The following is a 114,062-nucleotide window of genomic DNA, read 5'->3' as shown; positions in this document are numbered from 1 at the left end:
ACATTCGGCGGCAGGCCGGCGGCCATGGGGGTGAGAACCGAGGTGTGCGAGACGGTCATCTTCCATCCGGTCTGTCGAGCCGCATCGGCATCCGAAGCGACGTGCATCCAACACTGCTGGGTGAGCGCAACTCCACCCGGCTGGCTCCGAAAGCACAGTACGCGACGGAGAGTCGGTGCATGCGCAGACGGCACGCGACGCGCCCCCGCGCGGCTCGGCGCACGGCCCTGGCGCAGACTGAGCGGGCGGGGCCGATGCGCTCACAGGACAAGCGTACTGTTAAGGTCGTAGCGCGAGGAACCGGCACACTCGACGCCGGAGCACCTGCAAAGACTCGGTCGCCGGCACAGCCCCGCCGACGGCCAACCCTCACAGACGAGTGGAGCTGACGTGACGACAAGTATCGATACTTTCGGCGCCAAGGGCACCCTCGAGGTCGGAAGCAACTCCTACGAGATCTTCCGCCTCTCCGCCGTGCCCGGCACCAAGAAACTCCCCTACGCACTCAAGGTCCTCGCGGAGAACCTGCTCCGCACCGAGGACGGCGCGAACATCACCGCCGACCACATTCGCGCCATCGCGGATTGGGACGCCTCGGCCGAGCCGAGCATCGAGATCCAGTTCACCCCGGCCCGCGTGATCATGCAGGACTTCACCGGCGTGCCCTGCATCGTCGACCTCGCCACCATGCGCGAGGCCGTGCAGACCCTCGGCGGCGACCCGGACAAGGTCAACCCGCTGGCACCCGCCGAGATGGTCATCGACCACTCGGTGATCATCGATGTGTTCGGCCGCGCCGACGCGCTCGAGCGCAACGTCGACATCGAATACTCACGCAACCGCGAGCGCTACCAGTTCCTGCGCTGGGGCCAGGGCGCGTTCGACGACTTCAAGGTCGTCCCCCCGGGCACCGGCATCGTGCACCAGGTCAACATCGAGCACCTGGCCCGCACGGTCATGGTCCGCAACGGCCAGGCCTACCCGGACACCTGCGTCGGCACCGACTCGCACACCACGATGGTCAACGGCCTCGGCGTATTGGGTTGGGGCGTCGGCGGAATCGAGGCCGAGGCGGCCATGCTCGGCCAGCCCGTCTCCATGCTGATCCCGCGCGTCGTCGGCTTCAAGCTGACCGGTGAGATCAAGCCCGGCGTCACCGCCACCGACGTGGTGCTCACCGTCACCGACATGCTGCGCAAGCACGGCGTGGTCGGCAAGTTCGTCGAGTTCTACGGCAAGGGCGTCGCCGAGGTGCCGCTGGCGAACCGCGCGACCCTGGGCAACATGAGCCCCGAATTCGGTTCCACCGCAGCGATCTTCCCGATCGACGAGGTGACCATCGACTACCTGCGCCTGACCGGCCGCAGCGACGAGCAGCTCGCGCTGGTCGAGGCGTACGCCAAAGAGCAGGGCATGTGGCACGACGCCGAGCACGAGCCGGTGTACTCGGAGTACATGGAGCTCGACCTGGGCGACGTGGTCCCGTCGATCGCAGGCCCGAAGCGTCCGCAGGACCGAATCCTGTTGTCGGACTCCAAGACCGCGTTCCGCAAGGACATCCACAACTACACCAACGACGCGGAGAGCGGCCCCGCTGCCGCCACCCCGCACACGCACCTGGACGAGGCCATCGAGGAGTCCTTCCCGGCCAGCGATCCGGCCGTGCTGTCCTTCGCCGACGACGACGCGGTGCTGATCCCGTCCGCCGCGAACGGCGCCGTCGGCCGCCCGAGCAAGCCGGTCAAGGTGTCTTCGGAGGAGTACGGCGACTTCGTGCTCGACCACGGCGCGGTGGTGGTCGCCTCGATCACCTCCTGCACCAACACGTCCAACCCGTCGGTCATGCTCGGCGCCGCGCTGCTCGCGCGCAACGCCGTCGAGAAGGGCCTGACCTCCAAGCCGTGGGTCAAGACCTCCATGGCGCCGGGTTCGCAGGTCGTCAACGACTACTACAACAAGGCCGGCCTGTGGCCCTACCTGGAGAAGCTCGGCTTCTTCCTGGTCGGTTACGGCTGCGCCACCTGCATCGGCAACACCGGCCCGCTGCCGGAGGCCGTGTCCAAGGCGATCAACGACAACGACCTCTCGGTCACCGCGGTGCTGTCCGGCAACCGCAACTTCGAGGGCCGCATCTCCCCCGACGTGAAGATGAACTACCTGGCCTCGCCGCCGCTGGTCATCGCCTACGCGCTCGCCGGAACGATGGACTTCGACTTCGAGCACGACGCGCTCGGCCAGGACGCCGACGGCAACGACGTGTTCCTGAAGGACATCTGGCCGTCCTCGAAGGAGATCGAGGCGACCATCGGCAGCGCGATCAGCCAGGACATGTTCGTCAAGTCCTACGCCGACGTGTTCAAGGGTGACGAGCGCTGGCGCGGGCTGGAGACCCCCGAGGGCAAGATCTTCGACTGGGACGCCGACTCCACCTACGTGCGCAAGCCTCCGTACTTCGACGGCATGCCGCAGAACCCGGAGCCGGTCACCGACATCACCGGCGCTCGGGTGCTGGCCCTGCTCGGCGATTCGGTCACCACCGACCACATCTCCCCTGCGGGCAACATCAAGGCGGGCACGCCGGCCGCGCAGTACCTCGACAGCCACGGCGTCGAGCGCAAGGACTACAACTCCTACGGCTCGCGTCGCGGTAACCACGAGGTGATGATCCGCGGCACCTTCGCCAACATCCGGCTGCGCAACCAGCTGCTGGACGACGTCTCGGGCGGTTACACCCGCGACTTCACCCAGGACGGCGGCCCGCAGGCCTTCATCTACGACGCCTCGCAGAACTACCAGGCCGCGGGCATCCCGCTGGTCGTGCTGGGCGGCAAGGAGTACGGCTCGGGGTCCTCGCGCGACTGGGCGGCCAAGGGCACCTCGCTGCTCGGCGTCAAGGCCGTCATCACCGAGTCGTTCGAGCGCATCCACCGCTCGAATCTCATTGGTATGGGTGTCATCCCGCTGCAGTTCCCGGCCGGCGAGTCGGCCGCGTCGCTGAAGCTGGACGGCACCGAGACCTTCGACATCGAGGGCATCACCAAGCTGAACGAGGGCACGACGCCGAAGACCCTGAAGGTCACCGCCACCAAGGAGAACGGTGACAAGGTCACCTTCGACGCCGTGGTCCGCATCGACACCCCCGGTGAGGCCGATTACTACCGCAACGGCGGCATCCTGCAGTACGTGCTGCGCAACATGATTCGCGGCTGATCACGCACACGCCGTTAGTCGAGGGTCCGCGCACCGCGTTTTCGCGGTGCGCGGACTTCTCACACCTCGTGGAGGAGCACGCCCGCTATGCCCAAAGTCAGTGATGATCACCTCGCCGCCCGGCGCAGCCAGATTCTCGACGGGGCGCGGCGCTGCTTTGCCGAATACGGGTACGAGGGCGCAACGGTCCGGCGGCTGGAGGAGGAGATCGGCCTGTCTCGCGGCGCGATCTTCCACCACTTCCGGGACAAGGACGCGTTGTTCTTCGCGCTGGCGCAAGAAGACGCCGAACGGATGGCCGACGTCGCGGCCAACCAGGGCATCGTCGGGGTGATGCGGGACATGCTCGCCCATCCCGAGCAATTCAATTGGCTGGGCACGCGTTTGGAGATCGCGCGGCGGCTGCGCACCGATCCTGAGTTCCGTGCGGGGTGGACTCAGCGGTCGGCGGAGCTGACCGCGGCGACGCTGGCCCGGCTGGAGCGGCGCAAGGCCGCCGGGGCATTGCGCGACGACGTGCCCACCGATGTCCTGCTCGGGTACCTGGATCTGGTACTCGACGGGTTGATCGCCCGGATCGCATCCGGTCATACGAACGAAAACCTCACCGCGGTACTGGATCTAGTCGAAGCCTCGGTCCGACGCCGCGACTGAGCGCGAACCCCCTGAGCCGCAACACTTCTGATTTCCCGCACCGAGAATTGCATGCGATTCTCGGTGCGGGAAATCAAGAGTGGTGCGGGAAATCAGCAGGGGCGGGTGTACGGCACTGTGGGGAGCAGGCTGCGCCACTGCTGTTCGTCGAGCATGGCGGACGAGGACGAGCACAGCTTGTCGGCGACTGCGGCGGGGTCGGTGTACCAGAGGGTGGAGAGTTGGTCGCCGACGCCGAGCAGGCGGGATTCGTCGGTGGGGTCGAAGCGTAAGAACCAGGTCCAGCCGATTTTGGCCTCGATCGGGTCACCGAGTGCGCGCAGGCGGGACGGGTCGGTGATGTCCCAGAGGCGAGCCGTTTCGTCCGCGCCGCCGGAGGCCAGTCGATGACCGGACTCGTCCATTGCCAGCGTTCGGATGGTGGCGGTGTGGGCGCGAATCGCGTCCAGTTCACGGGCTTTCGCTGGATCGGTGATGTCCCAGGCGCGGACCATGCCGCGGTCGTCGCCGCTGAACAAGGTTTTGCCATCGGGGGCGAAGAGCAGGGCGCGGGCTTTCGCGCCGTGCAGGTCGAGTTCGGCCGGCTTTGCCGGGTCGGTGGTGTCCCACAAGTAGATTCGCGCATCGTCGGCGGCCGCGACCACCGGACGGCCGGGGGCGAAGACGGCCGAGTCCAGTTGGCGGTCGCGTCCGGTCGTCAAGGGTCCGCCGATCGGGCGCGGGGCGGCTCGGTCGGCGACGTCCCACACTTGCAACGACCGGTGGCCCACGCCGGTGAGTAATCGATCGCCCTTTGGAGCGAAGGCAATCGGCTCGGTGGCGGGCACCGCGCCCAGTGGCGTGGGCCGGGCCCGATCGGCCAGACTCCACAACCGGACCTCGTCGACGCCGGTGGTGGCCAGCAGGGTGCCGTCCGGCCGCAGTGCCACCTGCGTCCCGTGCGGATCCGGCGGGCCCGCCCGCACCTCGCTGAGCATCGAACTGAGCAGCGGTGCGGCCGTATCCCACACCGCCACTTCACCATCGCGGAATCCGCCGACCAGCGTCTTGCCCGCGTGATCGAAGCCGAGCGAGGTGAGCGAGCTGGCGAACACGATGGGCAGGCGCGCGCCGGCCTGGCTCCAGGTCCGGAGCTTTCCGTCGGCGCCCGCGCTGATCGCGGTGGTGTTCGTGACCACCATCAGCAACTGCATCGAATCGCTGTTCACCAGGTCAAGGACGACGGGTGACACACGGTCCAGGCGGCTGGTATTCCATTCCCTTGCGGTGCCGCCCGAGTCGGTGACCACCAGCGCGCGGCCGTCCAGCCAGTATTGCAAGCTCGAAATCGGTACGGGGCGAGTCTGTTTCCGGTCGACGAGCTGCGGCCGATCGCGGTCGCGGGTGTCCCAGAACAGCAGTTGGCCGTCGGCGGTGCCCGCGGCGAGCCGGCCGAGGGCGCCGAACGCGAGGGCCTGCACCGCTCCCCCGCTGTCGAGCGGAACGCCGACCGGGTGCGGCTGTTCGGTGTCGTCGACGGCCCACAGGCGCACGGTGCGGTCGTCGCCCGCGGTGGCGAGGACCGGCGCGTCGGGGGCGAGGGCCATCGACTTGATCGCGGTCGGGTGTGCGCCCGGGACTGTGCCGAGTCCTCGGATAGCTTGTGGTGCGGTGATATCGAGGAAAGTCAGGGTTCCGTCGTCGCCGCCGGCAGCCATCGTCCGACCACCCGGCAGGAAGGCGACGGTGGTGAGCCGGGCGCCGTTGTCGAAGGTCCCGGCCAGGCTCGCCTTGCCCGGCTCGCGGATATCCCAGAGGCGTAGCGTGCCAACGGAATCGAGGCTGGCCAGCAGGGTGCCGTCCTGGTTGAATGCGACCGATTCGACGGCGCCTCGTTGCCCGCTCAAGGATGGGCCGGCCTGGGTGAGCGCGCTGGGATTCGCTATATCCCACAGCTTTACGAGCCCGTCGTCACCGCCAGTGGACACCAGACGACGGCTCGAGCTGAAGGCCAGGTGGCGGATGGGGCCGTCGTGGGCCGGCGCCGTGACGAGTTCGATCGGTTGCACCTGCGCGGCCAGTAGACGTGCCCTGGCCGCGGAATCCGCCGGGTTCAGCCGGTAAGCGGCGAGGGCGAGCTGGGTGGACAGCACCGGGTCCGCGTTCTCGACGCGTTCCGACTGATCGACGAGTTGGCTGAGCATCGTGTCCTTGCGCTCCTGCGTGACAGTCGCGCGCTGACCGACCACCACGACCGAAAGCACCAGTGCAATCCCGGTGAGCACGCCGACGGCGGACAGGAAAAACCGCCATCGGATGGCGCGGGTGCGGTGCCGGGCCTGCGACACCGAGACGAACTCGCGCGCGAGCCGGTTCGACGACTCCGTGCGCCGCATCCACCCGGTCGCGTTCTCCAGCCGAGTCTTGGTGTACAGCAGTGATATCGGCCGCTCCATCCGTGCCCATTCGCGGGCATCCGCCTCGATGCGCTGCCGGTCGGCGGCGAATTCCCGTTCCTCGGAGAGCCATTCGGCCAGCCGGGGCCAGCCGCTGAGCAGCAGTTCGTGAACCAGTTCGATATCGTCGTTGTGCTGCACCAGGATTCGGCCGGCGGTCAGCTTGGCGATCGCGGCGCGAGCGGTTTCGGGATCCGCCGATTCCTCGATCAGCAGTTCGACGGGCATCCGGTTGCGTACCACGGTGGTCGGTTCGGTGATGGTCAACGCGACGAGGACCTGCCGGGCGATGGACTGCTCGCGGTCGGTGAGCTGGGACCAGACCGACTCGCAGCCGATCGCACAGGCCCCGCTCAGGCCGCCCGCTTCGCGGTAGCCGTCCACGGTCAGTGTGCGCCCGTGGCGGTTCGCCCAGGTCATGGACAGGGCCAGCGATAACAGCGGCAGCCGGAACGCGCTGTCGGCCTGGATGGCGCCCAGATCCTGCAGCACCACCTCGACCAGACTGTCCTCGACCCGCAATCCGATGGTCTCGGCGGGCCGGACGATCACCTCGCGCAGCTCCGGCAGGGTCATCGGGGCGAGCAGCATCGCGTGCTGGCGCAGTGGTCCCACCGCCCACGAGTACCGCAGGAAGGCGTGCAGCAGCTCGTGCAGGAACGCGACGTCGAACGCGGCGACGACGGTGGTCGGCGGCTCGGCGGCGGGATCGGCGAGGGCGGTCAGCTTGCGCAGGAACTGTTGCCGCAGTGTGTCATCCGCGCACAGCGTGAACAGCTCCTCGCCGTGATCGATGAGCAGCAGCCTGCGGTTCGGCGGCCGGTCCGTCAACGCGGCGGTCAAGGCCGCCACCGGGTCGTGGCCGGGAGTCATGGTGATCGGGGTGCGTGGTCCCGGTGCGGCCTGTAATCCGGCGGCGAGCAGGGACGACTTGCCGATGCCGGAGGGACCGAGCAGCAGCGCCGCGGCCGGTAGATCGCTCGACTCGACCGCCGAGATCAGTTCGAGCAGGCGCTGTTTCGCGTCGGCGCGGCCGAAGAACAGATCGCTGTCCGCGAGCCGGTACGACCGGAGTCCGCGATATGGCGCGCGATCGGCGTCCATACCCGGCGGCTCGACCTTGGCGGCCTCCCAGTCCTGGTGCCACCGTTCCAGATCGAGCAGCGTGGGATCGATCCGCGGGTTCTCCGGGGTTCGCCTGCGCGCGTCCGCGATCAGGACCTCCAGCACCGGACGGACCGAGTCGAACACCGCCGGCGTGCGCCGGCCGCGCCGCCAATCGCTGATCCGCTGGAAGGTGATCTTGCCCGCGCCCTGCGGAAGGCGGGCGTTGGCGGCTCTCACCACCGACTTCAACGGGGGTCCACCGGCCGCGGCGAAGAGTTGGCCGAGCCGGTCGGCGAACAGGCGGCGGCCCTCGGCCCGGCTCGGGGCGGCGACGTTTCGTTGGTCGACCACGGAGGGTTATCCGCGAGTGGGCAGCGGGTTGGGACAGACCAGCGGATCGAACAATCGCATGTTCACCACCATGGGGTCGGGTGTCCAGGAATTGCGTGCTGAGCTGGAAAAACGCTGGTTACAGCGGTGGCCTGAGCATACCAGTCGGTATGTTCGATGCGCTGCGGGCGTCGTGCTGGTGGTGCGCTACGACTGCACCAACAGGACGGCGAACTGCACCGCCGGGACGAACCCCAGAGCCGCCGCCAGCGTCATGCCGACGCCGACCGTCAGCCGCCGGTGGCGTGACCACCAGCCGACATGGTCCACGTTCCGCGATCCGGTTTCCGCACCATCGGCATTCTGCGCGTAGTATCCGAAACCAATTGACGCGGAACTGATATCGAGCAACCCCTCAGGTCTGACATCCAGGTTCGACTTCACGTCAAACTCCTATGGTCGTCGTATTCTTTTGCAAGCGAATGGTTCCGGTCGGCGCCAATCAAGCCGCCACCAGCTCCGCAGTCGCCCCAGCCCGCTCGTCGCGCCGTCATCCGCGCTGGAATTGGCGAACGACGGGCGGTCGGCCCACCCATGACAAAGACTGGACGTTCACCAGGTTCGGCCACGAACAAATGACCCGTCCGACAGCAACTCACACCCTCACCAGCCCTAGATCACCCGCGACCAAAACTTCCGACGCGCCGCTAATCATCTGCGGTGCAATGCAACTCGCGAATACCAAGGCAACAGCCCTACCCGGGGCGCAGACGCGACGCCCACCAAATTCGACCGCGAACGAATGGTCCGTCCGACACCGACTCACACCCTCACCAACCCTCGACCACTTGCAGCCGACCCATCCGCAGCGCCGTTGATAACCTGCGGTGGCGCAATGCAATTCGTGAACCACGAGGCAATCGCCCTACGCACGGCGCAGGCTCGACGCCCGCCATGTTCGACCACGAACGAATGGTCCGTCCGACAATGGCCCACACCTGTCCTCGCCCCCTCGCATCCAGTCCTTCCGCCGGGCGGCTATCGACCGAAAGCGCAATGGAATTGGTGAACGACGGGCGGTAGGCCCCGAAAATGGCGCAGACTCGACGTCCGCCAAGTTCAGTCACGAGCGAATAGCCCGTCCGACGGCTCACACCCTCACCAATCCTCGATCACTCGGAACCGACCCATCCGCTGCGCCGCTATCAACCTGCGGCGCAGCAGAACTCGTGAACGCGGTGCCGTATGCCCGAGGCCCTGACTGCGGGGCGGGCTCCGAGTACTGCCAGGGGGCAGGCTCGGCATACTGCCTCGGTGCTGGCTCCGCATACGGAGCGGGTTCGCTGTACTGCCACGGTTCGGCGTAGGGCTGCGGCGCCGACTGGGCGTAAGGCTGCGGCGCTGGTTGCGCATAAGGCTGCGGCACAGGCTCGAGATACGGCTGCGGCGCGGGCTCGGAGTACTGCCACGGCTGAGGATACGGAGCAGGCTCCGAGTACGGCCGGGGCTGAACCTGCGGGGCAGGCTCGCTGTACTGCCACGGTTCCACCCGCGGAGCAGGCTCGGAGTAGGGCCGCGGCTGGATCTGCGGGGCAGGCTCGCTGTACTGCCACGGCTGGACATAAGGTCCGGGCTCAATCCTCGGCGCGGGCTCGCTGTACTGCCACGGTTCCACCCGCGGAGCAGGCTCGGAGTAGGGCCGGGGCTGGATCTGCGGAGCAGGCTCGCTGTACGGCCGCGGGGCGGGCCCGGTGTACGGCCTGGGCTCCACCCGAGGCTCGACATAGGGCCTCGGCTGAACCTGCGGAGCGGGCTCACTGTACGGGCCGGGTTGCGGACGCGGGCCGCTCTCGCCATAGGGGGAAGGGGCTGTGCGCGGGCCTGTTTCGCCGTTGGGCAAAGGCGCGCTGCGCGGACCGGTCTCGCCGTTGGGCGAGGGTGCGGGACGCGGGCCGCTTTCACCACGCGGGCCGGTCTCACCGTACGGCGCGGGTGTCGTTTCGCCGTTAGGCGAAGGAGCAGTGCGCGGACCGCTCTGGTCGAACGGCGAAGGGGTTGGGCGCGGCGAGGATTCACCGAACGGCGGCTGCGACGGAACCGGGCCCGTCTCACCATAGGGCGACGGCACCGTACGAGGAGCAGGCTCCCCGAAGGGTGACGGCGCGGTCCGCGGTGCCTCACCGAAAGGTGAAGGGGCGGTTCGCGGTGCCTCACCGAACGGAGACGGACCCACCTGTCCGTAAGGTGCGGGGGCCGGCGCATCGAACGGCACCGGAGCCACCCCGCCGTAGGGCGCGGGCGCACCGTACGGGGACGGCGTGCTCCGCGGCACCTCGGGTGCGGATCCGGTCAGCAGCGACCCGATCAACTCCTCGAAGAGCACCACACCCTCCATCTCCTCCAGCGCCGGAATCGCCAGGAACAGCATCGACAGCATCCCGAGCGTCAGCAGCACCACGAACGCGGCGGGCACACCGAACTCGAGCAGCGGAACACCGATCACCGTCACCAGCGCCATCCCGGCGCCGACCGTCGCGGCGGCAGCCGAGCCCGCCATCAGCGTCCCGATGAGCGCCGAGCCGACCGCACCGGCGATCATGCCGCCGACCACCAGCAGCGCGGCACCGCCGCCCGCCACCAGACCGGCCAGCGCACCGAGCACGAACACACCGAACCCGAGCACCTCCGGCAGCGTGAACAGCGCGCCGCCGAACAGCACCGCCGCACCGAGAGCCAGTACTCCGAGCACCTCCGGCGCCGCCAGCAACGCGCCACCGAACAGCACCGCCGCACCCAAACCAAGCACCGCGAACACTTCCGGCGCGGCCAGCAACACGCCACCGAGCAAGACAGCGGCACCCACACCGAGCACGCCCAACACCTCCGGCGCCGCCAGCAACGCACCACCGAGGAGCACCGCCGCACCCAGACCGAGGGCGCCGAGCACCGGCACCGCGAGGGTGATCTCGAACGGCAAGGCCAGCACCTCGAGACCGACAAGCACCGCACCGATCCCGAGTACCGCGGGAATCGCGATGGGCGCGAGCAGAATTGCGCCGATCGCCAGCGCGCCGACGATCTCCGGCGCGGCCAGCACCGCGAGCGCCCCGGCAGCGCCGGCCGCCAAGGTACCGAGAAGCAGCCCACCCCCGATGATCATCGGCAGATCCAGAAACGGCAACATCGCGCCATGCCTGCCCATCAACCCACCGTCGTCCAGCATGCCCCGGGCAGCAGTCAGGTTGACCGCCGAGCCAGCCGCAACAGCCGGATCGCCGACAAGCATCCGCACCCCAGAAGCAATGCCCGACAACAGATCCCCACCCAACACCTGACCGAGCACGGAGCCGAGGCCAGCAGAAGTATCGATGAACTGCCGGAAGCCAATAGCCAACCCTGACAACAAATCATCACCGGTCACTGCTTGGCCGAGCCACGGGCTCAGCAACGATCCGACGCCGATCGCAGCCGGGCCACCAATAAGCGTCCGCAGATCAGTGGCCAAGTCCGTCAACGAATCCCCGCCGCGGATCGCCTGGTCGAGCGACGGAGTCAGCAACGAACCGATGCCGATCGCAAGCGGATCACCGGCCGGCTGCCACAAGCCAGTCGGATCACCGATTGACTGCCGCAAGCCAATAGCCAAGTCCGACAACTGATCCCCGCCATCCGTCGCCTGTTCGGGCATCGGATTCAGGAGAACGCGTAGCGCCTCGGCCGGATCGGGGCCGGCTGCCGGGAAGCCGAATGGGGGGCGGGCCTGGTCGGCGACGTTCTCCAGCGGTGTGCCGAGGAGGTCGCGGCGGGCGCCGGCCTGTTCGATCGCCTCGTCTACGAACACGAGCAGGTTGCGGATGGGCTGGCCGAGCGGCCCGGTCGGCACGGCCGAATTGGCAAGTTGACTCAGGTCGACGGTGTCGGCGAGTTGCCCGGCGACGGAAGCTAGTTCGGCGACCGGCAGTGGTGCCGTGACGCTCGGGCTCGCAGAGGGCGCGTCGGAAATCAAACCAGTGGGCAGTGCCGAGAGCAAAGGTTCCGGCGAGGTCGGGTCGTGGATCGTCTCGCCCGGGCCCCGGTCCGGCGGGGCGGCCGGCACCGGGTCGAGCGCGGTGAGCGCCTGGCCGAGAACATCCTGCACAACCGGGACCCAGGTCGCCGCGAGGTCGTCGAGTTCGGGTATCCCGGTCGGCGGTGGTACCGAGTCGCCGAACTCGGTCATCACTCGGCGGATTTCCGGCATCGCGAGGGAAACCACCGAGTTCGCACCGGAAACGATGTCGCTCGGGTTCGCGGGAACCGGGGCCGGCGGCGACTCGGCGGCCGCTTGGCCGGTCGAGAGCAGGACCGTGGCCAGCGAGGCGACCGCGGCGGCCGCGTAGCGACCCTTGCGGTGTCGCACGGCGGGTGCGGTTACCCGGCGACGTTTGTGTGTTGCAAACATACGAGGACCTTTCGATCGAGGTGATGCAGCGAGTACGCGGCCGGATCGGACCAGGCGGGCAATACTCGCGCGGAGCTCTTCGAATGGGGACGAATCCGCCTGTCGGACGCACCGCTCGCGCAGATGGTCCGCGACCACAAACCGCCGATTCCGGCGGCGGTCGCGCGGCCTACGCGGATTGCGCCGCCTGCGTCGCGACGGCACAGATACGCGTGTTGTCCGACGCTCACGCCTGAGGGGAACGGCGAGCGCGACCCGGGCGGGCAGGCCGCGGAACACCCGCCGGACGGCGGCCCGGGCACCGGTCGCACGGCGGAAGGTGCGCGCGGTACGACCGAGGCGCGTGCGATAGCTAATTTTCCGCATCTCGCATAACTGGTCATGCTTCCAGGTTTGAGAAGCGGCACACGCCCGTCAATGGACAAATCGGCCCCACTGGACATATGACCAGCTCTGCCCGAAGATCGCACCTTTCCGCCGCGGAATGGGTTTACGAAATACTGACGGCCGACACCCTTGACACGCGATACCCGGAAACGTTCAAGCACCCCAAGTGGAGGTACAGCGATCTTTCAGCTATCTCTTCTGATTGCTCGGCAGACCCTGAGAACCACTCGGTTCCCGTTTGGGGTGGCGCGTATGAACTCGACTTCAGAAGTTGTCGTTGATGTACTCGGCCGCGTCGGTCGTCCACAAGTGATCGGTCCCTGGCATGTTGTGCCCGGAGTACAACACATGCTGGCCATCCGGCCAGGGCGTCAGATACCCGACGACCCCGCGAACGGCCGTGGCATATCGATCGAGATTCGCGATCGGATCGTGCATCAACCAGTCGAGCAGCTCCGCGAAGATCAGCGGACCGAGGTTGCCGATCCGGGCGCCCTCCAGGAACGAGAACGGCGAGATGCCGACGTCGATGAAGCGCAGCGGCGAGTCGGCGGGCGCGGCGGTGATGATGTCGCCCGGATTCGCGTATTCGCGAATGGCGACCGCGGCCGGCCAGGCGCCGCGCTGACCGTGCAGCCCATAGGTCGACGGCGGACAGAGGTTGTCCACCGACTGCCCCGCCCGGCGCAACGGGTTGGCGATATTCACCGCGAACGCGATCTCCAGCGGAGACCCGTCGGTGTTCTTGTACTTGCCCGAGCGCACCCCCTCCAGAATATGGCTCGCGCAGATTCCGCCGAGCGAATAGCTCAGCAGCCCACAGACATTCGGCGAATCCTGGATCGCCTTGACCCCTGCGGCGGTGCCCAGCCGCACCGAGGTGTCCAGCGAGGGCCCCCACACATCCGGCGACGGCCCGACCGAGGCGGGCCAATTCGGTTCGAAGAACGAGAAGCGTTCGGTATCGAGCAGTTTCGTGACGTCGTAGAGCATTCCGGCGGGCGCCCCGTTCGAGTTCCGCGGCTCGCCGGTGCCGCGGAGGGTGATGATGTCGATCATCGTTGGTCTCCTAGCCCACCACGCCGAGGTTTTCGGCGCAGAACCCCACGGTAGGCCCGCCGCGCGCCCATTGCGTGCGTAACGAACTACTCGATCCGGTCACCGAACCGTAAACTCCGAACGGACCCGCCGCGACCCCGTTCGGAGTCGCGGCGGACCGGGCTCGCTACCGCCAGGAGGGAGAGCGAGGGCTCAGGCGCCCGGCCGTTTGCCGTGATTGGCTGTGTTCTTCCGGCGGGCGCGTTTCTTGTTCGCGCGCTTGGACATTGCTGTGCCTGCTTTCGTTGGGCAGTAAGGGTTACGCGGGCTGTCGGCTCCAGGCCGCCAGCCGTGCACGGGCGCGTGAATTACGCACCAAGGCAGCTGGTTTCGCCTCCTCGATGCCGTCGTAGTAGCCGCCGTTGACCACCGGCGTCGACGCGGCGCTCAGCAACGCCAGCAGATCCGCGGCCCCCTCGACGGGCGCGGTCGCGTGACTGCGCAGCTGCGGCATGTCGAGTTCGAAGCCGGCGGGACTCACGCTGATCGCGGTCAACCCGGTCGGGCCGGTTTCGGCGAGCGTTCGGGTGAACATGGTGAGCGCCAGTTTGGACTGGGCGTAGACCGACATCGGCGTGTAGATGCCGCGGTTGCGGTCCAGGTCGGAGTAGTCGATGTTGCCGCCGACGTTGACCACCCGGCCCCGCGCTCGCGCGAGCGCCGTGACCAGGGCGAAGGTTAACCGCTGCGGCGCGAGGTAGTTGAACTGCAAGGTCAGCTCGTTGCCGTCCGCGGTGTGCGAACGCCGCGGCAAACCGGGCATCGCCGCCGCGTTGATCAGCGCGTCGAGCGCCGGCACGGTCGCGGCCAAGAGCCCGGCGAGTTCGTCCACCTCGGCCAGCTCGGTGAAGGCGGCGTGCACCGAACGAACCTGCCGCGCCTGCGCACCGTCGGCGATCAACCGTTCCAGCGCGTAGTCGGCGAGTTCCTTGTCCTGAGCGTGCACGATGACCGTGGCACCGTCAGTCGCCAACCGCTTCGCCGTCGCATAACCGAGTCGTTCATCGACGCCGGTCACCAGCACGGTCCGGCCGTCGAACGGGAATTCGGACATAGCTCTCCTATCGAGGGAGCGTGCGCCCGTCGGTCACCGAAGACGCACGCGGAGAATGGATCCGCGCTCGAGGCCGCGGATGCTGATTGCGCACACCAACACTCAGGTCAGGCACGCGAAAAGAAACCCGCGCAACACATTCGGCGCGCGGCGAATAGGTCAGACCGAACCGGGACTCGGCGGCTCGTCCTCACTCCCGAAACCAACACGCTCCAAGGCGGACGGAAGATCCTGTTCACGACACACAACAACCCCCGGCACCCCGCGCCAAAGGCCAAAAGTTGCAGTCATACCTCAACACAACCGCGCTCGACGCCCCAAGACAAGAGCCCCGCCCCGGCTCTGACACATCCCTGACGCCCACCACGCCTGGGACTCCCATCGAGTCGAGTCAAATGGTCGTCAAAAGATCTTGTACAGCGACCATTTGACTCGACTCGATACAGCGCACCTGATCGGGGAGGTAAGCCGGGTACGGCACGCGGGTGTGCTAGGCACTACTCCAAACTCCCCAGCAGCACCCGGACGATCCGGTCGAGTTCGCCGCGATCCCCTGGCGAGAGCACGGCCAGCATCCGGGTCTCGTTCTCCGCGTGCGCGGTGACTACCCGATCGATCAGCTTGCGGCCGTCCTCGCTCAGCGCGACCCGCACGGCCCGTCGATCGGCCGGGTCGGCGATCCGCCGGACGAGCCCGGCCGACTCCAGCCGGTCGAGCCGCCCGGTCATCCCCGCCCGCGACAGCATCAGGGTGTCGGCGAGCACCGACGGGTTCAGTTCATAGGGGTCGCCCGAACGACGCAGCGCCGCAAGCACATCGAACTCCCCGCGTTGCAAGCCGTGCGCGGTGAAGACCGCCTCCACCACCCGCTGCCCGATGATGAGCAGCCGCGCGAGCCGGCCGAGGATCGACATCGCCTCCAGCTCGAGATCAGGTCGCTCGCGCCGCCACTGCCCGATGATCACGTCAACGGGATCGCCCCCCGCCGCGCCGGCGGCAAATGCCCCGACCGGGGCGTCACGGGCCGTTTTCCCCGCTGCCGGGGTCTTGGCGGTGCCCGGCGAGTCATCCATGCGCTTGCGGAGTTCGTCGAATCTCAACCATGGACGGGATTCTATTCGCTGATATATAGTTCGGTAACGAATTATCAATCAACGAACTACCTGGAGCGCACGATGAGCACCACCACTCCCCGCATGGACGTCGCGATCCGGCAGGCGCACGAGACGGAGACCCTCGGCACCGAGGCGGTCACCATGCGACTACTCCTCGACGCCGCCGACACCGACGGCACGCTCAGCACGCTCGAGGTCACCATGCGCCGAGGCGCGGACGGCGCGTCGCCGCACTTCCACACCACTTCAGACGAACTCTTCTACGTCGCGGATGGCGAATTGCAACTACTGGCCGGCGACAAGATCGTCACCGTGAGCGTCGGCGGTTCGATCGTCGTACCCAAGTTCATGCCGCACGCATTCGGCGCCACGCCCGACAGCGGGGCGCGAATCATGATCGCCCTCATGCCCGGCGTGCAACGCTTCGAGTATTTCCGGCTCCTCGACCGCATCGCCAAGGGTGAATCGGAGCCGGCCGAACTCGCCGCGGCCCAGGACGAATTCGACAATCACTTCGTCGACGCGCCGAACTGGTGGGCCGAGCGCAACGCCAACCGCCGTTGACCCCGGCACGGGACCCGCAAACCCGACGGCAACCGCGACCGCCGAGATATCGACGACCACCGGGCGGCTCGATCTCGCCGTCCGCGCACTCACCGCCACGCGGAGCGAACACCTCGCATCGCCGGCCGAGCCCCCCGACCTGCCCGGTCAGCGAAAACGTAAGTACGGATGCACGGCCGCCAACCTTCGGCTATGAGAGACGAAACTTTTCCGTTCGGAAATAGCTAATCGGTTGCGCACGAACTATCGATGGTGTACCGAAAATCTTTCGGCGCTAGCGCATCCGGTATCGAAATCTGGTTTGCCACCGGCCGCGAAATCTCCCGATCCGAACCGATCCGGCCTCGCTCCGCGATATGATCCAGTTCACGCTCGGGGGTCGTGGCAAATCGCGAGCAGATCGGAGAAACAGTTATGACCGACGCACTCCGCCTCCCTGGCACCGCGCCGAAGAGTGACCGCGTTCCCCCGCTCCAGGGTTTGCTGGTAGCGGAGTCGGAACGCGAGATCACCGTGCGGGTCGCCGAGGGAACGTGGACGTTCTGTCGGTCCGATGTGCTGCGCGTGCTCGATTCGCCACTGCCCGACGGGGTCCCGCTCGTCCCCGACGGCGTCTGCACCGTGTCCGACGGTCCCGCCGAGTCCGGCCGCCCGGTGCTGGTGGACATCCGCGCGGGCGCCACCGCCGATTTCACCCGCCGCCTGCGCATCGATCTCGTCGACCGCCCGATGACGCTCACCGAGGCGCCGTCCGCGGCGCTCGGCGACGAGCAGTTGCAGCAGCTCACCGAAACCTGGGCCGACCGTATGCAACTCGCCGACCTCACCGGCGCGCACGGCGCGACCTTCACGTACTGCCAGACGAAGTCGCTCGCGACCAGCGACGACGGCATCAACTGCGACAGTCTCGACTGAGCGGTGCGCGCATGACGGCACGCCGGGCGAGCTCGGTCCTCATAGTGTCGGAAACCGACGATCTACACGCCACCGCGATGGCGGCGACGCTGCGAGAACACCACGCGCTCAACGCAATTCACCTCGACCTGCGCGACTTCCCCCGGGAGTCGGGCAGTTTCCGGCTGGACCGGCTCGGCACCGCCCGCTCGCTCTCGCACGTGATGGGCCTCGACGACGTGCGCTCGGTCTGGTGGCGCAGGCCGCACCTGAGCCAGGTGCCCGGCGGGGTGCGCGCCGCCGACGACGAGTACCGCCAGGCCGAGTGCGACAGCTTCATCCAGGGCATGCTCTGGTCCATTCCGGCCGCCTGGGTCAACGATCCCGGCGCCGACCGCACCGCGACCCGCAAGATCGTGCAGCTGGAGACCGCGCTGCGGGCCGGCTTCGCCGTGCCGGAGACGCTGATCACCAACGATCCGGACGAGGCCCGCAGCTTCGCCGAATCCCGGCCCGGCCCAGTCGTTTACAAGCGCACCGGGACCAGTCGCGCGGAGTTCGCCGAGACCAGGATCATCACCGAGGCGGATTACCCCCGGCTCGCCGGTATCCGCTCCTCGCCGACCACGTTCCAGGATTACATCGACGCCGAGTGCGATCTGCGGGTCGTCTGGGTGGACGGCGTCGAGTGGACGGTGCGGATCGACTCGCAGGCCGGTGTCGGCCGGGTCGATTCCCGGCTGGACACCTCGGTCGATTTCGCGCCCGAGCACCTGCCCGCGTCGGTGAGCAAGTCCCTCGCCACGCTGATGGGCGCGCTCGGATTGTCCTTCGGCGTCTTGGACATTCGGCTCGGCCTCGACGGCGAGTACTACTTCCTCGAGGTCAATCCGCAGGGACAGTTCGCCTACCTGGAGATCAAGACGGGCCTGCCGATCTTCCGCAGCCTCGCCAATCTCCTCGTCGACGGCGACGGGGCAGTCAGCGGCTACTGACGAGAGTCCCTGTCAGCACGCCGTTTCCACAAAACTGGATCGTCGCGTCGACGGGGCGCCCGGAAACTCCAGCGGCGGAACCACATCCCGCGCAGGCCAACAGATCAGCTTGTGCCGGCACGACAATCGTCACCGGCCCGCTGACCTGAGCAGATCGCCCGCGCAGCACCGGAGGCGGGCCGAGTCCGAGATCGCACCGGCCCGCCGAACTCACCGGTGCCGGCGAAAAACATACCGCCGAAACCGGTTTCGAGTCGTCCGGACGCTACTGGGTCTTACGGCGGTTGGCACCGCCGCGACTGCGGAGTTGCACATGCGACTCCACCAGCACGTTGTGGATGAAGCCGTAGGAGCGACCGGTTGCTCGCGCCAGCGAGCGAATGCTCGCCCCTGCCTCGTACTGCTTCTTCAACTGGGTCTGTAGGCGGTCCCGGGACTTCCCCGTGACACGTGTTCCCTTACCCAGGGTGGCTTTGACTTGCGTGGGCCTGTCGCTCATGGCTTCCTCCGAGTCGCCGAGCAGCTCTTTCCAGGCTAAGCACTCGAGGGTCCGTGATCAACGGATTCTTGTGATGAAAGTCACGCAAGCTGAATAAGCTCCAAATATTCGGCCGACCAATGGTCTTCCGAACCGTCCGGTAGCAGGATCACCCGCTCCGGCGACAGCGCCTCCGCGGCGCCCGGATCGTGCGTGACCAGCACAACCGCGCCGGCGTAAGTGCGCAGCGCATCGAGCACCTGCTCGCGCGAAACCGGATCGAGGTTGTTGGTCGGTTCGTCGAGCAGCAGCACGTTCGCGGCCGAGGAGACGAGCCCCGCCAGCGCGAGACGGGTCTTCTCACCACCGGACAGCGTGCCGGCCGGCTGCTCCAACTGGGGACCGGTGAACATGAACGCGCCGAGCAGGCTGCGCAGGCTCTGCTCCCCCGCATCCGGCGCGGCATGGCGAATGTTCTCCCACACCGTGGCCTGATCGTCGAGGGTGTCGTGCTCCTGCGCGAAGTACCCGACCTTCAGGCCGTGTCCGGGGACCAGGTTGCCCGCGGTCGGTTGCTCGACCCCGGCCAGCATGCGCAGCAGCGTGGTCTTGCCCGCGCCGTTGAGGCCGAGCACGACGACCCGGCTGCCGCGGTCGATGGCCAGGTCGACGCCGGTGAAGATCTCCAGCGAGCCGTAGACCTTGGTCAGGTTCTCCGCCATCAGCGGCGTCTTGCCGCACGGGGCCGGCTCGGGGAACTTGATCCTGGCCACCTTGTCGGCCACGCGGACGTCGTCCAGCTCGGCGATCAAGCGGTCGGCGCGCTTGGCCATGTTCTGTGCCGCAGTGGCTTTGGTGGCCTTGGCGCCGAGTTTGGCCGCCTGCACGCGCAGCGCGCTCGCCTTCTTCTCGGCGTTGGCGCGTTCGCGACGGCGGCGCTGTTCGTCGGTGGCGCGGGCGTCCAGGTATTTCTGCCAGCCCATGTTGTAGACGTCGGCCTCCCCGCGTACCGCGTCCAGGAACCAGACCTTGTTCACCACGTCGCCGAGCAGTTCCACGTCGTGACTGATCACGATCAGGCCGCCGTCGTGGTTCTGCAGAAAACCGCGCAGCCAGGTGATCGAGTCGGCGTCGAGGTGGTTGGTCGGCTCGTCGAGCAACAGGATCGTGTCCGAACGCCCGCCGCTGCCGTCGGAGGCGGCGAACAGGATGCGCGCCAATTCGATTCGGCGACGCTGACCACCAGATAGCGTGCGCAGCGCCTGGGCCAGCACCCGGTCCGGCAGACCGAGGCTGTTACAGATCCGGGCGGCGTCGCTCTCCGCGACATAGCCGCCGAGCGCGGAGAAACGCTCCTCCAGGCGGCCGTACTTGCGCACCGCCTTGTCCCGCTCGTTCTCGTCGGCCACCTCGGCCATCAGCGCCTGCTGCTTCTCCATGTCGCGGATCAGCGTGTCCAGGCCGCGCGCGGACAGCACCCGATCGCGAGCCAGGATGTCGAGATTGCCCTCCCGCGGATCCTGCGGCAGATAGCCGATCTCGCTGGAGCGCAAAATCTTTCCGGCGTACGGCTCGCCCTCGCCCGCCAGGATGCGCAGCGTGGTGGTCTTGCCAGCACCGTTACGTCCGACCAGTCCGATCCGGTCGCCGGACTGCACCCGCAGGGCCGGTCCGGGGGCCGACAGCAGGGTGCGGACTCCGGCCCGGACCTCCAGGTCGGTCGCGGTGATCACAGATTTCTCCTCGCGGATCGGTGGTGCTGGGCGGTAGCTACTCGATTGTGCGACGCGATATGCACAAGAACCACTGATTTTACCCGGGTTCCGGCGACGCTTTTACACCCAGCGACTCGGGTGTGACCGCCGTAACTGAACCGGCGAGTAACCTGCCGTGGCATGAGTACAGATCTGTTGGGCAAAAGCGCGCTCGTCAGCGGGGCCAGCCGGGGCATCGGCAAGGCCGTCGCGGCGGAGCTGCTGAGCCGCGGCGCGAACGTGCTGATCACCGCGCGCAAGAAGGACCCCCTCGACGAGACCGCCGCGGAACTGCGCGCCCTCGGGCACCAGGGCGAGGTCGTCGCGCTGGCCGGCAACTCGGGTCAGGCCGAGGACCGCGCGGCCGCGATCGACCGGCTGATGGCCGAGTTCGGCTCGGTGGACATCCTGATCAACAACACCGGCATCAACCCCGTGTTCGGCTCGCTGATGGAAGCCGACCTGGACGCGGTGCGCAAGATCTTCGACGTGAACGTGGTCGCCGCGCTCGGCTACATCCAGCAGGCGTACAAGGCATGGATGGGTGAGCACGGCGGCGCGGTAGTCAATGTGGCCAGCGTGGCCGGCCTGCGGTCCTCCGGCGTGATTGCCGCGTACGGTGCGTCCAAGGCCGCGCTGATCCGGCTCACCGACGAATTGGCCTGGCAGCTCGGCCCGAAGATCCGGGTGAACGCGGTCGCGCCGGGCGTGATCAAGACGAAGTTCGCCGACGCGCTGTACTCGGCCGACGAGGAGCGGGCGGCGAGTGTCTACCCGATGAAGCGGCTCGGGACGCCCGAGGATGTGGCACGGCTGATCGGGTTCCTGGTGTCCGACGACGCGGCCTGGGTCACCGGTGAGACGGTGCGGGTGGACGGCGGCCTGCTGTCCACCGGCGGAATCTGACCGTTCCGGAATGCCAGTGCGCGTGGGAAACTCGCCGGTGACGGCTTCGGCATGACCGCGGACGTCGTCGTCTGCGGGGCGGGGCCTGCGGGGCGAGCGCTGGCGCATCGATGCCTCGTGCGTGGGCTGTCGGTCACCGTGGTCGATCCGGTACCGGATCGGCGGTGGTCGGCGACCTACGCGGCGTGGGTTGACGAATTGCCCGAGTGGCTGGATCCGACGGCGATCGCGGCCACGGTCGAGCGGCCGACGGCGTGGGGAACGCGAGCGCATCGGGTTGACCGGCCTTACGTCGTGCTCGATTCGGATCGGCTGCGGGAGTCGCTCGATCTGGCCGGTGCGGAGGTCGTCGCGGATCGTGCGGTCGAGCTGACCGCGAACACGGCCGCATTGGCCTCTGGACGGACGCTGACGGCTCGGCGGGTCTTCGACGCACGGGGAATTGCCCGATCTGTCGCATTGGCCGAGCAGACGGCGTATGGGCTCGTGCTCGACGCGCGGCACTGCGCGGGGCTCGAACCGCTCTTCATGGACTGGCGCGCGGACAACGGCGCGCCCGCCGACGCGCCGCGGTCGTTTCTCTACGTAGTACCGCTCGGCGGCGGGACGATGCTACTGGAGGAGACCTGCCTGGCCGGGCGACCCGCCCTCGACGGCCCCACCCTGCGCGACCGGCTGCACCACCGATTGCGTTCCCGCGGAATCGAATTCACCGGCGATGAGCGAGTCGAACGAGTGCGCTTCCCGGTCGAAGGGGGCCGTCCCGGACGCCGAACCTTCGGCGCGGCAGGCGGATTCGCGCATCCGGCCACCGGTTACAGTGTCGCCGCGTCGCTGATGGCGGCCGATGCCGTCGCCACGGGGGCGCGCGCGTGGCCCGCGCCGGCCCGCGCCGTCTACCAGCTCCGCGCCGCGGGGCTGCGCGCGCTGCTCGCACTGCCACCGACAGACCTACCGGTATTCTTCGACACCTTTTTCGACCTGCCGCCTGCCGCCCAGCGCGCCTATCTGTCCGGTCGAACCGACCTGACCGGCACCGTTATCGCGATGAGCACCCTGTTCCGCACGCTCCCGCCCCCGCTCCGTCGGCGCGTCGCCGCCGCGACACTCGGGATCGGCATTCGCTCGCGTATTCGAATACCGTCGGCCATCATGGAAGGATGAGTGGGACGTAACGTCCGGCACTCATCCGAGGTACCCGCGTCGAGGGGATGCAGCTGTGAGGTCGATCTGGAAAGGCTCGATCGCATTCGGGCTGGTGAACGTCCCGGTCAAGGTCTACACCGCGACCGAGGATCACGACATCCGATTCCATCAGGTACACGCCAAGGATGGGGGCCGGATCAAATACGACCGCGTCTGCACGGTGTGCGGCAAGTCCGTGCAGTACGCCGATATCGACAAGGCGTACGAATCCCCCGAGGGCGACAAGGTCATTCTCACCGACGAGGACTTCGCCAAACTGCCCGCCGCCGAGAAACACGAGATCCCGGTGTTGCAGTTCGTGCCGTCCGATCAGATCGACCCGATTCTGTTCGACAAGAGCTACTACCTGGAGCCCGATTCGGCCACGCCCAAGGCGTATGTGCTGCTCGCGACGACGCTGGAGCAAATCGACCGCACCGCGCTCGTGCACTTCACCCTGCGGCAGAAGACCCGGCTCGCCGCGCTGCGGGTACGCGACGGCATGCTCGTGCTGCAAACCCTGTTGTGGCCGGACGAGGTGCGCGAGGTCGAGTTCGAATCCCTCGACGGCGTCGCCGCGCCGAAACCGCAGGAAATCAAGATGGCCGAGACGCTGGTCGAGACCATGTCCGACGATTTCGACCCGGACCAGTACACCGACGAATACCAGATCGAACTCAAGCGACTGCTCGACGAGGCGATCGCGAGCGGCACCGGCAAGGTGCCCGAGCAACCCGAGTCCGCGCCCGCCGAGATGGACGCGGAGGTGGTCGACCTGGTCGCCGCGCTGCAACGCAGCCTCGAGGCCAGCGGCCGGCGCGCGGCGGGCGAGGACAACGGCAAGGCCAAGCCGGCGAAGAAGGCGGCCGCGAAGAAGCCGGCGGCCAAGAAGACCGCGGCCAAGAAGACCGCCGAGAAGCCGGCGAAAAAGGCGGCCAAGAAGACGGCGGCCCGCAAGGGTGCGTAAGCGCGTGCGCACACTCCTGGCAAACTGTCGGGTATGGATTCCGCCGTTGTGATCGTCCCGATGGGTCTCGGCCACCTGCGCCAAGTCCTCGATCTCGGTCACGAAGTCTTCGACATCACCACCAAGCCGTACACCTCGTGGTCGCTGACCTCGGTCGCCGAGCACCTGGACAGCCCGGACAACGCCTGCTGGGTCGCGCTCGATTCAGACCGCGTGGTTGGTTTCGTGCTCGGGTCGATGGAATTCGAGAACCGCGACGACTGGGCCTACCTCGAATGGATCGCGGTCGCGCCGGACATGCAGGGGCACGGCATCGCGCGGCGGCTGGTCGATGTCTGCTCGGAGGCGCTGTTCGCGCGTGGCGCCCGGCGGATCGTCACCGATGTCGAAGACCGCAACGCGGCCTCCACCGCCCTGATGACCCGCAGCGGATTCCTCCCCGCCGCCACGGTGACGCTGTTCGTCCGGCCGAATCCCGATGACCCGGAACCGGATTCGCAGCTGGACGCGGCGGCCATCGCGCCCGGCACGAAGCGTGCCCTGATCCGCCGCGGCCGCCTGGCCGGCGACAACCACCGCGCCGCGCGCTAGAACGTGCCGTTGGGGATCTGCTCGTCGTCCGGCACCGGCTGGTCCGCGTGCCAGTGCCCGGTGATCCGGCCGTCGATCAGTCGCCAGATGTCGATGACGGCGAGGCTGCGGTCATCGCACGCGCGCGCTCGATCCCGTGAAGACGCACCACTTCTGATTTCCCGCACCGGATTTCGCATGCGATTTTCGGTGCGGGAAATCAGAAGTGGTGCGGGTGTGGGTTACTCGGCGGCTTTGCGGCCTTGGTCGAAGAACTCCAGCAGGGTTGCGGCCGAGTTCACGTCCGCGTGGGGGCGGTAGGCGCCGAAGGGGGCGTTCCAGAACTCACCGGTGCGCGGGGTCCACGGGCCGACGTAGGCGTAGGGGCCTTGATGGAATGAATCGCCCGGCGAGACACCGTAGTTCACCTCGTCGACCGTGATGGACAGGTCGAAGTGTTCCGGCCACAGCACCGGTGTCGAGTCCGGCGCGAAAGTTCGCAAAGCCTTGTCCCCCAGCGCAAACCAGTCACCGACCAGTCGCGCCGCCTCGGGATCGATCTCGATCACACTGTCCGGATCGACGCCCGTCGTGTCCTTGTACACGTCCTTCGGAGGCTCCGCCACCACCCCCGCCAGCTGCCCGAGTTCCCGGTACGTGCCCCGCAGCGGAGCCCGCCCCTCGTCCCACACCAATTCCGCGCCGACCACCGATACCGGCCACTGCACACCACCGAACCCCTGGTGCACCGCCCGCAACCGAATCGTCCCGTGCTGCCGATACTGCGGTCCCGCGATCAACAACTCCGCCACCGCATGCAGCGCCTGCCGAGATCGCACATAAATCTGCTCGTCCACACCGGAATCATGTCCGGTGTGGACGCCAACCGCAGAGGATTTCGCCTAGGGCTTAGTCCTCGCAGTCCGGTTCCTGCGGAGGTTTCACACCCAGGTGCGACGCGATCGCGGCGACCACTAGACCGTGACTGCTCCGGTCATCGACAACCTCCTCGAGCTGATGCCGCATACCGATCACACTCAGTTGCAACGAGAGGATCCGCTTGCGAACGTCCTTCAAGGCGTCATCCGCCGAGAATGGCGTCTCGCCGCGGGCCCCTACCAGCTTCTCGAGCACACTTACCCTGTCCTCGAGTTCGTCCAGCCTTGCCCCACAAACCCCCTGCTCTCTCGAATGGACCGATCCTCCTTCGCGGCTTTGCTGAACACAGCGGCGTGCATTGCTGAGCAATGTCGTCGGAAAAGACGGAAGGGGATGGTCGTTATCTACTAGTGCCCGGCCTCTGGAATCGTGATCTTGAAGTAGGACACGATCGCGTCGACGCCTCGCGTCAGCCCCGAAACGTCCTTCTTCAACCCCGACACGTCCTGTTCAAGGCGCTGCGCCCGCATCTGTGTGTCGAGAACGATCGGCTTCATCGCCGACATATCTTGCTTCAGCATCGACGCGTCCTGCTTCAACCCAGACACGTCGTGCTTCAGCACCGAAACGTCCTGCTTCACCCCACGCACGTCCTGCTTCAGGCCGGAGACGTCTTCCTTCAGCACACCGACGTCTTGCTTCAACCCCGAAACGTCTTCCTTCACCCCACACACGTCCTGCTTCAGGCCGGAGACGTCTTCCTTCAGCACACCGACGTCCTGCTTCAACCCCGAAACGTCTTCCTTCACCCCACGCACGTCCTGCTTCAGTCCGGAGACGTCTTCCTTCAGCACACCGACGTCCTGCTTCAACCCCGAAACGTCTTCGGTCAGCACGATGACGCTCTGTTTCAAGCCGGACACATCCTGCTTGAGCACAGCGACACCCGGTTCGACCACCTTGACGATCTCCAGGATCTTGACGATTTCGTCCTGGTAGGCCGCTCGGTCGTCCCTCCAGGACTCGACCCAGGACTCGTGCTTCCTCTCCAACTCAGTCACACGCTTTCCCAAAGCCGGCAGTGTTGCAAACATATAGCCCCCTGTCTCGAATGGGATGGTCCCCTACTTGTTAGTTCTCATCTTCGGGAGACGCGACCCCGAGGTGTGCCACGATCGCGCCGATGCCCCGCTTCAGATCCGACACATCGCTCTTGACCGATGCGAATTCTTGCCGGACCGATGCGAATTCATCGCGGACCTCGTGCTTAAAGGCCTCCATATCCTGCTGGAAACGCCCCCATGTCTTGTTCGAAGACTGCCATGTCCTCCTGGAAGGCCCTCATCTCGCGCTTGAAGGTCCCCATCTTCAGGCGGAACGTCGAGAAGTCCCCGCGAAACGCCCAGACCTCCCGCTGAACCTCATGGACCCGTCGATGGGTCTTCCTCACCCTTCTGTTCGTTTGGAGGATGGCGTATTCGTACGCGCGCCGGTCTTCGTCCAACAACTCGTACTTGGACTCCAAACGGAACACCCTCGCCTCCCGTGGTAGCAGCGGCGCTGACATGTAACCCCCTGTCTCGATGGAAATTGCCGCACCAGTGTGGCCCGGGCACCTGCGGGCACGCCAGCGGATTCGGCGAGAAAAACGCCTCGAACAGGCAAGGTTCCAAAAAAGACCGTTGTTACGTGCCGAACTGGAACCTGATTTACCGGAATGTGACTCGAACGTGTGGTTTGGCACGTCCGCGCGTTCCATGCTGGGAGCGATCATCGGCTAACGGAAGGACTGCGTCGTGGAGTTTCAGGTTCCGGTCATCGATATCTCTGCCTATGTCGGCGGTGCGAGCGCCGCAGCGCGGGCGGTGGTCGCGCGGCAGATCGATGCGGCGGCGCGCAGCGTCGGGTTCATGCAGATCCGCGGGCACGGCATCGCGCGGTCGGTGCTGGAGGAGTTCGAGTCCGCGCTCGATGACTTCTTCGCCCTGGATCAGGCGACGAAGGAGGGTTATCGGGCGGCGGTCGAGTTCAATCGCGGCTATTCGCCGCCGAAGAGCGAGAGCCTGAGTTTGAGCCTCGGAGTGGCGTCGGCGACCCGGATGAACGACTTCTTCGAGGCGTTCAATATCGGCACGACCACGGCCGACTATCCGGGCCTGGACTTGCCCGCGGCGGCGGGGTACGCCGAAAACGTCTGGCCCGCAGAACTTCCCACATTCCGGCAACGAGTCCTGAACTACTACGCCGAGGCCGCGCGCGTCGCCGGCACCCTCACCACCATCTTCGCCGACGCCCTCGACCTGCCCGCCGGCTACTTCGACCGCTTCACCGATCATTCACTGAATGTGTTGCGCATGAACAACTATGCGCTGCCGCCGGGCAGCGTCGATCTCGACGGCGAACTCAAGGGGATGGGCGAGCACACGGACTACGGCATCGTCACCGTCCTGTGGGCCGATCAGGTGCCTGGCCTGCAGGTCCTCGGCGCGGACGGCCACTGGCACGACGTGCAGCCCGCCGACGACGCCCTGCTGATCAATCTCGGCGACCTGATGGCCCGCTGGACCAACGAACGCTGGCTGTCCACCCTGCACCGGGTGATGCCGCCGATCGTCGACGGCACCGTCGAACGGCGCCGCAGCGCGGCGTTCTTCCACGACGGCAACTTCGACGCACTGATCGAGACGCTGCCCTCGTGCCTCGGCGCGGGCAGCAAGTACGCGCCGATCACCGTCTCCGAGCACGTGCAGGCGAAGCTCGCCGGTTCCCGTGGCCTGCAACCGAATACGAACGCGCCGCGGGAGGCCGCGCGGGCCCTCTCGGCGCGTTCGTAACCGGAATTACTTGCGGAACTTGGCTTCCAGCTCCGTCGCCGCGGCTTGGAGGTCGGCCGGGTCGTTGGTCTTGAAGATGCCCTGGTACCCGGTCTCGGCGCGCACGGCCGCCTCGACCTCCGGATCGTGGTACAGCCGAGCGAGTTTCAGCAGCGTCGGGTTGTCCTTGTCGGCGGCTCGCGCGGCGAAGATGTTGATGTACTGCTTGAGTTCCGGCCGCTCCGGATCGTCGGTGTAGATGGTCTCGTTCTGCGTCAGCCCCGCCGGGCGAGCGAAGGTGTCGTCGACGAAGGCGGCGTCCACGCTGCCGAGCGATTGCGCGGTCAGCGTCGGGTCGATGGGGGTCAGCTTCACCTTCGAGGCGGCGGTGTCGACGTCCTCCAGCTTGGAGTCCCAGCCCGCGTTGCCCTTGAGCACGATCAGCCCGGCGGCGGCCAGGCTCAGCAGCGGGCGCACCTGGTTGGCCGGATTGTTGCTCAACGTGATCTGACCGCCCTGCGGGATCTCGGCCACCGACTTGTGCTTACGCGAGTACAGCGCCAGCGGGAAGATCTCGGTCGCGCCGACCGGAACCAGGGTGTCGTTGTTGCGGGCGTTGTAGTTGGCCAGATACCGCACGTGCTGGAACTTGTTGAGATCGATGCGACGTTGCGCCAGTGCGGGATTGGGCTGGTTGTAGTCGGTGAAGTTGACGAACTCGATCTCGATGCCCTGATCGGCGGCCTTCTTCTTGTACACGTCCCAGTGCGGCAGTGCGAGATCGTTCACACCGATGCGGATCACATCGCCACGGTGCTCCGCGCCACACGAAACCGAGGCGACGGCCAGGGCGGACAGGATGGGGATCAGCAGTAGTCGGTGCATCAAGCGCATTGCGAGCAAACTAGACGGTCGTCCAAGTTTTCGGAAGGGTTTTGCTCACCACAATCCAAACCGTTGTCTCCCCGACTGCCCGGCCGCTTGGATTACCGGGTTCATATAGCGACAAGCATTTTCGGGAGCACGAGTGAAATTCCATCGGGTACTGGCGATCCCGGTCCTGGTAGCCACCGCGGCCCTCACCCTTACGGCGTGCGGTTCTGACGACAAGGCCTCCTCCGACACGGTAGTGCGGATCGGCACCACCGACAAGGACAAAGCCTGGGATGTTTTCGAGCAGCGCGCCAAGGACAAGGGCATCACGCTGAAGATCACGAACTTCTCCGATTACAAGCAACCGAATCTGGCGCTCGCACAGAAGCAGATCGACGTGAATCTGTTTCAGCACCTGCAGTTCCTCGGTGCGTACAACGTCGCGAACAACGACACCCTGACGCCGATCGGTTCCACCTACATCGTGCCGCTGGGCCTGTACTCCAAGAAGCACAAGACGCTCGCGGACCTGCCGCAGGGCGCGGAGATCGCGATCCCGAACGACCCGACCAACCAGGCGCGAGCCCTGTTCGTGCTGCAGGCGGCCGGCCTGCTGAAGCTGTCCGCCGACGTGAAGTCGCCGAGCCCGGCCGACATCGACAAGGGCGCGTCCAAGGTCAAGGTCACCCCGGTCGACGCGGCCCAGACCGCGCTCTCGCTCAACTCGGTCGACGGCTCGATCATCAACAACACCTTCCTGGAGCGTTCCGGTGTCGACCCCAATTCGGCGCTGTACAAGGACGATCCGAAGAACCCGGCGGCCGAGCCCTACATCAACGCGCTGGTGACCAGGGCCGAGGACAAGAACAATCCGAAGCTGCTGCAGCTGGTCGAACTCTGGCACGACCCCGAGGTGCAGAAGGCGCACACCGAGGTGACCAAGGGCACCGCCGTCGAGGTGCGGCGCACCGGGCCTGAGCTGGAACAGATTCTGCAGCGGGTGCAGCAGACCATCCGCGACAGCAAGTGACCGACCAGCCGCCCGCTGTCGAGTTCCGTTCGGTCACCAAGGTTTTCGGTAAGGGCGCGAACGCCCAAGTCGCTCTGGACGCTATCGATCTGCGTATCGAGCAGGGCGAAATCTTCGGCGTGATCGGCTATTCCGGCGCGGGCAAGAGCACGCTCGTCCGGCTGATCAACGCGCTGGAGAAGCCGAGCGGCGGCACCATCGAGATCTCGGGCACCCCGATCACCGGGGTGCGCGAGGCCGAGGTGCGGCGGCTGCGCCGCGATATCGGGATGGTGTTCCAGCAGTTCAACCTGTTCCGATCCCGCACGGCCGCAGGCAATGTCGAGTATCCGCTGAAGGTGGCGGGCTGGAAGCGGGCCGAGCGCAAGGCCCGGGTCGCCGAGCTGCTGGAGTTCGTCGGGCTGTCCGACAAGGCCCGCAGCTACCCCGATCAGCTCTCCGGCGGCCAGAAGCAGCGGGTCGGCATCGCCCGCGCCCTGGCCACCTCGCCGAAGCTGCTGCTCGCCGACGAATCGACCTCGGCGCTCGACCCGGAAACCACCGGCGAGGTGCTGCGACTGCTGAAGAAGGTCAACCGGGAACTCGGCGTCACCATCGTGGTGATCACCCACGAGATGGACGTGATCCGCGCGGTGGCCGATCGGGTCGCCGTGCTCGCGGAGGGCCGGATCGTCGAACTGGCCAGCACCTTCGAGGTTTTCGCGACTCCGCAGGCGGCGCCGACGCAGTCGTTCGTGGAAACCGTGCTGCACAACCGGCCGTCCGCGGACGAACTGCGCAGGCTCGGTGAACTGCACGGCGGCCGGCTGGTCACGGTCGACATCGATGACCGGCGCGGCATCGGCGCGGCATTGGCCACCGCGGCGCATGCCGACGTGCGCTTCGAGGTGGTGTACGGCGGGGTGAGCACGTTGCAGGACAAGACATTCGGCAGCGTCACCCTGGCGCTGCACGGCGCCGACGAGGCGATCGACAAGGTGATCGACGAGTTCGATCGCCGGGCCGGCGGCCAGGCGCAGGTCGCTCGAACCGACCGGAAGGGCTGAAAGGAGTACCGATGCACACAGATTGGGACAAACTCCAGCCGGTCCTGACCGAAGCGATCGGCACCACCATCTATCTGGTGCTGATCACCTTCGTGGTCGGCGGGCTGATCGGGCTTTTCCTCGGCACCCTGCTCTACACCACCCGCAAGGGCGGACTGCTGGCGAACGCGCCGGTCCACGTGCTGCTCAACGTGATCGTGAACGTGGTGCGGCCGATCCCGTTCATCATCCTGCTGGCGGCGCTCGGCCCGGTGACGCTGAAGGTGGTCGGCACCACCATCGGCACCGACGCCGCAGCGTTCGTCATGATCGTGGCGGCGTCGTTCGCCATCGCGCGGATCGTGGAACAGAACCTGGTGACGGTCGATCCGGGGGTGATCGAGGCGGCCAGGGCGGTCGGCGCCGGGCCGTTGCGGATCATCTTCACGCTGCTGATCCCCGAGGCGCTGGGGCCGTTGGTGCTCGGCTACACCTTCGTGGTGATCGGGATCGTGGACATCTCCGCCATGGCGGGCACCGTCGGCGGCGGTGGGCTCGGCGATTTCGCGCTGGTCTACGGGTATCAGCGGTTCGACTGGCAGGTCACCCTGGTGGCCACGCTGATCATCATCGCCGGGGTCCAGGGCATTCAGTTCTTCGGTAACTGGCTTGCTCGAAAGATATTGCGGCGCTGAGGTAATCGAAACGAGCGGGTAATCGAAACGAGGGGTGTCCACGCTCGGCGTGGGCACCCCTCGTTCGGTTATGGCGTGCTTACTCCGGCGAGCACTGCGAGTGCAGGATCTCGGCGCGCTTGGGCGCCGAGCTGCCGAAGTTGGGGAACGGCGGCGCCAGCGGGCCGAGGGCGGCGATGGCGTTACGTTCCGCCTCGCCCCGGTCCCGGCCGGTGCCGACCGCCCAGTGACCGTCCGAGCTCGCCGAGATCGCACCGCAGCCGTCCGAGAAGCGGACGACGACGAAGCAGTCCCGGCTGCCGCATTCGGCCAGCGCGCGGGCGTCGGACCCGGCGAAGCTCGAGTAGTTCCACGCCGACGCGGTGTCCCAGTTCCTGGGGTTCAACGCGATCGACCCGTAGTACCTGCCCTCCGAGTCCGGCCCGGCATGGGCGGCGCCCGCACCGGCTGCGACCAGTGCGGCCGCGGATGACACGACCAGGCCGAGAGCAGCCTTGCGCGACAACGACATTGTGATCCTCCCCGAGAAATAGAAACTTCGAGTCAGATCATGGGGCACGGCTACCGAATTGTCCAAATCCTTTCGGAAGCGAAACCTATTGGAACACAGAGGCTTTCGTAATGAACCTCGCAGATCGCAGCACGCACGGAATTCAGCTCGCGTTCTTCGTGCACGAGGACAGCACGACGTTCGCCGCCTGCGGCGAGGCACTGCCGAGATCCGGGAACGGCGGGGCGCTTTCACCGAGCTTGGCGACCGCCAACCGCTCCGCCTCCGCCCGCGTGGGCGCCCAGTCCGCCGCGTACTGCCCGTCCGCGCCGCGCGCGATCGCCGCGCACCCATTGGCGAACCGCACCATGATCCGGCAGTCGTACACGGCGCAATCCCGGATCGCCGCCGCGTCCGCCGCCACCCAGGTCGGCTGATCCGTCGCCTCGACCACCTTCCCGGTCCCCGGCGAAAGCGCCAGCGTCCCATAATAATTACCCGCCGCACCCGCCGGCCCCATGAAGGCAAGCGCCGCAGTGGAGGTCAGAGCCGCACCAACCGCGGCCCTACGCAGAACTGACACCAGAATCTCCCCGGTTCCAAAGAAACAAACGCGGCCCTGATCATCGCCGAGCACAACCCCACCTGTCCAGAAATCAGAGAAGCCGAACAAACCTTTCCCAACCCAGGCGTGCCGCCGAATCCGTCGCCCCAGCAATAGTTTTCAACGACACTTAGCCCATTGCAGCCGCCGGACCCGCCACCACACCGCGTACATCGACCCGCCGATCCCATTCACCCACGTTGCCCGGCCGCCTGGACCTCCCCACGGCCGCACGCCACCAGCTCGCGCAACCGCAGTATCAAAGTGGGCTCACCGTCACCCCTCACCCCCCTCCCTCCACAGGTGAACTCCCCATCGAGTCGAGTCAAAAGGTCGCTGAATGATCTTCAACAGCGACCATTTGACTCGACTCGATTGCTATCCCCAGCGGCGCAGTAGTACACAGGGAAGTTGTTCTCGCAGGTGGGGCGGCGGGGATGCGGACGCGGTGCTAGATGCTGGCTGGCATGAGGGCACAGTTGGAGAGGTTGCGGGATAAGCAGTTCGGCGTCTTCACCACCGCACAGGCGCGGATCGAATACACCAGGGCAGAGCTGCGCGCACGTTTGCGCCGTGGCGAGTGGGTGCCGGTGTTCCACGGTGTTTACCGGGAGGCGACCACGCAGCCGGGGCCGGGGCTGCGGGTCGAGGCGGCGCGCCTGTCGATGGACCTTCCGGTTTTGATCGCGGCGTACGACACGGCTGCCGAGTTGCACGGCTTCTCAGTCGCCCCACGGAACGCGACACACGTGCTGGGTGTGCAACTGTCTCGCTCGAAACAACTTGTCGTGCACCAGGATCGGCTAGACCCCGCACAGGTGGCGACGGTAAACGGGGTATTCGCAACCTCGGCCGCGCGCACCGCGATCGATCTTGCCCGCACCCTCAATAGGCTGGACGCGCTGGCCACGCTGGACACAGCCAGCCGCACTGGGCTTTCGGCGGCGGAGCTCAGCGAGGAACTCGTCCACCATCACCGCCGCCGCGGTTTCCGGCAGGCGGCCGAGCTGATCGGATTGGTGGACGGCAGAGCCGAATCACCGATGGAGTCCCGCACCCGGCTTCGCTGCATCGACGCAGGACTCCCCCACCCGCAGCCACAGCTGGAGGTCTCGACCCCCGACGGCCCTCGCCGGCTCGACCTCGGTTGGCCGCAATATCACATCGGCCTCGAATATGACAGTTTCGCTTGGCATTCCGGTCTGCACGCGGCCGCAAGAGACAACGCCCGCCACAACCATCTGGCCACCCAAGGCTGGACGATCTTCTATGCCACGGCCTTGGACGTCCTCCACCAGCCTGAACTTTTCACCGATCCCATCGGGCGAGCAATCAACCGCCATCGAGTCGAGTCGAAAGGTCGCTGATTGATCTTCAACAGCGACCTTTTGACTCGACTCGATGAGGCGGGGGCTATGGGTGACGGCCGACGAAGCAGAGGAACTGGGTTTGGAGGTCGGCGTGGGGTGGTGGGGTCAGTTTGGGGCCGAAGGCCCAGGGTTGGCGGAGGGCTTCGTCGAGGGGGCGGAGGTGGTTGTAGACGTAGGTGACGACGTCTTGGTTCAGGCGTTCGTCGCCACCGATGCCTCGGGCCAGGTCCCAGGTGTGGATGAGGACGTCTTCGGGCAGGATGCCGACGATCTCGCGAAAGGGGGTGGGGCCCTGGAAGGTGGGGATGGCGGTGTCGAGGCAGGCTGGATCGTCGATCGCTTCGGCGAGGCCGTTGCCGATGTGCTTCCACGCGGCGGCGAGGTCGGCATCGGGTGTGGTCTCGGGCAGCGAGCCCATCTCGGCGACGCTGACGCCGTGCAGCGGCTCGGGGTCGATGCCGCGGACCTGGGCCAATGTGCGGCGCTGTTCATTGATGACGTGCACGGCGACGTCGCGAACGGTCCAGTCCGGGCACGGGGTCGGGTTGTCCCATTGGTCCGGGCGGACGGCGGTGAGGCGGGCGAGGAAACCCTCGCTGGTCGCGCGGAATCGGTCGGCTGCGTCGGACATGCGGTTCTCCGGTCGGTGTCGAATACGGGATAGGTAGGAAATATCCTACCTATTGTCGATCGACAATAACCACCGCCCCCGGGCAGGCAATCAGAGACACGCCCCACATACGTCGACAGCCGCCGAAGAAACACCCTGTGACCAGGACATTCCGTTCAGCGGCTGTCGACGAACCAAAAACTCAGACGGTGAAGCCGAGGGCGCGGAGTTGTTCGCGGCCGTCTTCGGTGATCTTGTCGGGACCCCACGGGGGCATCCAGACCCAGTTGATCTTGAGGTCGTCGACCAGGCCGCTGCGGACGAGGGCATTGCGGGACTGGTCTTCGATGACGTCGGTGAGGGGGCAGGCGGCCGAGGTGAGGGTCATGTCGAGGATGGCCACCTCGTCCTGCACGGACAGGCCGTAGACCAGGCCGAGGTCGACGACGTTGATGCCGAGCTCGGGGTCGACCACGTCGCGCATGGCCTCCTCGAGGTCCTCGAGGCGCTTGATGTCCTCGGCGGACAGCTCGACCTGCTCGGTCGTCTCGGTTGCCGGTGTGTCGGTCATGCCTGGTCCCCGTTTCCCATCGAACGTTGCGCCTCTTCTGCCGAGGTTATCCGGACCACCGCGTCTTTGAACGCCATCCAGCCGAGCAAGGCGCATTTCACTCGCGCCGGGTACTTGGAGACGCCGGCGAAGGCGATGCCGTCGCCGATCATGTCCTCGTCGCCCTCGACGGTGCCGCGGCTGGAGATCATCTCGCTGTACGAGTCGACCACCTTCAATGCCTGCTGCACCGGCAGGCCGATCACCTGATCGGTGAGGACCGAGGTCGAGGCCTGACTGATCGAGCAGCCCTGACCGTCGTAGGAGACGTCGGCGACGTCGCCGTTGGCGTCGAGCTGCACGCGCAGGGTGACCTCGTCACCGCAGGTCGGGTTCACGTGGTGCACTTCGGCACCGAACGGCTCCCGCAGCCCGCGGTGATGCGGGTGCTTGTAGTGGTCCAGGATCACTTCCTGGTACATCTGCTCCATGCGCATGTTCTATGCAACCCCAAAGAAGCTCTGAGCCTTCCGCACGGCCGCGACCAGTGCGTCCACCTCGTCGAGCGTGTTGTAGGCGGCGAACGAGGCGCGTACCGCCGCGGCGGCGTCCAACCGGCGCAGCAGCGGCCACGCGCAGAAGTGGCCGACCCGGACGGCGACACCTTCGTCATCGAGAATCTGACCGACGTCGTGGGCGTGGATACCGTCGACCACGAACGACACCGCGCCACCCCGGTCCACGTTCTCGACCGGGCCGAGGATCCGGACACCGTCGATCGCGTTCAGCCCCTCGAGCGCGGCACCGACCAGCGAATGTTCGTGCTCGGCAACCGCGTCCATGCCGAGCGCTTCGAGATACCGCACGGCCGCGCCCAATCCGACCACCTGCGAGGTCATCGGCACGCCGGCCTCGAACCGCTGCGGCGGCGCCGCGTACGTGGTCGCCTCCATGGTCACGGTCTCGATCATCGAACCACCGGTGATGAACGGCGGGGTCTCGGCCAGCAGCGCGCGCCGTCCGTACAGCGCGCCGACACCGGACGGGCCGAACATCTTGTGCCCGGAGAACGCGGCGAAATCGACCTCGAGCTCACGGAAATCCACCGGCATGTGGGGCACCGACTGGCAGGCGTCGAGCACGGTCAGCGCGCCGACCGCCTTGGCCCGGCGGACCAATTCGGCGACATCGGAGATCGCACCGGTCACGTTGGACTGATGAGTGAACGCGACAACCTTGGTGGCGGGCGACAATTCGAGGGAATCGAGAGCGATCCGCCCGTCATCGGTCACGCCGTACCACTTCAGCGTCGCACCGGTCCGGCGCGCAAGCTCTTGCCACGGAACGAGATTCGCGTGATGCTCCAGCTCCGTGATGACGATCTCGTCACCGGGACCGACGTGATACGGGAACCGATCGTCGGCGAACGAGTACGTCACCAGGTTCAGCGATTCGGTCGCGTTCTTGGTGAACACGATCTCGTCGGCATAGACCCCGACGAACCGGGCGATGTCCGCGCGCGCGTTCTCGTAGGCGTCGGTCGCCTCCTCGGCCAGCTGATGCGCACCGCGGTGCACCGCGGAGTTGTGCGTGACCAGGAACTCGCGTTCGGCGTCGAGCACCGCCAGCGGCCGCTGCGAGGTCGCGCCGGAGTCCAGGTACACCAACGGTTTCCCGTCCCGAACCGTGCGGCTCAGGATCGGGAAGTCGGCCCGGATACGGGCCACGTCGAGGGTACGGACCGTGGCGGTCATATCAAGCTCCCGCAGTAGCAGTCTGAGTGAAACGGACGTAGCCGTTGGCGTCGAGTTCGTCGGCGAGTTCGGAGCCGCCCTCGGCGACGATGCGGCCGTTGACGAAGACGTGCACGAATTCCGGCTGGATGTAGCGCAGGATGCGGGTGTAGTGCGTGATCAGCAGCACGCCGCCGTTCTCCCGCTCCTTGTAGCGGTTGACGCCCTCGGAGACGATGCGCAGCGCGTCGACGTCCAGGCCGGAGTCGGTCTCGTCCAGAATGGCGATCTTCGGCTTGAGCAGGCCCAGCTGCAGGATCTCGTGCCGCTTCTTCTCGCCGCCGGAGAAGCCCTCGTTCACGTTGCGCTCGGCGAAGGCCGGGTCGATCTCCAGCTCGGCCATCGACTCCTTGACTTCCTTGACCCAGTGCCGCAGCTTGGGCGCCTCGCCGCGCACGGCGGTGGCGGCGGTGCGCAGGAAGTTCGAGGTGGAGACGCCGGGAACCTCGACCGGGTACTGCATGGCCAGGAACAGGCCCGCGCGCGCCCGCTCGTCGACCGACATCGCGAGGACGTCCTCGCCGTCGAGGGTGATCGAGCCGGAGGTCACCGTGTACTTCGGGTGGCCGGCGATGGCGTAGGACAGGGTCGACTTGCCGGAGCCGTTCGGGCCCATGATGGCGTGCGTCTCACCGGATTTGATGGTGAGGTCGACGCCCTTCAGGATCTTGATGGGTTCGCCGGAGGCGTCCGGGTTGGCGACCTCGACGTGCAGGTCCTTGATTTCCAGGGTGGTCATCGAATTCGAGTTCCTTTGTGGGAGTGAGTGCTGTGTTGTGGTGCGCGACCTGCAAGCAGTCGCGCCTCAGACGCCGACAGCGGCGAGCTCGGCCTCGATGGCCGACTCCAGCCGCTCCCGGATCTCGGGGACCGCGATCTTCTGGATGATCTCCTGGAAGAAGCCGCGCACGACCAGGCGCCGCGCCGCGTCTTCCGGGATGCCGCGGGCGCGCAGGTAGAACAGCTGCTCGTCGTCGAAGCGGCCGGTGGCGCTGGCGTGGCCGGCGCCGGCGATCTCGCCGGTCTCGATCTCCAGGTTCGGCACCGAGTCGGCGCGCGCGCCGTCGGTGAGCACCAGGTTGCGGTTCACCTCGAAGGTGTCGGTGCCTTCGGCGGCGGCGCGGATCAGCACGTCGCCGACCCACACGGTCCGCGCGTCGCCCTTGGGCGAGGCCGGATCGCCTTGCAGCGCACCCTTGTACAGCACGTTCGACTTGCAGTTCGGCTGCGAGTGGTCGACCAGCAGACGCTGCTCGAAGTGCTGTCCGGCGTCGGCGAAGTAGAGGCCGAGCAGTTCGGCGTCGCCGCCGGGGCCCGCGTAGCGGACGGTTCCGGTGAGCCGGACCAGGTCGCCGCCGAGGGTGACGGCGATGTGGCGCAGCGTGGCGTCGCGGCCGAGCAGCGCGTGGTGCGCGGTCGCGTTGACCGCGTCGTCGGCCCAGTCCTGCACCGCGACGACGGTCAGCTTGGCGCTGTCGCCGAGCACGAATTCGACGTTCTCCGCGTAGGTTCCGCTGCCCCGCTGATCGATGACCACGGTGGCGGCGGCGAAGTTGCCGAGCCGGATCTGCAAGTGGCCGTAGGCGGTCCGGTCCGCACCGGGGCCGGTGACCGTGACGACCACCGGCTCGGCGACCTCGGACTCCGCGCCGACCGACACGATGGTGGCCGATTCGAAGCCCGAGAAGGCCTGGGCGGCAACGCGATCCGCCGGAGTTCCGGCGGCGCCGAGGCGCTCGTCGGCGCGTCCGACGGTTTCCACCCGGACGCCCTCGACCGAGCTGACCTCGACCGTGGCCTGACCGTCGCGCACCGCGGAGCCGTCGTGCAGCCCGCGCAGCCGGCGCAGCGGGGTGAACCGCCACTCCTCGTCGCGGCCCGAGGGCACCTCGAAGGCATTGACGTCGAACGAGGTGAAGACCTCGCCCTTGTTGGTCGCGGCCCCAGCGCCCGGGTTCTGAATCGGCTTCGCGGGGTTCTCGCCCTCGACCGCTCCAATGACACCTGTCGCCATCAGCCGACGGCTCCTTCCATCTGCAGCTCGATGAGCCGGTTCAGTTCCAACGCGTATTCCATCGGCAGTTCCTTGGCGATGGGCTCGACGAAGCCGCGCACCACCATGGCCATGGCCTCGTCCTCGGTCATGCCGCGGCTCATCAGGTAGAACAGCTGGTCCTCGGACACCTTCGACACGGTGGCCTCGTGACCCATGGTCACATCGTCCTCGCGGATGTCGACGTACGGGTAGGTGTCCGAGCGGCTGATCGTATCGACAAGCAGCGCATCGCATTTCACCGTCGACCTCGACGCGTGCGCGCCCTTGTTCACCTGAACCAGGCCGCGGTAGGAAGCCCGGCCGCCGCCGCGCGCCACCGACTTGCTGATGATGTTCGAGGAGGTGTGCGGCGCCAGGTGCAGCATCTTCGCGCCGGTGTCCTGGTGCTGGCCCTCGCCGGCGAACGCCACCGAGAGCACCTCGCCGCGCGCGTACTCGCCGGTCATCCAGACCGCCGGGTACTTCATGGTCACCTTGGAGCCGATGTTGCCGTCGACCCACTCCATGGTCGCGCCCGCCTCCGCCTTGGCCCGCTTGGTGACCAGGTTGTAGACGTTGTTCGACCAGTTCTGGATGGTGGTGTAGCGGCAGCGGCCGCCCTTCTTCACGATGATCTCGACCACCGCGGAGTGCAGCGAGTCCGACTTGTAGATCGGCGCGGTGCAGCCCTCGACGTAGTGCACGTAGGCACCCTCGTCGACGATGATCAGGGTCCGCTCGAACTGGCCCATGTTCTCGGTGTTGATCCGGAAGTAGGCCTGCAGCGGGATGTCGACGTGCACGCCCGGCGGCACGTAGATGAACGAGCCACCCGACCACACGGCGGTGTTCAGCGCGGAGAACTTGTTGTCGCCGGCCGGGATCACCGAACCGAAGTACTGCTGGAACAGCTCCGGGTGCTCCTTCAACGCCGTGTCGGTGTCGAGGAAGATGACGCCCTGCTTCTCCAGATCCTCACGGATGGAGTGGTAGACGACCTCGGACTCGTACTGCGCCGCGACACCGGAGACCAGGCGCTGCTTCTCCGCTTCGGGGATGCCGAGCTTGTCGTAGGTGTTCTTGATGTCCTCGGGCAGGTCGTCCCAGGTGGCCGCCTGCTTCTCGCTGGAGCGGACGAAGTACTTGATGTTGTCGAAGTCGATGCCGTCGAGGTTGGAACCCCAGTTCGGCATGGGCTTGCGATCGAAGATGCGCAGCGCCTTGAGCCGGATGTCCAGCATCCAGTCCGGCTCGCTCTTCTTCGCCGAGATGTCGCGGACAACCGCCTCGGACAGGCCTCGTTGCGCGCTGGCACCGGCCACATCCGAATCGGCCCAGCCGTAACCGTATTTGCCCAGGGAAGCGATGGTCTCTTCCTGAGTGAGCGGTTGCACCTGGTCGGTGGTCGTCGTCATTCGGCACTCCTTCCGGAGTCGTTCGTTCGTACCGCTGCGGGCTGTGCAGCGATTTCTGGTGAAGTTTTTTTGGTGATCGGTAGTACGAGCAGCGGCACGTGGGTCGTGCACGCGCAGTCGCCGTTGGCGATCGTGGCCAGCCGCTGCACGTGCGTGCCGAGCAGGTCACGGAACGCTTCGAGTTCCGCCTCGCACAGCTGCGGGAATTCCTCCGCGACGTGTGCGACCGGGCAGTGGTGCTGGCAGATCTGCACGCCGGTGCCCACCTTGCGGGTGGTGGCGGCGAAACCGGCGTCGGTGAACGCGTCCGCGATCTCCTCGGCCTTGGCCTCGGTGCGTTGCGGCGTGTGCTCCTCCACCGGTGCGATCCCGGCCACGATAGTCCGGGCCCGTTTCCGGGCGAACTCGGCGATGGCCTGTTCGCCGCCGATCTCGCCGAGCTGACGGATCGCGGCACCGGCCAGGTCGTCGTAGGCGTGCCCCAGTTGGCCACGGCCCGCGGCGGTGAGCTGATACTGCTTGGCGGGACGGCCGCGCCCCTTCTGCTGCCATGGCGCGGACCGGCTGGCCCGGGCCTGACCCGAGTCGATCAGCGCGTCCAGATGCCGCCGGACGCCGGCCGGGGCGAGACCCAGCGTGGTGCCGATGGCGGTCGCGGTGATCGGGCCCTCCTCCAGCAGCAGCTGGACGATGGCCGCGCGGGTGTGTCCCTCGCCTGCGGTCGCGGGCGCAGCAGCGGACCCGGTACCGGCCTTACGACCAGCCCTTTCGTCCTCATCCCGCAAACCCACGGTTTTCACAACATCAGTGTGGCGGAATTCGTTCCCGAAATCTAATAAGGGTGCCCTGAGTTATCCGGGCGCGTGACCTGCGCAGACCGTTGGCGCGGGGTGCGGCGGGGAGGCGATCCGCGGTGCCGCGGAGTTGCAGGCCGGTACGCGAGTAGGCCGTTATTCGAGCCGAGACTTGAAACGTGCCCAAATATGGGCTTTGAACTGCCGGTTCGGCGAACGACCGCAGACCGCCGCGACATGCGAGCAGTTCGCCGTCCGCGCCCCGGGCTGCTCGGCCGCCGAAGTTTCGATGGTCGCTTCGGCGCTGATTGCGCTCAGTGCGATACGTCACACATGGTCATTCGCCCACCTCGCCGAAACCGTTCGGCGGACGGTAACGAGCTTCCTCGGCACCTCCCGCGGCGGGCCCACGGCCTCCTCCCGGTTTGCTGTCCAGGTGGTAACCGGCCTCGGATTCCGCAGCGGCCGCCACCACCCGTTCCTCGACCGAGGCGGCCTGCTCCACCTCGACCATTCCGGTGTCCACATCCGAGGACCCGGTGCCCGACTCGCCGGTGTCCGGCGCGCCCGGTTCGCCGTTCGGCAGGCCTGCCTCGGTGAACGTCACCCGGATCAGCCGTTCCATCGCCGTCGCCACCGTGTGCAACGGCGCCGCCGAGCGCCGCACCCGGGACAGGATGGTCGCGCCCTCGTACGCGGCGACCACCGTGGTGGCCAGCTCCCCCGCGTCCTGCGCGGACAGCCCCAGCTCGGCGAGCAGCCCGGCGAACGCCTGCTCCATCGCCTCGAACGCGGTGGCGCAGGCCGCGCGGATCGACTCGGCATCACTGCCGCCGTCCAGCGCGGGCGTGCCGATCGGACATCCGTCGTCCCATTCCGAGGTGGCCAGTTTGCGCACCATGAACTCGAAAATGGTGGTGGTCGTGGCGAAGACGTCGGTCGGCGCCTGCCGGATCATCCGCCCGGTGAGCGTCCCGGTGCCGGTGATCGCGGCCACCGCGATCTCCTCCTTGCCGCCTGGAAAGTGGTGGTAGATGGAGCCATACGGCAATCCGGCCGCCTCGCTCAACGCCTTCAGACCGAACCCGTGATACCCGTGCCGCGCGAGTAGCCGGCACGCGGCGACTTCGATCCGCCGCCTGGACTCCGAAACCATGTGTCCGATTGTGCCCCGGTCGGCGGCGCTGCCGACCGGAACGAGCAGCGCCGTCACCGGTCTGTGCCGGGACCGCGCCCCTTATGCTTCGTCTCGTGGCGGTACTGGAGGGCGCGCGGCGCAGGACACTGGCATTCGGGCGCCGGGCACTCGGGTTGGACGTGCCGACCGCCGATCACACGATCGCGGTCCTGCACCAGGACGAGACCGAGGTTCCCGGCCTCGACCGGAAAGAGCGCGTCCAACTGGACCGCATCCGCCTGATGGGCGCCACCGGAACCGTCCTGATGGCGATCAGCGCCCTGGGCATCGGCGCCCAGCCGGTCCACCAGAACCCCACCTCCGGCGTCCGCGTCCTCGGCATCTTCGCCCGCGCCCACACCGGCTCCCTCGCCATGTGCATGACCGGCACCGTCGTCGTGGTCCTCGCCTGGTTGCTACTGGGGCGCTTCGCCGTCGGCGGCATCGGGGGGTCTCCCCTGCACCGGCTCAGCCGCTCCCAGCTCGACCGCACGCTCCTGCTCTGGATCATCCCGCTCAGCCTCGCGCCGCCGTTGTTCAGCAACGACGTGTATTCCTATCTGGCCCAAAGCGAAATCGCGGCCCGCGGCATCGATCCGTACCAAGAGGGCCCGGTCGCCGGGCTCGGCATCGACAACGTACTGACCAACAACGTGCCGAACATCTGGCGCGACACCCCGGCGCCGTACGGGCCGCTGTTTCTCTGGCTCGGTCGCGGCATCGCCGAGATCACCGGGGACAACATCATCGCGGGCGTATGGGTGCACCGGATGCTCGCGCTGGCCGGCGTCGCGCTGATCGTCTGGGCGCTGCCGCGACTGTCGGTGCGTTGCGGCGTCGCGCCGGTGAGCGCGCTGTGGCTGGGCGCCGCGAATCCGCTGGTGCTGTTCCATCTCGTGGGCGGCGTGCACAACGACGCGCTGATGCTCGGATTGATGCTGGCCGGAATGGAGTTCTGCCTGCGGGCCATCGAAGACATCCATCCGTTCGACGGCCGGGCCTACACGTGGCTGATCGGCGGGGCGATCGTCATCACGCTGTCGTCCTCGGTGAAGCTCACCTCGATCGTCGCGCTCGGGTTCGTCGGCATGGCGTTGGCGCGACGCTGGGGCTTCAACCTGCGCAACGTGCTCATCGCCGCGGCGATGCTCGGCGCCATCGCCATCGGCACCACCCTGTTCATCGGGTCGATGAGCGGGCTCGGCTTCGGGTGGATCCACACGCTCAATGTCGCGAACAAGGTACGCAGCTGGATGTCGGTACCGACGGTGCTCGGCATCATCACCGGGTTCGGCGGGGTGTTGCTCGGACTCGGCGACCACACCACCGCGCTGTTGAGCATCACCCGCCCGATCGCGGCGGTGGTCGCGGGCTTCCTCACGGTGCGCATGCTCGTCGCCACCGGTGTCGGCCGGCTGCATCCGGTCGGCGCGCTCGGCGTCTCGATGGGTGCGATCGTGCTGTTGTTCCCGGTGGTACAGCCCTGGTACGTGCTGTGGGCGATCGTGCCGCTGGCCGCCTGGGCGACCAGGCCGGCGTTCCGCGTTCCGGCCGTGGCCTTCTCGGCGGTGGTCAGCGTCATCCTGATGCCGCGCGGCGCCGACCTCGAGGTATTCCAGATCGTCGGCGCCGCGATCGCCACCGTGATCGTCTCGGTGCTGTTCATCGTGATCACCCGGAACAAACTGCCGTGGCGGGCGCAGCAGGGGGTGTCGGCTCCGTCACAACTGCCCACCTCTTACGGTGTGACATCGTGAACCGAGCCTCCGGACCTGCCGTTCGCGTCGACGGTGTCGTCAAGCGTTATGGCGAGACCACGGCGGTCGACGGGTTGAGCTTCGATGTCGAACGCGCGCAGGTGCTTGCCCTGCTCGGGCCGAACGGGGCCGGCAAGACCACGACGGTGGAGATGTGTGAGGGGTTCGTTACTCCGGACGCGGGGGCGGTGCGGGTGCTGGGGCTGGATCCGATCGCGGATTCGGATCGGTTGCGGCCGCGGATCGGGGTGATGTTGCAGGGGGGCGGGGCGTACCCAGGGGCCAAGGCCGGGGAGATGCTCGATCTGGTGGCCGCCTATTCCGCCGATCCGTTGGATCCGGAGTGGTTACTGAAAACCCTCGGGCTACAGGACAATCGGGGGACGCCGTATCGGCGGTTGTCGGGTGGGCAGCAGCAGCGGCTGGCGTTGGCCTGTGCACTGGTCGGGAAGCCGGAGATCGTGTTCCTGGACGAGCCGACGGCCGGGCTGGACGCCCAGGCGCGGCTCATCGTGTGGGAGTTGATCGACGCGTTGCGGCGCGACGGGGTGACGGTGGTGCTCACCACGCATCTGATGGACGAGGCCGAACAGCTGGCCGATCAGCTGGTGATCATCGACCACGGCCGGATCGTCGCCTCCGGGACGCCCGCCGAGGTCACCGCACACGGCGCCGCCGGTCAGTTACGTTTCTGCGCCCCACCGAAACTCGATCTCGAACTGCTGAAATCGGCGCTGCCGGAAGGTTTCTCGCCGCGCGAGACGACTCCGGGCACGTATCTGGTGGAGGGCGAGATCAATCCGCAGGTGCTGGCCACGGTGACCGCGTGGTGTGCGCGAGTGAACGTGCTGGCCACCGACATCCGGATCGATCAGCGCAGGCTCGAAGACGTCTTCCTGGAACTCACCGGACGGGACCTACGCGGATGACTCAGCCCGACCTGACCGCCAACCGCTTCACCCCGGGCACCTTCGCCCCGGACCCGCGGCCGAGCTCACGTGCGGCGATGATGCTCGCGCAGACCCGGCTCGAGCTGATCCTGTTGCTGCGCAACGGCGAACAGCTGCTGCTGACCATGTTCATCCCGATCACGTTGCTGGTCGGGCTCACCCTGCTGCCGTTCGGCGACCTCGGCGACGACCGGGTGGACAAGATCGTGCCCGCGGTGATGATGGTCGCGGTCATGTCCACCGCGTTCACCGGCCAGGCCATCGCGGTCGGCTTCGATCGCCGCTACGGCGCGCTGAAACGCCTCGGCGCGACCCCGCTCCCGCGCTGGGGCATCATCGCGGGCAAGAGCGCCGCCGTGCTGATCGTCGTTGTGCTGCAAGCGATTCTGCTCGGCGCCATCGGCTTCGCGCTCGGCTGGCGACCCGAGCCGGCCGGACTCGCGCTGGGCGCGCTGGTGATCGCGCTCGGCACCGCCACATTCGCGGCCATGGGGCTGCTGCTGGGCGGCACGCTGAAGGCGGAGATCGTGCTGGCGCTGGCGAACATCCTGTGGTTCGTCATGCTCGGCATCGCCAGCATCGTGTTCGCCTCCGACGACCTGCCCACCGCGGTGAATGTGCTTGCCCGCCTGGTCCCCTCGGGCGCGCTGGCGGTCACCCTGGAGGACGCGATGCGCAGCAGCGTCGACTGGTTCGGCATCGCCGTGCTCGCCGGGTGGGGCGTGGTCTCGGGGTTGTTCGCCGCGCGGTACTTCCGCTTCGAGTAGACCGCCGAGACGGTACCAACGACAGCGTGTAGTTGACCGTGCTCTACCATCGTGACGTGCTGTATCGCGCCTTTCTGCGACTCGTCGACAAGCTGCCGCTGCCCTCGCTGCGGGTGCAGCGACTGACCGCGATCGCGGTCATCCTCACGCAGGCGGGCATCGCGGTCACCGGGGCCGTCGTCCGGGTCACCGCCTCCGGCCTCGGCTGCCCGACCTGGCCGCGGTGCTTCCCCGGCAGCTTCACCCCGATCGGCGTCTCCGAGGTGCCGGTGCTGCATCAGGCCGTCGAGTTCGGCAACCGGCTGCTGACTTTCGTCGTCTCGCTGTTCGCCGCGCTGATCGTGCTCGCGGTGATCCGCGCCCGGCGCCGCCGCGAGGTGCTGATCTACGCCTGGCTGATGCCCGGCGGCACGGTCCTGCAAGCCGTCATCGGCGGCATCACCGTGCGCACCGGCCTGCTCTGGTGGACCGTCTCGGTGCATCTGCTCGCCTCGATGCTGATGGTCTGGCTGTCCGTGGTGCTCTACGCGAAGATCAGCGAACCCGACGACGGCGTCGACACCGTGCAGGCGCCCGCGCCGCTGCGCTGGCTCACCGCTCTGAGCGGTGTCGCTCTGAGCGGCGTGCTGATCGCCGGCACGCTGGTCACCGCCGCCGGGCCGCACGCGGGCGACAAGAGCATCGAGCGTCAGGTCGAGCGCCTGCAGATCGAGATCGTCACTCTCGTGCACCTGCATTCGCAGCTGCTCGTCGGCTATCTGGCGCTGCTGATCGGCCTCGGCTTCGGCCTGTTCGCGGTCGGCACCACCCCCGCGATCCGCAAACGCCTGTTCGTGCTGCTCGCCCTCGTCTGCTCGCAATCCCTGGTCGGCATCGTGCAGTACTTCACCGACGTCCCGGCCGCCCTGGTCGTCATCCACGTCGGCGGAGCCGCCGCCTGCGTCGCCGCCACCGCCGCCCTCTGGGCATCCCTGCGCACCCACGAACCCCTCCCGGTCACCACCACCGCGAAGCAGTCCGCCTGACCTGACGTCGACCGGGCGAGATTCGTGCTGCACGGCCCGGACCCGTCAGCCCGAGGTCGCGCGGATCTTCTAGCATCGTCCCAGTGACGCAACCATTTCCGGAGATCGAGCCGTACGCACACGGACTGCTCGAGGTCGGCGACGGTAACCGGATCTACTGGGAGACCAGCGGCAATCCGGACGGCAAGCCCGCCCTGGTGGTGCACGGCGGACCGGGTAGCGGGGGCAAACGCGGCGCGCGGAGGAATTTCGATCCGGCCGTCTACCGCATCGTGCTGTTCGATCAGCGTGGGTGCGGCGCGAGCCTGCCGCATGCCTCGGATCCGGCAGTCGATATGGCGCACAACACCACCGAGCACCTGATCGCAGACATGGAACGCCTCCGCGCGCACCTCGGCATCGAGCGGTGGCTGCTGTACGGCGGTTCCTGGGGTTCGACGCTGATCCTCGCCTACGCCGAACGCTATCCCGCGCGAGTGTCGGAGATCGTGCTGGTCAGCGTCACGATGACCAGGCCGGAGGAGACCGACTGGCTCTACCGCGGCGTCGCGCGCTTCCTGCCGGGCCCGTGGGAGACGTTCCGCGACGGAGTCCCGGAATCCGAGCGCGAGGGGAATCTCGTTGCCGCGTATAGCCGTTTGATGAACGACCCCGATCCGGACGTGCGCGCGACCGCGGCCCGCGACTGGTGCGCGTGGGAAGACGCTGTCATCGCGCATGAAACCCTCGGCCACCCAGGGGCATACAGCGACAAACCCGATGACGCGCTGCTCGCCTTCGTCCGGATCTGCACACACTACTTCGCCAACGACGCCTGGATTCCGGACGGACGACTCCTGGACGAGGCGCACAAGCTCGCCGGCATCCCGGGCGTGCTGATCCACGGACGACTCGATCTCGGCACACCGCTTCAGAATGCCTGGCAGCTGGCACAGGCCTGGCCGGACGCGGAATTGCGCGTCATCGACAAATCCGGCCACACCGGCAGCCCGGCGATGCGCGCGGCCATCCTCGACGCGCTCGCGCGCTTCGGCCGCCGCTAGGGTGCGAGCGCTGCCCGGACGAAGCCGAGGAGGTCGGTGCGGACCCGGGTCTGATCCAGTCCGTCCGCGCCGGCCCGGATCGCGGAGAGTAACGCGGACAACAGGATCGAGAGCAGGAGCTCGCCGGTCAGACGGGGGTCGAGGGCGGAGTCCATGTAGCCGAGGGCGATTCCGTGCTTGATCCACGCGGTGGCTTCGTCGCCGTACATGGTGAGGTTCTGGATCGAGCGCTCGGCTACCCGATCGTCGATCGAGGTTGCCTCGAGCAGGATGAAGGTCACCAAACCCGGTTCGTCTTCGACCAATTCGTAGCACTGGTCGATGACCCGGGCCGACAGCACACAGAACTCGTCCAGCGTCCGCGGCCGCTCGCCGGCCACCGCCCGGCGGAACACCCGGTCGCGGATCAACTCGAAATAGTGGTCGATGACCGCGTCGAGGATGTCGCGCTTGCTGGTGAAGTAGTTGTAGAAGGTGCCGTGGCTGACTCCGGCGCGGGCGACGATATCGGCGACGACCACCGCGCGATACCCCTTGTCCACGAATAGCTCGTAGGCGGAGAAAACGAGTTCCGCGCGGCGTTTAGCGGCATCCATCACACGGTTCCAGCGACGGAATCGCTTGGCCGCAAGGCCTTTTCGAGCATGGTGAGCACCCCGGCGGTGACCCGCTCGCGTGCCTGGGGCGTGTTGTCCCCACGCATTTCCTGCAACAGCGCGGGCACCACCAGGGTCATCGTAATGTGCGCGGTCACTTCGGGATCGATGTCCGCGCGAATCCAGCCCGCCGCCACCCCGCGCCGAAGTTCCTGCGCCACAAAGGTACTGACGAGCAGTTCCAGTCCGAGCAGTCGTTCGCTGAGCTCCTTGTCGATCGCGCTCGCCTCGACGAGCACCAGCCGGATGAAGTCCGGATCGTGTTCGAGCATCGCGTACAACCGCACGATGGCCGCCCGCACGCCGGCCAGCAGCTCCTCGGCCGACGTCGGGCGGCTCAGCAGCGTATGCGGCTCCAACGCGCCGATGAGCTTCTCGACCCCGAAATCGACCACCTGGTCGAGGATTTCGCGCTTGCTCGCGAAGTACCGGTACACCGTCCCCTGCCCGATACCGGCGTGTGCGGCGACATCGGAGATCGCGGTCGCCTCATACCCGCGCTCGACGAACACGGCATACGCCGACTCGATGATCTGCCGCCTGCGCCGTTCCGGCAGACCGGCCAGCGGTGGCCGGCCACGACGGGCGGCCCGGGGCTGCTCCGGCACAGCACTCCTTCGTCAGAACCAGCACAAACAGCTCGTCAGCCTATCAACGCGCCGGTGCCTCGCCCTTGGGGCCATAGTCGACGACCTGCCAGTTGCCGCCGTTCTCGGCCACGGTGACCACCAGCAGGTTCGGCACGGTGGCCGGCGTGGGCTGCTGGATGTTCTGCGTCTTCTGCGTCGCGAACACCGTCACGGAGTACTGATCGTTGCCTTGCGCGTCCACCGTGGCGCCGAGCACCTGCCCGGTCGCCACCACCTGCGCCTCGTTCATGATCTTCGCCAGCGTGTCGTGCACCTCGTCGTAGCGCTTGCGCAGCGCGTCCGAGGTGCCGCGCTGCACGCCGTCGAAGAACCCGGGCAGGTTCTTGTAGTCGTAGGTGAGCGAGCGCAGCGTGTAGTCCTTCGCAATCTCGGCGGCCTTGTCCCGGTCGGCGTTCTGCTGACGCAGCGCGCTGAGATCGTCGGAGGTGGACTGCCAGGACAGGCCGAGCGCGATGCTGAGCACGGTGAGCAGCACCGTCAGGCCGGCCAGGAGGTAGCCGATGCCGTTGCGCCGCACACCTTTCGGTTCCGTATCGGTTTCGGGCGCTTCGGTGGTTTCGTTCGTGGTCATGCGGTCCTCAACTCTCTAGTTCGGAACGTCGAGCGTGATGCGGGCGGTGCCGTTTTCCGGGAAGGTGGCCGACAGCAGGTCGATGATCGAACCCGCGTCCACCCGAACGGGTTTCAGCACGCTGGTGGACGGCTTCAGCGCGGTGGCGATGTGCGCGAGATCGGGGCCGAGCACCGCGAGGTACTGATCGATCTTCTGCACCAGCGGTCCGAGCGGCTCGTCCCAGATGTGCTCGCCCGCATAGGAATAGCCCTGGAAGCTGTTGATCAGGTGCACCACCTCGGGCAGCACCGAGGTGAAATCGCCGGCCCAGCCGCCGATCACCGGCCCGTACCCGTCGAAGTTCTCGGCGAGGTCCTGACTGTTCACATACAGCCGGGTGATCTCGTCACGCTTGTCGTGCAGCATCCGCGCCGTCATGGTGAGCGCCCGGGTGAGGTTGGCGATCTCCTTCTCCCGGCCGGCGTAACCCTGGGACAGGATGGTGGCGAGCTGCTCGATCTTCACCGGATCGATCTGCGCGTTCAGCACATCCAGCTTGGCCAGCGCCTCGCTGACCGTGGTCGCGATGCGCACCTGGTGCGCGGGGATCACGCTGCCGTCGCCGAGATAGGGCCCGGCCAGGCCGGTCGGGCGGAAGTCCATGAACTGCTCGCCCGCCGCGGACAGATTGCTGACGTGCACCTCGCTGCCGATCGGCACCCGGTACTTCGCGTCCAGCTCGATCCGCACCGCCAGCCCGGTGCCGGTGGCGGTGATCGCCCGCACCTTGCCGATCCGCATGCCGCGTAGGTCGACCTGGGAGGTCTGCATCAGCCCGCCGGACGAATCCATCAGCACCGTCACGGTATTCGTCGTGCGGCGCGGATCGATGTCGAGCACGCCGACGGCCATGTACGCCGCGCACACCACCGTCATGACCAGCAGCAGGGCCAGCGAGACCGGACCGGAGAGCTTCATCGGACCATTCCCATCGAGCGCAGTACGTGGATCATCTGGTCCGCGCGGTCCGACGCGTCGGCGGCGATCGCGTCCGCGCCGACCCGCTGCACCCGGATGTTCGGCGGCGCGCTGAAGAACGGGATCAGCTTGTCGCGCAACAACCGGTTCATCGTGTCGACGTTCATCGGGACCGTGGTGTCCGCGCTCCCGATGGTGCGCGCCGCCGGCGCCAGGATGCTGATCACGTCGTGCAGGTCGCCCCGTAGGGGCAACGCGAGATCGCCTACATATCTGGCCAATTCGCCGCCGTCGATGATCAGCTGAACCAAGCCGAACAGCACGTCGGACAGACCGGCCGCCCGGCTCGGCCCGAGGGTGAGCGTGCGGTCGACATTGTCCTTGTTCGCCTCCAGGGTGGTCGTCACGCTGGCCGCGGCCGCCAGGATCCGGTCGATGTCCGCGCCGTGCGTGGCCAGATCGTGCAGCGCGTTCTTGCCGCCGGCCAGGATGCGCGACAGATCCGCCGGATCGGCCGGGAACGAGGCGTTGACGCTCGAGACCAGCTCCTGCATTTCGCCGAAACGCCCGCCGGTCACGATGTTCGACAGCGCCCGCAGGATGTCCTCCACGTTCGCGGCGGGCACGGTGCGCGAGCGCGGGATGACGTCGCCGTTCACCAGGAACGGCGGGCCCGCGTTCGGCGGCGCCTGCAATGCGATGTGGATGTCGCCGAGGATGGTGCTCTGGCGCAGTTCCGCGGTGGCCGACTTAGGCAGTCGCACATCCGATTTCAGGTCGACGGTGGCGACGGCGGTGTCCCCGGCCAGCTCGATCCGGTCGAGCATGCCGACCTCGACCCCCTCGGAGATCACCTTGGCCCGGTCCGGCAGGTTCAGCACCGAACCGAATTCGATCCGGATCGAGAAGGTGTCCCCCGCCAGGTACGTTCCGGGGATGGGCACGTCGGTCGCGCGCAGTCCACAACCGGTCAGCAACAGCATCGCGGCGAGCGCGGGTATCAGTCGTTTCACGGTGCCCCCAACGATCCGAGGATCACCTGGACCAGGCCCGGCTGACTGCCGTCCGCCGATTCATAGTGCGGCGGCCGGTAATTCACCCGCACGGCGCCGGTTGCCGGGTCGAACACCTGGGTCACCTGATTCGCCAGCGGCGGCAACTGCACGAGCAGATCGACGATGCTGCCCGCCAGCACCGCGTATCGGTGCGCCTCCGGCACGATCCGGTCCAGGAACTCGTAGGACTGCTGGTCGTACTTGCCGACATTGCGGGCGATCACCGGCAGGAATTGCAGCGCGAGATCGACCGCCCTGGACAGTTCCGCGGAAAAGCCGTCGACCAATTGGACACCGTTCTTCAGATTGTCCAGCAGCGCCTGCATATCCGGCCAGTTGGTGATGAACATGGTGGTGAGCTGATCGAGGTTGTCCACCAGTCTGCGGATCACCACATCGCGGTCCGCCGGATCGCCGACGACCTGAGACAGGCGTTGCAGCAGGGCGTTCCACTGCGGACCGGTGCCGTCGAGGGAGCGGACCGCCCCGGAGATCGTCTGGTCGAGCAGGGCGTCCGAGGGCGCACCCGGCGTCGGCGACTGCTGCCCGCCGAGCAGGTCGCCGGAGAGCTTGCCGAGCGCGTCCAGCGCCTCGCTGATGCCGACCGGCGTCTTGGTGCGTTCCAGCGGAATGCAGTGCGCCGTGTCGAATTTCGGTCCGCCGGTGTAGGTCTTGGTCAGCTCGACGTGCCGGTCGGTGACGATCGAGCTGGACATGGTCACCGCCTTGATATCGGCGGGCAGGTCGCGCTTGCCGTCGATGCTCATCGTCACCTTCATGCGATCGCCGAGCGCCTCGATGCCGGAGACGGTGCCGATCTCCACGCCGAGCATGGTGACCGTGTTGCCTTCGTAAAGCCCTACGGTGTCGGTGAATTCGGCGCACATGGTCTGCTTGGCGGGCCGCACCCGGTCCATCCAGGTCGCGCCGCTCACCCCGACCACCACCGCGACGGTGACCACCACGGCGGCGATCACCGAACCCGCTCTGCCCCGAGCCCGCATCAGCACGCCCTCCCCTCGTACGGAATGCACAGTGCCGGACCGCGAATCACGCTGGCGGACTGGTCGATGGTCACCCCGTCCGCGCCGAGCATGGCCGAGATCTTCCCGATGAAGTCCTTGATCCCCGCGATCACCGCGTCGAGCCGGCCGGGATCCTGCACGAGTTTGTTGAACAGCGCCTCGAACTCCGCGACGGACGGCTCGATCGAATCGCCGTAGGCCAGCAGCGGCCGATGCAGAACCGCGAAGAACCGCTTCAACAGCTCGAAGACCTGGACAACCTCGCCCCTGCGCTGCCCGAGCACCACCGCGACGACGCCGAGCTCCCGCACGAAGTCGGCGAGCACGGCCCGATCGGTGGCGATCGCGCCGACGTACTCGTCGGACACCCGCACCGCAGAGTCCAGTTGGTTCGACCGCTCGGCCAGCACGCCGGTCAGGTCGTTGAAGTTGCCGATGATCGAGCGCACCGCGTCCGGCTGACCGGCCAGCGCGGCGTTCACCTCGGCGATGGTGCCGCGCAGCGTGGTGCCGTCGACCTGGTTCAGCACCGGGGTGGCGACGTCGATGATGTCGGTCAGCTCGAACGGGGTGACCGTCCGTTCCGGCGGAATGTGCTTGCCGCCCAGCGCTGACTCCCCCTGCGGAGCCAGCGACAGGTAGTGCCCGCCGATCGGGGTCAGCATCTTCACCGCCACCGACGAGGTGTCACCGACGTGCACCTCGCGGTCCACGCCGAAGCGCACCTCGACGTGATCGCCGACCAGTTCCACCGAACGGACCTGCCCCACTTTGATTCCCGCGATCCGCACTTCGTCGCCGGTGCGGGCCCCGCCGGAGCTGCGGAAGTCGGCGATATAGGACTGCTCGCCGAACGGCACCACATAGAGCACCGCGGCGGCCAGCAGCGCGAGCACGCTCACCAGCACTCCCGCGATCCCCCAGCGCAATTGAGACCAGGATTCCGACTTCTCGCCGCGCAGTTGCTTCAGCTCGCCGAACAGCCGCACCGGCAACCCGGCCAGTTGCCTTGCCGCACCGGTCATTTGCACACCACCAGCCTCTGATTGCCGAGCACGACATTGCCGATGCCGGGCAGCCCGAGTTGCCCGCCCGCGCAGGAATACGTCTTCGCCTCGCCGCCGGCGGGAATGTTCTGGTTGAGCCCGGTGAGCAACGACGGCACCAGCGAGAGGATCTCGACCAGCTGATCGGTCTGCGGCAACAGCCTGCGCAGCAACCCGTCCAGCGGCAGATAGCTCTGGTCGTAGGCGCCTTGCAACTCCTCGAGCAACGGAATGAGCGGCACCAGCGTGCGGTTGGCCTGTTCGATGGCGGTGATGATGCTCGCGGTCCGGCTGCCGAACGCGCTCAGCACGCCGTTCAGCTGTTTGACCAGATCGCCTACCGCCGCGGACTTTCCGCCGATCGACCGGGAGATCTCGCCCAGGTTGTGGATCAGCAGCACGACCACCGCCTCGCTGCTCTTGGCGTGCTCGGTGAGCCGGTCCAGATCGGCCAGCGCGGGCCCGATGCCACTGCCGTCGCCCTGCAACACCCGCAGGATGTTGGTGCCGAACTGGTTGAGCTGCGCGGTATCCAGCGTCTCGAACAGCGGCTTGAAACCGTTGAACAGCTTGGACACATCGAAACTCGGGATGGTGCGTTCCACCGGAATGGTGGCGCCCGCGCCGAGCCGCACCCCGCCGGTCTTCGGAGTGATCAACTCGATGTAGCGCTGCCCGATCAGATCCTGGTATCGCACAGCGGCTTCGGTGTTGTCGAACACCGGACGCTGCCGGTCGACGGTGAACCGCACCCGGGCCCGCGGACCGTCCAGTGCCACGTTGTCGACCTTCCCGACCGCGACACCGGACATCCGCACCACGTCTCCGGTGTAGAGCCCCGAGATATCGGTGAAGACCGCGTCGTAGGAGACCTTGTCCTCCGGCACCGGCGTATTCAGCGCGGCCACGATGAAAGCCGAGCACACCGCGACGATCGCGACGAAGACGCCGAGCTTGACGGCCGCGCCGGTCACACTGTTCATCGCGGCACCCCGATGATCGAATCGGCCAGATACGGCATGTTTTTCACGATCACCTCGAGCTGGAGCTGCACCCGGCCGTCGACCACCGGGAACACGCTGTCGATCCGGGCGAGCAAGGCGGGCAGCCGGTTGTACGCGGGCGCGACGGTGCCGATGGACGCGCTGATCGGCACCACCAGATCCAGCACGCCGCCCAGAATGACCGCCAGATCGGGGTTGTCCCGGCGCAAGAGATCGGTGACCGGCAGCAGCAGCGCGGTGTCCAAGGTGGACAGCGAATGCTTTGTCCGCTCCCGGTTCTCGGCCGAGCCGAAGTACTCGCTGTTGTCGAGCACGCCGAGGATCACGTCGACCACCGGCGGTGTCGTCTGCGCGACGCCTGTGCTGACGTCCGCGCCGATATCCAGGTAATGCGCCAGCGGCGCACGCTGATTCATGGCGAGCACCCTGGCGGTGGCGAAGAACGACTGCACCGCGGGACCGAGCGAAGCGGTGTTGTCCAGCAGCAGATCGAACAGCGCCCGCACGGTGTCGGAATCGAGCACCTGGGTCAGCCGCGCCGCCCGGCGGAACACGCTCGACACGGTCGCGTTGCTCGCGTTGGCCCCGATGGACAGCGTGGTGTTCTCCGGCAGCCGCCCGCCGTGCCCGGTGTTCACCAATTCGATTGCGCTGGAACCGAAGATGTTCGACGAGGTGAACCGCGCCGACACGTCGTCGGTGAGCGCGGCGGCCTGCGCGCGATCCAACGCCAGCACGATGCGCTGGTGCCCGTAGTCGACGGTCTGCACCGTGCGCACGGTGCCGATGCCGTAGCCGCGGAACTTCACCTCCGCGCCCGGCGCGAGCCCCTCGCCGAGGGTGGCCGCGTCGATGGTCAGGGTGAACTGGCCGGCGAACTTCCCCTGCGCGTACTGCGTGGTGAACACGGCCACCACCAGGATGACGGCCGCGACGACCAGCCCGCGCAGCCGCAGCATCCACCGTCCGGCGGCACGCCCTGAATGATCAACGAATATCGGCACGCGTCACCCCGAAATCTTGATTCCGACATCGAGACCCCAGAAGACGATCGTCATGATCATGTCCGCGATCACCACCAGGACCAGGCTGGCGCGGATGGCCCGGCCCGACGCGCGGCCGACCCCCTCGGGGCCGCCGGTCGCGTAAAACCCTTGGTAGCCATGGATCAGGATGATCATCACCACGAACACGCTCGCCTTGATCAGCGACGCGATCACGTCGCCGGGTTGCAGGAACGCGTCGAAGTAGTGGTAGTAGGTGCCCGAGGACTGGCCGTGCAGCACGTTGACGACCACCGCGCAGGACAGGTAGCTGAGGATCAGCGTGAGCAGATAGAGCGGGACGATGGTGATCAGGCCGGCGATCACCCTGGTGGTCACCACGAACGGAATCGGCCGGATACCAATGGCTTCCAGCGCGTCGATCTCCTCGGAGATGCGCATCGCGCCGATCTCCGCGGTCATCCGGCAGCCGGCCTGCGCCGCGAATCCGATCGCGGCGACCATCGGCGCCATCTCCCTGGTGTTCGCGTAAGCGGAGACGAATCCGGTGAGCGGGCCCATGCCGACCATGTTCAGCGCGGTGAAACCCTCCACGCCGATCGAGCCGCCGACCGCGACGCCGAGGAAGACCAGCACCGCGACCGTGCCGCCGCCGACGATGATATTGCCACTGCCCCAGGTGATGTCGGTGAGGATCAGCATGGTCTGGCGGCGGTACGCGCGCAGCGTGTGCGGCACCGCGGCGAGCACCTGGATCACGAAAGTCAGTTGGTGGCCGAGCGATTCGAACAGGGTCAGCGGGCCGCGGGCCCCCCGCTCGACGAGGCGGCCCGCGCGGCCGAACGGCCGGTACTGGGCGGGTATCTCGGTCATCAGCCCACCTTCTGCGGCAGGAACATCGAAACCAGCTGGGTGATAACGAGATTCACGCCGAACGCGGCGATCACCCCGATCACCACGGCCGCGTTCACCGCGTTCGCGACGCCCTTCGGCCCATGCGTCGCCTCCAGCCCGCGCTGACAGGCCACGATGAGCACGATCACGCCGAAGACGACCGATTTGGCGATCGCCACCGCGAGGTCGGCCATGGTGGCGAAGGCCGCGAACGAGGACAGGTAGCTGCCCGGCGTCACCCCTTGGAAGCCCACCGCCACCACGTAGCCGGTGAACACGCCCATGAAGATGACCAGCAGGCACAGCAGCGGCGTCAGCACGATCATCGCCGCCAGCCGCGGCGCGACCAGCCGCCGCACCGGATCGATTCCCATGGTGCGCAACGCGTCTACCTCCTCGCGAATGGTGCGCGCGCCGAGATCCGAGGCGATCGCCGAGCCGGCCGCGCCGCCGAGCAGCAGTGCGGTCACCATCGGCGCGCCCTGCCGGATCACGCCGAGCCCGCCCGCCGCGCCGGCCACCGAGGTGGCGCCGACCTGCTGGGTCAGGCTGCCGACCTGCACCGAGACGATCACGCCGAACGGAATCGCCACCAGCACAGCGGGAATCGCGGTGACGCTGACGATGAACCAACCCTGCTGGAGCGTGTCCCGCCACGGATGACGCAGTGCGACGATGTCGCCGACCAGGAAGCGGAACGCGGCGGCGGCCAGTTGCAGTGTCCGGCCGAAGGTCCGCAGACTCTTCAGCACCAGATCGAATCCCCACCGCACCAGTGGCTCGGACGCCCTAGCGACCCTGTCTGCGACCACTGCTACCTCGATTCCACCGGCTCCCCCCGGCGAGGCACAATTTAACCGACTGATATGTCACTCTGCGGTCGTTTTGACGCAATCCTCTCACCGACTGAGACAGTTGCGGACAAATGCGTTCCGCAGAGCCGAGCTGCCGGAAAATGTCCGGGCACAAGCCTGCGCGTCCGATCCCGCGGCGGCTAACCTGGCCTGCATGGCGGTCATTGTTCTGGTGCCGGACGACTACGGCATGACGGCGCTGTCCGGAATCGACGGCGCGCAACTATTGCGTTACCACGCAAGGGAAGCACTGCCGGACGGCGCTGAGCACGCGGAGGTGCTGGTACCCGAGTTTCTGTCCAGGGCCGACACGGTCGACCTGTCCCGGCTGACCAAGCTGCGGCTGGTCCAAACGATGACCGCCGGTGCCGAGGGCTGGATCAGTCAGTTGCCCGACGGCGTGCGCCTTTCCACCGGACGCGGCGCGCACGGCGGCAGCTCGGCTGAATGGGTGCTGGCCGTGCTGCTGCATATCTACCGCGACCTCGGCAGTTTCGCCGATGCCAAGCGCGCACAGCACTGGGACTTCCATCAGACCGAGACGCTGGCCGGCCGACGGATCCTGATCATCGGGGCCGGCGATCTGGCCGCCGAACTGGTCCGGCGACTCACCGGATTCGGCACCGAGGTCACCCTGGTCGGCAGCCGGGCCCGCGACGGGGTGCACGGTGTCGACGAACTACCCGGTCTCATCCCCGGGCACGACGTCGTCGTGCTCACTGTCCCGGTCACCTCGCGCACCACCGGATTGGTGGACGCGCCGTTTCTCGCCGCGATGGACGACCACGCCATTCTGGTCAATATCGCCCGCGGTCCGATCGTCGACACCGACGCCCTGGTGGCCGAACTGCTGTCGGGTCGCCTGCGGGCCGCGCTGGACGTCACCGACCCCGAGCCGCTCCCGCCGGGCCATCCGCTGTGGACCGCGCCGAACCTGGTCCTCACCCCGCACGTCGGCGGCAACAGCACCGGCAGCTTCGAACGCGGCTATGCCGTGGTCCGCGCGGAGATCATCCGCTTCCTCGCCGGCGAGGAGCCGAAAAACCTGGTGCGGGGCGAATATTGAGCACCGCGCACCAGGCTTCGGGCCGCACTACGCCGTGCGGACAGCGCCGCGCCGGCGCCGATTCACTTCGGCAGCTCCGCGCCGGCGTGGCCGTTCGTCGCCGATTCGACGCCGGAAGTCATTGCCGGGAGCAATGATTCGCGCGCCATCGAGGTGAGCGCGCCGGCCTGCTGAATGATCTCGGCCAGCGCCGAGGTCACCCCCTGGGCGCCGTTGAGCACGGTGAACTTGTCGATGTGCTCGAACGGTGCCGCGGCCGCGGCGACGATCTGCGGCAGCTTCTCGGCGATCTGCTGGGCGATCACCGCCTCCTGGTTCTGACTCATCGCCTCCGAGCGCAGCTGGATGCCCGCCGCCTCCGCCGCCATGTGCGCACGGACCGCGTCGGCCTCGGCCAAGCCGCGGGCCTTGATCGCGTCCGCCTCGGCCTGACCGGCCAGCCGGGTGGCGTCGGCCTGCGCCGCCGCCCGCAGCTTGATCGCCTCTGCTTCCGCCAGTGCCTGCATCTTCGTCTGTGCCGCAGCGGCTTCCGCGCGCAGCCGGGTCTCCTGGGCGTCGGCCTCGGCCTGACTGATCCGCGCGTCGCGGCCGGCGGTCGCGAGGGTGGTCTGCCGGTAGGCCTCCGCGTCCGCGGGCTTGCGCACGTCCACCTGCAACTGCTGCTCCATCTGCTGCGCCTCGAGCTGGGAGACCTTCGTCGCCACCTCGACCACGGCCTGGCGCGCGGTGGCCTCCGCGAGCGGACCCTGTTGCGCGGCTTCCTGACTCGCGCTGTCGATCTCGGCCTGGTACTCCGCCTTTTTGATCTGGGTGTCGCGCATCGCGAGCGCGATCTGCCGCTGCGCCGCCTGCTCCTGCTCGATGGCCTCCCGGTCGGCGTTGGCCCGCGCGATCCGCGCCTGCTGCTCGACCGCCGCCTGATGCGGAATAGCAAGGTTGGCAATGTAATTGGAGCCGCTGGCGATCGACTGGATCTGGAAGCTGTCGATCACCAGGCCGAAGGACTCCATCTCCTGCGAGCAGCGGTCGCGCACCTGCTCGGAGAACTTGTCCTGATCGCTGATCATGTCCTCGACGGTCATCGAACCCGCGATCGCCCGCAGATGCCCGACGAACACGTTCTGCACCTTGGTTTCCAGCTCCTCGGCGGGCCGATCCAGGAAGCGGCGCGCGGCGTTGGCGATGGACCGGTAGTCGTCGCCGATCTTGTAGACCACCACGCCGCCCAGCTGCAGGTTGATCTTCTGCTGGCTCACGCACGGCACCAGGATCTGGCTCTCGTGTGCCTCCAGCGAGATGAAGCGCACCTTCGTCAGGCCGGGCATGACGAAGCAGCCGCGGCCGGTGACGATCCGGAATCCCATGCTCTCGCCGACGCCCGATGGTCCCTCGCCCGCCCGGAACCCCGAAATGATCAGGGCCTCATCGGGTTCCGCGACCCGCCAGGACAGGCGGAACAGCACGGCCAGCAGAATGAGAGCGACGACGATCCCGATGACGACCAAAAGTTGGACGTCCATGATGCACCTTCATTTCAAGGGAGTGACTTCGACCGTGCGACCACCCAGGCTCCCGATCACGAGGACCTGGGTGTGCTTCGGAATGGTTGTCTCCCCGTCCGCGGCCCGCGCCAGGAATCGTTCGGTCCCCGCCCGCACCTCGATCACCACCTCACCGAGATGGTCCGGTCGAATCGCCGCGGTTACGCGCGCGACCTTACCGATCACGTCCGTCGCCACCGACACCTCCGACCCCTACGGTTCGACCCTTCACGGTGACCCCGTCGAATCCCCTGCCGCAAGCATCTTTACGAAAACCATACGGGCGGCGACCCCACCCCCCGGACGTCTCAGCCGGCCGGGACGGTCGCGTTCGGCCCGATCCACTGATCGAACAGGCGGTCCACGCCACCGGTGGCGAGTTGCGTTGCCAGCCAGGCGTTCAGGGCGGTGGACAGGACCGGATCGTCCTTGCGCACCAGCAGCACCTTGCCGAACGAGTCGAACGGCTTGTCCGGGTGCAGCACCTGGAGACCGGGATGCTGACGAACACGGTAGCGGCCCTCGACGCCGTCGGTGACGAAGACGTCGGCGCGGCCCTGTTCGACCTCGTCGAAGATGGTGAGATTCTCCGGCCAGAGGGTGAGCTGAGCGTCCGGAAAGTTCTTGCGGGCGAACTCCTCGTTGGTGCCACCGCGATTCGCGATCACCCGCACCTCGGGGCGGTTGATCTGCTCGATCGTCGAGTAGTCGGACTCGTTGCCGCGCCGGGTGATCGGCGTCTTGCCGTCGGTGCCGTAGATGATCGAGAAGTCGGCGAAGGCGCGGCGGGCTGGCGAATCGGAGATGCCGCCGACGGCGATATCGCACTGCCGCTCAGCGAAATCCGTCTTCAGCGTCGCCCAGGTGACCGGGACGAATTCGACCGGCCGCCGCAGTACGTCGGCGAACCCGCGGGCCAGATCGATGTCCACGCCGCGGTATCCGCCCGCGGCGACCGAATACGGCGGATAGTCCCCCGGCGTGCACACGCGCAGGGCATTCGGCTCGGCGCCGGCCGGGATCGCCGGTGCGACAAGGACTGTCCCGGCCAGCAGCAGCGCGCTGAGCAGTCGCGTTCCGCGCATCGCTCAGCTCTCGTTGCGCGCCTTGGGGAACCGCTTCTGGTGGGCGACCCAGCCCGCCATCTTGGCCCAGTGCGACTTGCGCGGGGTGACGATGGAGGTGAGCTCGCGGTCCCACTCGTCGGCCTCGGTCAGGCCGTCGACGGTGGCGACGAGTTCCTTCGCGGTCGCCAGGTCGGCGACCATCCGGTCGCCGAGGATGCCGTCGGCGCCGACCAGCGTCACCCGGACCCCGGCCCGGCCGACCGGCTGCAACACGGCGGTGGCCGAACCATCGTGATCGGCGACGAACCCCTTGACGGACTCCACGAGGGCGCCCGACAACTTCACTGGCGCCGTGGCGGCTTGAGCACTCATGGCAGGAAGTTTACCGACCAGTAGGGAACCGTCCAGCATCTGTCGGTGTAGAACAGATCTCATGCGTGCGATCCAGGTGTCCGAACACGGCGGTCCCGAAGTGCTGAGCTACGTCGAGGTGCCCGATCCGCAGATCGGCCCGGATCAGGTGCTCGTCGATGTGCAGGCGATCGGCATCAACTACATCGACACCTACATCCGGACCGGGCGTTACCCGCAGGCGGTGCCGTATGTGCCCGGCTCCGAGGCGAGCGGGGTGATCGCCGAGATCGGCGCGAACGTCAGCGAGTTCGCCGTCGGCGACCGGGTCGCGTGGGCTGCCGCACCAGGTAGTTATGCCGAGCGGGTCGCGGTGAACGCGGATGTCGCGATCAAGGTCCCCGACGGGGTCGAGCCGGCGGTCGCCGCGTCCGCGCTGCTCCAGGGCATGACCGCGCACTACCTGATCGAATCGATCTATACCCCGCAGCCCGGCGAGTCCGTCCTGGTGCACGCGGGCGCGGGCGGCGTCGGGCTGATCCTGACCCAGCTCGCCGCGGCGCGCGGCGCCCGGGTGATCACCACGGTGTCCTCGGACGCGAAGGAGAAGCTGTCCCGCGAGGCCGGCGCCGCCGAGGTGCTGCGCTACGACGACGATCTCGCGGATCAGGTCCGGGCGCTGACCGGTGGTACCGGCGTCGCCGCGGTCTACGACGGAGTCGGCGCGGCCACCTTCGAAGCCAGCCTCGCCGCCCTGCGCGTGCGCGGCATGCTCGCCCTGTTCGGCGCGGCCAGCGGCCCGGTCCCCCCGTTCGACCTGCAACGCCTCAACGGCGCGGGCTCCCTCTTCGTCACCCGCCCCAGCCTCGCGTTCTACACCCGCGACCGAGACGAATTGGTCTGGCGCGCAACAGATACCTTCAACGCCATCGCCAACGGCACCCTGCGCATCCGGATCGGCGCGACCTACCCCCTCGCCGAGGCCGAACAAGCCCACCGCGACCTGGAAGCCCGCAAAACCACCGGCTCCATCGTCCTGATCCCCTGACCCTGAACCTGGTCAACTGATCACTAGGAACTGGTGCAGGTATCGCCCGAGAAGCCACCGACACCAGTTCCCCCTGATCAAATGTCCAGCAGCATGTTGCGGGATGCTTTCTGTCCGAGGCCGATGTACCGGCGCTCGACGTCATCCAGCACGCGCGGGTCAGCAGTCCAGGCCGGTGAGACCGCGATAGATGAAGCGGGTCAACGCTTCTACCGCTTGTTTGTCGGTCAGCTCGACGGTGCCTTCTTCGACGGCCTGCACCATGCTCGTGGTCAGCAGGAACATCATCGCCAAGCTCGCGTCCGGAGTGGTCGGCAGCGTGAGTCCGCGCGGGCCGAACTGGTCGAGGTGATCGGCGATGTCGCGCCGCTGCTGGATCGCGAACTGCCCTGCCTGTCTGGCGAATTCATCGTTGACCAGGGCTGCCTGCTGGATCGATCGGAATACCGCCCAGTGCTGGCGGGCCGCGATCCAGTAGCCCTCGACGTGGAAGCGGATGGCCGCCGGATCGGTGAAGTCGGGGTTGTGGTCCGGACCCTCCGCGGTCACATCACCGGCTGCGGCGACATCGTTCAGCAAGGCCTGGAGTAGTTCTTCCTTGCCGGCGAAATGGTTGTAGAACGACCCGGCCGCGCGGTTGGCCGCGGTCGTGATGTCGGCGATCTTGGTGTTCAGGTAGCCGCGCTCCGCGAACAGCCGTAGGGCCGCCGTCTTCAGCGCGAGCTCGGTCTCGGCCGACTTCTCTTTGCGACTCATCGACACCTGCGCCCACCTCCTTGACAGGGAAGGTACCAACTCCAATACTGAATCAAAATTCAGTGAATTTGTATTCATATAGGAGAAATCATGCGAAACCAGGTACTCGTCGCCGGTGCCGGGCCCACCGGCCTCACCCTCGCCCTCGATCTGGCCCGCCGGGATATCCCGGTGCGGATCATCGATCAGGCCACCGAGTTCTTCGCGGGCTCGCGCGGCGACGGCATCCAGCCGCGCACCCTGGAGGTGTTCGACGACCTCGGCGTGCTGGACGCGGTGCTGGCCGCGGGCATTCCGACGCCGATCATGCGGGCCTACCTCGGCGGCGAGTTCGTCGGCGAGCGCCGGATGTGGGAGCCGGTCGAGCCGACGCCCGCGCTCCCCTACCCGAATCCGTGGGTGCTCGGGCAGTCCGGGACCGAGGCGATCCTGTGCAAGCGGCTCGCGGAATTCGGTGTGCGGGTCGAACTCGGCACGGCGCTGGTCGGCTTCGAACAGGACGCGACCGGAGTCACCGCGACCTTGCGCAGCGGCGAAGCGGAAGAGACCGTGCGCACCGACTACCTGGTCGGCGCGGACGGCGGGCGCAGCACCGTGCGCAAGCGGCTCGGCATCGCGTTCGAGGGGAGCACCGACGAATCGCTGCGGATGCTGCTCGGTGATGTGCGGGCCGACGTCCTCGATCACGAGTTCGGTTACTGGTTCGCCGGGGCCGATCGGCCGATGGAGGGAATCGCCCTGTCCCCCTTGCCCGGTGGGCGGCAGTTCCAGTTCGCCGCCCCGCTGGCCGGTGACGCCGAGCCGACCCTCGCGGTCCTGCAGGAGTACGCCGACCGCTACTCCGGCCGCACCGATCTCACGCTGACCGAGCTGACCTGGGTTACCGTCTGGCGGCCGAATGTCCGGCTGGCCGAACGGTTCCGCGACGGACGCGTCTTCCTGGCCGGCGATGCCGCGCACGTGCATCCGCCGACCGGCGGGCAGGGCATGAACACCGGCATCCAGGACGCCTACAACCTCGGCTGGAAGCTGGCCGCCGCGCTCGACGGCGACGAATCACTATTGGACAGCTACGAATCCGAGCGCCGGACCGTCGCCGCGCGCGTGCTCGGCGTCAGTTCCGCCTTGCTGGACAAGCTGGTCGACGGCGACGACGACGCGATGGAACGCGGCCCGGAAACCCAGCAACTCGACATCAGCTACCGCGACCCAGCCGACCACGGCGCGCTGGTCCCTGGCGATCGGGCACCCGACGCGCCCCTGAAAGACATGGCAGGCAACCCGATTCGCTTGTTCGACCTGTTCCGCGGTCCACACGCGACCGTGCTGTGCTTCGGCGAGACCGGTGACCTTCCCGTCGAACCGGATGCGCAGGTCTACGCGATAGTCCGCCGCGGCGCCGCGGCGTCCGAACGGCACCTCATCGATGTCGAGGGCCACGCATTCGCCGCCTATGCCGCCCACCCCGGCACTCGCGTCCGGATCCGCCCCGACGGCTACCTCGGTCACCGCGTCTGACCTGGCGCACACATCTCGTCCTGCCGCGCGCGACCCGAATCGGTCTGCTCAGAACCAGCTGCCGATGGTGTCCCAGCCGAGCACGGAATCCACCGCGAGGCCGCAGAACACCACGGCGAGATAGTTGTTCGATTGCAGGAACAAGCGCAGCGGCTTCACCGACTCGCCACGCCGCACGCCCGAGTACAGCTGGTGCGCCATGAGCAGGAACCACGCTCCGGCCACCAGCGCCACGGCCGCGTACACCACACCGGTCGCCGGGACCAGGGCGAGCGTGGTGAGCACGGTGAGCCAGGTGTAGATGACGATCTGCTTGGTCACCGCCTGCTCGGTCGCCACCACCGGCAGCATCGGCACGCCGGCCGCGCGGTAGTCCTCCTTGTAGCGCATGGCCAGCGCCCAGGTGTGCGGCGGCGTCCAGAAGAAGATGACGCCGAACAGCGCGATGGCCGGCCAGCCGATGCCGCCGGTCGCCGCGGACCAGCCGACCAGCGCGGGCATGCAGCCCGCCGCGCCGCCCCACACCACGTTCTGCGAGGTGCGGCGCTTGAGGCCGAGGGTGTAGACGAAGACGTAGAACAGGATCGTCGCGACCACGAGCACGCCGCTGAGCAGGTTCGCCTGCCACCACAGCCAGGCGAACGAGGCCAGGCCGAGCAGCACACCGAACACGAAGGCGTGCGAGGTCGGCACCGCCTCCCTGGCCAGCGGGCGCTTCGCGGTCCGCTTCATCACCTTGTCGATATCGGCGTCGGCGACGCAGTTCAGGGTGTTCGCGCTGGCCGCGCCCATCCAGCCGCCGAAGAGGGTGACCAGGATGAGCCGGATGTCGATGTGCCCGCGGTCGGCGAGCAGCATCGTCGGAATCGTCGCCACCAGCAGCAGTTCGATCACCCGCGGCTTGGTGAGCGCGATATACGCGAGCACCCGCCGGGTGAATCGAGACGGCAGGCCCGGACCCGCGAACCGGTCGGCCAGCGCCGTCGGAGCGGAGCCGTGCGCGCCATTGCCACCCGGCTGTTGCCCAATCCGCACTGTTTCTCCTCGCACGCTGTGCATCGCATCCGGCATGGACCAAGCAGCACGCTCGGTCCCGCCGACCTGGATGCGCGAGAGCTGGACCTTCGCCCGCCTCGGCGCCCCTTCAGCCGTGCGGCGCGGCTACTACTACAGAGGATGGTAGACCCCCGCCGACCCAGCTCCGCGCATAGCCCCACGCAACGACATCCGAAATGTGGTCCAGCACACGGGTGCATAGGCACAGCTCCAGCGAACGCCCGCATAAGCGACCAGCCCAACCCACCTCGCACAAAGCGAGTCTTACGAGCGCGTTCGCGGCCCGTCTCGCGTCCGAGTGGTCGAAGCGCATGCGACGAAGTCGCGAGTCTCGACCGCTCGGACGCGAGACACCCGGGGGCCGCGAACACGTCGCGCCCGCGCGACCAATAAACACAGGGTTCCCCTCGTCTCCGTGAGCGGGCACATCTAGGGTGGTTGGGTACACACCGGCTTGCACGCGCCGCCGCCGTGCGTTCCTCGCCGCCCGTAATGCCGCCGTCGACGAAACCAATGTCAGGAGAACCTCGGTCGTGTCAGTCACAGACGACATCCGCGCCCTCACTCAGCCGAATCACCCGGACGACTGGACGGATCTGGACACCAAGGCCGTCGACACGATCCGAGTGCTCGCCGCGGACGCGGTACAGAACGCCGGAAATGGGCACCCGGGCACCGCGATGAGCCTGGCGCCGCTGGCGTACTCCCTCTACCAGCGCACCATGCGGATCGATCCGAGCGATCCGAGCTGGGTCGGCCGGGACCGCTTCGTGCTGTCCTGCGGTCACTCCAGCATCACCCAGTACATCCAGCTGTACCTGGCCGGTTTCGGCCTGGAGCTCGATGACCTGAAGAACCTGCGCAAGTGGGGCTCGCTCACCCCGGGCCACCCCGAGTTCCGGCACACCGACGGCGTCGAGATCACCACCGGCCCGCTGGGTCAGGGTCTGGCCTCCGCGGTCGGCATGGCGATGGCGGCGCGCCGCGAGCGCGGCCTGTTCGATCCGAACGCCGCGCCGGGCGAGAGCCCGTTCGATCACTTCATCTACGTGATCGCCTCCGACGGCGACATGGAGGAGGGCGTCACCTCGGAGGCGTCCTCGCTCGCGGGCACCCAGCAGCTGGGCAACCTCGTGCTGATCTACGACGACAACAAGATCTCCATCGAGGACGACACCACCATCGCGTTCGACGAGGACGTGGCCAAGCGCTACGAGGCGTACGGCTGGCACGTCCAGGTCGTCGAGGGCGGCGAGGACGTCGTCGCCATCGAGTCGGCGCTGGCCGCGGCCAAGGCGGAGACCGGCAAGCCGTCGATCATCGTGCTGCGCACCATCATCGGCTACCCGGCGCCCAACAAGATGAACACCGGTGCCGCGCACGGCGCCGCCCTGGGCGCGGACGAGGTGGCCGCCACCAAGAAGATCCTCGGCTTCGATCCCGAGCAGACCTTCGAGGTCGACGCCGCGGTGATCGAGCACACCCGCAAGGCGATCGAGCGCGGCAAGCAGGCGCACGCCGCCTGGCAGGAGCAGTTCGACGCGTGGGCGAAGGCCAACCCGGAGAACAAGTCCCTGTTCGATCGGCTCGCCAAGCGCGATCTGCCCAAGGGCTGGGCGGAGAGCCTGCCGACCTACGAACCGGACCCGAAGGGCGTCGCCACCCGCAAGGCCTCCGGCAAGGTGCTCGCCGCGCTCGCGCCGGTGCTGCCGGAACTGTGGGGCGGCTCGGCCGACCTCGCCGAGTCCAACAACACCACGATGTCCGGCGAGGGCAGCTTCGGCCCCGAGTCGATCTCCACCGGCATGTGGAAGGCCAACCCGTACGGCCGCACCCTGCACTTCGGTGTGCGCGAGCACGCGATGGGCGCGATCCTCAACGGCATCGCGCTGCACGGCCCGACCCGCCCGTACGGCGGTACCTTCCTGGTGTTCAGCGACTACATGCGGCCCGCGGTGCGCCTGGCCGCGCTGATGCGCGTGCCCGCCATCTACGTGTGGACGCACGACTCGATCGGCCTCGGCGAGGACGGCCCGACGCATCAGCCGATCGAGCACCTGGCCGCGCTGCGCGCCATCCCCGGCCTCAATGTGGTGCGCCCCGGCGACGCCAACGAGACCACCTACGCGTGGCGGACCATCCTCGAGCGCGACAGCAGCGAGCACACCTCGCACTTCTCGGTCTCCGAGCCGCCGCATCAGGACGGCCCGTCGGCGCTCGCGCTGACCCGCCAGGACCTGCCGATCCAGGAGGGCACCAGCTACGAGGGTGTCGCCAAGGGCGGCTACATCCTCGCCGAATCCTCCACCGGCACTCCGCAGGTGATTCTCATCGCCACCGGTTCGGAGCTCCAGCTCGCGGTCGAGGCCCGGACTACGCTGGAGGCGCAGGGCATCGGCACCCGGGTGGTTTCGATGCCGTGTGTGGAGTGGTTCGACGCGCAGGACAAGGCGTACCGGGACGAGGTGCTCCCGCCCTCGGTCCGGGCCAGGGTCAGCGTCGAGGCCGGCATCGCGATGCCGTGGCACCGGTTCGTCGGTGACGCGGGCGAGATCGTCTCGATCGAGCACTTCGGTGCCTCGGCCGACTACAAGACCCTGTTCCGCGAGTTCGGCTTCACTCCGGACAACGTCGTTGCCGCCGCGCAGCGCGCACTCGAGAACGTGAAGGGATAAGCGCTCATGGCACAGAACGCGAATACCGCCGCCCTGTCCGCGGCAGGTGTGTCCGTATGGCTCGACGACCTGTCCAGGGACCGGATCCAGTCCGGCAACCTGGCCGAGCTGATCGAAACCCGCAACGTCGTCGGGGTCACCACCAACCCGACGATCTTCCAGGGCGCGCTCAGCAAGGGTCACGCCTACGACGGCCAGCTGAAAGAGCTTGCCGCCCAGGGCGCGGACGCCGATGCCGCGATCCGCATCATCACCACCGACGACGTGCGCTCGGCCTGTGATGTGTTCGCCGACGTCTTCGAGGCGTCCAACGGTGTCGACGGCCGCGTCTCCATCGAGGTCGACCCGCGCTTCGCCTTCGACGCGGACAAGACCCTCGCGCAGGCGATCGACCTGTGGAAGACCGTCGACCGGCCGAATCTGTTCATCAAGATCCCGGCCACCGAGGCGGGCCTGCCCGCGATCACCAAGACGATCGCCGAGGGCATCAGCGTGAACGTGACGCTGATCTTCTCGGTCAAGCGCTACCGCGCGGTGATGGGCGCCTACCTCGACGGCCTGCGCAGCGCCAAGACCGCGGGCCACGACCTGGGCAAGATCCATTCGGTCGCTTCGTTCTTCGTGTCCCGGGTGGACACCGAGATCGACAAGCGGCTCGAGGCGATCGGCACCGACGAGGCGCTCGCGCTGCGCGGGCAGGCCGGAATCGCCAACGCGCGCTTGGCCTATGCCGAATACCAGGACGTGTTCGACGGTGGCGCGCACACCTCCACCTACAACCACCTCAGTGCCGCGGGCGCGAATCGTCAACGGCCGCTGTGGGCTTCGACCGGCGTGAAGAACCCCGAGTACTCCGACGTCATGTACGTCACCGAGCTGGTGGGTCCGAACACGGTGAACACGCTGCCGGAGAAGACGCTGGAGGCGGTCGCCGATCACGCCGAGATCCGTGGCGACACGCTCAGCGGCACCGCCGCGGCGTCGCAGGAGGTCTTCGACAAGCTCTCCGCCATCGGCATCGATCTGGACGACGTGTTCCAGGTGCTGGAGACCGAGGGCGTGGACAAGTTCGAAAAGTCTTGGGCGGAACTGCTTTCCGCCACGACCGAAGAGCTGTCCGCGGCCGATGACGAGGTGTCCGCCGAGGCCGGGAACAACTGACGACGATGGCCGGCAACAAGAACCCGACCTGGCAGAACCCGCTGCGCGACGAGCGGGACAAGCGGGTGCCGCGCATCGCGGGCCCGTGCAGCATGGTGATCTTCGGTGTCACCGGTGACCTGTCCCGGAAGAAGTTGATGCCGGCCATCTACGACCTCGCGAACCGGGGGCTGCTGCCCCCGGGTTTCGCGCTTGTCGGCTTCGCCCGGCGCGACTACGCCGACGAAGACTTCGCCGAGGTCGTGCTCGACTCGGTGAAAACGCACGCCCGCACGCCCTTCCGCCAGGAGGTCTGGGACCACCTGGCCGAGGGAATCCGGTTCGTGCAGGGCAGTTTCGACGACGACAAGGCCTTCGCCACCCTCGCCGACACCCTGGCGACGCTGGACAAGGAGCGCGGCACCGGCGGCAATCACGCCTTCTACCTGTCGATTCCGCCCAACATGTTCCCGGTGGTGCTCAACCAGCTCTCCGAGCACGGGCTCGCGCAGCCGAGCAGCACCGACACCGCCGGGCGCAAGCCGTGGCGCCGAGTGGTGATCGAGAAGCCGTTCGGGCACGATCTGGAGAGCGCGCAGGAGCTCAACGCGCTGGTCAACGGGGTGTTCCCGGAGGAGACCGTCTTCCGGATCGACCACTACCTCGGCAAGGAGACGGTGCAGAACATCCTGGCGCTGCGCTTCGCCAACCAGCTCTACGACCCGATCTGGAACGCCAACTACGTCGACCATGTGCAGATCACCATGGCCGAGGACATCGGATTGGGCGGGCGCGCAGGCTATTACGACGGCATCGGCGCCGCCCGCGACGTCATCCAGAACCACCTGTTGCAGCTGCTCGCGCTCACCGCGATGGAGGAGCCGATCAGCTTCCAGCCCAAGCAGTTGCAGGCGGAGAAGATCAAGGTGCTCTCGGCGACGAAACTCGTCGAGCCGCTTGATCAGACGACCGCGCGCGGACAGTACGCGGAGGGCTGGCAGGGCGGCGAGCACGTGGTCGGCCTGCTCGACGAGGAGGGTTTCGACCCGCAATCGCGCACCGAGACCTACGCCGCGATCACGCTGGAGGTCGACACCCGCCGCTGGGCCGGCGTGCCGTTCTACCTGCGCACCGGAAAACGGCTGGGGCGCAGGGTGACCGAGATCGCGGTGATGTTCAAGCGGGCGCCGCACCTGCCGTTCGACCAGACCATGACCGAGGATCTCGGGCAGAACGCGCTGGTCATCCGAGTGCAGCCGGACGAGGGCATCACCACCCGGTTCGGGTCGAAGGTGCCCGGGTCGAGCATGGAAGTGCGCGACGTCAACATGGATTTCAGCTACGGCGAGGCGTTCACCGAGTCCTCCCCCGAGGCCTACGAGCGCCTGATCCTCGACGTGCTGCTCGGGGTGCCGTCCCTGTTCCCGGTGAACGCGGAGGTCGAATTGTCCTGGGGCATCCTGGATCCGGTGCTCGAACACTGGGCCACCGAAGGCAAACCCGAACCGTACGAGGCGGGCACCTGGGGTCCCGCCTCGGCCGACGAGATGCTCGCCCGCACCGGGCGTGAATGGCGGCGGCCGTGATCATCGACATCCCGAACACCACTACCGGCGAGGTCACCAAGCGCATCGTGCAACTGCGCGAGAGCAACGGCGTAATCACCATGATGCGGGTGCTCACCCTGGTGGTGTGCACGCTGGACAGCTCCGAGGCCGAAGACGCGATCGACGCGGCCAACGACGCGAGCCGCGAACACCCTTGCCGGGTGGTCGTTCTGGCCCGCGGTGACCGCGACGCCGAGACCCGGCTGGACGCGCAGATCCGGGTCGGCGGCGATGCCGGCGCGGCCGAGGTGATCGTGCTGCGGCTGCAAGGCGAGCTGATCAATCACGAGAGCAGCGTGGTCATCCCGTTCCTGCTGCCGGACACCCCGGTGGTGGCCTGGTGGCCGCGCGGCGCCCCGGAGTTCCCGTCCAAGGATTCGGTGGGACGCCTGGCGACTCGGCGCATCACCGACGCCACCTACGCCGCCGACCCGCAGGCCGCGATCAAGAAGCGGCTCGGGTCCTATGCCGCCGGCGACACCGATCTGGCCTGGAGCCGGATCACCTACTGGCGCGCGCTGCTGGCCGCCGCGCTGGACGAACCGCCCTTCGAGTCGGTCGAATCGGTGCTGGTCTCCGGGCTGCGCGACGAACCGGCGCTGGACACCCTGGCCGGGTGGCTCGCCATCCGCCTCGGCTGCCCGGTCGTCCGCCGCTCCGGCGCGCTGCGGGTGGAGATCCACCGCCCGTCCGTGTCGGTCACCATCGAGCGACCGCAGACCGGGCGCACCGCCACCCTGACCCGAACCGGCGACCCCGATCAGCGAATCGCGTTGGCCCGCCGGGAAACTCGCGACTGCCTCGCCGAGGAACTGCGCCGACTCGATGCCGACGAGATCTACGCCGAGGCCCTCGCCGGAATCGAGAAGGTGACCTATGAGTGAGCCCGCTGAAGACACCGTCGAAGTCCACATCGATACCGAATCCCTGATCGCCGCCGCGGCGGAACGCTTCGTCGACGTCGTGGTGGCCGCCCAGGCCGAGCGCGGCACCGCGTCGGTCGTCCTGACCGGCGGCGGCACCGGCATCGGCCTGCTCGAACTGGTGCGCAAATCGCCCGGCGACATCGACTGGTCCAACGTCGACTTCTTCTGGGGCGACGAACGTTTCGTTCCCGCCACCGACGCGGAACGCAACGACCGCCAGGCCCGCGAGGCCCTGCTCGACCACGTCCCCGTCGACCCGGCCCGCGTGCACCCCGTGGCCGCCTCCGACGGCGAATACCCCGACCCGCTCGAGGCCGCGGCCGAATACTCCACCGCCGTCCACGCCTACCTGGCCGAGCACGGCTCCTTCGACCTGCACCTCCTCGGTATGGGCGGCGAAGGACACATCAACTCCCTCTTCCCGCACACCGACGCCGTCCGCGAAACCCACGACCTCGTCGTAGCTGTTACCAACTCCCCCAAACCACCCCCGGTGCGAGTAACCCTCACCCTCCCCGCCATCCACCGCACCCGCCACGTAGTCCTGGTAGTAGGCGGCGCAGCCAAAGCCGACGCCGTAGCCGCCGCCATCTCCGGCGCCGACCCGGTAGAAATCCCCGCCGCCGGCGCAGTAGGCCAAGAATCCACCACCTGGCTCCTCGACCAAGAAGCAGCCTCCGCCCTGCAACTCCCGGACTGAGCGTCACCGGCCGAACCGGGACAGGGCCGAGCCGAACATCGAGAAGGCCTTCCACCACGTTCCGCCCCGCCCACCGCATAGACTCGCCCTTCCCAACCAGGGACAGACCCGAGGCGAACACCAGCGAGGCCGTCCACCATGCCTCCTCGCCCCACCACCGCACGCCGAACGGGACAAGGCCGAGACAAACGCCGAGAAGGCACTCCACCTAGTCCCGTTCGGCGCACCACCGCACGCCGAGCGGGACAAGGTTGAGGCAAACGTCGAGTAGGCGCTCCACCCAGTCCCGCTCGCCCCACCACCGCACACCGAACGGGACAGGGCCGAGACAAACGCCGAGAAGGCGCTCCGCCTAGCCCCGTTCGGCCCACCACCGCACGCGAACGGGACCAGGCCGAGACAAACGTCGAGTAAGCGCTCCACCCAGACCCGCTCGCCCCACCACCGCACACCGAACGGGACCAGGCCGAGACAAACAAACGTCGAGTAAGCGCCCAGCCCAGTCCTGTTCGGCGCACCACCGCACACCGAGCGGGGCAGGGCCGAGACGAACGTCGAGTAGACGGCCCGCACCGGGACATAGTCAAGGCGAACATGCCGCAGGCCGTCCACCATGCCTCGCTCGCCCCACCACCGCACATCGAGTGAGACAGGGTCGCGACGAACGTCGAGTAAGCGCTCCACCCAGACCCGCTCGGCCCACCACCGCACACCGAACGGGACAAGGCCGAGACAGACGTCGAGTAAGCGCCCAGCCCAGTCCCGTTCGGCCCACCACCGCACACCAAACGGGACAAGGCCAAGACGAACGCCGAGTAGGCACTCCACCCAGTCCCGCTCGGCCCACCACCGCACACCGAGCGGGACAAGGTTGAGGCAAACGTCGAGTAGGCGCTCCGCCTAGTCCCGTTCGGCGCAACATTGCACGCCGAGTGGGACATAGCTGAGGGAATCGTCGAGTCGGCGCTGTGCCACGTCCGTTCGGTGCACCGTCGGGGACTGAGTGTCTCGGGGGACGTGGTCGGGCGGGCGGTCTCAGTTTCGGCTGGCCGATAAGACAACGGGTCCGCGGCTGGATCGCACGGGTACGGGTCTCTGCTGATTGGCGGGGTGGAGAGATGGTGGGACGGAAGCAGCTATGGCCGACCATTTGGGTTGATTTCGGCTAGTTGGCGGGAATTAGTTCGGCAGGAGTGGCTATCGCGCGCAAAAACATCGGGTGGGCGATATGCTGGCGCGAATGAGCGAGCGGGACGCGAAGGCTGGATCCAGTCCGGGCAAGGTTCTTGATGATCGGTTTCGGGCGGCGGTCGGAGGGTTGACGCCGGGGCGGGCGGCGGACATCGCGCCGGGGATTACCGGTGAGGTGCTGCTGGAGCTGTTCGAGTCTCAGGCGACGAGCAGGCAGTTGGACTTGGCTGCTCGGCAGTTGGGCGCGAGCAAGCGCGGTTTCTACAGCATCGGGTCGTCGGGGCATGAGGGGAATGCGGCGCTGGGAGTGGCGCTTCGGGTGACCGACCCGGCGTTGCTGCACTATCGGTCGGGGGCGTTCTTCGTGCAGCGGACTCGGCGGGTGCCGGGGCTCGACCCGATTCGCGACGTGCTGCTCGGCATTGTCGCCGCGGCGGCGGATCCGATTTCCGGTGGGCGGCACAAGGTGTTCGGCAGCAAGCCGGCCGCCGTCATCCCGCAGACCTCGACCATCGCCTCCCACCTGCCGCGCGCGGTCGGGCTCGCGTTCGCGATCGATCGGGCCGCGCGACTGGGTGTTTCGAGCGAGTGGCCGTCGGATGCGGTGGTGCTGTGCAGTTTCGGTGACGCCTCGGCCAACCACTCCACCGCGGCGGGCGCGATCAATGCCGCGATTCATACCGCGCGCCAAGGTGTTCCGCTGCCCATCCTGTTTCTCTGCGAGGACAACGGCATCGGGATCAGTGTCCCGACTCCGGCGGATTGGATCCAGCAGGCGTACGGATCCCGGGCCGGCCTGGAGTATTTCGGCGCCGACGGCTGCGATCCCATCGACGCGCTGACCACGTCCACCGCGGCCGCCGCCTGGGTCCGCGAGCACCGCAAGCCCGCCTTCCTGCACCTGCGCACGGTCCGGCTGATGGGCCACGCCGGCTCCGATGTCGAAGCCGCCTACCGCAGACCCGCCGACATCGCCGCCGACCTGCTCCGCGACCCGGTCACCGCGACCGCCCGCCTGCTCGTCGCCACCGGCGTCGCCACGCCCACCGAGATCCTGCAACGCTACGACGACATCGCCCACCGCGTCACCACCACAGCCGAACTCGTCTGCCGCGAACCCAAATTGACCTCGGCGGCATCGGTGATCGCACCCCTCGCCCCGACCCATCCGGCACAGGTGCGTGCGGATGTGCTCCGACAAGCGGAACCGGCCGCGTTCGAGACCGGACGGACCTCGGTCGGAGCGCAGGTGTCACCGCTTCTCGGCACGGCAGATGACGACAGGCCGCGAAGCGCCGTGCGGGATTCCGCGGACGATCCGAATCCTGTTGCGGGGGTGATGGATCCGATGACCCTCGGACAGTCGATCAACCGCACCCTGGCCGGTCTGCTGACCCGCGACCGCGACGTGCTCGTGTTCGGCGAGGACGTCGGCCGCAAGGGCGGTGTGTACGGCGTAACCAAGGGCCTGCAAAAGCAATTCGGTAAGCGCCGGGTCTTCGACACCCTGCTGGACGAGCAAAGCGTGCTCGGCACCGCCCTCGGCACGGCGCTAGCCGGGTTCGTGCCGATCCCCGAAATCCAGTATCTGGCTTATGTGCACAACGCCGCCGACCAGTTGCGCGGCGAGGCGGCCACCCTGTCGTTCTTTTCCGCTGGGCAGTACCGCAATCCGATGGTCGTCCGGATCGCCGGCTACGCGTACCAGAAGGGTTTCGGCGGTCACTTCCACAACGACAACTCCATCGCCGCCCTGCGCGACATTCCGGGCGTCGTCGTCGCCTCGCCCGCTCGCGCCGACGATGCCGCCGCCCTCCTGCGCACCTGCGTCTCCGCCGCCCGAGTGGACGGCCGAGTCTGTATCTACTTGGAGCCGATCGCCCTCTACCACACCCGCGACCTGCACGAGCCCGGCGACAATGCCTGGCTCGCAACCCCTTCCGACACCACGCACGCCGAAATCGGCCGAGCCCGCGTCTACGGCGACGGCACCGATCTGACCATCGTCTCGTTCGCCAACGGCGTCCCCATGAGCCTGCGCGTAGCCCGCCGCCTGACCGACCGCGGCATCCGGACCCGAGTGCTCGACCTCCGCTGGCTCTCCCCGCTCCCCATCGACGACCTCCTCCAGCACGCCCGCGCCACCGGCCGAGTCCTCATCGCCGACGAAACCCGCCACAGCGGAGGCGTTTCCGAATCCCTCTGCGCCGCCCTCATCGACGCCGGCTTCGACGGCCGCATCGCCAGGGTGACCAGCGAAGACAGCTTCGTCCCCCTGGGCCCCGCCGCCGACACGGTCCTTCTCGACGAAACCAGAATCGAATCCGCCGCCGGAAAACTCTTGGCGGAGTAGGCATGCCGAATAGTCAGCCCAAATGCACTGGGAACGCGGCCAAGTCGTTTTGGGTGAGGACCGGGAGGTTGCGGATTTCCTCGTCGGGGACCGCCAGGCGCAGGTTCGGGAAACGCTCGAACAGCGCGGGCAGCGCGATGCCGGCTTCGAGGCGGGACAGCGCCGCACCGGGGCAAATGTGCGGACCGTGGCCGAAGGTCAAGTGGCGGTTGGAGGTTGAGCGGGTGATGTCGAAATCGTCGGAGTCCTCGCCGTGTACGGCGGTGTCACGGCCGATGGCGCGGTAGGACATGACGACGCCCTCGCCCTTCTCGATCACGGTGTCGCCGATGGTGATGTCCTCGGTCGCGAAGCGCATCAGCAGGTGGCTGACCGGGCTGTCCCAGCGCAGGGTTTCCTCCACGACCTGCTTCCACTCGACGTCGCCGCCGCGGACCTTGTCCAGCTGTTCGGGGCGGGCCAGCAGCGCGCGCACGGCATTGAGGATCAGCCCGACTGTGGTCTCGTGCCCCGCGGCGACCAGCGCCTTCAGGTTGCCGACCACTTCCTCCTCGGTCAGCGGCTCCCCGCCGTCCGCGGCCAGGATGAGGGCGCTGGTGAGATCGTCGGTCGGATTCGCGGTCTTCTTCCGCACCAAATCCGTGTAGTAGACGTCCATTTCGTCGATCACCCGCAACCGCTCGTCCTGCGGGGTGAGCAACGAGAAGAACGCTTTGTACCAGGTGAGCAGCATCGGATGATCGGCGCGATCCACGCCCATCAGCTCGCTGATAACGCGCATGGGCAGCGGATAGGCGAAGACCTCTTTGAGGTCGACGACCGAATCCCCGCTGCCCACGGCACTGAGATCGTCCAGCAGTTCCGCCGTTAGTCGCTCGATGACCGGACGGATGTCCTCTAGTCGGCGCGGTGAGAGCGCCTGCGTCGTCTTGATCCGCAGCCGCCGGTGCTCGGCGCCGTCCACGGTGAACATTGAACGCCCGGCATCGATCATGCCGATCAACGGCCACTGCCGCGTCACCACACCCGAGTTCCACAACGACCATCCGCTGATGTCTTTGATCAGCCGAGGATCGACGAGCAACTGCCGCGCCACCGCGTGCTCGGTGATCGTCCACGCGGGGACACCGAGCAGTTCGATCCGCGCCACCGGACCGTTGGTACGCAGATAGGTGGTCTCTCCAGCGAGGTCACCGACCATCGGATCGATGGCGAATGGACATGTTTGGGTCACTGGGTACCTCCGACTGCACGAACTGGGGTGAAACGAACCGGCAAAGAAGTCATGCCGCGCAGGAACGCCGATGGACGCCGGACCAGGTTCTGCGCGGGAACGGACAGGTCGATATCGGGCAGCCGGTCGAGCAGCACCTCGATGCTGGTCCGCGCGATGATCTCGGCCAGTTGCTGCGCCGGGAACGGGCACCGGTACTCGCCGTAGCTGAACGCGAAGTGCGCGCTGTTGCCCGTGTGCGCCGGTTCGACGCCGTCGACCAGGTGCTGGCGCACGTGCGGATCCGCGTTGGCGGCGGCCAGGCCGAGCAGCAGCATGTCACCGGCCCGGATCACCTTGTCGGCCAACCGGGTATCGCGCGCCGCCCAGCGCCCGGCGAGGATCTGGGTCGGCGTGTCCTCCCACAGCACCTCGTTCATCGCCTCGCCGACGCTGCGCCGCCCGCCGCCGAGCGCCGCGGCGAACCGGTCGTCGGTGAGCATGAGCCGTACCGAGTTGCCGATCCAGTCGGCGGTCGGCAGGTGCCCGGCGGCGGTGACCGCCATCAGGTCCTGTACATACTCCTCGTCGCTGAACGGGCCGGGGTGCGCGAGCATCCGGGACACCAGGTCGCTGCCGGGCCGCGCCTTCTTCGAGGCGAGCACCTGCTGCATCTGCTCGTAGTAACGGCCGTACGCGGCTTGCGCGTCGGCGCCGCCGTCGGCGAGCGCCTTCATGCTCCAGGCCAGCCGCGGCCCGTCCTCGTCGGGGAAGCCGAGGGCCCAGGCGAGCGCGAGCACCGGCATCGGCACGGCGAACTCGGCGACCAGATCGGCCTCGCCGCGACCACAGAATCCGTCGATCAGCCGGTCGGCCAATTCCTCACAGGTGCGGCGCAATTCGAACGGGTCGACCGATTCCAGCGCGGGCTCGACCATCGCCACGTGCCGGCGATGCTCGGCGCCCGCGGTGAAGTAGATCGACGGCCGCGGCTGCCCGACCATCGGCAGCAACGGCCAGTCCTCGGGGATGTTCGGCCACTGATTCCACAGGCTCACGTCGCGCGGAAACAGCTCGGGGTCGCTGGTGACCTGATGCAGCTCGCGGTACCCGATGACCAGCCAGGCGGGCACATTGCCGGGCAGTTCGACGGAAACGACGGGCCCGTGCTCGCGGCGCATCTCCCGGTAGAGATGCTGCGGGTCGGTGTGGAACCGGGGGCCGCTCAGCGGCACCGAGCCGGTGACCGGGCAGCCGCCGGTGGCAGCCGCGGCTGCGCTGGAGGTGGTCATGATGCGGTCTCCGCTCGCGGGGCATCGGCATAGATTTGCTCGATCAGGGTGATCAGCACGCCCTTACAGGATTCGCGCGACCTCGCGTCGCAGTCGACCAGCGGCACCTGCGGATCCAGATCGAGGGCGTCGCGCACTTCGTCCAATCGGGACGGACCGCCGAAGTTGTTGCAGGCCACCACGAATCGGGTGCGCTGCGCTTCGAGGCGGTCGATGGCGTACCAGGAGTCGGCGATCCGGCGCTGGTCGACCAGCACGATCGCGCCCAGCGCACCGGAGAACAACCGGTCCCAGAGGAAGAAGAACCGTTCCTGCCCGGGCGCGCCGAACAGGTAGAGCACGTTTTCGGCGTCGATGGTGATGCGGCCGAAGTCGAAGGCGACCGTGGTGGTCGACTTGCCCGGCGCGCCGCTCGGATCGTCGATGCCGATGCCCGCGTTGGTCATCGTGGCCTCGGTGTCGAGCGGGCGGATCTCGCTGACCGCGCGGACCATGGTGGTCTTGCCGACCCCGAAACCGCCGACGATGACGATCTTCAGTCCCTGGCGGGTCGCGCTGTTCAGCGGTGCGTCGGCACGAGCGGGCCGAGCGTCAAAGGTTGCGGAGTCCAACGAGCACCTTCTCGAGGGTGGTGGAGTCGGGCACCGAATTCCACGGCGCGTCAGGATAACTGGGGCCGGTACCGGGATGCCGGACGGTGATCTTGCCTGCGTGCAACAGATCCGACAGCAGGATGGTGGCGATGCCGACCGGGATGCGGAGCTCGGCGGCGATCTCGACGACCGCGGTCGGCGCGCGGCACATGTCCAGGATCGCGACGTGCTCGGACTGCATGCCCTGGGTGGGATCGCATTCGCTGACCACGAGCGTGACCAGGTCGAAGCTGTCGGAGTCCGGTTTGCTGCGGCCTCCGGTCAGTGTGTAGAGCCGGTCCGGATCGTCGTCGCGCCCTGGCCTGTTCACGACACGCTCGCTCCCCCGACTCGTGGCTTCGACGCGAGGTGATGGCCTAGTTGCTCGACCAGCTCCCGCATGTTGTGCCCGACCAGGCCGGCGTCCGCGTCCTCGGCGGCGACGACCGCGATGTGCGCCGCCAGGCCCGCCTCGACGATGAACAGGATGCCGCCGTAGAACTCCGTCATCGATTGGCGCACACCGCCTCTGCCGTCACCGAACTCGACGGAGGCGCCGTGCGACAGGCTCTGGATGCCCGCGGCGATGGCGGAGAGCTGGTCCGCCTTGTCCATGCTGAGTTCCGGTGTGTGACAGATCTTGAGGCCGTCACCGGACAGTAGTAGAGCGTGTCGGGTGCGCGGGGTGCGAGCGAGTAGTTGCTCCAACAGCCAGCTGAGTTGCGACGGCACGGACGTGGTCATCGATCATTCTCCACGGCAACGGTAGGGGACGGGGAAGGCGTTGCGGCAGCGGAGTTGTCGGGGTCACGACCGGCCAGCGCACGCTGGAACGCACCGAAGTTCGCCGGTGTCGACGCGGGCGGGGTCGCCGCGGGCGCGTCGAGCGAGGGTAGGGATAGTCCTGCGGGGTGGACCGCGGCCAGGGTGCTGCCGCGGCGGCGTTTCGGCAGGCCCATGCTGGTGTGCTCGGCGACCGGCTGCGGCTCGGGCGCGGCCGCCGGCTGAGCCGCGGCAGCCGGTTCGACGGCGGCGGTGGCCGGTACAGCGGCGGGCTGCGGGGCGGCGGCGATCGGCGCGGAGGACAACGAGGCGGCCGCCGTGGGTAGCGAGGCGGCCGGGATCGCGGGGTTGGTGGCCAGCGAGGCAGGCTGCGAACGGTCAACGCGCGCAGTGAGATCGCGCGGCACCACCACCACGACCGCGGTGCCGCCGATGGCGGACGGACGGTAGGACACGGTGAGACCGTGCTTGCGCGCGAGGTGCCCGACGACCGCGAGGCCGAGCCGCGTACCGCTGAGCGAGGACAGGTCGGAGGCGCGTTGGCCGCGGCTGTCGGTGCTCGTGCTCGACACGGTCTGTTCGGCCCGGCGCAGCGCCGATTCGCTCATCACCAGGCCGCTGTCCTCGATGGTGAGCACCACGCCCGCGGGCACCTCGGCGGCGTAGACGTGCACCTCGGTGGTGGGCGGGGAGAAATTACAGGCGTTGTCGAGCAGTTCGGCGAGGGTGTGCATCACGCCCTCGGCCGCGTGACCGGCGATGGCGATTTCCGCGATGGCGCGCAACCGGACGCGCTGATAGCCCGCGACGCGACCCATGGCGCCACGCAGGATCGACTCCATGGCAATGGGTTTGGCCCAGCGCCGCCCGGATCGGGCGCCACTGAGCACGGCGATGCTGTCGGCGAGGCGGCCGGCCTGCGCGGTGCGATGGTCCAGGTGCAGCAGGTCGGCCAGCACCTTCGGGTCCGCGTGCCGGTGCTCCATCTCGCGCAGTTCGGCGAGCATGCTGGTGGTCATCGCCTGCATGCGGCCCGCCGCACCGGCGAACGCGGCCATGGCCGCGGACCGGCGGCTGTCGCTGTTCTTCGCTTCCCACGCGTGCACACCGGCGGCCTCGCTCGCGGCGGCCATCCTGGCGGTCGCCTCGGCCGTGATCGCCGCCGCGGAGTCCCGGGCCCGCCGGGCCGCGCCGCGATAGTGCACGGCCGCGGTTGCCGTGGCGCACAACGCGATAGCGGCGATGACCGAGCCCACGGTGAGCGGGATGCGGAAGTCGGTCGGCGCGAAATACACCGCGATCACCACCACGACCGAGGTGATGGCAGCGCAGGTCAGCAGGGCTAGCAGCGGCATGCGCAGCCGCCGAAACAGTGGTTCCCGACGCTCGCCTTCCGGCGCGATCAATGACTGTGACAAGTTCCGTACTTCCGCGCTCACGTAGACCAAGAAGGCATGCTGATGGTGTCCCGACCCCTCCTGCGCGTTCGGGCTGCACCAAATGTACAGACCGGCAAGCAGTTCCGCATCTCGGCGAAGACAACTAACAGGCACTATTAGCAGGTTGCACAATAGTTGTATTGTATTGCGCTACTTAATTTTTCAATAATGTCGGCAATCCGGAAGCTACCATCCGGTAGCGAATCGCGCACCGCTTCGTCACCCAGCGGTCATGTCGCGGCCCTCCGCAGTCCGCGCCGGGGCAACGTCGAATCCGGTCGGGCACGCCGTGCCGGTATTCCCGCGATTCGCCTTCGACAAGGGAATACTGGACCCACAGTCACGGTGACGACCAGCGGTGGAGGGCACGGCGATGACGATGATGTCCATGCTCGGTGAGGTTCGGCCGGAGCACGATCGCGCGGCGGACAGCGAACTGGTGCTGCTGCACTATCTGCGCTCGTTCCGCAAACCGGTGCTCGAGGTGTGGTCGGCCGCGACCGACCGCGGACAGCTGGCGCACTGGCTCGGCGCGGTGTCGGGCGGCAGCGGCAATCTGACCATCGAGCCGATGGACGGCCCGGTGTCCCGGCCGGTCGCGGTGCGGGTCGGGCACTGCCAGGCGCCGCACGAACTGATCGTGCACATCGACGGATGCCTGCTGGAGGTGCGGATGACCCAGGTCGGCGTGGTCACCAACGTCGAGCTGATCCGTCGCCACGTCACCCCCGCGGACGCGCGCGAAATCGGCCCACGCTGGCAATACCTACTGGACCGGCTCACCGCCTACCTGGACTACGCACCGCTGCCGCAGTGGGCCGACTATCCGAAACGGGCCGACGAATACCGCTGAGCGGTCAGACGAAGAAGCCCGCGATCCCCCAGCCGGGGCGGGCCTGCGCCTCGCGGATCCACTCCATGCACGACTCGATCGCCGCGAGCACCTCGTGGTCGACCTCCTCGCGCTGCTTCGGGGTCGTCGATTCCCATTGCACGAGGGCTTCGGCGCATTGCTCCGGGGTCCATTCGCCGTAGCCGGGTAGCTCCTCCGGCTCGGGCAGCGCGGCGGGCAGCGCGTGGTAGACGAAATCGGCGAGGCTGATGGCCTTGATGCCGAGTTCGGCCAGGCCTTCGTCGACCTGTTCCAGCCAGCTGCCCCGGAACGGGGAGAAGTAGCGATTGTCCAGGAACCGGCCGTAGAACTGGCAAATGGTCTGGTACGCATAGGCGTATTGGAAACCGTAGCCCTGATCGAACGGGCCGCCGTCGATGACCGCGCGCACCGCGTCGTACCGGGCGGGCGCGCCGTTCGCGATCTCCTCGGCGAACCAGTCGTCGGCGTGCGCCAGCTGCGCCTTGAACCGGCCGCCGATCATGCGCCGGAGCTTGTCGTCCCGCGAGCCGATCGCGGCCCTGACCCTATCCAGTTCGACGACGTAAACGCTCAGGCTGTAACTCATGAGCGAACATTAGCGGCACCCACCGACATGAACGGCGCACCGACGGAAGGCGTTTGACGCCAGGCGCCGCGGCGCGGGTGGGTGCGGCTATGCCGGGACGTCGGAGGAATGGGTGACGAGTTCGCGCAGGTGGGTGGTCAGCAGGGTGTTGACCTCGGCGGCGCGTTCCAGTTGGACGAGGTGGCCGGCGTCGGCGATCTTGGTGACCGCGCGCAGGTCGGGGACGTGGTTGCGCAGGGTGGTGAGGGGGTCGCGGCCGCTGAAGCCCTCCATGTCGGGGTCGTGGTCGCCGTACATGAAGTAGGCGGGGACGGTGACGGAGGCGTCGGCGTAGTCAGCGGTGAGCTCCCAGTTGCGGTCCAGGGCGCGGTACCAGTTCAGGCCGCCGGTGAAGCCGGTGCGTTCGAAATCCTGTGCCAGGGTGTCGAATTCGTGTTCGGTCAGCCAGCGCCAGGGCAGCGGCGGGGCCGCAGGCAGCACGTCGAGGTAGCCGGTGCCCTCCGCCGGGAACTGCCAGGTGTCGAGGTAGTGGTAGTCGGCGCTGAGCGAGTAGTAGACGCGCTGGAGGAATTCCCTTGGGCGGGCGGCGAGTTCGGCGTCGGCCACGCCGGGGGCCTGAAAGTAGTCCAGGTGCAGGAAGTGTCGCGCGGCGGCCTTGGCCCACAGTTGCGACGGCGAGCGCGGCGGGCGGGGCGCGAAGGGGTTGTTCAGGACGATGACACCGCGCACCCGCTCCGGGGCGCGTAATGCCAACTCCCACACCAGGGCCGCGCCGAAATCCAACCCGACGAAGACCGCTTGCTCGGCGCCGATGTCGTCGAGCAACCCGAGCAGGTCGCCGATCACCGCCGCGTTCGTGTACGCGTCGACGTCCGCGGGCAGATCGGTCTGCCCGTACCCGCGTAGATCCGGAGCGATGGCCCGGTAGCCTGCCGCCGCGACCGACTCCAGCTGGTGGTGCCAGATGAACCAGGTGTGCGGGAAGCCGTGGCAGAAGATCACCGGATACCCCGTGCCCTGCTCGGCGACGTGCATCCGGACGCCGTTGGTCGTCACGAACCGATGCGTCAACTCCACTGCGACCTCCAAAACCTAGAACGTGTTCTTGTTTCACGGTAGTGTCCCGAAGTCGTGAGTGGAATACCTGACCCGTTGACCGGCAAGATCGCGGTGGTTACCGGCGCCAGTCGCGGCATCGGCAAGGGCATCGCCCTGGAGCTCGGTGCGGCGGGGGCGACCGTATACGTCACCGGCCGTTCGGACACGCCTGGACGACTGCCGGGCACGGTCGGTGAGACCGCGGCGGCGATCGACGCGGCGGGCGGGACCGGCGTTCCGTTCGTCTGCGATCACCGTGACGACGACGCGGTGCAGCGCCTGTTCCAGCAGATCCGCGAGCAGCATGGGCGTCTCGACGTACTGGTGAACAACGTCTACAACTCCCCCGCCGCCGCGCGCTGGCTCGGTAAGCCGTTCTGGGAGGTGCCGCCCAAGGCGTGGGACGAGACGTTCGACATCGGCGTCCGATCGCATTACGTGGCAAGCGCTTTCGCGGCGGCGCTGCTGATCGAGTCGGACGGGTTGATCGTCAACATCTCCTCCCCCGGTGCGATCCGGTACATGCACAACGCGGTCTACGGCGTCGCGAAAACCGCACTGGACCGCCTCACCGCGGACATGGCCCACAACCTGGCCGGCACCGAGGTCACCGTCGTCTCACTGTGGCCCGGCATCGTCGATACCGAACTGCTGCAACTGGTTCCGGCCGACGCGCAGGGCCAGCGGCTGGTCACCCTCCCCGGCGAAGGCACCTTCGACCTCACCCAGGCCGAGACCCCCCGCTTCTCCGGCCGCGCGGTCGTCGCCCTGGCCACCGACCCCGGCCGCCACACCCGCACCGGATCGGCCTGGCGCGTAGCCGATCTCGCCACCGCCTACAACTTCACCGACCTCGACGGCCGCGTCCCCCGCGCCGACTGAAACCCACAGAGCGTCCATACGGCCCACAGGCCCTCCACCCCCTGTGATCCGTATGGACGCTCTGTGAGTCCCGCACACCGCTTGGGCGCAGCTGCGGCCGACCCTGCGCTCAAGGCGACCGTCACCAGCGGACCTGTACGCCTTCGGTTTCCACAGCGCGGGCCCTGCTTTCGGTGCGATTCCAAAGGAACGGTTCAGAGGACACCGAGGAAGCGTTGGACCGCCCGGGGCGGGTCGGGTTTGGCCCGCCAGGCCAGGTAGACGTGGGACGGGGGCGCGTCCGGGACATCCAGGTAGACGACGCCGGGGTGGGGTGCGCGGGTGCGGGCCAGGGCGGGGGCGCCGCCGATGCCGCGGTTCGCGGCGACGAGTTCGATCCATTCGTCGAAGTTGCGGCAGGTGATGATCTGCCGGTTCGGGTCGGCCGGCGCCCAGGAATCGGTGTGGGTGGTGCCGGAGATCTCGTTGACCACCAACGGGTATCCGGCGAGGTCGGCCCAGTGCAGGTCGGTCGCCGCGGCCAGCGGTGACGTGGCGGCGACGGCGAGCACGCGCTGCTCGGTCGCGATCCGGCGGGATCGCAGGTGGCCCGGCAGCTGAGTTTCCCTGCGGTATATGGCGATATCGATGGCGCGGGTGTCGAGCGCGGACAGCGGGTCGTCGACGCGGTGCAGGGTGATGCGTCCGCCGAGCGCCTCGTAGCGGCGACGGGTGGCCGCGAGCCAGGTGGCGGGCAGCAGCCAGGCGAAGCCGATCTCGATGGCGGCGCGGGAGCGCAACTGCGCGGTGACCGTGTCGACGTCGGCGAGGATTCGCCTGGCATGCGCCAGCAGCTCGGTGCCCTCGTCGGTCAGTTCGAAACGCCGGGACGTGCGTTCGATGAGACGGCACTCGAGGTGCCGTTCCAACTGCTGAATAGTCCTGGTCAGCGCGGGCTGGCTCAGGTGCAGGCGAACCGCGGCGCGGGTGTAGTTCTCCGCTTCGCACAGCGCGACGTATGCGCGCAGGTGCCGCAATTCGATGTTCGCCGATCCGCCGACCTCGACCGGTGTAGACGCTTCGGACGGCAGCGCTCCCTCATCCATGCAGCCAGCGTATACACGGTGCGTAGAAAGCATTTCTCCGACGGGGAAGAGGACCGTACGGTCGCTGGAGTGACCGTTACTCTCGTTCGACCTCCGCGCAGCAGCCTCGCCCCCGCCTTCGCGGCCGCCGCCGGGCTGGCCGCCGCGATGGGGGTCGGCCGGTTCGTCTACACGCCGCTGCTGCCGATCATGGTGGACGCGCACCGGATCGACGCCAACGGCGGCGCGGTGATCGCGACCGCCAACTACGCGGGCTATCTGCTCGGCGCCGTTCTGCTTACCCGCTGGCCAGAACTGAACACCCGCACCATGTTCCGGCTCTCCGCCGCGCTGCTGATCGTCAGCGAACTGCTGATGGCGGTGCCCGCGCCCACGATTGTCCCTGCGGCACTTCGCCTTATCGCCGGCATCAGCAGTGCCGTCATCTTCGTCGCGTGCGCCGGGGTGGCCGCCAGGCACGGCAGCAGCCGGGACGCCGCCGGAATCGCCATCAGCGGAGTCGGTTTCGGGATCGCGCTGACCGGATTGCTGGTGCTGGCGGTGCGGCCGTTCCTCGGTTGGCAGAGCATGTGGCTGGTCTCGGCCGCGCTGACCGTGCTGTTGCTGCTGCCCGCGTGGCGGCTCGACATCCGGCCCGGTCGCCGGGCAGGCAAGGCCACCGTCCGGTCGAAGGGAGCGTGGCGGGCGCTGCTGGTCTCCTATTTCCTGGAGGGCCTCGGGTACATCGTAATCGGCACGTTCCTGGTGGCGGCGATCAGCGATCGGCGCGGGCCGGTGGTCGGCGCGTGGATCTGGGTGGTGGTAGGCGCGGCCGCGGTCCCGGCCACGGTGCTTTGGGGCATTGCCGCGCGGCGCTGGCGTCCGGCGGTCGCGATGCCGGTCGCGCTGGTGGCGCAGTGTGTTTCAGCGGTGCTGCCCGCGCTCAGCACCGCGGTGTGGCCTGCCGTGCTGTCGGCGGCGCTGTTCGGCGCGACCTTCCTCGGCATCGTGATGCTGGCGATCCGGATCGGCGGCGAGCTGTCGGACGGCGCCGCGGCGGCGCCACTGACCGCCGTCTATGGCGCGGGGCAGATGCTCGGTCCGTTGGTGGTGGCGCCGGTGATCGGCGACAGCTATCCGGCCGCGTTCGTCATCGCCGCCATCGTGCTGGCGGGTTCGACGATCGCGGCCGGTGTGGTGACGCGCCTGATCAGGCGAACTTGATCTCCAGGCCGATGCCGATGATGGCGATGACCCATACCAGGCCGGTGAAGACGGTGATTCGGTCGAGGTTTTTCTCCACAACGGTCGAGCCGGAGAGGCTGGACTGCACGCCGCCGCCGAACAGGCTGGACAGACCTCCACCCTTGGCGCGGTGCAGCAGCACCAGCAGCACCAGCAGCACGCTGGCGATGATCAGGAGGATATCGAGGAACATCCGCATGCCGCACAGTGTATGCGGACGATCCGATCCCACCGAATCAGGCACTCGGCAACGCCGATCCTAAGCAGGCAGAATCGCGACCAGATGGGTGATCCGGTCGTCGCCGATCGTGTATTTCGACGCCTCCTGCTCGCGGAGCTGGTCCTGCGCCGTGAGCCTGACCTGGTGCTGGTGCATGTGTTCGGCCCAGGAGCGGACCACGAACGCCTCGACGTAGCGGTCGAGCACGCCGACGTCGCGATACAGTCGCCACTCCATCGCCCCAGTTCGCTGCCTGGACCGACCGACGAACGCCATCGCGGCCATGAACTCGTCCACGTTCTCCGCCGGGACGTCGTAGGTGCGCAGCACCATGACCGGTCCGTCGGCGGGTTCGGGTTCGACCACGAGCTGCGGTTCCGGCCAGTACGCCGACGGGGTCTGATCCAGGTTTTCCGCGTTGTGCCCGATCGGCAGCCACACCGTGCTCACCGCGCACAGCGCGAGCAGCGCCGCCGCGGCCAGCAACGCGAACACCGGTCCCATCGCTCCCGCGACCACCCCCCAGACCAGCGAGCCGATCGCCTGCCCGCCCATGAACACCAGCAGATACACCGACAGGCCGCGCGCACGCACCCAGGCGGGCAGCAGCAACTGCATGGTCGAGTTCATCGTGGACATGGCCAGCAGCCAGGCGAAGCCGGCGAAGACCAACAGCACCAGCACGACGGCGACGATGTGCACCAGCGCGGTGGTCGCGGACGCGAGCCCGAACAGGACGGCGGCCAGACCCAGTCGCTGGGTGGGCGTGAGCAGGGTGCGCAGCCGGGACAGGCCGACGGCGCCGAGCACCGCCCCGATGCCGAGCGCGGCCAGCATCACGCCGTAGCCGGACGACGAAAGCCCGAGTTCGTCGCGCGCGATCACCGGCAGCAGCGCCCACACCGCGCTGGCCGGGGCGATGAACAGGATCGAGCGCAGCAGCACGCGCCGGATCGCGGGCGCGGCCTTGATGAACCTGGTCCCGGCCTGCAACGCCGCCAGCGGGCGTTCGCTCGGCAGCTGCCGATCCGTCGCGGGCCTGCGCCACAGGGCGAGTACCGCGACGATGCCGCCGAAGGACACCGCGTTGAGCACGAACACGAACGTCGGGCCGGACAGCGAGACGAGCACGCCGGCGATCGCGGGCCCCACCGCACGCCCGATATTGATGCTCATGCTGCCGAGCGCGGCGGCCGACGGAATCTGTTCGCGCGGTACCAGTTCCGGCTGGATCGCCTGCCAGGCCGGCCCGGTGAGCGCCTGCCCGCAGCCGATCAGGAACAGCAGGATGAGCAGGACCGCCGGCGTGGTGTGCCCGGTCGCCGTGGAGACCGCCAGCAGCGCGGCGAGTATCGCCATCGTCGACTGCGCCCCCAGCAGCAGCCTGCGCCGGTCGACCAGATCCGCGATCACCCCGGAGGGAATGGCCAACAGCATCACCGGCAACGTGATCGCGGTCTGCACGAACGACACCAGCACCGCCGCGTTCGGCTCGTCGACCAGCACCCACTGCGCGCCGACCGTCTGCATCCAGGTGCCCAGGTTCGAGACCAGCTGCGCGATCCACAACGCGCGATACACCCGCGACCGCAACGGAGCCCAGGTCGAGACAGCGGTGTTCGGAGCAGTGATCACTCACCGAAGCTTAGGCCGAGCCGCCGCCCGACAATCCAAGGCAGTCGAGGAGTGTCGCAAGCCACCCGTTGCGGTGATGAGCATCCAATACGCGGCCTGTGCAAACGCGTGACCAGACAGAGTCGTACGCGGACTCGACCGAGACGAACCGTTGCCGCGATTCGTCTCGGTCTACGGGTCATCAGTGAGTACGACCGCCGATCGGGTGCGCTCTGAACCAAACGGGACCGCTCCGATGACCTGAGACGTAGTCCCGGACAAGCGGACACTCGGCAGCGGCCGAGTCGGCAACCGCAACAGACTGCGGCAAACACCCGCCGTTGTGGCCGACGCTCGACGGCCAGGACATACGCGCGAGCAGAGACCACGAATGCGAACCCATCGCCAGCCACGCCATCACCACCGGCGGCGATGCGTTCGCCAGCAGCAATCGCGACTGGCAGCAGTCACGACCGGCCGCAATCACGACCAGCCGCAATCACTACCGGCCGCAATGGCGACCGGCGGTGATGGCGACCGACGATGATGTGGGCACGTCCTCCGATGTGCGCACCAGCCATGGCCCACAGCATCAGGAGGCCTGACTGTTCGCGGCTATGCGACCTCACCGGGGCGCGATTGGTTGCTGGTGAGGACGAGGGCCGCGGTCAGCAGAGCCGCGCCGAGCAGGCCGAGGGGTGTGAGGCGCTCGCCGAGGACGAGGGCGGCCAGCGCGGCGCCGGTGAGGGGTTCGAGAAGCGCGAGGATGGCGGCGGTGCCGGGGCCCGCGTCGGGGAGGCCGCGGAAGTAGAGGGTGTAGGCGATGGCGGTCGGGACCAGGCCGAGGGCGGCGAGTAGGACGAAACTGCCCGGGGTCGGGGCGAAGGCGAAGCCGGTGGTGAGGGCCAGCGGGGCGAGTAGGGCTGCGCCGCCGGTGAATCCGAGGCCGGTGGTGGTCATCGAATCGAGGCCATCGACCGGCTGGGAGCTGATGACGGTGACCGTGGCGAAGACGGCCGCGGCCGCGACGGCGAGGGCCGCGCCGGCGAGCAGGCCGGTGGAACCGACGTCGCCGGAGGGGACGCCGACCAGCAGGGCCAGGCCGGACAGCGCGAGACCGATGGTCGCCGCTCGCCTCCGGTCGAGGACGCGTCTGCCGGTGAACTGTTCCAGCAGCGCGACCACCACGGGTGACGCACCGATGGTGACCAAGGTGGCGACGCTGACCGACGATGCCGCTACCGCACCGAAGTAGCACGCCTGGAAGGTGGCGGCGAGGACGGCGACCGCGCCGATTCTGCGCCAGGCCAGGAGGTTTCGCGGCCAAGGCCGCCGGGTTGCCGCGAGTAAGGCGACGAGCAGCAAACCGCCGACGGCGAGCCGGCAGGTGGCCACCGCGATGGGTGACAAACCGGTGGCGCGCCCCAGCAGGGTGCCGAGCAAACCGCCGGTCCCCCAGAGCATTCCGGCGCCGACAAGATAGACCAGCCCGGAACGGCCGGTCGTGGACAGGGATATGGACATGAAAGGTTGCGCTCCTGCGACAGAGAGGGATGAGGATCGCGGAAGCGAGGTGCGCATCGAATGCCGAGGTACCGCATCTTTCTCGATTGATCGCGGTCCGTCAGCCGACCCGGGTTCGCCGAAGCGAACGCGCAGGTACGCGGAACAGGCGCAATCCGCCAGGACCGGACCCGCTGACGCGAAGCAATGCAGAAAGGTCGCAATCGCTCCGAACCCCGCGTCGCCGAAGCACATACCGGGCAATACGGAAGGGCCGCAACCCCTCCGAACCCCATGTCGCCGAAGCACATACCGGGCAATGCGGAACGGACGCGATCCGTTCCGACCCGCGCGACCCCGAAGCGGACGCGGAGGTATGCGAAACGGCGCTACCGGACCCAGTCGGTCGTCAGACCGCTGGCCGGAGCGAATGCGGAAGTACGCCTACACCTCGCTCAGGAGGCGAGCGGCGGGGAAATCGGAAACGATCGGTGCACGCGGCCGAGCCTAACGCCTAGCCGCACGACTTGTCGCATGTATATCCGGCGCCCAGCGCGCAACCCCGATCCGCCACAATCTCGGCACCCACGAGGTACACCCGAGCCCACAGCCAACGCGCCGCAACAGATCCCGCCCCGGCTCGAACACCGCAAGGTTAAGCCGCCGCCCATTGCCGTTAGCGCAGCAATGAATCCACCGCAATCCTGACCACGATTTCGACACCACGAGGCACTCCCGAGCACGCAAGAACGCCCGAATTCTATGCGCCGCAACAAATCCCGTCTCAACTCGAACACCACAAGGTAGGGCCACCACCGATTGCCCCTGGCGCGCAGCAAAGAACCCACCACAATTCTGACCACGGTCTCGCGACCGGCAGCACGAGCCCTACCGCGCAACTATCGCTCGGGTATGCGCAGCAACGGATCCGCGGCGATGCGGGCGGCTGTTTCGGCATCAGACGGATAGGGGCGGGCTCGGACGATCCATTCGGAGCGCAGTTCGGGGATGGTCACCTGGTGTTCGTCCCAGTCGGTGTGCAGCCGACCGGTCCAATCCATCTCGGCGATCCCGTCCGGTTCGCCGAAGGCGCAGGCGAGGTGGTCGTTCCATGCGGAGTAGGACGTCACGAGCGTAACCGACTCCGGCACAAGCAGTTTCAGCATCCACCGGCCGTGAGCCCATTCATGGTCGCCGAGCAGCGCGTTCGCGGTGCGCCGGACGGCGCGGCCGCCAAGTCCGCGTCCCGGCCAGCACCACACCGGTGGCGCATCCCCGCAATCGATACCGCGCCTTGCCATTTCGGCCGCCATCGTCCGGTACGCCGAACGGAAGTTCGCGGACACGAGATCCCAGTCGGCGCGGTAGCGACCGCTCGCCCGCACCGCGGCAACCGCCTCGGGCGCCTGCAGCGTCCACAGCCGCACCTTATTCGCCGAGCGATCCGGCATAGCTCCGCAGCATGTCCCCGACCAGCTTCAACACCTGTTCGTCGAGCTCAGGCCGCTGATACACACCGCGCACAACCGCCTGACCGGAGAACACGTGCAGCGCCATGAAGAACATCGGCTCGCGCAGACGCTGCGGAAACTGGCTGAGCACCCCGGTGCGGTCGACCGCGGCGACGATGTCGTCGTAATAGTTCTCGACCGTCGGCGCGATCCGGGTCCGCAACTCCGCGTCCGAGCGGGCCGCGAGGTAGATCTCGCGCAACGCGTGCGTGGTGGTGTCCTGCTGCGCCGCCTGCAGGAACCGCAACGCGGTGTCGAGCGGATTCGCTTGATCCCCAATGTGTTCCATCACCACACTGAACGCGGCGAGCTGCCGGGTGACGATCGCCTCCGCGGTGCGCACGATCAGGTCGAGCCTGCTGTCGAATTGCCGGAACATGGCCCCGACGGACAATCCGGCGCGACCGCAGATCTCCTGCACGGTCGTGCGCTGGTAGCCGACCTCGCCGATCGCCGCGATCGTCGCATCGATCAGCTTGGCGACGGTGGCCGCGCGGCGTTCCTGCTGCGTCCGCCGTGGACGCGATGTTTCGGCGCTCCCGGTCATGATTACCCATCCTGCCTGCCCGGTCTCGCCCGGACGGTAGCCGGGTCAGCGTGATCGTTGACACAACGGCGGAGCGGACTCTACAGTCGACGCGCCAGTTAGGAAGCATTCGCTCTCTTTTTGCCCGAGAGCGCGCAGCGTTGCGTAGAGGTCGAGGAGTTCCAAATGAAGATGGGCACTGCCGCGGGCACCAAGAGGATGGTCGCGCACACTTGCCTGGCATTGACCGCCGGTTTGACCATGGCGATGAGCCCCATGGTGATCGGCATGGCGCACGCGGACCCGGTGCCGGTCGCGCCGCCGCTGCCGTTCCCGCTACCCCCTGCCCCGCCATACCTGGATCAGGGCTTCTACAACCCCGACCCGGCCAAGGTCGCCGCGGCACAACCAGGCGAGATCATTTCGGCACGCCAGGTCAATCTGGCCAACCTCTTCCTGATCCCGCTGAACGTGCGGGCGTGGCAGTTGTCCTATCGCAGCACCAATACGCGCGGCGAGCCGATTCCGGCGGTGGCCACGGTGATCGTGCCGTACCGGCCCGCACCCACGCCGGACCGGAATTTGGTCGCGTTCCAGTTCGCCGAGGACTCGCTCTCGCAGAACTGCGCGGCCTCGTATGTCTTGCAGATGGGCTCGCTGCCCAATCCGACGAATCCGGTGATCTCCGCGGAATTCATCGAAGTCCAGGCCATGCTGCAACTCGGCCACGCCGTCGTGGTGCCCGACCACCAAGGCCCGAACGCCGCCTACGCGGCCGGACCGCTCGGCGGCCGGATCACCCTGGACGGGATTCGAGCGGCCGAGAACTTCGCGCCGGCCGGGCTGCCCGGCACTGCGACCCGGACCGCGCTGTGGGGTTACTCGGGCGGCGCCATCCCGACCGCGCACGCGGCCGAGCTGCAACCCGAATACGCTCCGGAGCTGAACCTGGTCGGCTCCGCGGTGGGCGGCTTGATGGCCGATATCGGCATGGCCATCGATTACAACAACGCCACGTCGACCTTCGGCGGTGCGGTGCTCGGTGGATTGTTCGGTGTGGCAAACGAATACCCCGAACTGAATCAGTTCATCGAGCGGTACATGAACCCGCTCGGCAAAGGGCTGCGGGTGGTCCATCAAGGCCAGTGCGTGGCCTTGCAGTTCGCGGCCTTTCCGTTCGTGAATATCAAGGGCCTGTTCGATTACCCCGGTGACCCGATGCGCGCTCCCGAATTGCAGCCCATGCTGCAGGAATTGAGCCTCGGCCATCGCGGCACTCCCCCGTTCCCGCTGTACATCTACGAGGCGCCGCTGGACGAGGCGATGCCGGTGAACGCGGTCAACAAGCTCTACGACACCTACTGCAAGGATCCGAACGCTCAGGTCGCCTACACCCGCGAGCTGATCAGTGAGCACGGTATCGCCGCGGTATCCGGCGCCGGCTCGGCTGTGTTGTGGCTCAACGATCGGCTCAACGGCGTGCCCGCGGCACCGGGTTGCAGCAATCGCGACGTGCCGCTGCAGATCCTCGATCCCGGCGCGTTCAACGCCGTCGTCAACACCCTCGGCCAGACTCTGGCGTCCGCTCTCGGCATGCCGGTCTGACCAGCCGAAAACCCGGCCGGACCGCACGACGTCGGTACCATCGCGTCATGTCGGCTAACTTCGTGCGGTTCGGCCCGGTCGCCCTGCTGGCCCTGCTCGCGGTCAGCGCCTGCTCGAGCGGCGACTCGAAGTCCCCCTCGACCACGCCCGAGCTGGCCGGCCACACCTTCCTATCGACCGGGGTCGAGGGCACGCCGATCCCCGGCGGCGGCCCGCTGACCCTCGCCTTCAAGGACGATCGGATCGCCGCGGACGCGGGCTGCAACTCCTATTCGGGCGCGGTCACCCTCGACGATCACAAGCTGCGAGTGTCCGGCCTGGCCAGCACGCTGATGGCCTGCGCGGGCGATCGGCAGGGCGCGGACGAGTGGCTCAACGGCCTGCTGAACTCCGACCCCACCTGGCAGCTCGACGGCCCGAAGCTGACCTTGAAGTCGGACAACCTGACCGTCATCCTGCTGGACAAGAAGGTCGCTGTGCCGGACAAGCCGATCAAGGGCACCACCTGGGTCGTCACCGCGCTGATCACCTCGGACGCCCAAATCCGTTCGCAGACCATCGATGAGGTGAAACCGACGCTCACCATCGCCGAGGACGGCAGCGTCACCGGCACCGCGGGCTGCAACCGGATGACCGGCCGCGCAACCGGTCCCGACGCCGAACCGACCTTCCAGATCGCCACCACGAAGATGCTCTGCCCGGTCGAGGTGATGGACGTCGAGCAGTCGGTCCTGAAAGCGCTGGACGGCAAGACAACCGCGACCGTCGACGCGGACATCCTCACGCTGCGCAACGCCAACGGCAACGGCCTTACCCTGCGCGCGCAGTAGGGCCTTCGACGAGAAGAGCCGGACACCCGAAGGTGCCCGGCTCTTGTCGTGAAAACGGTTACGGCAGTGGACCGCCCGCGGCGATCGCGGACAGGGTGGCGAACTCGTCACCCTTCAGCGAAGCACCGCCGACCAGCGCACCATCGATATCGGACTGCCCGACCAACTCGCCGACGTTCTTGGCGTTGACCGAGCCCCCGTAGAGCACACGGACACCCGCGGCGACCTCCGCAGAGGCCAGCTCGGCCAGCTCCGCACGAATCGCGCCGCAGACCTCCTGCGCGTCCGCGGGGGTGGCCACCTTACCGGTGCCGATCGCCCAGACCGGCTCGTAGGCGATGACGACCTTCGAGATCTCCTCCGCCGTCAGGCCTTTCAGCGAACCACGCAGCTGCTCGAGGTTGTACTCGACGTGCGTCTTCGCCTCGCGCACGTTCAGGCCCTCACCGATGCAGACGATCGGGGTGATCCCGTACTTCAGCGCCTGCTTGGTTTTGGCCAGCACGAGGGCATCGTCCTCGTGGTGGTACTGCCTGCGCTCGGAGTGCCCGACCGCGACGAAGCTGCAGCCCAGTTTGGCCAGCATCGAGCCGCTGACCTCACCGGTGTAGGCACCCGAGTCGTGCGCCGAAATGTCTTGCGCCCCATAGGTGAGCAGCAGCTTGTCGCCCTCCACCAGCGTCTGCACGCTGCGCAGGTCGGTGAACGGCGGCAGCACCGAGACATCCACCTTGGCGAAGTACTTCTCCGGCAACGCGAACGCGATCTTCTGCACCAGCGCGATCGCCTCGAGATGGTTGAGGTTGAGCTTCCAGTTACCCGCGATGAGCGGCTTCCTGGCGAGAGACTTTGTCACAGTCGTAGCACTCCTCAATCTTCCAGCACTGCGATGCCCGGAAGTTCCTTGCCCTCCAGGTATTCCAGCGACGCGCCGCCGCCGGTGGAGATGTGCGAGAAACCGTCGTCGGGCAGCCCGAGCGCCCGCACGGCCGCCGCGGAGTCGCCACCGCCGACGACGGTGAACGCGCCCTTGCCGGTCGCGGTGCCGATGGCCTCGGCCACGCCCTTGGTGCCGGCCGCGAAGCTCTCGAACTCGAACACGCCCATCGGGCCGTTCCAGAACACCGTCTTAGCCTCGGTCAGCAGCGCGGCGAACCGGGAGGTCGATTCGGGACCGATGTCCAGACCCAGCCACCCATCCGGAATCTCGTGCGCCGGAACGATCTTCGAGTCCGCGTCGGCGGCGAACTTATTCGCCACCACGATGTCGCGGGGCAGGTGGATGACGTCCGCGTACCGGTCGAGCAGGTCCTTGCAGGTGTCGATCATCTCCTCCTGCAACAGCGAGGCGCCCACCGAAAGACCCTGTGCGGCAAGGAAGGTGAAGCACATGCCGCCGCCGATGACCAGCGTGTCGACCTTCGGCGCGAGCGCCTCGATGACCGCGAGCTTGTCCGAGACCTTCGACCCGCCGAGCACGACCGCGTACGGCCGCTCGGTGTCGGTCGTCAGCTTGGCCAGCACGTCGACCTCCGCCGCGACCAGCTGGCCCGCGTAGTGCGGCAGCAGCTTCGCCACGTCGTACACCGATGCCTGCTTGCGATGCACCACACCGAAGCCGTCGGAGACGAACGCGCCGTCGTCGCCGACCAGCTCGACCAGCGCGGCGGCCAGCTTGGCCCGCTGCGCGTCGTCCTTGCTGGTCTCGCGCGGATCGAAGCGGATGTTCTCCAGCAGCAGGACATCGCCGTCGGTCAGCCCCTCGGAGCGCGCGAGCGCGTCCCCGCCGACCACGTCACCGGCGAGCTGGACGTTGCGGCCCAGTTCCTCGGACAATTTCGCGGCGACCGGAGCCAGCGAGAGCTTCGCGTCCCGCTCGCCCTTGGGCCGGCCGAGGTGCGCGGTGACGACCACCTTCGCGCCGGCCTCGGCCAGCGCCTTGATGGTCGGCACGGACGCGATGATCCGGCCGGGGTCGGTGATCTGGCCGTTGTCGTCGAGGGGGACGTTCAGGTCGGAGCGCACGAGCACGCCCCGGCCTTCGACACCCTCGCTGAGCAGATCGTCGAGAGTCTTGATCGTCATGGCCTTCAGAGCGACTTGCCGACGAGGCCGATGAGGTCGGCGAGACGGTTCGAGTAGCCCCACTCGTTGTCGTACCAGCCGACCACCTTCACCTGGTCGTCGATGACCTTGGTCAGCGGCGCGTCGTAGATGCAGGAGTGCGGGTCGGTGACGATGTCGCTGGACACGATCGGGTCCACGTTGTACTTGAGGTAGCCCTTCAGCGCGCCCGCGGCGGCGGCCTGGTAGGCGGCGTTGATCTCGTCGATCGAGGCCGACTTGGCCAGCTTGACCGTGAGGTCGGTGACCGAGCCCGTCGGGACCGGCACGCGCAGCGCGTAACCGTCCAGCTTGCCCTGCAACTCGGGGAGCACCAGGCCGATGGCCTTCGCGGCGCCGGTGCCGGTGGGCACGATGTTCAGCGCGGCGGCGCGGGCGCGGCGCAGGTCGGCGTGCGGCGCGTCCTGCAGGTTCTGGTCCTGCGTGTACGCGTGGATGGTGGTCATCAGGCCACGCTCGATACCGAAGGCATCGTGCAGCACCTTGGCCAGCGGGCCGAGGCAGTTGGTGGTGCACGAGGCGTTGGAGATGATGTTCTGGCTGCCGTCGTACTTGTCGTCGTTGACGCCCATGACCACGGTCAGGTCCTCACCCTTGGCGGGTGCGGAGATGATGACCTTCTTGGCGCCGGACGCGAGGTGGCCCTTGGCCTTGGTCGCGTCGGTGAAGATGCCGGTCGACTCCACGACCACGTCGACGCCCAGGTCGCCCCACGGCAGCGCCGACGGGCCCTCCTTGATGGCCAGCGCCTTGAGCCGCTGGTCACCGACCACGATGGTGTCCTCGCCGTCGAGCGAGACATCCTGCGGCAGGCGGCCGAGGATCGAGTCGTACTTGAGCAGGGTCGCGAGCGTCGCGTTGTCGGTGAGGTCGTTGACCGCGACGATCTCGATGTCGGTGGTGCCCAGCGCCTTCTGCGCCTCCACCGCCCGGAAGAAGTTACGTCCGATACGACCGAAGCCGTTGATGCCTACCCGGACAGTCACGTTATCGCTCCTCAGCTTTCAAGCGGATCATTCCGATGTCTAGTAACAGTAGTGCCCACCCGTTACCGCACTAACATGCACCTGGCCACACCAACACGGTAACCAGCGAAATCAATTACCGATCGGTCTGTTTCCTCACACTACGGCCCACCTACCTGCACCGCAGCCCGGTCAACCACCCTGGCAATCCGATCCGGTTACCCATCCCGGACACGAAAAACGTCCGTCGCCGGCGCCCACTCGCTCGCGAGAATCCGCGCCGTGGCTCGCGAATCCGCGCCGGAAACAGCGCGAGACGGTCGGCGCAGATCCAGAGTCGGGAGTGCGGATCGGGCGCTTCTGGTGTGCTGGCGAAGTCAGCGCCCGTCCCGTGACGGGGTGCGCGTGACAGACATCCGGCCGGGTGGCCCCTGAGGGCACCCGGCCGGATGACGGCTTCGTCAGGCCTCGTCGAGTAGCTCGGCGGTTACGGCCGACTCGGTGTCGGGGATGCCGAGCTCCTTGGCTCGCCGGTCCGCCATCGACAGCAGACGCCGAATCCGGCCCGCCACAGCGTCTTTCGTCATCGGCGGGTCGGCCAGCTGGCCGAGCTCCTCCAGCGACGCCTGACGGTGCTGCACGCGCAGCTTCCCCGCGGCCGCGAGATGGTCGGGCACGTCGTCGCTGAGGATCTCCAGCGCGCGCTCCACCCTGGCGGCCGCGGCGACCGCGGCCCTGGCCGAGCGGCGCAGGTTGGCGTCGTCGAAGTTGGCCAGCCGGTTCGCGGTGGCCCGCACCTCGCGGCGCAGCCTGCGCTCCTCCCAGACGATCCGGGTGCCGTGCGCACCCATCCGGGTGAGCAGCGCGCCGATCGCCTCGCCGTCGCGCACCACGACCCGATCGGTGCCGCGCACCTCCCGTGCCTTGGCGGTGATGCCCAGCCTGCGGGCCGCGCCGACGAGCGCGAGCGCCGCCTCCGGGCCCGGGCAGCTGACCTCCAGCGCGGACGAACGGCCCGGCTCGGTGAGCGAGCCGTGCGCGAGAAACGCTCCGCGCCAAGCGGCTTCGGCGTCCGCGATGCTGCCGCCGACCACCTGGGCGGGCAGGCCGCGCACCGGACGACCGCGCACATCGAGCAGCCCGGTCTGCCGGGCCAGCGCCTCGCCCTCCTTGGACACGCGCACCACGTAGCGGGAGGTCTTGCGCAGACCACCCGCGCCGAGCACGTGCACATCGGAGCCGTAGCCGTATAGCTCGAAGATCTCCCGGCGCAGCCTGCGGGCGATGGAACCCATGTCCACCTCGGCCTCGACGATCACCCGCCCGCCGACGATGTGCAGCCCGCCCGCAAAACGCAGCAATGCGGACAGTTCCGCCTTGCGGGAACTGACTTGCGACACCGTGAGCCTGCTCAGCTCGTCTTTCACATCGGCTGTCATCGCCACGAGACGCGCTCCTTTCCACCCAACCCGGAACGCACATCCTGACCCATGTGCCGTCCCTCGACTCGAAGCCCTGCCATTTGCGGCCGAGGTTGCCGGATCAGTTGATCCAGTGCGGCGGCAAGCTTTCCGGGGTGATGCCGGTCCGTCCCCGCCTCGGCGACATCGGAGAAGGTTACCCGTGCGCGCAGCTGTTCGGCGGCTCTCGCCACATGTTCTCTTTCGCGACCCTCGGGCACCGACCCGGAATCGACCAAAACTTCGTCGACCACGAATTCCGGTGCGTGCTGGGACAATACATGCAGGTGCCGTTCGGCGGAGAAACCCGCCGTTTCGCCGGGCTCGGCGGCGAGATTCAGCACCAGAACTTTTCTGGCTCGGGTGTACACCAGCGCCTCTCGTAGTTCGGGGACGAGCACATGGGGGATGACGCTGGTGAACCAGGAACCTGGTCCGAGAACGACCACATCGGCGTGTTCGATGGCCGAGGTGGCTTCTTGACTGGCCGGCGGATCGGACGGGATCAGCCGTACGCGGCGGACTTTACCGGGCGTGGTCGCGATGGCGACCTGGCCGCGAATGCAGCGGCTGACCCGCGGATCCGCTTCCAGCCCAGCCACATCCGCTTCGATGTCGAGCGCGATCGGCGACATCGGCAGCACCCGTCCGGTGATGCGCAACAGCTTCGCGACCTCGTCGAGGGCAGCGACCGGGTCGCCCAGCACCTCGGTCAGCCCGGCCAGGATGAGGTTGCCGACCGAGTGACCGGCGAGCGCGCCGGTGCCGCCGAAGCGGTGCTGCACGGTCTGGGTCCAGATGCCGTCAGGGTCCGCGGCCAGGGCGGCGAGCGCCATCCGCAGGTCGCCGGGGGGCAACACGCCTAGTTCGGCGCGTAGGCGACCGGACGAACCGCCGTCGTCGGCCACCGTGACGACCGCGCTGATCTTCCTGGTCAACCGCCGGACCGCGGTCAGCGTCGCGTATAGGCCGTGCCCGCCGCCCAGCGCCACTATCGCCGGGTCGGATTCCCAACCAGTCATTCGCGCCCCAGATCCCGATGCACGACCCGCACCACGTCGGCGGATCCCTCGGGCACGCCGGCGCCCTCGCTCATCAGTTCGCCGAGCGCCTCGGCGATCGCCACGCTGCGGTGCTTGCCTCCGGTGCAGCCCACTGCCACCGTCATGTATCGCTTCCCCTCTTGGCGGTACCCGTTCATGGTCAGCTCGACCAGGTGGTGGCAGGTACGCAGGTAATCGTCCGCGCCGGGGCGCGACAGCACGTACTCGCTCACCACCGATTCCTGACCAGTGTGTTCCCGCAATTCCGGTATCCAATGTGGATTAGGTAGAAAACGCACATCCAACACCATGTCGGCGTCGAGTGGAACCCCATGTTTGAAGCCGAAGGACTGCACGGTGAGCTGTAAGGCGCTCGGCACGCCGCCGCCGAAGGCCTCCTCCAGCTTGCGGTGCAGCTGGTGGATGGACAGTTCGGTGGTGTCGATGACCAGATCCGCCGCGGTTTTCACGGCCGAGAGCCGGATCCGTTCGGCGGCGATGCCCGCCGAGAGCGTGCCGTCCTTGCTCTCGCTCTGCAGCGGATGCCTGCGCCGGGCGAAGCCGAAGCGCCGGATCAGCACGTCGTCGGAGGCCTCGAGGAACAGCACCTTGGTTTCGATGCCGAGCTTGTGCAATTGGTCGGTGACCACCGAGAGATCGCCGGTGAAGAACCGGCTGCGCACGTCCATCACCAAGGCGAGACTGCGGATCGGCGGTTCGGCGGAGGCGCCCAGTTCGACCATCCGGCCGATCAGTTCCGGCGGCAGGTTGTCGGCCACGTACCAGCCGAGGTCCTCGAGCACGCGGGCCGCGGTACCGCGGCCCGCGCCGGATAGTCCGGTCACGATGACGACTTCGACCTGCGGGTTCGCCGCTGCGACAGCGCTCGAGGGGCCGGCCCGCCCCTCGGTCTGTCGCGGATTACCCGCAGTGTTGTTCGATTCGACGCGTGTCATGTCCTATGGGATCCGTCTCTTGGGTACCTCTCGAATCATCCCGCACCGGTCCCGGTATCGGGCGCAGACATGCGTGATTACCTTCCGCAGAGCAACTGAGTGGTTCACAAACCTGGGATGGAACGGTACCGAGGATATAGGTGGATGGCAGGGAAGCAGATGATTCCGATGTTTCTCAGCCTCCCTGCAGGGCAGCGAGTACGGCTTTCGCGGTCGCCAGCCCGATGCCGGGGACCTCGGTGATCTCCTCCACCGTGGCCTGTTTCAGCTTCGCGACCGAACCGAAATGGGTAACCAGCGCGGTTCGGCGCGCCGCACCGAGCCCGGGGACCGAGTCCAGCGCCGACGCGGTCATCCGGCGGGAACGTTTGCTGCGGTGGAAGGTGATGGCGAACCGGTGCGCCTCGTCACGGACTCGTTGCAGCAGGAACAGGGCCTCGCTGTTGCGCGGCATGATCACCGGGTCGCTCTCCCCCGGCACCCAGACCTCTTCGAGACGTTTGGCCAGGCCGATCACCGCCACGTCGGTGATGCCGAGTTCGTCGAGCACCTCGGCGGCGGCCGCGACCTGGGGCGCGCCGCCGTCGACCACGTACAGGTTGGGCGGGTAGGCGAACTTGCGCGGGCGGCCCGTATCCGGGTCGATGCCCGGGCGGGACAGGAGATCCGCTGTGTCGTCGGCGTTTTCGGCCGCCTGGTCCTCGGTGGCCATCAGGTCGCGTTCCTTCTGCAATTTGTAGAACCGCCGCCTGGTCACCTCCCGGATGCTGCCGACGTCGTCGGAGCGGCCGTCGCCGGCCGCCTCCTTGATCGTGTAGTGCCGGTACTCGGACTTGCGGGCCAGGCCGTCCTCGAACACCACCAGCGAGGCGACCACGTCGGTGCCCTGCACGTGGCTGATGTCCACACATTCGATCCGCAGCGGGGCGCTGTCGAGTTCGAGCGCGTCCTGAATGGCTTGCAGCGCAGCCGATCTCGAGGTCAGGTCGCCCGCGCGCTTGAGTTTGTGCTGTTGCAGCGCCTCCATCGCGTTGCGCTGCACGGTCTCGGCCAGGGCCTTCTTATCGCCGCGCTGCGGCACGCGCAGCTGCACGGCCGAGCCGCGCAGGTTGGACAGCCACTCCTGGAGCTGGTCGGTGTCGGCGGGGAGTTCGGGGACCAGCACCTCGCGCGGGACCACGGTGGCGGGCTGCTCGGATTCGCCGAGTTCGGCCACCGCGACCTGTTCGCCGTAGAACTGGGTGAGGAACTGTTCGACCAGCACGGCCAGCTCGCTGCCCGCCTCGGGCGCGTCGATGGCGTCGCCGGATTTGTCCACCACCCAGCCGCGCTGACCACGGACCCGGCCGTCGCGGACGTGGAAGATCTGCACCGCCGCCTCCAGCTCGTCGGTGGCGAAGGCGATCACGTCGGCATCGGTGCCGGTGCCGAGCACGACCGCCTGCTTCTCCAGCGCGCGGCGCAGGGCCTGGACATCGTCGCGCAGGCGGGCGGCGTTCTCGAAGTCCAGGTCTTCGGCGGCGTCCTGCATGCGGCGCTCCAGCTGCCGCACCATGCGGTCGGTGCGGCCGGCCAGGAAGTCGCAGAAGTCCTCGACGATCTGGCGGTGTTCGTCGGCGCTGACCCTGCCGATGCACGGCGCGGAGCACTTGTCGATGTAGCCGAGCAGGCAGGGCCTGCCGATCTGGTTGTGCCGCTTGAACACTCCGTTGGAGCAGGTGCGCGCCGGGAACACGCGCAGCAGCAGGTCCAGGGTTTCCCGGATCGCCCAGGCGTGCGCGTACGGGCCGAAGTAGCGCACGCCCTTCTTGCGCGCGCCGCGGTAGACGAACAGGCGCGGGAACTCTTCGTTGAGCGTCACCGCGAGCACCGGGTACGACTTGTCGTCGCGGTAGCGCACGTTGAAGCGGGGGTCGAATTCCTTGATCCAGTTGTATTCGAGCTGTAGCGCCTCCACCTCGGTGGAGACGACCGTCCACTCCACGCTCGCGGCGGTGGTCACCATCTGCCGCGTACGCGGATGCAAGGAGGCGACGTCGGCGAAGTACGAGTTCAGCCTGCTGCGCAGGCTTTTTGCCTTGCCGACGTAGATGACCTGCCGATGTGCGTCCCGGAACTTGTACACCCCGGGTTCGACCGGAATCGTGCCCGGCTTGGGCCGGTACGTCGCTGGATCTGCCACCCGTCAAGCCTATCGAGCAGGTCCGACAGGTCCGCAGCTACGGCTCGCCGTCGAACCAGTGCTTCGCTTCGGGGCGGGTGAGCTGGTAGACGACGACCATCGATGCGCCGAGCGAATACAGCACGGCGACAATCCATTGCGCGAACGGTACGTCGAGTGGATGGGTCTGCCAGCCGACCACGGCTTGGGCGAGCGCCAGGCTGATCGCCAGGATCCGCACGCCGCTCGCGCCGCGGGCGAATCCGCCGGCGACGAGGGCGAGCAGCCAGCTGAACAGGAACTGGATCGCCGCGCCTCCGGCGGCCTCGGCGCCGAGCATCAGGCCCATGAGGATCGCGTAGACGAGGCCGAATCCCGCCAGGCCCCAGGTGGCTTCGCGCGCTTCCCTGGCCGGCGCGGGCAGCTCGGTCAGCGCCCATAATCGCTCGGCTACGGCTAAATCATCGTCTGAAGACTCAGCGCCCACGGCGCCCCCACTTCCCGATCCACACGCTCGGCCCGAATCGACGGGCGCGGGCAGAACGGTAGATCACCGGGACGAGTCGGACAACCCGGACGTGGTAACCGTTATTCGACGGCGATCAGCCGTTCATTCGCCGCGCGAAAGCCCGTGCTGGCGTAGCGCGTCCAGCAGGCCGGTCGGGCGTTGCTCGGTCGGCACCGGATCTACCAGGGCGAAGCGACAGCCGAGCGCGGTCGCGCCGCCGTCCGCCTCGGCGCTGTCGCCGACCATCAGGGCGGCGTCGGGTTCGACGCCGAGTTTGCCGAGGGTGGCGGCGAAGATGCGCGGATCGGGTTTGATCGCGCCGATCTCGAAGGAGAGGGCGAAGGCGTCGACGTAGCGGTCCCAGTTGCGGGAGACGAACGCCGGGCGGATGTCGAAAGCGATATTGCTGACGACGGCGACCTGAATGCCTTGGCCCGCAAGCAGAGTCAGCACCTCGTCGACGTCCGGGTAGGGCGTCCAGGCCAGGGGATCGATCAGGCGGCGGTAGAGGAATTCCGCCTGGTCCGCGGTGGGCACGCCGGATTTGGTCAGAACCTCGAGGTAGGCCTGCCGATGCAGTTTCGGGTCCAGGTCGCGGTGGTCCCACGCGTATTGGCCCTGCGGGCCGAACTGCACGAGTTGCTCGACCGGTGCCGTCATCCGGCGCAGCAGTTCCGCCTTCTCGTGCACGTCGAAGGCTCGGCCGTCGGCCGTGACCAGCTCATCACCCCACCAATCCTTCTCCTCCAGTCGAAACAACGTCCCGGAATAGTCGAAGAGCACCGCCTCGATGGTCACCGCACCAGCGTACCGACGGGTCCGTCGCGGACGAGGTCGTCGCAGGCCAGCGCGGTGCCCCCGGCGAATCCGGGCGACAACCGGTGGCGCGCAACCGAGTTCATCCGGAGCCGGCGCGTCCACTCGGCACCGTGGGCGCAGGTCGCCGACCGGTCCGGTCCGTGGAATCCCCGCCGACGGCGACTGCCGCGCCGGGCGCCGCGTAGGTGCGACAAATTTCTCCCGCGTTGTCGGTGCCGGGCGTTAGAGTCCCCCCATGAGGCGCACGCGAGGTACGTGGACGGGTGTGGCGGCGGCGTTGCTGCTCGCCCTCGGGACGGTGACGGCTTGTTCGTCCGACGAGGACAAGGCGAGCAACGTCTGCGACACGGTGCCGAACGGCACGCCGGTGGCCGCGACGTCACCCGGCGCGCCGGCCGGTAAGACGCCGGACATCAGCACCAACCCGGAGATCGCCACGGGTTACCGATCCGCGATGACGCCCGTGCACACGAAGACGTTCGCGGTATCGACGGCGAACCCGGTGTCGACCAAGGCGGCGTGCGCGGTGCTGCGCGACGGCGGCACCGCAGCCGACGCGCTGATCGCGGCGCAGGCCGTGCTCGGCCTGGTGGAGCCGCAGGCCTCCGGCATCGGCGGCGGCTCGTTCCTGCTGTATTACGACGCCGCGGCGAAGACCGTCGACGCCTATGACGGGCGCGAGGTCGCGCCCGCCGCCGCCACCGAGAACTACCTGCGCTGGGTCGACGACGCCAACCGGACCGAGCCGAAGCCGAACGCGCGAGCCAGCGGCCGGTCCATCGGCGTGCCGGGGGTGCTGCGCATGCTGGAGATGGCCCACCGCGACCACGGCAAGACCGGCTGGCGCGAGCTGTTCGATCCGGCCATCGGCCTCGCCGATCGCGGCTTCCCGATCAGTCCCCGATTCGCCGGGCAGATCGCGGAGTCGGCCAAGGATCTCGCCCGCGACGACGCCGCGAAGGCCTACTTCCTCAACCCGGACGGCACCGCCAAGGCCGCCGACACCGTGCTGACCAACCCGGCCATGTCGAAAACCTTGAGCGCCATCGCCGCAGACGGCGCCAACGCCTTCTACACCGGCGCCATCGCCCGCGACATCGTCGACGCCGCCACCACGACCTCCGGCGACCGCACCCCGAGCCTGATCACCACCGCCGACCTGGCGAACTACCAGGCGAAGAAGCGCACCGCCCTCTGCACCACCTACCGCACCCACGAGATCTGCGGCATGCCCGCCCCGTCCTCCGGTGGCAGCACGGTCGCCGCGACCCTCGGCATCCTGGAGAACTTCGACCTCGCCGCGTTGCCCCCGGACAATCTCGGCGCCGGCACCGACGCGCGCAACGGCGGCAAGCCGAAGGCCGATGCGGTGCACCTCATCGCGGAGGCCGAGCGGCTCGCCTACGCCGACCGCAACAAGTACGTGGCCGACCCGGATTTCATTCCGCTGCCCGGTAATTCGATCCAGACCCTGCTGAACAAGGATTACCTCAAGCAGCGTGCGGCCCTGATCGACCGCGGCCACAGCATGGGTACCGCACAGCCCGGCGACTTCGGACCGGTCCCGGTCGGCATCGGCCCGCAGCCGCCCGAGCACGGCACCAGCCACATCTCCGTGGTGGACAAGTACGGCAACGCCGCGTCGATGACCACCACGGTGGAATCCGCGTTCGGCTCGTTCCACCTGGTCGACGGCTTCGTGCTGAACAACCAGCTCACCGACTTCTCCGCCGACCCGCTCGGCACCGACGGCGCACCGGTCGCGAATCGCGTCCAGCCCAACAAGCGCCCGCGCAGCTCGATGGCCCCCACCCTGGTCTTCGACAAGTCCGCCGACGGCACCCGCGGCCAGCTCACCCACGTCACCGGCTCCCCCGGCGGCTCGGTGATCATCCAGTTCGTCGTGAAAACACTGATCGGCATGCTCGATTGGGGCTTGGACCCGCAACAGGCCGTGTCCGCGTTGTCCTTCGGCGCGGGCAACGCCCCCGCCACCGGCCTCGGCGGCGAACACCCCAGCATCAACACCGCCGACAACGGCAACAACGACGCCCTGGTCACTCGCCTGCGCCAACTGGGCCACCAGGTTTCGGTGGCCCCGCAGTCCAGCGGCCTGAGCGCCATCCAACGCGAACCCGACGGCTGGATCGGCGGCGCCGACCCCCGCCGCGAGGGCGCGGTCCTCGGCGACACGCGCTGACCCGATCCGGCCACCAGGACCCACCCGAGCTCGCGCCTTCAGAGGCGTGTGCAACGCAGAGGATCCGCACTCCCTTTCGGGATCCGTTCTCGCTATAGGGCGCTAGTCAGAGTACGAACCTCGAGAGCGGGTGCGGATTTCGCTGAAACCAGCGCGCCTCGTCCGGCGCTAGCCCACGGGACCAATCTCGAGAGAGGGTGCGGACTTCGCTGAAACCAGCGCGCCTCGCCCGGGGCTAGCCCACGGGACGAGTCTCGAGAGAGGGTGCGGATTTCGCTGAATTGGGCGCGCCTCGCCCGGAGTTAGCCCACGGGACGGATCTCTAGAGCAGGTCCGGATTTCGCTGAAACTGGCGCGCCTCGTCCGGGGGTCAGCCCACGGGACGGGTCTCGAGGAGGATGCAGATTTCTCGAAAGAGGGCGGTGCCTTGCCCAGAGCGTTGGTCCGGTGCGGATCCCGAGAGACGGGTGCGGATCTCGGGATCCTTGGAGTCAGCGGGATAACAGCATCGGGTAGACCACGGGACCGTGGTCGATGGGGAGTTCACCCTGTTGGACGAAGCCGAAGCGCTGATAGAAGGACAGGCTGGCGCGGGTGTTGGAGACTACGAAGCAGGGTTCGGCGGAGGTGGCGAGGCGTTGTTCGAGCAGGGCCGATGCGAAGCCCCGGCGCTGAGCATCCGGGTGGGTGCCGACCGCGGCCAGATAGAGGTGCGGGGTGGCCGGGCGCACGTCTTCCATCTGCCGCGAAGCCGCGAGGGCGCGCGGCAGGCTGCCCTTCAGGGTGCGGAACAGGCTGAACGGCTTGGCAATCGACGACACGATGCCAGCCGGTTCCCACAGCGCGACGCTGACGATGTTCCCGTTCTCGTCGCACGCCGAGTCGACCATGCCGGTCTCGGCGCGCGACGCGATGCGCGAATCCCAGAACGACGGCAACGCCTGCTGCCGGATCGCCGGACGCGGCCAGAGATAGGTCATCAGCGGATCCTCGGCGAAGGCCGCCGCAAGGACGAGCGCACCGGTCTGCATACTTGAAGATTAACGGGCAAACGCATCGCTACCCCACCACGCGGCCCCGACACGCGCTCCGCGTCGCTCAGCGGCTGCGCCCGCAACTACTTGCGACGATCCGCAACGCAGCAGCAACGACGCCGCTGATCACCCTTGATCGGCGGTGTACTTCGCGCCCAGTTCGCGGAGCCTGTCCATCGCCTGCGCGGCGTATTCCTTGTCGTTGGAACGAATCGCCAGCATCGGCACATAGTCGTCGTTGACGAGTTCGAGCTGGGCCCACGCCTTCTTGTCCGGGAAGGTGACGCCACGCACGGTGTTCCACGGAAAATCGCTGTCGCCCAAGATATTCCGGACGGACACCCCGTCGGCACCGACGCGTACCCGCGGCCGGGTGAGCAGCAGCACGGCGGCGGCGATCAACAACCCGATGCCGATCATGGCGAGCTGATCGGCCACACGGAAGTTCACCCCGGTCGACCCGGTGCGCAACCAGATACCGCCGGCCAAGAAGGCGACGGCAATCACGGCGGCGACGATCCGCGCGGTGCGCACGGCCCGCCGGGGACGCACCTCGAGTTCCCACTCCGGCGAATCCCCCTGCCCCGCAGCGGGTTCGCGGTAGGACCGGCCCTGCCCGCCCACTAGGCGGACTGCCGCAGCGACCGGAGTGTCAGTGCGGCGTCCAGCGCCGCGGCGCAGGCTTGCTCACCTTTGTTCTCGGCCGAACCGGGCAGCCCGGCCCGGTCCAGTGCTTGCTCCTCGTCGTTGGTGGTGAGCACCCCGTTCGCCACGGGCGTGCCCGCGTCCAGCGAAACCCGCGTGAGCCCGGCGGTCACCGCATCGCACACATACTCGAAATGCGGTGTCCCACCACGGATCACCACACCGAGCGCGACCACCGCGTCGTGGGTGCGCGCCAGCTCCTGCGCCACCACCGGCAGTTCCATCGCCCCGGCGCAGCGCACCACCGTGACGTGCAGGACTCCGGCGTCCTTGGCCACCTGCTCGGCGTTCGCCACCAGGGTGTCGCAGATCGTGGTGTGCCAGCGCGACGCGACGATGCCGAGTTTCAGGTCCTTGGCATCCGCGAGCGCGAAAGTCGGTACGCCGGTACCGCTCATCGATGATTCCCCTTTGTGAATTAGCGGGCGGTCTCGCCCAGATCGATGTCGTCGAGCCCGATCAGGTCGTGACCCATCCGGTCACGCTTGGTCCGCAGGTAGCGCAGGTTTTCGGCGTTGGCGCGCAACGGCATCGGTACCCGGTCGGTGATCTTGAGGCCGTACCCGTCCAGGCCGACCCGCTTGGCCGGATTGTTGGTGAGCAGCCGCATCGAGCGAATCCCGAGGTCGACCAGGATCTGCGCGCCGGTGCCGTAGTCGCGCGCGTCGGCGGGCAACCCGAGCTCCAGGTTCGCGTCGACCGTATCGTGGCCGGAGTCCTGCAACTGGTAGGCCTGCAACTTGTGCATGAGCCCGATGCCGCGGCCCTCGTGCCCGCGCATGTAGAGCACCACGCCGCGACCCTCCTGGGCCACCATCTCCAGCGCGGCGTCGAGCTGCGGACCGCAGTCGCAGCGCAGCGAGCCGAACACGTCGCCGGTGAGGCACTCCGAATGCACCCGCACCAGCACGTCCTCGCCGTCGGCCAGATCGCCGCGCACCAGCGCGACATGCTCGACCTCGTCGTAGATGCTCTGGTAACCGACGGCCATGAATTCGCCGTGCGCCGTGGGGATCCGCGCCTCGGCGACCCGGATGACGTGCTTCTCGTGCCGGCGTCGCCAGGCGATCATGTCGGCGATGGAGATCAGCGCGAGGTTGTGCTCGTCGGCGAAGACGCGCAGCTCCTCGGTGCGGGCCATGTGGCCCTCGTCCTTCTGGCTGACGATCTCGCAGATCACGCCCGCCGGACGCAGCCCGGCCATCCGGGACAGGTCGACCGCGGCCTCGGTGTGACCGGGCCTGCGCAGCACGCCGCCGTCCTTCGCGCGCAACGGCACCACATGGCCGGGGCGGGTGAAGTCGTCGGCCTTCGCCTCGTCGGAAGCGAGCAGGCGCATGGTGGTCGCGCGGTCGGCGCCCGAGATACCGGTGGTGATGCCCTCGCGGGCGTCGACCGACACGGTGTAGGCGGTGCCGTGCTTGTCCTGGTTCATCGCGTACATCGGCGGCAGGCCGAGGCGATCGCAGTCGTCTCCGGTCAGGGGCACGCAGATGTAGCCGGAGGTGTAGCGAATCATGAAGGCCACCAGCTCCGGGGTGGCCTTCTCGGCCGCGAAGATGAGGTCGCCCTCGTTCTCGCGGTCCTCGTCGTCGACGACGACGACCGCCTTACCCGCGGCGATGTCGGCGACGGCGCGCTCGATGGTGTCGAACCTGGTCACGTCTGTTGTGCTCCATCTCGAAATAGGTCCGCCCCTACAGTACGGCGTCGCACGCGGATGTTGACCGCCCGGCCGCTCACCCGCGCTGCTGCAGACGTTCGACGTACTTGGCGATCACGTCCACCTCCAGATTGACCGTCGTGCCGACGGTGGCGAAGCCGAGATTGGTGAGGGCGAGCGTGGTGGGGATGAGCGAGACCTCGAACCAGTCCTTGCTGCCGGCTTCGGCGGGCTCGTCGGCGACGCCGAGACCGGAGACGGTGAGCGAGATGCCGTCGACGGTGATCGAGCCCTTCTCCACCACGTAGCGGGCGATCGAGTCGGGCAGCGAGATGCGCACGACCTCCCAGTTCTCCGAGGGGGTGCGGGAGAGCACGGTGCCGGTGCCGTCGACGTGGCCCTGCACGAGATGTCCGCCGAGGCGGCTGTTCAGCGCGGCGGCGCGTTCCAGGTTGACCTTGGATCCGGTGTCCAGTTTGCCGATGCTGGATCGGTTCAGCGTCTCCTGCATCACGTCGACGGTGAACGAGTCGCCGCCGATCACCTCGACGACGGTCAGGCAGACGCCGTTCACCGCGATCGAGTCGCCGTGCCCGGCATCGGAGGTCACCAGCCCGCCCCGGATCGTCAGCCGGGCGGCGTCGGCCAGCCGCTCGGTGGCGACGATCTCGCCCAGTTCCTCGACGATGCCTGTGAACATGCCTGACTCCCTGTCGCGTCGTAGTCCCCGGTTGCGGAACAGCCCGGCCGCGACGGGTATTCCCGCCGGTCGGTACCGCTGGATCCAGCTTAACGACGGCTCGTCGTAGGGGACACCACGGTTCCACCCAAGGAAACCATCGGACCACTTCCCGGCAACCGCCGAGGGAACCAAACCGTCAGCCAAGCGACACCCGCCAGAGCAAACGGCTAATAACGAATCGATTCCCAATTGAGCTCGAGCATGCGGATAAATCGCACATTAAAGGTCTGCTGGAATTGTTTGTTCGCACTATGGATACCGCACAATTGCGTTTTGCAGACTTCTGGCAACCCGCGAATCCCGGGCATACCCATTCGCAACACACTTTTAACGTTTGCTTGCGCCGTGACCGAAATAGACGCAATATTGTTATGTAGCTGATTCCTTCCGTTCAACTTTCACACCGGGCGGTTCGATGCGGAACCGTTCGACCTGGTGAAGCGCCTGCGGAGCCGGGGAGTTCGACCCAGGGATTGTCCACCACTCGAGGAAGTCAGATAACGACAGTGGGTCAAATCAAGTTCGACACAGTTGGGGGCGCGGAGTGACCACTCTTCTCGATTCGACGCTGGAAGTTCGCTGCGTGCAGTACCGTCGCGAATTGCACCTGCCCGCCTCGATCGATCCCACCTCGCGTCGCATTCTGTTGCATATCGGCGCCCATTACGGCGCCATCACCATGCCCGCCGATCTCGGCGAACGGGTGCAGCAACGACTCGAGCAGGCCGCCATCGCGGGCCCGGTCGTCGATCATCCACGCGCCAAGCGCTGGACCTTCCTGACCGGTCCGTATCGGCCGGACACGCTGACCGCCGCGGTCTCCGCCGAGCTGTTCCGGATGTACGCCACGGTCGCCTGCACCGGCAGCCAGGTCGTGCTGCCCTCACCGGACGACGAGCACACCGGTTATCGCACCTGGATCCGCCCGCCCGAGGCGGCGACCACCCGGCCGCCGCTCAACGCGGTGATCGAGGCGACCAGGTCCGTCGGCACCCGCAAAGTCCGCGCGCTGTAACCGCTTTCGCGGATCAGACGGTACGCAGCGCGGCGGCCTGACTGCGCAGCGCTTCGACGGCAGCACCCGGATCGGCCGTGTTGTAGACCGCGGACCCGGCGACGAAGCAGTCGATGCCCGCCTCCGCCGCGGCCTCGATCGTGTCGGTATTGATGCCACCGTCGATCTCGACCAGCAGCCGCAACTCGCCCGCGTCCACCAGATTGCGCACGACGCGCGCCTTGCTCAAGACGTCGGCGATGAACGACTGACCGCCGAAGCCGGGCTCGACGCTCATCACCAGCAGGGTGTCGAACGAACGCAGAATCTCCAGGTACGGCTCGATCGGTGTGTTCGGTTTCACCGAAAGACCGGCCTTGGCTCCGGCCGCGCGGATATCGCGGGCCACCGCGACCGGATCGTCGGTCGCCTCGGCGTGGAAGGTCACGTTGTGCGCGCCCGCCTCGGCGTACGGCGGCGCCCAGCGAGCCGGGTCCTCGATCATCAGGTGGCAGTCGAGCGGAATGTCGGTCGCCTTCAGCAGGCTCTCGACCACCGGGAGTCCGAGGGTCAGGTTCGGCACGAAGTGCGCGTCCATCACGTCGACGTGTAGCCAGTCGGCGCCGGCGACCGCTCGGGCCTCGTCCGCGAGATGGGCGAAGTCGGCGGAAAGGATGGAGGGGGCGATCATCGGGACGGCCGGGCGCGCGTAAGTCGGGGTGGACACAACGCCGCAGTCTATCGGTAGTGGGGGTTGCCCAGCTCCCGAGTGGGTAGCCTGATGAGGGTGATCAACATTTCGGCGGAACAGGGGCTCTACAGCACCCCGGTGGAGATTCGGGTGGCCGCATCGGTCACACAGCTGCCCATCGTTCGTGGGCTCGCCGAAACTCTCGTGCTACTAAGCGATTTCACGCTCGACGAGGTGGCCGACATCCGGCTCGCCGTCGACGAGGTCTGCTCGACCTTGATCGCCGTCGCCAAGCCCGACAGCAGCCTGAACTGCCGATTCACCGTGGGCGAGACCGAACTGCTGGTCCGCGTCAGCGGGATCGCCGGTAAGGAGGGCTTACCTGATCAGCGCAGCTTCGGCTGGCACGTGCTGCGCACGCTCACCGATGAGGTGCAGGCGACCCAGGATTCGTTCGATTCGACGGTTTCCGGATATCCGACGACGGTCGAGTTCCGTCGGGTCCGGGGGAAAGCGTAGTGGCGGAC

111 protein-coding genes (2 of these 111 cut by a window edge) are annotated in these 114,062 nt (G+C 67.6%); 38 read left to right on the top strand and 73 right to left on the bottom strand.

Annotated elements, in window-relative coordinates:
* A protein-coding gene (locus ACFYO1_RS09660; protein ID WP_387228830.1) for a DUF6676 family protein crosses the window boundary here: on the bottom strand, positions 1-59 show its 5' portion. It extends 514 nt beyond the left edge of the window; 59 of the gene's 573 nt are visible here — the first part of the coding sequence; it begins with the start codon at positions 57-59; its stop codon lies off the left edge, out of view.
* 331 nt (positions 60-390) lie between these two features.
* Here ACFYO1_RS09660 and ACFYO1_RS09655 point away from each other — a divergent pair, with 331 nt between their 5' ends.
* Together ACFYO1_RS09655 and ACFYO1_RS09650 are read left to right on the top strand one after the other, a co-directional pair.
* Complete coding sequence (locus ACFYO1_RS09655; protein ID WP_387228828.1) at positions 391-3,210, top strand: aconitate hydratase; 2,820 nt, start codon at positions 391-393, stop codon at positions 3,208-3,210.
* Between the two features lie 87 nt (positions 3,211-3,297).
* Positions 3,298-3,864: a TetR/AcrR family transcriptional regulator gene (locus ACFYO1_RS09650; protein WP_040736145.1), complete on the top strand. Its 567-nt coding sequence runs from the start codon at positions 3,298-3,300 to the stop codon at positions 3,862-3,864.
* Between the two features lie 92 nt (positions 3,865-3,956).
* Here the strand turns inward: ACFYO1_RS09650 and ACFYO1_RS09645 are convergent, their stop codons facing one another.
* From ACFYO1_RS09645 to ACFYO1_RS09615, 7 genes are all read right to left on the bottom strand, one after another.
* A complete protein-coding gene (locus ACFYO1_RS09645; protein ID WP_387228826.1) occupies positions 3,957-7,757 on the bottom strand; it encodes a hypothetical protein in 3,801 nt (1,266 codons plus the stop codon).
* A gap of 186 nt (positions 7,758-7,943) precedes the next feature.
* A complete protein-coding gene (locus ACFYO1_RS09640; protein WP_387228824.1) occupies positions 7,944-8,180 on the bottom strand; it encodes a hypothetical protein in 237 nt (78 codons plus the stop codon).
* Between the two features lie 706 nt (positions 8,181-8,886).
* Entirely contained in the window at positions 8,887-12,177 is a 3,291-nt protein-coding gene (locus ACFYO1_RS09635) for a hypothetical protein (protein WP_387228823.1), read from the bottom strand.
* 651 nt (positions 12,178-12,828) lie between these two features.
* Positions 12,829-13,623 carry a hypothetical protein gene (locus tag ACFYO1_RS09630; RefSeq protein ID WP_387228820.1) on the bottom strand — a complete coding sequence of 265 codons (795 nt, stop codon included), beginning with the start codon at positions 13,621-13,623 and terminating at the stop codon, positions 12,829-12,831.
* Between the two features lie 192 nt (positions 13,624-13,815).
* Positions 13,816-13,890, bottom strand: coding sequence for a 50S ribosomal protein bL37 (locus ACFYO1_RS09625; RefSeq protein ID WP_387231801.1), 75 nt, complete (start codon positions 13,888-13,890; stop codon positions 13,816-13,818).
* Positions 13,891-13,921: 31 nt separating this feature from the next.
* On the bottom strand, positions 13,922-14,716 hold the full coding sequence (locus ACFYO1_RS09620) for an SDR family NAD(P)-dependent oxidoreductase (protein ID WP_387228818.1): 795 nt from the start codon (positions 14,714-14,716) through the stop codon (positions 13,922-13,924).
* A gap of 497 nt (positions 14,717-15,213) precedes the next feature.
* Positions 15,214-15,816: a MarR family winged helix-turn-helix transcriptional regulator gene (locus ACFYO1_RS09615; RefSeq protein ID WP_387228816.1), complete on the bottom strand. Its 603-nt coding sequence runs from the start codon at positions 15,814-15,816 to the stop codon at positions 15,214-15,216.
* Positions 15,817-15,891: 75 nt separating this feature from the next.
* On the opposite strand from ACFYO1_RS09615, the gene ACFYO1_RS09610 reads away from it, so the two are divergent.
* The 3 genes from ACFYO1_RS09610 (at position 15,892) to ACFYO1_RS09600 (ending at position 18,284) form a co-directional block, all read left to right on the top strand.
* A complete protein-coding gene (locus tag ACFYO1_RS09610) occupies positions 15,892-16,395 on the top strand; it encodes a cupin domain-containing protein (RefSeq protein ID WP_387228814.1) in 504 nt (167 codons plus the stop codon).
* A gap of 414 nt (positions 16,396-16,809) precedes the next feature.
* The gene (locus ACFYO1_RS09605) at positions 16,810-17,310 is read left to right on the top strand and encodes a hypothetical protein (RefSeq protein WP_387228813.1); all 501 of its coding nucleotides are present in this window, start codon (positions 16,810-16,812) and stop codon (positions 17,308-17,310) included.
* A gap of 11 nt (positions 17,311-17,321) precedes the next feature.
* Complete coding sequence (locus ACFYO1_RS09600; protein ID WP_387228811.1) at positions 17,322-18,284, top strand: hypothetical protein; 963 nt, start codon at positions 17,322-17,324, stop codon at positions 18,282-18,284.
* 265 nt (positions 18,285-18,549) lie between these two features.
* Here the strand turns inward: ACFYO1_RS09600 and ACFYO1_RS09595 are convergent, their stop codons facing one another.
* Positions 18,550-18,783 carry a helix-turn-helix domain-containing protein gene (locus ACFYO1_RS09595; protein WP_387228809.1) on the bottom strand — a complete coding sequence of 78 codons (234 nt, stop codon included), beginning with the start codon at positions 18,781-18,783 and terminating at the stop codon, positions 18,550-18,552.
* An 80-nt stretch (positions 18,784-18,863) separates the two neighbouring features.
* Entirely contained in the window at positions 18,864-20,495 is a 1,632-nt protein-coding gene (locus tag ACFYO1_RS09590) for an ABC-F family ATP-binding cassette domain-containing protein (protein ID WP_387228807.1), read from the bottom strand.
* Between the two features lie 162 nt (positions 20,496-20,657).
* On the opposite strand from ACFYO1_RS09590, the gene ACFYO1_RS09585 reads away from it, so the two are divergent.
* The 4 genes from ACFYO1_RS09585 to ACFYO1_RS09570 are packed head-to-tail and all read left to right on the top strand — an operon-like array spanning position 20,658 to position 24,165.
* On the top strand, positions 20,658-21,422 hold the full coding sequence (locus ACFYO1_RS09585; RefSeq protein WP_387228805.1) for an SDR family oxidoreductase: 765 nt from the start codon (positions 20,658-20,660) through the stop codon (positions 21,420-21,422).
* A 51-nt stretch (positions 21,423-21,473) separates the two neighbouring features.
* The gene (locus ACFYO1_RS09580) at positions 21,474-22,586 is read left to right on the top strand and encodes a lycopene cyclase family protein (RefSeq protein WP_387228803.1); all 1,113 of its coding nucleotides are present in this window, start codon (positions 21,474-21,476) and stop codon (positions 22,584-22,586) included.
* 55 nt (positions 22,587-22,641) lie between these two features.
* Positions 22,642-23,574 (top strand): Ku protein, encoded by a 933-nt coding sequence (locus tag ACFYO1_RS09575; RefSeq protein WP_387228801.1) that lies wholly within the window; start codon positions 22,642-22,644, stop codon positions 23,572-23,574.
* A 33-nt stretch (positions 23,575-23,607) separates the two neighbouring features.
* The gene (locus ACFYO1_RS09570; protein WP_387228800.1) at positions 23,608-24,165 is read left to right on the top strand and encodes a GNAT family N-acetyltransferase; all 558 of its coding nucleotides are present in this window, start codon (positions 23,608-23,610) and stop codon (positions 24,163-24,165) included.
* Here ACFYO1_RS09570 and ACFYO1_RS09565 read toward each other — a convergent pair.
* The 5 genes from ACFYO1_RS09565 to ACFYO1_RS09545 all read right to left on the bottom strand — a co-directional run bounded on the left by ACFYO1_RS09565 (position 24,162) and on the right by ACFYO1_RS09545 (position 26,548).
* Positions 24,162-24,332, bottom strand: a complete 171-nt coding sequence (locus ACFYO1_RS09565) for a hypothetical protein (RefSeq protein ID WP_387228798.1) — start codon at positions 24,330-24,332, stop codon at positions 24,162-24,164. The two genes, ACFYO1_RS09570 and ACFYO1_RS09565, sit on opposite strands and share 4 nt — an antisense overlap.
* 54 nt (positions 24,333-24,386) lie before the next feature.
* Complete coding sequence (locus tag ACFYO1_RS09560; RefSeq protein ID WP_387228797.1) at positions 24,387-25,001, bottom strand: hypothetical protein; 615 nt, start codon at positions 24,999-25,001, stop codon at positions 24,387-24,389.
* A 52-nt stretch (positions 25,002-25,053) separates the two neighbouring features.
* Positions 25,054-25,278 (bottom strand): hypothetical protein, encoded by a 225-nt coding sequence (locus ACFYO1_RS09555; protein WP_387228795.1) that lies wholly within the window; start codon positions 25,276-25,278, stop codon positions 25,054-25,056.
* Positions 25,279-25,430: 152 nt separating this feature from the next.
* The gene (locus ACFYO1_RS09550) at positions 25,431-26,084 is read right to left on the bottom strand and encodes a hypothetical protein (protein WP_387228793.1); all 654 of its coding nucleotides are present in this window, start codon (positions 26,082-26,084) and stop codon (positions 25,431-25,433) included.
* Between the two features lie 206 nt (positions 26,085-26,290).
* Positions 26,291-26,548 (bottom strand): hypothetical protein, encoded by a 258-nt coding sequence (locus tag ACFYO1_RS09545; RefSeq protein WP_387228790.1) that lies wholly within the window; start codon positions 26,546-26,548, stop codon positions 26,291-26,293.
* 271 nt (positions 26,549-26,819) lie between these two features.
* Between ACFYO1_RS09545 and ACFYO1_RS09540 the strand changes: the two genes are divergently transcribed.
* Positions 26,820-27,857: an isopenicillin N synthase family dioxygenase gene (locus ACFYO1_RS09540; protein WP_387228789.1), complete on the top strand. Its 1,038-nt coding sequence runs from the start codon at positions 26,820-26,822 to the stop codon at positions 27,855-27,857.
* Between the two features lie 6 nt (positions 27,858-27,863).
* Here ACFYO1_RS09540 and ACFYO1_RS09535 read toward each other — a convergent pair whose 3' ends face one another.
* Entirely contained in the window at positions 27,864-28,730 is an 867-nt protein-coding gene (locus ACFYO1_RS09535) for a MetQ/NlpA family ABC transporter substrate-binding protein (protein WP_387228788.1), read from the bottom strand.
* Positions 28,731-28,863: 133 nt separating this feature from the next.
* On the opposite strand from ACFYO1_RS09535, the gene ACFYO1_RS09530 reads away from it, so the two are divergent.
* From ACFYO1_RS09530 to ACFYO1_RS09520, 3 genes are read left to right on the top strand one after another with little or no spacing between them, the layout of a single operon-like run.
* Positions 28,864-29,739, top strand: coding sequence for a MetQ/NlpA family ABC transporter substrate-binding protein (locus ACFYO1_RS09530; protein WP_387228787.1), 876 nt, complete (start codon positions 28,864-28,866; stop codon positions 29,737-29,739).
* Entirely contained in the window at positions 29,736-30,785 is a 1,050-nt protein-coding gene (locus tag ACFYO1_RS09525) for a methionine ABC transporter ATP-binding protein (RefSeq protein ID WP_387228785.1), read from the top strand. The genes ACFYO1_RS09530 and ACFYO1_RS09525 overlap by 4 nt, the downstream gene beginning before the upstream one ends.
* A gap of 11 nt (positions 30,786-30,796) precedes the next feature.
* Positions 30,797-31,459 (top strand): methionine ABC transporter permease, encoded by a 663-nt coding sequence (locus tag ACFYO1_RS09520; protein WP_387228782.1) that lies wholly within the window; start codon positions 30,797-30,799, stop codon positions 31,457-31,459.
* A gap of 79 nt (positions 31,460-31,538) precedes the next feature.
* Here ACFYO1_RS09520 and ACFYO1_RS09515 read toward each other — a convergent pair whose 3' ends face one another.
* A complete protein-coding gene (locus tag ACFYO1_RS09515) occupies positions 31,539-31,970 on the bottom strand; it encodes a DUF4189 domain-containing protein (protein WP_387228780.1) in 432 nt (143 codons plus the stop codon).
* Between the two features lie 142 nt (positions 31,971-32,112).
* On the bottom strand, positions 32,113-32,532 hold the full coding sequence (locus ACFYO1_RS09510) for a DUF4189 domain-containing protein (protein ID WP_387228779.1): 420 nt from the start codon (positions 32,530-32,532) through the stop codon (positions 32,113-32,115).
* A gap of 476 nt (positions 32,533-33,008) precedes the next feature.
* Here ACFYO1_RS09510 and ACFYO1_RS09505 point away from each other — a divergent pair, with 476 nt between their 5' ends.
* Complete coding sequence (locus tag ACFYO1_RS09505) at positions 33,009-33,920, top strand: type IV toxin-antitoxin system AbiEi family antitoxin domain-containing protein (protein WP_387228777.1); 912 nt, start codon at positions 33,009-33,011, stop codon at positions 33,918-33,920.
* Between the two features lie 46 nt (positions 33,921-33,966).
* On the opposite strand, the gene ACFYO1_RS09500 is transcribed toward ACFYO1_RS09505, so the two are convergent.
* The 9 genes from ACFYO1_RS09500 to ACFYO1_RS09460 all read right to left on the bottom strand — a co-directional run bounded on the left by ACFYO1_RS09500 (position 33,967) and on the right by ACFYO1_RS09460 (position 42,276).
* Entirely contained in the window at positions 33,967-34,554 is a 588-nt protein-coding gene (locus tag ACFYO1_RS09500; RefSeq protein WP_387228776.1) for a TIGR03086 family metal-binding protein, read from the bottom strand.
* 181 nt (positions 34,555-34,735) lie between these two features.
* Positions 34,736-35,104, bottom strand: coding sequence for a metal-sulfur cluster assembly factor (locus ACFYO1_RS09495; protein WP_387228773.1), 369 nt, complete (start codon positions 35,102-35,104; stop codon positions 34,736-34,738).
* Positions 35,101-35,580 carry a Fe-S cluster assembly sulfur transfer protein SufU gene (gene sufU / locus ACFYO1_RS09490; protein ID WP_150404403.1) on the bottom strand — a complete coding sequence of 160 codons (480 nt, stop codon included), beginning with the start codon at positions 35,578-35,580 and terminating at the stop codon, positions 35,101-35,103. Before sufU ends, ACFYO1_RS09495 begins: the two co-directional genes overlap by 4 nt.
* A 3-nt stretch (positions 35,581-35,583) precedes the next feature.
* Positions 35,584-36,837 (bottom strand): cysteine desulfurase, encoded by a 1,254-nt coding sequence (locus tag ACFYO1_RS09485; protein ID WP_387228771.1) that lies wholly within the window; start codon positions 36,835-36,837, stop codon positions 35,584-35,586.
* Position 36,838: 1 nt separating this feature from the next.
* Positions 36,839-37,615 (bottom strand): Fe-S cluster assembly ATPase SufC, encoded by a 777-nt coding sequence (gene sufC, locus ACFYO1_RS09480; RefSeq protein WP_387228770.1) that lies wholly within the window; start codon positions 37,613-37,615, stop codon positions 36,839-36,841.
* Between the two features lie 66 nt (positions 37,616-37,681).
* Entirely contained in the window at positions 37,682-38,890 is a 1,209-nt protein-coding gene (sufD, locus tag ACFYO1_RS09475; RefSeq protein ID WP_387228768.1) for a Fe-S cluster assembly protein SufD, read from the bottom strand.
* A complete protein-coding gene (gene sufB, locus ACFYO1_RS09470; RefSeq protein WP_387228765.1) occupies positions 38,890-40,326 on the bottom strand; it encodes a Fe-S cluster assembly protein SufB in 1,437 nt (478 codons plus the stop codon). The genes sufD and sufB overlap by 1 nt, the downstream gene beginning before the upstream one ends.
* Positions 40,323-41,126 carry a helix-turn-helix transcriptional regulator gene (locus ACFYO1_RS09465; RefSeq protein WP_387228763.1) on the bottom strand — a complete coding sequence of 268 codons (804 nt, stop codon included), beginning with the start codon at positions 41,124-41,126 and terminating at the stop codon, positions 40,323-40,325. The genes sufB and ACFYO1_RS09465 overlap by 4 nt, the downstream gene beginning before the upstream one ends.
* 331 nt (positions 41,127-41,457) lie before the next feature.
* On the bottom strand, positions 41,458-42,276 hold the full coding sequence (locus ACFYO1_RS09460) for a TetR/AcrR family transcriptional regulator (RefSeq protein ID WP_387228762.1): 819 nt from the start codon (positions 42,274-42,276) through the stop codon (positions 41,458-41,460).
* A gap of 83 nt (positions 42,277-42,359) precedes the next feature.
* Between ACFYO1_RS09460 and mptB the strand changes: the two genes are divergently transcribed.
* The 5 genes from mptB to pip all read left to right on the top strand — a co-directional run bounded on the left by mptB (position 42,360) and on the right by pip (position 47,839).
* On the top strand, positions 42,360-44,054 hold the full coding sequence (mptB, locus tag ACFYO1_RS09455) for a polyprenol phosphomannose-dependent alpha 1,6 mannosyltransferase MptB (protein WP_387228760.1): 1,695 nt from the start codon (positions 42,360-42,362) through the stop codon (positions 44,052-44,054).
* Positions 44,051-44,983 (top strand): ABC transporter ATP-binding protein, encoded by a 933-nt coding sequence (locus ACFYO1_RS09450; RefSeq protein WP_387228758.1) that lies wholly within the window; start codon positions 44,051-44,053, stop codon positions 44,981-44,983. Before mptB ends, ACFYO1_RS09450 begins: the two co-directional genes overlap by 4 nt.
* A complete protein-coding gene (locus ACFYO1_RS09445) occupies positions 44,980-45,771 on the top strand; it encodes an ABC transporter permease (protein WP_387228756.1) in 792 nt (263 codons plus the stop codon). The genes ACFYO1_RS09450 and ACFYO1_RS09445 overlap by 4 nt, the downstream gene beginning before the upstream one ends.
* Positions 45,772-45,827: 56 nt before the next feature.
* On the top strand, positions 45,828-46,796 hold the full coding sequence (locus ACFYO1_RS09440) for a heme A synthase (protein WP_387231799.1): 969 nt from the start codon (positions 45,828-45,830) through the stop codon (positions 46,794-46,796).
* 83 nt (positions 46,797-46,879) lie between these two features.
* Complete coding sequence (pip, locus tag ACFYO1_RS09435; protein ID WP_387228754.1) at positions 46,880-47,839, top strand: prolyl aminopeptidase; 960 nt, start codon at positions 46,880-46,882, stop codon at positions 47,837-47,839.
* On the opposite strand, the gene ACFYO1_RS09430 is transcribed toward pip, so the two are convergent.
* From ACFYO1_RS09430 to ACFYO1_RS09380, 11 genes are read right to left on the bottom strand one after another with little or no spacing between them, the layout of a single operon-like run.
* Positions 47,836-48,435, bottom strand: a complete 600-nt coding sequence (locus tag ACFYO1_RS09430) for a TetR/AcrR family transcriptional regulator (RefSeq protein ID WP_387228753.1) — start codon at positions 48,433-48,435, stop codon at positions 47,836-47,838. The two genes, pip and ACFYO1_RS09430, sit on opposite strands and share 4 nt — an antisense overlap.
* Positions 48,435-49,103: a TetR/AcrR family transcriptional regulator gene (locus ACFYO1_RS09425; protein WP_387228752.1), complete on the bottom strand. Its 669-nt coding sequence runs from the start codon at positions 49,101-49,103 to the stop codon at positions 48,435-48,437. Before ACFYO1_RS09425 ends, ACFYO1_RS09430 begins: the two co-directional genes overlap by 1 nt.
* A 43-nt stretch (positions 49,104-49,146) precedes the next feature.
* Positions 49,147-49,716, bottom strand: a complete 570-nt coding sequence (locus tag ACFYO1_RS09420; RefSeq protein WP_387228750.1) for a hypothetical protein — start codon at positions 49,714-49,716, stop codon at positions 49,147-49,149.
* A 15-nt stretch (positions 49,717-49,731) separates the two neighbouring features.
* Positions 49,732-50,676, bottom strand: a complete 945-nt coding sequence (locus tag ACFYO1_RS09415; protein ID WP_387228748.1) for an MlaD family protein — start codon at positions 50,674-50,676, stop codon at positions 49,732-49,734.
* Positions 50,673-51,689, bottom strand: coding sequence for an MlaD family protein (locus tag ACFYO1_RS09410; RefSeq protein WP_387228746.1), 1,017 nt, complete (start codon positions 51,687-51,689; stop codon positions 50,673-50,675). Before ACFYO1_RS09410 ends, ACFYO1_RS09415 begins: the two co-directional genes overlap by 4 nt.
* Positions 51,686-52,735 (bottom strand): MCE family protein, encoded by a 1,050-nt coding sequence (locus ACFYO1_RS09405; protein ID WP_387231797.1) that lies wholly within the window; start codon positions 52,733-52,735, stop codon positions 51,686-51,688. The genes ACFYO1_RS09410 and ACFYO1_RS09405 overlap by 4 nt, the downstream gene beginning before the upstream one ends.
* Entirely contained in the window at positions 52,735-53,781 is a 1,047-nt protein-coding gene (locus ACFYO1_RS09400; RefSeq protein WP_387228744.1) for an MlaD family protein, read from the bottom strand. The genes ACFYO1_RS09405 and ACFYO1_RS09400 overlap by 1 nt, the downstream gene beginning before the upstream one ends.
* Entirely contained in the window at positions 53,778-54,785 is a 1,008-nt protein-coding gene (locus ACFYO1_RS09395; RefSeq protein ID WP_387228742.1) for an MlaD family protein, read from the bottom strand. The genes ACFYO1_RS09400 and ACFYO1_RS09395 overlap by 4 nt, the downstream gene beginning before the upstream one ends.
* Entirely contained in the window at positions 54,782-55,810 is a 1,029-nt protein-coding gene (locus tag ACFYO1_RS09390; RefSeq protein ID WP_387228740.1) for an MlaD family protein, read from the bottom strand. Before ACFYO1_RS09390 ends, ACFYO1_RS09395 begins: the two co-directional genes overlap by 4 nt.
* Positions 55,811-55,813: 3 nt before the next feature.
* A complete protein-coding gene (locus ACFYO1_RS09385) occupies positions 55,814-56,683 on the bottom strand; it encodes an MlaE family ABC transporter permease (protein WP_387228738.1) in 870 nt (289 codons plus the stop codon).
* Positions 56,683-57,516 carry an MlaE family ABC transporter permease gene (locus ACFYO1_RS09380; RefSeq protein ID WP_387228737.1) on the bottom strand — a complete coding sequence of 278 codons (834 nt, stop codon included), beginning with the start codon at positions 57,514-57,516 and terminating at the stop codon, positions 56,683-56,685. Before ACFYO1_RS09380 ends, ACFYO1_RS09385 begins: the two co-directional genes overlap by 1 nt.
* 196 nt (positions 57,517-57,712) lie before the next feature.
* Between ACFYO1_RS09380 and ACFYO1_RS09375 the strand changes: the two genes are divergently transcribed.
* The gene (locus ACFYO1_RS09375; protein ID WP_387228734.1) at positions 57,713-58,624 is read left to right on the top strand and encodes a 2-hydroxyacid dehydrogenase; all 912 of its coding nucleotides are present in this window, start codon (positions 57,713-57,715) and stop codon (positions 58,622-58,624) included.
* 62 nt (positions 58,625-58,686) lie between these two features.
* Here ACFYO1_RS09375 and ACFYO1_RS09370 read toward each other — a convergent pair whose 3' ends face one another.
* From ACFYO1_RS09370 to ACFYO1_RS09355, 4 genes are all read right to left on the bottom strand, one after another.
* Positions 58,687-60,144 carry a flotillin family protein gene (locus tag ACFYO1_RS09370; protein WP_387228732.1) on the bottom strand — a complete coding sequence of 486 codons (1,458 nt, stop codon included), beginning with the start codon at positions 60,142-60,144 and terminating at the stop codon, positions 58,687-58,689.
* Positions 60,145-60,153: 9 nt separating this feature from the next.
* On the bottom strand, positions 60,154-60,369 hold the full coding sequence (locus ACFYO1_RS09365) for a hypothetical protein (RefSeq protein ID WP_378983628.1): 216 nt from the start codon (positions 60,367-60,369) through the stop codon (positions 60,154-60,156).
* Between the two features lie 104 nt (positions 60,370-60,473).
* On the bottom strand, positions 60,474-61,250 hold the full coding sequence (locus ACFYO1_RS09360) for a transporter substrate-binding domain-containing protein (protein ID WP_387228730.1): 777 nt from the start codon (positions 61,248-61,250) through the stop codon (positions 60,474-60,476).
* A gap of 3 nt (positions 61,251-61,253) precedes the next feature.
* Entirely contained in the window at positions 61,254-61,604 is a 351-nt protein-coding gene (locus ACFYO1_RS09355) for a hypothetical protein (RefSeq protein WP_378721338.1), read from the bottom strand.
* A gap of 61 nt (positions 61,605-61,665) precedes the next feature.
* On the opposite strand from ACFYO1_RS09355, the gene ACFYO1_RS09350 reads away from it, so the two are divergent.
* Positions 61,666-62,631 carry a quinone oxidoreductase family protein gene (locus ACFYO1_RS09350; RefSeq protein WP_387228728.1) on the top strand — a complete coding sequence of 322 codons (966 nt, stop codon included), beginning with the start codon at positions 61,666-61,668 and terminating at the stop codon, positions 62,629-62,631.
* 159 nt (positions 62,632-62,790) lie between these two features.
* On the opposite strand, the gene ACFYO1_RS09345 is transcribed toward ACFYO1_RS09350, so the two are convergent.
* Complete coding sequence (locus ACFYO1_RS09345) at positions 62,791-63,387, bottom strand: TetR/AcrR family transcriptional regulator (RefSeq protein ID WP_387228726.1); 597 nt, start codon at positions 63,385-63,387, stop codon at positions 62,791-62,793.
* Positions 63,388-63,477: 90 nt separating this feature from the next.
* Between ACFYO1_RS09345 and ACFYO1_RS09340 the strand changes: the two genes are divergently transcribed.
* A complete protein-coding gene (locus ACFYO1_RS09340) occupies positions 63,478-64,905 on the top strand; it encodes an FAD-dependent monooxygenase (RefSeq protein ID WP_387228724.1) in 1,428 nt (475 codons plus the stop codon).
* Positions 64,906-64,953: 48 nt separating this feature from the next.
* Here the strand turns inward: ACFYO1_RS09340 and ACFYO1_RS09335 are convergent, their stop codons facing one another.
* Positions 64,954-65,976 carry a heme o synthase gene (locus ACFYO1_RS09335; RefSeq protein WP_387228722.1) on the bottom strand — a complete coding sequence of 341 codons (1,023 nt, stop codon included), beginning with the start codon at positions 65,974-65,976 and terminating at the stop codon, positions 64,954-64,956.
* Positions 65,977-66,494: 518 nt separating this feature from the next.
* Between ACFYO1_RS09335 and tkt the strand changes: the two genes are divergently transcribed.
* From tkt to ACFYO1_RS09305, 6 genes are all read left to right on the top strand, one after another.
* Positions 66,495-68,636, top strand: a complete 2,142-nt coding sequence (gene tkt, locus ACFYO1_RS09330; protein WP_387228720.1) for a transketolase — start codon at positions 66,495-66,497, stop codon at positions 68,634-68,636.
* A 6-nt stretch (positions 68,637-68,642) separates the two neighbouring features.
* Positions 68,643-69,797, top strand: coding sequence for a transaldolase (gene tal / locus ACFYO1_RS09325; RefSeq protein WP_387228718.1), 1,155 nt, complete (start codon positions 68,643-68,645; stop codon positions 69,795-69,797).
* A 5-nt stretch (positions 69,798-69,802) separates the two neighbouring features.
* Positions 69,803-71,362, top strand: coding sequence for a glucose-6-phosphate dehydrogenase (gene zwf / locus ACFYO1_RS09320; RefSeq protein ID WP_387228716.1), 1,560 nt, complete (start codon positions 69,803-69,805; stop codon positions 71,360-71,362).
* A complete protein-coding gene (gene opcA, locus ACFYO1_RS09315) occupies positions 71,359-72,267 on the top strand; it encodes a glucose-6-phosphate dehydrogenase assembly protein OpcA (protein ID WP_387228713.1) in 909 nt (302 codons plus the stop codon). Before zwf ends, opcA begins: the two co-directional genes overlap by 4 nt.
* Positions 72,260-73,009 (top strand): 6-phosphogluconolactonase, encoded by a 750-nt coding sequence (pgl, locus tag ACFYO1_RS09310; RefSeq protein WP_387228711.1) that lies wholly within the window; start codon positions 72,260-72,262, stop codon positions 73,007-73,009. The genes opcA and pgl overlap by 8 nt, the downstream gene beginning before the upstream one ends.
* Positions 73,010-74,249: 1,240 nt before the next feature.
* Positions 74,250-76,553, top strand: coding sequence for a thiamine pyrophosphate-dependent enzyme (locus ACFYO1_RS09305; RefSeq protein WP_387228709.1), 2,304 nt, complete (start codon positions 74,250-74,252; stop codon positions 76,551-76,553).
* A gap of 13 nt (positions 76,554-76,566) precedes the next feature.
* On the opposite strand, the gene ACFYO1_RS09300 is transcribed toward ACFYO1_RS09305, so the two are convergent.
* Genes ACFYO1_RS09300 through ACFYO1_RS09275 form a run of 6 tightly spaced genes read right to left on the bottom strand, consistent with a single transcriptional unit; the run spans position 76,567 to position 81,828 of the window.
* Complete coding sequence (locus tag ACFYO1_RS09300; protein WP_387228706.1) at positions 76,567-77,787, bottom strand: cytochrome P450; 1,221 nt, start codon at positions 77,785-77,787, stop codon at positions 76,567-76,569.
* On the bottom strand, positions 77,784-79,058 hold the full coding sequence (locus ACFYO1_RS09295) for a cytochrome P450 (protein ID WP_387228704.1): 1,275 nt from the start codon (positions 79,056-79,058) through the stop codon (positions 77,784-77,786). Before ACFYO1_RS09295 ends, ACFYO1_RS09300 begins: the two co-directional genes overlap by 4 nt.
* The gene (locus tag ACFYO1_RS09290; protein ID WP_387228701.1) at positions 79,055-79,669 is read right to left on the bottom strand and encodes an ATP/GTP-binding protein; all 615 of its coding nucleotides are present in this window, start codon (positions 79,667-79,669) and stop codon (positions 79,055-79,057) included. The genes ACFYO1_RS09295 and ACFYO1_RS09290 overlap by 4 nt, the downstream gene beginning before the upstream one ends.
* Positions 79,650-80,021: a DUF742 domain-containing protein gene (locus ACFYO1_RS09285; protein WP_378721064.1), complete on the bottom strand. Its 372-nt coding sequence runs from the start codon at positions 80,019-80,021 to the stop codon at positions 79,650-79,652. The genes ACFYO1_RS09290 and ACFYO1_RS09285 overlap by 20 nt, the downstream gene beginning before the upstream one ends.
* Positions 80,018-80,434: a roadblock/LC7 domain-containing protein gene (locus ACFYO1_RS09280; protein ID WP_150408408.1), complete on the bottom strand. Its 417-nt coding sequence runs from the start codon at positions 80,432-80,434 to the stop codon at positions 80,018-80,020. The genes ACFYO1_RS09285 and ACFYO1_RS09280 overlap by 4 nt, the downstream gene beginning before the upstream one ends.
* Complete coding sequence (locus tag ACFYO1_RS09275) at positions 80,431-81,828, bottom strand: sensor histidine kinase (RefSeq protein ID WP_387228699.1); 1,398 nt, start codon at positions 81,826-81,828, stop codon at positions 80,431-80,433. The genes ACFYO1_RS09280 and ACFYO1_RS09275 overlap by 4 nt, the downstream gene beginning before the upstream one ends.
* A 457-nt stretch (positions 81,829-82,285) precedes the next feature.
* Between ACFYO1_RS09275 and ACFYO1_RS09270 the strand changes: the two genes are divergently transcribed.
* The gene (locus ACFYO1_RS09270) at positions 82,286-82,765 is read left to right on the top strand and encodes a hypothetical protein (RefSeq protein ID WP_387228697.1); all 480 of its coding nucleotides are present in this window, start codon (positions 82,286-82,288) and stop codon (positions 82,763-82,765) included.
* 4 nt (positions 82,766-82,769) lie between these two features.
* Here ACFYO1_RS09270 and ACFYO1_RS09265 read toward each other — a convergent pair whose 3' ends face one another.
* Positions 82,770-83,372 carry a hypothetical protein gene (locus ACFYO1_RS09265; protein ID WP_387228695.1) on the bottom strand — a complete coding sequence of 201 codons (603 nt, stop codon included), beginning with the start codon at positions 83,370-83,372 and terminating at the stop codon, positions 82,770-82,772.
* A gap of 87 nt (positions 83,373-83,459) precedes the next feature.
* Entirely contained in the window at positions 83,460-84,449 is a 990-nt protein-coding gene (locus tag ACFYO1_RS09260; protein ID WP_387228694.1) for an alpha/beta fold hydrolase, read from the bottom strand.
* Positions 84,450-84,503: 54 nt separating this feature from the next.
* Between ACFYO1_RS09260 and ACFYO1_RS09255 the strand changes: the two genes are divergently transcribed.
* Positions 84,504-85,352, top strand: a complete 849-nt coding sequence (locus tag ACFYO1_RS09255) for an SDR family NAD(P)-dependent oxidoreductase (RefSeq protein WP_387228692.1) — start codon at positions 84,504-84,506, stop codon at positions 85,350-85,352.
* 194 nt (positions 85,353-85,546) lie between these two features.
* Here the strand turns inward: ACFYO1_RS09255 and ACFYO1_RS09250 are convergent, their stop codons facing one another.
* Positions 85,547-86,437, bottom strand: a complete 891-nt coding sequence (locus ACFYO1_RS09250) for a LysR family transcriptional regulator (protein WP_387228690.1) — start codon at positions 86,435-86,437, stop codon at positions 85,547-85,549.
* A gap of 69 nt (positions 86,438-86,506) precedes the next feature.
* Between ACFYO1_RS09250 and ACFYO1_RS09245 the strand changes: the two genes are divergently transcribed.
* Positions 86,507-87,640 carry a YbfB/YjiJ family MFS transporter gene (locus ACFYO1_RS09245; RefSeq protein WP_387228688.1) on the top strand — a complete coding sequence of 378 codons (1,134 nt, stop codon included), beginning with the start codon at positions 86,507-86,509 and terminating at the stop codon, positions 87,638-87,640.
* Here ACFYO1_RS09245 and secG read toward each other — a convergent pair.
* Entirely contained in the window at positions 87,627-87,860 is a 234-nt protein-coding gene (gene secG / locus ACFYO1_RS09240; protein ID WP_150408414.1) for a preprotein translocase subunit SecG, read from the bottom strand. The two genes, ACFYO1_RS09245 and secG, sit on opposite strands and share 14 nt — an antisense overlap.
* 60 nt (positions 87,861-87,920) lie before the next feature.
* Positions 87,921-89,516 carry an MFS transporter gene (locus ACFYO1_RS09235; protein ID WP_387228687.1) on the bottom strand — a complete coding sequence of 532 codons (1,596 nt, stop codon included), beginning with the start codon at positions 89,514-89,516 and terminating at the stop codon, positions 87,921-87,923.
* A gap of 320 nt (positions 89,517-89,836) precedes the next feature.
* Here ACFYO1_RS09235 and ACFYO1_RS09230 point away from each other — a divergent pair, with 320 nt between their 5' ends.
* Positions 89,837-90,100: a hypothetical protein gene (locus tag ACFYO1_RS09230; protein WP_387228685.1), complete on the top strand. Its 264-nt coding sequence runs from the start codon at positions 89,837-89,839 to the stop codon at positions 90,098-90,100.
* A 10-nt stretch (positions 90,101-90,110) separates the two neighbouring features.
* Here the strand turns inward: ACFYO1_RS09230 and ACFYO1_RS09225 are convergent, their stop codons facing one another.
* The 3 genes from ACFYO1_RS09225 to ACFYO1_RS09215 all read right to left on the bottom strand — a co-directional run bounded on the left by ACFYO1_RS09225 (position 90,111) and on the right by ACFYO1_RS09215 (position 93,056).
* The gene (locus tag ACFYO1_RS09225) at positions 90,111-91,019 is read right to left on the bottom strand and encodes an EamA family transporter (RefSeq protein WP_387228683.1); all 909 of its coding nucleotides are present in this window, start codon (positions 91,017-91,019) and stop codon (positions 90,111-90,113) included.
* Between the two features lie 878 nt (positions 91,020-91,897).
* Positions 91,898-92,449, bottom strand: coding sequence for a hypothetical protein (locus ACFYO1_RS09220; RefSeq protein WP_387228681.1), 552 nt, complete (start codon positions 92,447-92,449; stop codon positions 91,898-91,900).
* Positions 92,427-93,056 (bottom strand): TetR/AcrR family transcriptional regulator, encoded by a 630-nt coding sequence (locus tag ACFYO1_RS09215; RefSeq protein WP_387228680.1) that lies wholly within the window; start codon positions 93,054-93,056, stop codon positions 92,427-92,429. Before ACFYO1_RS09215 ends, ACFYO1_RS09220 begins: the two co-directional genes overlap by 23 nt.
* Before the next feature lie 165 nt (positions 93,057-93,221).
* On the opposite strand from ACFYO1_RS09215, the gene ACFYO1_RS09210 reads away from it, so the two are divergent.
* Positions 93,222-94,640: a lipase family protein gene (locus tag ACFYO1_RS09210; protein WP_387228678.1), complete on the top strand. Its 1,419-nt coding sequence runs from the start codon at positions 93,222-93,224 to the stop codon at positions 94,638-94,640.
* 47 nt (positions 94,641-94,687) lie between these two features.
* Complete coding sequence (locus ACFYO1_RS09205; protein WP_387228676.1) at positions 94,688-95,470, top strand: META domain-containing protein; 783 nt, start codon at positions 94,688-94,690, stop codon at positions 95,468-95,470.
* 58 nt (positions 95,471-95,528) lie between these two features.
* Here the strand turns inward: ACFYO1_RS09205 and tpiA are convergent, their stop codons facing one another.
* From tpiA to ACFYO1_RS09160, 9 genes are all read right to left on the bottom strand, one after another.
* A complete protein-coding gene (gene tpiA / locus ACFYO1_RS09200; protein ID WP_387228673.1) occupies positions 95,529-96,326 on the bottom strand; it encodes a triose-phosphate isomerase in 798 nt (265 codons plus the stop codon).
* A gap of 14 nt (positions 96,327-96,340) precedes the next feature.
* Positions 96,341-97,555 carry a phosphoglycerate kinase gene (locus tag ACFYO1_RS09195; protein ID WP_387228671.1) on the bottom strand — a complete coding sequence of 405 codons (1,215 nt, stop codon included), beginning with the start codon at positions 97,553-97,555 and terminating at the stop codon, positions 96,341-96,343.
* 5 nt (positions 97,556-97,560) lie between these two features.
* Complete coding sequence (gene gap / locus ACFYO1_RS09190) at positions 97,561-98,580, bottom strand: type I glyceraldehyde-3-phosphate dehydrogenase (protein WP_387228669.1); 1,020 nt, start codon at positions 98,578-98,580, stop codon at positions 97,561-97,563.
* A 440-nt stretch (positions 98,581-99,020) separates the two neighbouring features.
* Positions 99,021-100,004: a DNA-binding protein WhiA gene (whiA, locus tag ACFYO1_RS09185; RefSeq protein ID WP_040736336.1), complete on the bottom strand. Its 984-nt coding sequence runs from the start codon at positions 100,002-100,004 to the stop codon at positions 99,021-99,023.
* Positions 99,995-101,041 carry a uridine diphosphate-N-acetylglucosamine-binding protein YvcK gene (gene yvcK, locus ACFYO1_RS09180; RefSeq protein ID WP_387228666.1) on the bottom strand — a complete coding sequence of 349 codons (1,047 nt, stop codon included), beginning with the start codon at positions 101,039-101,041 and terminating at the stop codon, positions 99,995-99,997. The genes whiA and yvcK overlap by 10 nt, the downstream gene beginning before the upstream one ends.
* Positions 101,038-102,018 carry an RNase adapter RapZ gene (rapZ, locus tag ACFYO1_RS09175; protein WP_387228665.1) on the bottom strand — a complete coding sequence of 327 codons (981 nt, stop codon included), beginning with the start codon at positions 102,016-102,018 and terminating at the stop codon, positions 101,038-101,040. Before rapZ ends, yvcK begins: the two co-directional genes overlap by 4 nt.
* A gap of 175 nt (positions 102,019-102,193) precedes the next feature.
* A complete protein-coding gene (gene uvrC / locus ACFYO1_RS09170) occupies positions 102,194-104,200 on the bottom strand; it encodes an excinuclease ABC subunit UvrC (RefSeq protein ID WP_387228662.1) in 2,007 nt (668 codons plus the stop codon).
* A 37-nt stretch (positions 104,201-104,237) separates the two neighbouring features.
* Positions 104,238-104,666: a hypothetical protein gene (locus tag ACFYO1_RS09165; protein WP_387228660.1), complete on the bottom strand. Its 429-nt coding sequence runs from the start codon at positions 104,664-104,666 to the stop codon at positions 104,238-104,240.
* Positions 104,667-104,789: 123 nt separating this feature from the next.
* Positions 104,790-105,485, bottom strand: coding sequence for an HAD family hydrolase (locus ACFYO1_RS09160; protein WP_387228658.1), 696 nt, complete (start codon positions 105,483-105,485; stop codon positions 104,790-104,792).
* A 256-nt stretch (positions 105,486-105,741) separates the two neighbouring features.
* Here ACFYO1_RS09160 and ACFYO1_RS09155 point away from each other — a divergent pair, with 256 nt between their 5' ends.
* Positions 105,742-107,706 (top strand): gamma-glutamyltransferase family protein, encoded by a 1,965-nt coding sequence (locus tag ACFYO1_RS09155; RefSeq protein WP_387228656.1) that lies wholly within the window; start codon positions 105,742-105,744, stop codon positions 107,704-107,706.
* A 491-nt stretch (positions 107,707-108,197) separates the two neighbouring features.
* Here the strand turns inward: ACFYO1_RS09155 and ACFYO1_RS09150 are convergent, their stop codons facing one another.
* The 5 genes from ACFYO1_RS09150 to ACFYO1_RS09130 all read right to left on the bottom strand — a co-directional run bounded on the left by ACFYO1_RS09150 (position 108,198) and on the right by ACFYO1_RS09130 (position 111,808).
* On the bottom strand, positions 108,198-108,737 hold the full coding sequence (locus ACFYO1_RS09150) for a GNAT family N-acetyltransferase (protein WP_387228654.1): 540 nt from the start codon (positions 108,735-108,737) through the stop codon (positions 108,198-108,200).
* A gap of 129 nt (positions 108,738-108,866) precedes the next feature.
* Entirely contained in the window at positions 108,867-109,364 is a 498-nt protein-coding gene (locus ACFYO1_RS09145) for a PH domain-containing protein (protein WP_387228651.1), read from the bottom strand.
* On the bottom strand, positions 109,364-109,843 hold the full coding sequence (gene ribH, locus ACFYO1_RS09140) for a 6,7-dimethyl-8-ribityllumazine synthase (RefSeq protein ID WP_218470125.1): 480 nt from the start codon (positions 109,841-109,843) through the stop codon (positions 109,364-109,366). Before ribH ends, ACFYO1_RS09145 begins: the two co-directional genes overlap by 1 nt.
* A 20-nt stretch (positions 109,844-109,863) precedes the next feature.
* Positions 109,864-111,108, bottom strand: coding sequence for a bifunctional 3,4-dihydroxy-2-butanone-4-phosphate synthase/GTP cyclohydrolase II (locus tag ACFYO1_RS09135; RefSeq protein ID WP_378722055.1), 1,245 nt, complete (start codon positions 111,106-111,108; stop codon positions 109,864-109,866).
* A gap of 76 nt (positions 111,109-111,184) precedes the next feature.
* Positions 111,185-111,808, bottom strand: coding sequence for a riboflavin synthase (locus ACFYO1_RS09130; protein ID WP_378722056.1), 624 nt, complete (start codon positions 111,806-111,808; stop codon positions 111,185-111,187).
* A gap of 586 nt (positions 111,809-112,394) precedes the next feature.
* Between ACFYO1_RS09130 and ACFYO1_RS09125 the strand changes: the two genes are divergently transcribed.
* On the top strand, positions 112,395-112,865 hold the full coding sequence (locus ACFYO1_RS09125; protein ID WP_387228648.1) for a hypothetical protein: 471 nt from the start codon (positions 112,395-112,397) through the stop codon (positions 112,863-112,865).
* Between the two features lie 13 nt (positions 112,866-112,878).
* On the opposite strand, the gene rpe is transcribed toward ACFYO1_RS09125, so the two are convergent.
* A complete protein-coding gene (gene rpe / locus ACFYO1_RS09120; RefSeq protein WP_387231795.1) occupies positions 112,879-113,535 on the bottom strand; it encodes a ribulose-phosphate 3-epimerase in 657 nt (218 codons plus the stop codon).
* 96 nt (positions 113,536-113,631) lie between these two features.
* On the opposite strand from rpe, the gene ACFYO1_RS09115 reads away from it, so the two are divergent.
* Both ACFYO1_RS09115 and ACFYO1_RS09110 read left to right on the top strand, forming a co-directional pair.
* Positions 113,632-114,054, top strand: coding sequence for an ATP-binding protein (locus tag ACFYO1_RS09115; protein ID WP_387228646.1), 423 nt, complete (start codon positions 113,632-113,634; stop codon positions 114,052-114,054).
* Positions 114,054-114,062, top strand: the 5' portion of a protein-coding gene (locus tag ACFYO1_RS09110; RefSeq protein WP_387228644.1) for an RNA polymerase sigma factor SigF. It continues 897 nt past the right edge of the window; the window shows 9 of its 906 coding nt (coding positions 1-9); the start codon lies at positions 114,054-114,056; its stop codon lies off the right edge, out of view. The genes ACFYO1_RS09115 and ACFYO1_RS09110 overlap by 1 nt, the downstream gene beginning before the upstream one ends.

The sequence above is a fragment of the Nocardia sp. NPDC006044 genome (genome assembly GCF_042871115.1).
In the GTDB taxonomy this organism is placed as follows: Bacteria; Actinomycetota; Actinomycetes; order Mycobacteriales; family Mycobacteriaceae; genus Nocardia.
The sequence above is the reverse complement of the archived record's forward strand: the minus strand, read 5'-3'. Positions and strand labels throughout refer to the sequence as shown.

Excerpts from the sequence above, each read along its gene's own strand:
- ACFYO1_RS09650 (WP_040736145.1), top strand. The coding sequence starts at position 3,298 with ATGCCCAAAGTCAGTGATGATCACCTCGCCGCCCGGCGCAGCCAGATT.
- ACFYO1_RS09635 (WP_387228823.1), bottom strand. The coding sequence starts at position 12,177 with ATGTTTGCAACACACAAACGTCGCCGGGTAACCGCACCCGCCGTGCGA.
- ACFYO1_RS09630 (WP_387228820.1), bottom strand. The coding sequence starts at position 13,623 with ATGATCGACATCATCACCCTCCGCGGCACCGGCGAGCCGCGGAACTCG.
- ACFYO1_RS09620 (WP_387228818.1), bottom strand. The coding sequence starts at position 14,716 with ATGTCCGAATTCCCGTTCGACGGCCGGACCGTGCTGGTGACCGGCGTC.
- ACFYO1_RS09610 (WP_387228814.1), top strand. The coding sequence starts at position 15,892 with ATGAGCACCACCACTCCCCGCATGGACGTCGCGATCCGGCAGGCGCAC.
- ACFYO1_RS09605 (WP_387228813.1), top strand. The coding sequence starts at position 16,810 with ATGACCGACGCACTCCGCCTCCCTGGCACCGCGCCGAAGAGTGACCGC.
- ACFYO1_RS09600 (WP_387228811.1), top strand. The coding sequence starts at position 17,322 with ATGACGGCACGCCGGGCGAGCTCGGTCCTCATAGTGTCGGAAACCGAC.
- ACFYO1_RS09595 (WP_387228809.1), bottom strand. The coding sequence starts at position 18,783 with ATGAGCGACAGGCCCACGCAAGTCAAAGCCACCCTGGGTAAGGGAACA.
- ACFYO1_RS09585 (WP_387228805.1), top strand. The coding sequence starts at position 20,658 with ATGAGTACAGATCTGTTGGGCAAAAGCGCGCTCGTCAGCGGGGCCAGC.
- ACFYO1_RS09580 (WP_387228803.1), top strand. The coding sequence starts at position 21,474 with ATGACCGCGGACGTCGTCGTCTGCGGGGCGGGGCCTGCGGGGCGAGCG.
- ACFYO1_RS09570 (WP_387228800.1), top strand. The coding sequence starts at position 23,608 with ATGGATTCCGCCGTTGTGATCGTCCCGATGGGTCTCGGCCACCTGCGC.
- ACFYO1_RS09535 (WP_387228788.1), bottom strand. The coding sequence starts at position 28,730 with ATGCGCTTGATGCACCGACTACTGCTGATCCCCATCCTGTCCGCCCTG.
- ACFYO1_RS09520 (WP_387228782.1), top strand. The coding sequence starts at position 30,797 with ATGCACACAGATTGGGACAAACTCCAGCCGGTCCTGACCGAAGCGATC.
- ACFYO1_RS09515 (WP_387228780.1), bottom strand. The coding sequence starts at position 31,970 with ATGTCGTTGTCGCGCAAGGCTGCTCTCGGCCTGGTCGTGTCATCCGCG.
- ACFYO1_RS09505 (WP_387228777.1), top strand. The coding sequence starts at position 33,009 with ATGCTGGCTGGCATGAGGGCACAGTTGGAGAGGTTGCGGGATAAGCAG.
- ACFYO1_RS09500 (WP_387228776.1), bottom strand. The coding sequence starts at position 34,554 with ATGTCCGACGCAGCCGACCGATTCCGCGCGACCAGCGAGGGTTTCCTC.
- ACFYO1_RS09495 (WP_387228773.1), bottom strand. The coding sequence starts at position 35,104 with ATGACCGACACACCGGCAACCGAGACGACCGAGCAGGTCGAGCTGTCC.
- sufU (WP_150404403.1), bottom strand. The coding sequence starts at position 35,580 with ATGCGCATGGAGCAGATGTACCAGGAAGTGATCCTGGACCACTACAAG.
- ACFYO1_RS09485 (WP_387228771.1), bottom strand. The coding sequence starts at position 36,837 with ATGACCGCCACGGTCCGTACCCTCGACGTGGCCCGTATCCGGGCCGAC.
- sufC (WP_387228770.1), bottom strand. The coding sequence starts at position 37,615 with ATGACCACCCTGGAAATCAAGGACCTGCACGTCGAGGTCGCCAACCCG.
- sufD (WP_387228768.1), bottom strand. The coding sequence starts at position 38,890 with ATGGCGACAGGTGTCATTGGAGCGGTCGAGGGCGAGAACCCCGCGAAG.
- sufB (WP_387228765.1), bottom strand. The coding sequence starts at position 40,326 with ATGACGACGACCACCGACCAGGTGCAACCGCTCACTCAGGAAGAGACC.
- ACFYO1_RS09460 (WP_387228762.1), bottom strand. The coding sequence starts at position 42,276 with ATGGTTTCGGAGTCCAGGCGGCGGATCGAAGTCGCCGCGTGCCGGCTA.
- mptB (WP_387228760.1), top strand. The coding sequence starts at position 42,360 with ATGCTTCGTCTCGTGGCGGTACTGGAGGGCGCGCGGCGCAGGACACTG.
- ACFYO1_RS09445 (WP_387228756.1), top strand. The coding sequence starts at position 44,980 with ATGACTCAGCCCGACCTGACCGCCAACCGCTTCACCCCGGGCACCTTC.
- ACFYO1_RS09430 (WP_387228753.1), bottom strand. The coding sequence starts at position 48,435 with ATGGATGCCGCTAAACGCCGCGCGGAACTCGTTTTCTCCGCCTACGAG.
- ACFYO1_RS09420 (WP_387228750.1), bottom strand. The coding sequence starts at position 49,716 with ATGACCACGAACGAAACCACCGAAGCGCCCGAAACCGATACGGAACCG.
- ACFYO1_RS09415 (WP_387228748.1), bottom strand. The coding sequence starts at position 50,676 with ATGAAGCTCTCCGGTCCGGTCTCGCTGGCCCTGCTGCTGGTCATGACG.
- ACFYO1_RS09405 (WP_387231797.1), bottom strand. The coding sequence starts at position 52,735 with ATGCGGGCTCGGGGCAGAGCGGGTTCGGTGATCGCCGCCGTGGTGGTC.
- ACFYO1_RS09400 (WP_387228744.1), bottom strand. The coding sequence starts at position 53,781 with ATGACCGGTGCGGCAAGGCAACTGGCCGGGTTGCCGGTGCGGCTGTTC.
- ACFYO1_RS09395 (WP_387228742.1), bottom strand. The coding sequence starts at position 54,785 with ATGAACAGTGTGACCGGCGCGGCCGTCAAGCTCGGCGTCTTCGTCGCG.
- ACFYO1_RS09385 (WP_387228738.1), bottom strand. The coding sequence starts at position 56,683 with ATGACCGAGATACCCGCCCAGTACCGGCCGTTCGGCCGCGCGGGCCGC.
- ACFYO1_RS09375 (WP_387228734.1), top strand. The coding sequence starts at position 57,713 with ATGGCGGTCATTGTTCTGGTGCCGGACGACTACGGCATGACGGCGCTG.
- ACFYO1_RS09370 (WP_387228732.1), bottom strand. The coding sequence starts at position 60,144 with ATGGACGTCCAACTTTTGGTCGTCATCGGGATCGTCGTCGCTCTCATT.
- ACFYO1_RS09360 (WP_387228730.1), bottom strand. The coding sequence starts at position 61,250 with ATGCGCGGAACGCGACTGCTCAGCGCGCTGCTGCTGGCCGGGACAGTC.
- ACFYO1_RS09355 (WP_378721338.1), bottom strand. The coding sequence starts at position 61,604 with ATGAGTGCTCAAGCCGCCACGGCGCCAGTGAAGTTGTCGGGCGCCCTC.
- ACFYO1_RS09350 (WP_387228728.1), top strand. The coding sequence starts at position 61,666 with ATGCGTGCGATCCAGGTGTCCGAACACGGCGGTCCCGAAGTGCTGAGC.
- ACFYO1_RS09345 (WP_387228726.1), bottom strand. The coding sequence starts at position 63,387 with ATGAGTCGCAAAGAGAAGTCGGCCGAGACCGAGCTCGCGCTGAAGACG.
- ACFYO1_RS09340 (WP_387228724.1), top strand. The coding sequence starts at position 63,478 with ATGCGAAACCAGGTACTCGTCGCCGGTGCCGGGCCCACCGGCCTCACC.
- ACFYO1_RS09335 (WP_387228722.1), bottom strand. The coding sequence starts at position 65,976 with ATGCCGGATGCGATGCACAGCGTGCGAGGAGAAACAGTGCGGATTGGG.
- tal (WP_387228718.1), top strand. The coding sequence starts at position 68,643 with ATGGCACAGAACGCGAATACCGCCGCCCTGTCCGCGGCAGGTGTGTCC.
- zwf (WP_387228716.1), top strand. The coding sequence starts at position 69,803 with ATGGCCGGCAACAAGAACCCGACCTGGCAGAACCCGCTGCGCGACGAG.
- pgl (WP_387228711.1), top strand. The coding sequence starts at position 72,260 with ATGAGTGAGCCCGCTGAAGACACCGTCGAAGTCCACATCGATACCGAA.
- ACFYO1_RS09305 (WP_387228709.1), top strand. The coding sequence starts at position 74,250 with ATGAGCGAGCGGGACGCGAAGGCTGGATCCAGTCCGGGCAAGGTTCTT.
- ACFYO1_RS09295 (WP_387228704.1), bottom strand. The coding sequence starts at position 79,058 with ATGACCACCTCCAGCGCAGCCGCGGCTGCCACCGGCGGCTGCCCGGTC.
- ACFYO1_RS09280 (WP_150408408.1), bottom strand. The coding sequence starts at position 80,434 with ATGACCACGTCCGTGCCGTCGCAACTCAGCTGGCTGTTGGAGCAACTA.
- ACFYO1_RS09275 (WP_387228699.1), bottom strand. The coding sequence starts at position 81,828 with ATGCCGCTGCTAGCCCTGCTGACCTGCGCTGCCATCACCTCGGTCGTG.
- ACFYO1_RS09270 (WP_387228697.1), top strand. The coding sequence starts at position 82,286 with ATGACGATGATGTCCATGCTCGGTGAGGTTCGGCCGGAGCACGATCGC.
- ACFYO1_RS09265 (WP_387228695.1), bottom strand. The coding sequence starts at position 83,372 with ATGAGTTACAGCCTGAGCGTTTACGTCGTCGAACTGGATAGGGTCAGG.
- ACFYO1_RS09250 (WP_387228690.1), bottom strand. The coding sequence starts at position 86,437 with ATGGATGAGGGAGCGCTGCCGTCCGAAGCGTCTACACCGGTCGAGGTC.
- secG (WP_150408414.1), bottom strand. The coding sequence starts at position 87,860 with ATGCGGATGTTCCTCGATATCCTCCTGATCATCGCCAGCGTGCTGCTG.
- ACFYO1_RS09225 (WP_387228683.1), bottom strand. The coding sequence starts at position 91,019 with ATGTCCATATCCCTGTCCACGACCGGCCGTTCCGGGCTGGTCTATCTT.
- ACFYO1_RS09220 (WP_387228681.1), bottom strand. The coding sequence starts at position 92,449 with ATGCCGGATCGCTCGGCGAATAAGGTGCGGCTGTGGACGCTGCAGGCG.
- ACFYO1_RS09215 (WP_387228680.1), bottom strand. The coding sequence starts at position 93,056 with ATGACCGGGAGCGCCGAAACATCGCGTCCACGGCGGACGCAGCAGGAA.
- ACFYO1_RS09210 (WP_387228678.1), top strand. The coding sequence starts at position 93,222 with ATGAAGATGGGCACTGCCGCGGGCACCAAGAGGATGGTCGCGCACACT.
- ACFYO1_RS09205 (WP_387228676.1), top strand. The coding sequence starts at position 94,688 with ATGTCGGCTAACTTCGTGCGGTTCGGCCCGGTCGCCCTGCTGGCCCTG.
- ACFYO1_RS09195 (WP_387228671.1), bottom strand. The coding sequence starts at position 97,555 with ATGACGATCAAGACTCTCGACGATCTGCTCAGCGAGGGTGTCGAAGGC.
- yvcK (WP_387228666.1), bottom strand. The coding sequence starts at position 101,041 with ATGACTGGTTGGGAATCCGACCCGGCGATAGTGGCGCTGGGCGGCGGG.
- rapZ (WP_387228665.1), bottom strand. The coding sequence starts at position 102,018 with ATGACACGCGTCGAATCGAACAACACTGCGGGTAATCCGCGACAGACC.
- ACFYO1_RS09155 (WP_387228656.1), top strand. The coding sequence starts at position 105,742 with ATGAGGCGCACGCGAGGTACGTGGACGGGTGTGGCGGCGGCGTTGCTG.
- ACFYO1_RS09150 (WP_387228654.1), bottom strand. The coding sequence starts at position 108,737 with ATGCAGACCGGTGCGCTCGTCCTTGCGGCGGCCTTCGCCGAGGATCCG.
- ribH (WP_218470125.1), bottom strand. The coding sequence starts at position 109,843 with ATGAGCGGTACCGGCGTACCGACTTTCGCGCTCGCGGATGCCAAGGAC.
- ACFYO1_RS09130 (WP_378722056.1), bottom strand. The coding sequence starts at position 111,808 with ATGTTCACAGGCATCGTCGAGGAACTGGGCGAGATCGTCGCCACCGAG.
- rpe (WP_387231795.1), bottom strand. The coding sequence starts at position 113,535 with ATGATCGCCCCCTCCATCCTTTCCGCCGACTTCGCCCATCTCGCGGAC.